General features: G+C 58.3%; 88 protein-coding genes, 1 other RNA gene and 1 riboswitch (1 of these 90 running past the window's edge). Of the genes, 57 read left to right on the plus strand and 32 right to left on the minus strand.

All coding sequences use genetic code 11. From position 1 onward, the window contains the following. The 9 genes from ACR0AA_RS17320 to rarD all read left to right on the plus strand — a co-directional run. A protein-coding gene (locus tag ACR0AA_RS17320) for a LysE family translocator (RefSeq protein ID WP_480665173.1) crosses the window boundary here: on the plus strand, positions 1 to 16 show its 3' end. It extends 608 nt beyond the left edge of the window; the window shows 16 of its 624 coding nt (coding positions 609-624); the start codon falls outside the window, past its left edge; its stop codon occupies positions 14 to 16. 4 nt (positions 17 to 20) lie between these two features. Beyond that, a complete protein-coding gene (locus ACR0AA_RS17325; RefSeq protein WP_480665174.1) occupies positions 21 to 401 on the plus strand; it encodes a GFA family protein in 381 nt (126 codons plus the stop codon). A 15-nt stretch (positions 402 to 416) separates the two neighbouring features. After that, entirely contained in the window at positions 417 to 2,867 is a 2,451-nt protein-coding gene (locus ACR0AA_RS17330; RefSeq protein WP_480665175.1) for a GcvT family protein, read from the plus strand. Positions 2,868 to 2,885: 18 nt separating this feature from the next. After that, entirely contained in the window at positions 2,886 to 3,362 is a 477-nt protein-coding gene (locus tag ACR0AA_RS17335; RefSeq protein WP_480665176.1) for a cupin domain-containing protein, read from the plus strand. A 10-nt stretch (positions 3,363 to 3,372) separates the two neighbouring features. Continuing rightward, positions 3,373 to 4,425 carry an alcohol dehydrogenase family protein gene (locus tag ACR0AA_RS17340; RefSeq protein ID WP_480665177.1) on the plus strand — a complete coding sequence of 351 codons (1,053 nt, stop codon included), beginning with the start codon at positions 3,373 to 3,375 and terminating at the stop codon, positions 4,423 to 4,425. Positions 4,426 to 4,437: 12 nt separating this feature from the next. After that, positions 4,438 to 5,331 carry a homocysteine S-methyltransferase family protein gene (locus ACR0AA_RS17345; RefSeq protein WP_480665178.1) on the plus strand — a complete coding sequence of 298 codons (894 nt, stop codon included), beginning with the start codon at positions 4,438 to 4,440 and terminating at the stop codon, positions 5,329 to 5,331. 10 nt (positions 5,332 to 5,341) lie between these two features. Next, a complete protein-coding gene (locus ACR0AA_RS17350) occupies positions 5,342 to 6,316 on the plus strand; it encodes a GlxA family transcriptional regulator (RefSeq protein WP_480665179.1) in 975 nt (324 codons plus the stop codon). An 89-nt stretch (positions 6,317 to 6,405) separates the two neighbouring features. Continuing rightward, entirely contained in the window at positions 6,406 to 8,859 is a 2,454-nt protein-coding gene (locus tag ACR0AA_RS17355; RefSeq protein WP_480756509.1) for a GcvT family protein, read from the plus strand. A gap of 144 nt (positions 8,860 to 9,003) precedes the next feature. Next, positions 9,004 to 9,909, plus strand: a complete 906-nt coding sequence (gene rarD, locus ACR0AA_RS17360) for an EamA family transporter RarD (protein ID WP_480665181.1) — start codon at positions 9,004 to 9,006, stop codon at positions 9,907 to 9,909. Here the strand turns inward: rarD and ACR0AA_RS17365 are convergent. Together ACR0AA_RS17365 and ACR0AA_RS17370 are read right to left on the minus strand one after the other, a co-directional pair. Continuing rightward, positions 9,900 to 10,610: an SGNH/GDSL hydrolase family protein gene (locus tag ACR0AA_RS17365; protein WP_480665182.1), complete on the minus strand. Its 711-nt coding sequence runs from the start codon at positions 10,608 to 10,610 to the stop codon at positions 9,900 to 9,902. The genes rarD and ACR0AA_RS17365 overlap by 10 nt on opposite strands. A gap of 2 nt (positions 10,611 to 10,612) precedes the next feature. Beyond that, on the minus strand, positions 10,613 to 11,023 hold the full coding sequence (locus tag ACR0AA_RS17370; protein ID WP_480665183.1) for a nuclear transport factor 2 family protein: 411 nt from the start codon (positions 11,021 to 11,023) through the stop codon (positions 10,613 to 10,615). A gap of 96 nt (positions 11,024 to 11,119) precedes the next feature. Here ACR0AA_RS17370 and ACR0AA_RS17375 point away from each other — a divergent pair, with 96 nt between their 5' ends. Continuing rightward, positions 11,120 to 11,767 carry an RluA family pseudouridine synthase gene (locus ACR0AA_RS17375; RefSeq protein ID WP_480665184.1) on the plus strand — a complete coding sequence of 216 codons (648 nt, stop codon included), beginning with the start codon at positions 11,120 to 11,122 and terminating at the stop codon, positions 11,765 to 11,767. Between the two features lie 2 nt (positions 11,768 to 11,769). Here ACR0AA_RS17375 and ACR0AA_RS17380 read toward each other — a convergent pair whose 3' ends face one another. Continuing rightward, positions 11,770 to 11,958, minus strand: coding sequence for a hypothetical protein (locus tag ACR0AA_RS17380; protein WP_480665185.1), 189 nt, complete (start codon positions 11,956 to 11,958; stop codon positions 11,770 to 11,772). Positions 11,959 to 12,062: 104 nt separating this feature from the next. Between ACR0AA_RS17380 and ACR0AA_RS17385 the strand changes: the two genes are divergently transcribed. The 4 genes from ACR0AA_RS17385 to ACR0AA_RS17400 all read left to right on the plus strand — a co-directional run bounded on the left by ACR0AA_RS17385 (position 12,063) and on the right by ACR0AA_RS17400 (position 15,052). After that, positions 12,063 to 12,755 (plus strand): helix-turn-helix transcriptional regulator, encoded by a 693-nt coding sequence (locus ACR0AA_RS17385; protein ID WP_480665186.1) that lies wholly within the window; start codon positions 12,063 to 12,065, stop codon positions 12,753 to 12,755. Between the two features lie 117 nt (positions 12,756 to 12,872). Next, positions 12,873 to 13,544 (plus strand): YiaD family glycine zipper/OmpA-like lipoprotein, encoded by a 672-nt coding sequence (locus ACR0AA_RS17390; RefSeq protein WP_480665187.1) that lies wholly within the window; start codon positions 12,873 to 12,875, stop codon positions 13,542 to 13,544. Positions 13,545 to 13,659: 115 nt separating this feature from the next. Next, positions 13,660 to 14,202: an NADPH-dependent FMN reductase gene (locus ACR0AA_RS17395; RefSeq protein ID WP_480665188.1), complete on the plus strand. Its 543-nt coding sequence runs from the start codon at positions 13,660 to 13,662 to the stop codon at positions 14,200 to 14,202. A 49-nt stretch (positions 14,203 to 14,251) separates the two neighbouring features. Then, positions 14,252 to 15,052 carry an HTD2 family dehydratase gene (locus ACR0AA_RS17400; protein WP_480665189.1) on the plus strand — a complete coding sequence of 267 codons (801 nt, stop codon included), beginning with the start codon at positions 14,252 to 14,254 and terminating at the stop codon, positions 15,050 to 15,052. On the opposite strand, the gene ACR0AA_RS17405 is transcribed toward ACR0AA_RS17400, so the two are convergent. Beyond that, entirely contained in the window at positions 15,044 to 16,084 is a 1,041-nt protein-coding gene (locus ACR0AA_RS17405) for an NAD(P)/FAD-dependent oxidoreductase (protein ID WP_480665190.1), read from the minus strand. The two genes, ACR0AA_RS17400 and ACR0AA_RS17405, sit on opposite strands and share 9 nt — an antisense overlap. A 49-nt stretch (positions 16,085 to 16,133) precedes the next feature. Here ACR0AA_RS17405 and mnmC2 point away from each other — a divergent pair, with 49 nt between their 5' ends. Continuing rightward, positions 16,134 to 16,799, plus strand: a complete 666-nt coding sequence (gene mnmC2 / locus ACR0AA_RS17410) for a tRNA (5-methylaminomethyl-2-thiouridine)(34)-methyltransferase MnmC2 (RefSeq protein ID WP_480665191.1) — start codon at positions 16,134 to 16,136, stop codon at positions 16,797 to 16,799. Further along, positions 16,796 to 17,665 (plus strand): DMT family transporter, encoded by an 870-nt coding sequence (locus ACR0AA_RS17415; protein ID WP_480665192.1) that lies wholly within the window; start codon positions 16,796 to 16,798, stop codon positions 17,663 to 17,665. The genes mnmC2 and ACR0AA_RS17415 overlap by 4 nt, the downstream gene beginning before the upstream one ends. Here ACR0AA_RS17415 and ACR0AA_RS17420 read toward each other — a convergent pair. Further along, positions 17,639 to 19,603, minus strand: coding sequence for a lytic transglycosylase domain-containing protein (locus tag ACR0AA_RS17420; RefSeq protein ID WP_480756510.1), 1,965 nt, complete (start codon positions 19,601 to 19,603; stop codon positions 17,639 to 17,641). The genes ACR0AA_RS17415 and ACR0AA_RS17420 overlap by 27 nt on opposite strands. A gap of 133 nt (positions 19,604 to 19,736) precedes the next feature. Here ACR0AA_RS17420 and dapA point away from each other — a divergent pair, with 133 nt between their 5' ends. After that, positions 19,737 to 20,609 (plus strand): 4-hydroxy-tetrahydrodipicolinate synthase, encoded by an 873-nt coding sequence (gene dapA / locus ACR0AA_RS17425; RefSeq protein ID WP_480665194.1) that lies wholly within the window; start codon positions 19,737 to 19,739, stop codon positions 20,607 to 20,609. A 130-nt stretch (positions 20,610 to 20,739) separates the two neighbouring features. Here the strand turns inward: dapA and ACR0AA_RS17430 are convergent, their stop codons facing one another. The 7 genes from ACR0AA_RS17430 to pdxR form a co-directional block, all read right to left on the minus strand. Next, positions 20,740 to 21,612, minus strand: a complete 873-nt coding sequence (locus ACR0AA_RS17430) for a dimethyl sulfoxide reductase anchor subunit family protein (protein WP_480665195.1) — start codon at positions 21,610 to 21,612, stop codon at positions 20,740 to 20,742. Further along, positions 21,612 to 22,361 (minus strand): 4Fe-4S dicluster domain-containing protein, encoded by a 750-nt coding sequence (locus tag ACR0AA_RS17435; RefSeq protein WP_480665196.1) that lies wholly within the window; start codon positions 22,359 to 22,361, stop codon positions 21,612 to 21,614. The genes ACR0AA_RS17430 and ACR0AA_RS17435 overlap by 1 nt, the downstream gene beginning before the upstream one ends. 91 nt (positions 22,362 to 22,452) lie before the next feature. After that, positions 22,453 to 25,272 (minus strand): molybdopterin oxidoreductase family protein, encoded by a 2,820-nt coding sequence (locus tag ACR0AA_RS17440; protein ID WP_480665197.1) that lies wholly within the window; start codon positions 25,270 to 25,272, stop codon positions 22,453 to 22,455. A 24-nt stretch (positions 25,273 to 25,296) separates the two neighbouring features. After that, positions 25,297 to 26,328: a YeiH family protein gene (locus ACR0AA_RS17445; RefSeq protein WP_480665198.1), complete on the minus strand. Its 1,032-nt coding sequence runs from the start codon at positions 26,326 to 26,328 to the stop codon at positions 25,297 to 25,299. 96 nt (positions 26,329 to 26,424) lie between these two features. Continuing rightward, positions 26,425 to 27,444, minus strand: a complete 1,020-nt coding sequence (gene pta, locus ACR0AA_RS17450) for a phosphate acetyltransferase (RefSeq protein WP_480756511.1) — start codon at positions 27,442 to 27,444, stop codon at positions 26,425 to 26,427. Between the two features lie 4 nt (positions 27,445 to 27,448). Continuing rightward, positions 27,449 to 29,227: a sulfoacetaldehyde acetyltransferase gene (gene xsc, locus ACR0AA_RS17455; protein ID WP_480665200.1), complete on the minus strand. Its 1,779-nt coding sequence runs from the start codon at positions 29,225 to 29,227 to the stop codon at positions 27,449 to 27,451. Positions 29,228 to 29,352: 125 nt separating this feature from the next. Further along, positions 29,353 to 30,813 carry a MocR-like pyridoxine biosynthesis transcription factor PdxR gene (gene pdxR, locus ACR0AA_RS17460; RefSeq protein ID WP_480665201.1) on the minus strand — a complete coding sequence of 487 codons (1,461 nt, stop codon included), beginning with the start codon at positions 30,811 to 30,813 and terminating at the stop codon, positions 29,353 to 29,355. A 134-nt stretch (positions 30,814 to 30,947) separates the two neighbouring features. On the opposite strand from pdxR, the gene ACR0AA_RS17465 reads away from it, so the two are divergent. After that, on the plus strand, positions 30,948 to 31,256 hold the full coding sequence (locus ACR0AA_RS17465; RefSeq protein WP_480665202.1) for an ArsR/SmtB family transcription factor: 309 nt from the start codon (positions 30,948 to 30,950) through the stop codon (positions 31,254 to 31,256). Then, positions 31,249 to 32,277: a permease gene (locus ACR0AA_RS17470; RefSeq protein WP_480665203.1), complete on the plus strand. Its 1,029-nt coding sequence runs from the start codon at positions 31,249 to 31,251 to the stop codon at positions 32,275 to 32,277. The genes ACR0AA_RS17465 and ACR0AA_RS17470 overlap by 8 nt, the downstream gene beginning before the upstream one ends. A gap of 38 nt (positions 32,278 to 32,315) precedes the next feature. On the opposite strand, the gene ACR0AA_RS17475 is transcribed toward ACR0AA_RS17470, so the two are convergent. Beyond that, positions 32,316 to 32,705 (minus strand): hypothetical protein, encoded by a 390-nt coding sequence (locus ACR0AA_RS17475; protein ID WP_480665204.1) that lies wholly within the window; start codon positions 32,703 to 32,705, stop codon positions 32,316 to 32,318. A 51-nt stretch (positions 32,706 to 32,756) separates the two neighbouring features. After that, positions 32,757 to 33,518 (minus strand): DUF1013 domain-containing protein, encoded by a 762-nt coding sequence (locus ACR0AA_RS17480; protein WP_480665205.1) that lies wholly within the window; start codon positions 33,516 to 33,518, stop codon positions 32,757 to 32,759. Positions 33,519 to 33,648: 130 nt separating this feature from the next. On the opposite strand from ACR0AA_RS17480, the gene ACR0AA_RS17485 reads away from it, so the two are divergent. Next, positions 33,649 to 34,278, plus strand: coding sequence for a ribonuclease T2 family protein (locus tag ACR0AA_RS17485; RefSeq protein ID WP_480665206.1), 630 nt, complete (start codon positions 33,649 to 33,651; stop codon positions 34,276 to 34,278). Here ACR0AA_RS17485 and ACR0AA_RS17490 read toward each other — a convergent pair. Further along, positions 34,275 to 34,763, minus strand: a complete 489-nt coding sequence (locus tag ACR0AA_RS17490) for a hypothetical protein (RefSeq protein WP_480665207.1) — start codon at positions 34,761 to 34,763, stop codon at positions 34,275 to 34,277. The genes ACR0AA_RS17485 and ACR0AA_RS17490 overlap by 4 nt on opposite strands. A gap of 197 nt (positions 34,764 to 34,960) precedes the next feature. On the opposite strand from ACR0AA_RS17490, the gene ACR0AA_RS17495 reads away from it, so the two are divergent. Continuing rightward, positions 34,961 to 35,458 (plus strand): lactoylglutathione lyase family protein, encoded by a 498-nt coding sequence (locus tag ACR0AA_RS17495; protein ID WP_480665208.1) that lies wholly within the window; start codon positions 34,961 to 34,963, stop codon positions 35,456 to 35,458. Between the two features lie 70 nt (positions 35,459 to 35,528). Here the strand turns inward: ACR0AA_RS17495 and recR are convergent, their stop codons facing one another. From recR to ACR0AA_RS17510, 3 genes are all read right to left on the minus strand, one after another. After that, entirely contained in the window at positions 35,529 to 36,122 is a 594-nt protein-coding gene (recR, locus tag ACR0AA_RS17500) for a recombination mediator RecR (protein WP_480595491.1), read from the minus strand. A 64-nt stretch (positions 36,123 to 36,186) separates the two neighbouring features. Further along, positions 36,187 to 36,531 carry a YbaB/EbfC family nucleoid-associated protein gene (locus ACR0AA_RS17505; protein WP_480665209.1) on the minus strand — a complete coding sequence of 115 codons (345 nt, stop codon included), beginning with the start codon at positions 36,529 to 36,531 and terminating at the stop codon, positions 36,187 to 36,189. 234 nt (positions 36,532 to 36,765) lie between these two features. Continuing rightward, positions 36,766 to 38,517: a DNA polymerase III subunit gamma/tau gene (locus ACR0AA_RS17510; RefSeq protein ID WP_480665210.1), complete on the minus strand. Its 1,752-nt coding sequence runs from the start codon at positions 38,515 to 38,517 to the stop codon at positions 36,766 to 36,768. A gap of 154 nt (positions 38,518 to 38,671) precedes the next feature. Between ACR0AA_RS17510 and ACR0AA_RS17515 the strand changes: the two genes are divergently transcribed. Then, positions 38,672 to 39,160 carry a protein-tyrosine phosphatase family protein gene (locus ACR0AA_RS17515; RefSeq protein WP_480665211.1) on the plus strand — a complete coding sequence of 163 codons (489 nt, stop codon included), beginning with the start codon at positions 38,672 to 38,674 and terminating at the stop codon, positions 39,158 to 39,160. A 16-nt stretch (positions 39,161 to 39,176) separates the two neighbouring features. Here the strand turns inward: ACR0AA_RS17515 and ACR0AA_RS17520 are convergent, their stop codons facing one another. Continuing rightward, positions 39,177 to 39,584, minus strand: coding sequence for a hypothetical protein (locus tag ACR0AA_RS17520; protein ID WP_480665212.1), 408 nt, complete (start codon positions 39,582 to 39,584; stop codon positions 39,177 to 39,179). 84 nt (positions 39,585 to 39,668) lie between these two features. Beyond that, a riboswitch (cobalamin riboswitch) is annotated at positions 39,669 to 39,888 on the minus strand. 143 nt (positions 39,889 to 40,031) lie between these two features. Here ACR0AA_RS17520 and ACR0AA_RS17525 point away from each other — a divergent pair. Next, complete coding sequence (locus tag ACR0AA_RS17525; RefSeq protein WP_480665213.1) at positions 40,032 to 40,889, plus strand: alpha/beta hydrolase family protein; 858 nt, start codon at positions 40,032 to 40,034, stop codon at positions 40,887 to 40,889. Positions 40,890 to 40,900: 11 nt separating this feature from the next. Here the strand turns inward: ACR0AA_RS17525 and rsgA are convergent, their stop codons facing one another. The 3 genes from rsgA to ACR0AA_RS17540 all read right to left on the minus strand — a co-directional run bounded on the left by rsgA (position 40,901) and on the right by ACR0AA_RS17540 (position 44,049). Further along, complete coding sequence (gene rsgA / locus ACR0AA_RS17530) at positions 40,901 to 41,929, minus strand: ribosome small subunit-dependent GTPase A (RefSeq protein ID WP_480665214.1); 1,029 nt, start codon at positions 41,927 to 41,929, stop codon at positions 40,901 to 40,903. Between the two features lie 158 nt (positions 41,930 to 42,087). Next, positions 42,088 to 42,186: signal recognition particle sRNA small type (gene ffs, locus ACR0AA_RS17535), an RNA gene on the minus strand. Positions 42,187 to 42,225: 39 nt separating this feature from the next. Then, the gene (locus ACR0AA_RS17540) at positions 42,226 to 44,049 is read right to left on the minus strand and encodes a bifunctional 2',3'-cyclic-nucleotide 2'-phosphodiesterase/3'-nucleotidase (protein WP_480756518.1); all 1,824 of its coding nucleotides are present in this window, start codon (positions 44,047 to 44,049) and stop codon (positions 42,226 to 42,228) included. A 207-nt stretch (positions 44,050 to 44,256) separates the two neighbouring features. Between ACR0AA_RS17540 and nudC the strand changes: the two genes are divergently transcribed. The 3 genes from nudC to ACR0AA_RS17555 are packed head-to-tail and all read left to right on the plus strand — an operon-like array spanning position 44,257 to position 46,245. Beyond that, on the plus strand, positions 44,257 to 45,237 hold the full coding sequence (gene nudC, locus ACR0AA_RS17545; protein WP_480756512.1) for an NAD(+) diphosphatase: 981 nt from the start codon (positions 44,257 to 44,259) through the stop codon (positions 45,235 to 45,237). A gap of 40 nt (positions 45,238 to 45,277) precedes the next feature. After that, complete coding sequence (locus tag ACR0AA_RS17550) at positions 45,278 to 45,745, plus strand: SRPBCC family protein (RefSeq protein WP_480665216.1); 468 nt, start codon at positions 45,278 to 45,280, stop codon at positions 45,743 to 45,745. A gap of 32 nt (positions 45,746 to 45,777) precedes the next feature. Further along, positions 45,778 to 46,245 carry an N-acetyltransferase family protein gene (locus ACR0AA_RS17555; protein WP_480665217.1) on the plus strand — a complete coding sequence of 156 codons (468 nt, stop codon included), beginning with the start codon at positions 45,778 to 45,780 and terminating at the stop codon, positions 46,243 to 46,245. 12 nt (positions 46,246 to 46,257) lie between these two features. Here ACR0AA_RS17555 and ACR0AA_RS17560 read toward each other — a convergent pair whose 3' ends face one another. Next, entirely contained in the window at positions 46,258 to 47,091 is an 834-nt protein-coding gene (locus tag ACR0AA_RS17560) for a prephenate dehydratase (RefSeq protein ID WP_480665218.1), read from the minus strand. A gap of 119 nt (positions 47,092 to 47,210) precedes the next feature. On the opposite strand from ACR0AA_RS17560, the gene ACR0AA_RS17565 reads away from it, so the two are divergent. The 5 genes from ACR0AA_RS17565 to ACR0AA_RS17585 all read left to right on the plus strand — a co-directional run bounded on the left by ACR0AA_RS17565 (position 47,211) and on the right by ACR0AA_RS17585 (position 53,604). Continuing rightward, the gene (locus ACR0AA_RS17565; protein ID WP_480665253.1) at positions 47,211 to 47,717 is read left to right on the plus strand and encodes a c-type cytochrome; all 507 of its coding nucleotides are present in this window, start codon (positions 47,211 to 47,213) and stop codon (positions 47,715 to 47,717) included. A 171-nt stretch (positions 47,718 to 47,888) separates the two neighbouring features. Beyond that, positions 47,889 to 49,832, plus strand: a complete 1,944-nt coding sequence (locus ACR0AA_RS17570) for an extracellular solute-binding protein (RefSeq protein WP_480665219.1) — start codon at positions 47,889 to 47,891, stop codon at positions 49,830 to 49,832. A gap of 5 nt (positions 49,833 to 49,837) precedes the next feature. Beyond that, the gene (locus ACR0AA_RS17575) at positions 49,838 to 50,923 is read left to right on the plus strand and encodes a microcin C ABC transporter permease YejB (protein ID WP_480665220.1); all 1,086 of its coding nucleotides are present in this window, start codon (positions 49,838 to 49,840) and stop codon (positions 50,921 to 50,923) included. Continuing rightward, the gene (locus tag ACR0AA_RS17580) at positions 50,924 to 52,030 is read left to right on the plus strand and encodes an ABC transporter permease (protein WP_480665221.1); all 1,107 of its coding nucleotides are present in this window, start codon (positions 50,924 to 50,926) and stop codon (positions 52,028 to 52,030) included. It abuts the gene before it with no gap. Next, positions 52,027 to 53,604: an ABC transporter ATP-binding protein gene (locus ACR0AA_RS17585; protein ID WP_480665222.1), complete on the plus strand. Its 1,578-nt coding sequence runs from the start codon at positions 52,027 to 52,029 to the stop codon at positions 53,602 to 53,604. Before ACR0AA_RS17580 ends, ACR0AA_RS17585 begins: the two co-directional genes overlap by 4 nt. Before the next feature lie 251 nt (positions 53,605 to 53,855). Here ACR0AA_RS17585 and ACR0AA_RS17590 read toward each other — a convergent pair whose 3' ends face one another. Both ACR0AA_RS17590 and hemN read right to left on the minus strand, forming a co-directional pair. After that, positions 53,856 to 55,784 (minus strand): elongation factor G, encoded by a 1,929-nt coding sequence (locus ACR0AA_RS17590; RefSeq protein ID WP_480665223.1) that lies wholly within the window; start codon positions 55,782 to 55,784, stop codon positions 53,856 to 53,858. Between the two features lie 177 nt (positions 55,785 to 55,961). Then, positions 55,962 to 57,317, minus strand: coding sequence for an oxygen-independent coproporphyrinogen III oxidase (gene hemN / locus ACR0AA_RS17595; protein WP_480665224.1), 1,356 nt, complete (start codon positions 57,315 to 57,317; stop codon positions 55,962 to 55,964). Positions 57,318 to 57,381: 64 nt separating this feature from the next. Here hemN and fnrL point away from each other — a divergent pair, with 64 nt between their 5' ends. Both fnrL and ACR0AA_RS17605 read left to right on the plus strand, forming a co-directional pair. Continuing rightward, positions 57,382 to 58,122, plus strand: a complete 741-nt coding sequence (fnrL, locus tag ACR0AA_RS17600) for a transcriptional regulator FnrL (RefSeq protein ID WP_480665225.1) — start codon at positions 57,382 to 57,384, stop codon at positions 58,120 to 58,122. A gap of 64 nt (positions 58,123 to 58,186) precedes the next feature. Beyond that, on the plus strand, positions 58,187 to 58,441 hold the full coding sequence (locus tag ACR0AA_RS17605) for a GlsB/YeaQ/YmgE family stress response membrane protein (protein WP_480665226.1): 255 nt from the start codon (positions 58,187 to 58,189) through the stop codon (positions 58,439 to 58,441). A gap of 44 nt (positions 58,442 to 58,485) precedes the next feature. Here the strand turns inward: ACR0AA_RS17605 and ACR0AA_RS17610 are convergent, their stop codons facing one another. Then, positions 58,486 to 59,325, minus strand: a complete 840-nt coding sequence (locus ACR0AA_RS17610) for a universal stress protein (protein WP_480756513.1) — start codon at positions 59,323 to 59,325, stop codon at positions 58,486 to 58,488. 195 nt (positions 59,326 to 59,520) lie between these two features. Between ACR0AA_RS17610 and ccoN the strand changes: the two genes are divergently transcribed. The 4 genes from ccoN to ccoP are packed head-to-tail and all read left to right on the plus strand — an operon-like array spanning position 59,521 to position 62,929. Further along, complete coding sequence (ccoN, locus tag ACR0AA_RS17615) at positions 59,521 to 61,128, plus strand: cytochrome-c oxidase, cbb3-type subunit I (protein WP_480665228.1); 1,608 nt, start codon at positions 59,521 to 59,523, stop codon at positions 61,126 to 61,128. 15 nt (positions 61,129 to 61,143) lie between these two features. Continuing rightward, positions 61,144 to 61,872: a cytochrome-c oxidase, cbb3-type subunit II gene (gene ccoO / locus ACR0AA_RS17620; protein WP_480665229.1), complete on the plus strand. Its 729-nt coding sequence runs from the start codon at positions 61,144 to 61,146 to the stop codon at positions 61,870 to 61,872. 11 nt (positions 61,873 to 61,883) lie between these two features. Beyond that, complete coding sequence (locus ACR0AA_RS17625; RefSeq protein WP_239341671.1) at positions 61,884 to 62,069, plus strand: cbb3-type cytochrome c oxidase subunit 3; 186 nt, start codon at positions 61,884 to 61,886, stop codon at positions 62,067 to 62,069. Next, positions 62,066 to 62,929, plus strand: a complete 864-nt coding sequence (gene ccoP / locus ACR0AA_RS17630; protein WP_480665230.1) for a cytochrome-c oxidase, cbb3-type subunit III — start codon at positions 62,066 to 62,068, stop codon at positions 62,927 to 62,929. The genes ACR0AA_RS17625 and ccoP overlap by 4 nt, the downstream gene beginning before the upstream one ends. A 145-nt stretch (positions 62,930 to 63,074) precedes the next feature. Here ccoP and ACR0AA_RS17635 read toward each other — a convergent pair whose 3' ends face one another. After that, a complete protein-coding gene (locus ACR0AA_RS17635; RefSeq protein WP_480665231.1) occupies positions 63,075 to 63,236 on the minus strand; it encodes a hypothetical protein in 162 nt (53 codons plus the stop codon). A 100-nt stretch (positions 63,237 to 63,336) separates the two neighbouring features. Between ACR0AA_RS17635 and ACR0AA_RS17640 the strand changes: the two genes are divergently transcribed. From ACR0AA_RS17640 to nusG, 7 genes are all read left to right on the plus strand, one after another. Beyond that, positions 63,337 to 64,212, plus strand: a complete 876-nt coding sequence (locus tag ACR0AA_RS17640; protein ID WP_480665232.1) for a LysR family transcriptional regulator — start codon at positions 63,337 to 63,339, stop codon at positions 64,210 to 64,212. Positions 64,213 to 64,312: 100 nt separating this feature from the next. After that, positions 64,313 to 65,740, plus strand: coding sequence for a cytochrome c oxidase accessory protein CcoG (gene ccoG, locus ACR0AA_RS17645; RefSeq protein WP_480665233.1), 1,428 nt, complete (start codon positions 64,313 to 64,315; stop codon positions 65,738 to 65,740). A gap of 1 nt (position 65,741) precedes the next feature. Beyond that, entirely contained in the window at positions 65,742 to 66,200 is a 459-nt protein-coding gene (locus ACR0AA_RS17650) for a FixH family protein (RefSeq protein ID WP_480756514.1), read from the plus strand. A 3-nt stretch (positions 66,201 to 66,203) separates the two neighbouring features. Continuing rightward, positions 66,204 to 68,381 carry a heavy metal translocating P-type ATPase gene (locus ACR0AA_RS17655; RefSeq protein WP_480756515.1) on the plus strand — a complete coding sequence of 726 codons (2,178 nt, stop codon included), beginning with the start codon at positions 66,204 to 66,206 and terminating at the stop codon, positions 68,379 to 68,381. A gap of 5 nt (positions 68,382 to 68,386) precedes the next feature. Continuing rightward, positions 68,387 to 68,545 carry a cbb3-type cytochrome oxidase assembly protein CcoS gene (gene ccoS / locus ACR0AA_RS17660; protein ID WP_170417043.1) on the plus strand — a complete coding sequence of 53 codons (159 nt, stop codon included), beginning with the start codon at positions 68,387 to 68,389 and terminating at the stop codon, positions 68,543 to 68,545. A gap of 81 nt (positions 68,546 to 68,626) precedes the next feature. After that, the gene (secE, locus tag ACR0AA_RS17665; RefSeq protein ID WP_170427365.1) at positions 68,627 to 68,824 is read left to right on the plus strand and encodes a preprotein translocase subunit SecE; all 198 of its coding nucleotides are present in this window, start codon (positions 68,627 to 68,629) and stop codon (positions 68,822 to 68,824) included. 201 nt (positions 68,825 to 69,025) lie between these two features. Then, positions 69,026 to 69,559, plus strand: a complete 534-nt coding sequence (gene nusG / locus ACR0AA_RS17670; protein WP_170427716.1) for a transcription termination/antitermination protein NusG — start codon at positions 69,026 to 69,028, stop codon at positions 69,557 to 69,559. 98 nt (positions 69,560 to 69,657) lie between these two features. Here the strand turns inward: nusG and ACR0AA_RS17675 are convergent, their stop codons facing one another. The 3 genes from ACR0AA_RS17675 to ACR0AA_RS17685 form a co-directional block, all read right to left on the minus strand. After that, on the minus strand, positions 69,658 to 70,893 hold the full coding sequence (locus ACR0AA_RS17675; protein ID WP_480665236.1) for a peptidoglycan-binding domain-containing protein: 1,236 nt from the start codon (positions 70,891 to 70,893) through the stop codon (positions 69,658 to 69,660). A gap of 248 nt (positions 70,894 to 71,141) precedes the next feature. Continuing rightward, on the minus strand, positions 71,142 to 71,906 hold the full coding sequence (locus tag ACR0AA_RS17680; protein ID WP_480665237.1) for a hypothetical protein: 765 nt from the start codon (positions 71,904 to 71,906) through the stop codon (positions 71,142 to 71,144). After that, on the minus strand, positions 71,903 to 72,760 hold the full coding sequence (locus ACR0AA_RS17685) for a hypothetical protein (RefSeq protein ID WP_480665238.1): 858 nt from the start codon (positions 72,758 to 72,760) through the stop codon (positions 71,903 to 71,905). The genes ACR0AA_RS17680 and ACR0AA_RS17685 overlap by 4 nt, the downstream gene beginning before the upstream one ends. Before the next feature lie 311 nt (positions 72,761 to 73,071). Here ACR0AA_RS17685 and rplK point away from each other — a divergent pair, with 311 nt between their 5' ends. The 3 genes from rplK (at position 73,072) to ACR0AA_RS17700 (ending at position 75,163) form a co-directional block, all read left to right on the plus strand. Then, entirely contained in the window at positions 73,072 to 73,521 is a 450-nt protein-coding gene (rplK, locus tag ACR0AA_RS17690) for a 50S ribosomal protein L11 (protein ID WP_010440985.1), read from the plus strand. 1 nt (position 73,522) lies between these two features. Further along, positions 73,523 to 74,221: a 50S ribosomal protein L1 gene (rplA, locus tag ACR0AA_RS17695; protein WP_170427361.1), complete on the plus strand. Its 699-nt coding sequence runs from the start codon at positions 73,523 to 73,525 to the stop codon at positions 74,219 to 74,221. Positions 74,222 to 74,362: 141 nt separating this feature from the next. Next, a complete protein-coding gene (locus tag ACR0AA_RS17700; protein ID WP_480665239.1) occupies positions 74,363 to 75,163 on the plus strand; it encodes a hypothetical protein in 801 nt (266 codons plus the stop codon). A 78-nt stretch (positions 75,164 to 75,241) separates the two neighbouring features. On the opposite strand, the gene ACR0AA_RS17705 is transcribed toward ACR0AA_RS17700, so the two are convergent. After that, positions 75,242 to 76,216, minus strand: coding sequence for a phosphotransferase (locus tag ACR0AA_RS17705; RefSeq protein WP_480665240.1), 975 nt, complete (start codon positions 76,214 to 76,216; stop codon positions 75,242 to 75,244). A gap of 481 nt (positions 76,217 to 76,697) precedes the next feature. Between ACR0AA_RS17705 and rplJ the strand changes: the two genes are divergently transcribed. The 6 genes from rplJ (at position 76,698) to ACR0AA_RS17735 (ending at position 87,957) form a co-directional block, all read left to right on the plus strand. Beyond that, positions 76,698 to 77,216, plus strand: coding sequence for a 50S ribosomal protein L10 (rplJ, locus tag ACR0AA_RS17710; RefSeq protein ID WP_480665241.1), 519 nt, complete (start codon positions 76,698 to 76,700; stop codon positions 77,214 to 77,216). A 79-nt stretch (positions 77,217 to 77,295) separates the two neighbouring features. Continuing rightward, entirely contained in the window at positions 77,296 to 77,670 is a 375-nt protein-coding gene (gene rplL, locus ACR0AA_RS17715; protein WP_170417028.1) for a 50S ribosomal protein L7/L12, read from the plus strand. Positions 77,671 to 77,920: 250 nt separating this feature from the next. After that, complete coding sequence (gene rpoB / locus ACR0AA_RS17720; RefSeq protein ID WP_480756516.1) at positions 77,921 to 82,057, plus strand: DNA-directed RNA polymerase subunit beta; 4,137 nt, start codon at positions 77,921 to 77,923, stop codon at positions 82,055 to 82,057. Positions 82,058 to 82,109: 52 nt separating this feature from the next. Beyond that, positions 82,110 to 86,351 (plus strand): DNA-directed RNA polymerase subunit beta', encoded by a 4,242-nt coding sequence (gene rpoC, locus ACR0AA_RS17725; protein ID WP_480756517.1) that lies wholly within the window; start codon positions 82,110 to 82,112, stop codon positions 86,349 to 86,351. Positions 86,352 to 86,531: 180 nt separating this feature from the next. Further along, on the plus strand, positions 86,532 to 86,987 hold the full coding sequence (locus ACR0AA_RS17730; protein WP_480665244.1) for a macro domain-containing protein: 456 nt from the start codon (positions 86,532 to 86,534) through the stop codon (positions 86,985 to 86,987). 100 nt (positions 86,988 to 87,087) lie between these two features. Further along, the gene (locus ACR0AA_RS17735) at positions 87,088 to 87,957 is read left to right on the plus strand and encodes a DMT family transporter (RefSeq protein WP_480665245.1); all 870 of its coding nucleotides are present in this window, start codon (positions 87,088 to 87,090) and stop codon (positions 87,955 to 87,957) included. Here the strand turns inward: ACR0AA_RS17735 and ACR0AA_RS17740 are convergent. Continuing rightward, positions 87,942 to 88,748 (minus strand): putative rhamnosyl transferase, encoded by an 807-nt coding sequence (locus ACR0AA_RS17740; protein ID WP_480665246.1) that lies wholly within the window; start codon positions 88,746 to 88,748, stop codon positions 87,942 to 87,944. The genes ACR0AA_RS17735 and ACR0AA_RS17740 overlap by 16 nt on opposite strands. A 386-nt stretch (positions 88,749 to 89,134) precedes the next feature. Between ACR0AA_RS17740 and rpsL the strand changes: the two genes are divergently transcribed. From rpsL to ACR0AA_RS17760, 4 genes are all read left to right on the plus strand, one after another. After that, a complete protein-coding gene (gene rpsL, locus ACR0AA_RS17745) occupies positions 89,135 to 89,506 on the plus strand; it encodes a 30S ribosomal protein S12 (RefSeq protein WP_005621086.1) in 372 nt (123 codons plus the stop codon). 15 nt (positions 89,507 to 89,521) lie between these two features. Continuing rightward, positions 89,522 to 89,992, plus strand: a complete 471-nt coding sequence (gene rpsG / locus ACR0AA_RS17750; protein ID WP_010441203.1) for a 30S ribosomal protein S7 — start codon at positions 89,522 to 89,524, stop codon at positions 89,990 to 89,992. A gap of 18 nt (positions 89,993 to 90,010) precedes the next feature. Continuing rightward, positions 90,011 to 92,128, plus strand: a complete 2,118-nt coding sequence (gene fusA / locus ACR0AA_RS17755; RefSeq protein WP_480665247.1) for an elongation factor G — start codon at positions 90,011 to 90,013, stop codon at positions 92,126 to 92,128. A 60-nt stretch (positions 92,129 to 92,188) separates the two neighbouring features. Next, on the plus strand, positions 92,189 to 92,299 hold a 111-nt coding region (locus ACR0AA_RS17760), incomplete at its 3' end, for a GTP-binding protein (RefSeq protein ID WP_170744588.1).

Below are 92,299 nucleotides of genomic sequence, written 5' to 3' on the forward strand. Positions count from 1 at the left end.
AGCAGCGAGGGGGTAATCACATGCACAACGGTTCTTGCCTCTGCGGCGCGGTCGCGTTCACGATTGACGGAGAGCTGTCGCCGCCTTCGGCCTGCCATTGCGGCCAATGCCGCAAACAGTCCGGCCATGTCTGGGCTTCAACCTCGACTCATCAGGACAACCTGAGCTTTACCGCAAGCGACACGCTGACTTGGTTCCGGGCCTCAGATACCGCTCGCCGCGGTTTTTGCCGGACATGCGGGTCATTCCTCTTCTGGCAACACAATGACGAGGACATGATTTCAATCTCCATGGGCGCGCTCAGCGAACCCACGGGTCTTACGCTCTCGAAGCATATCTTTGTCGCCGACAAGGGCGATTACTACGACATCACGGACGATCTGCCCCAAAGGGCACAGTAACAAGGATCAAAACCAATGAGCGATTTTCCGACAAAAGCCCGCGTGGTGATTATCGGTGGCGGTGTAGTGGGGGCCTCCTCGCTGTACCATCTGGCCAAGAAAGGCTGGACCGACTGCGTTCTGCTGGAAAAGAACGAACTGACTGCAGGTTCGACCTGGCACGCGGCGGGTAACGTTCCGACCTTCTCGACCTCGTGGGCAATCATGAACATGCAGCGCTATTCGACCGAGTTATACGCACGGCTGGGCGAAGAGGTTGATTACCCAATGAACTATCACCAGTCCGGCTCGATCCGTCTGGCGCACAGCAAAGAGCGGATGCAGGAGTTCGAGCGGGCGATGTCGATGGGCCTGTATCAGGGCATCCCGATGGAGATGTGGACTCCGGAAGAGGCCAAGGAGCGCTATCCATTCCTGGAGACGCACGATCTTGAAGGTGTGCTGTATGACCCGACCGACGGCGATATCGACCCGGCGCAGTTGACACAGGCATTGGCCAAAGGTGCCCGGGACATGGGCCAGAAGATCATCCGCTTCTGCCCGGCGACTGGCGTCACCCAGCATGATGACGGCACATGGACCGTTCACACAGATCAGGGCGATATCGCCTGTGACTACGTGGTCAATGCTGCCGGTTACTATGCGCAGCGTGTGGGTGAGTGGTTCAAGCCTTTCGGCGGCCGCACGGTGCCCGCGATGGTCATGAGCCACCAGTACCTACTGACCGATGAAATCCCCGAGGTTGAAGCTTGGTCCAAGGAAAATGGGGGCAAGAAGCTGCCGCTCCTGCGAGATGTGGATATCTCTTACTACTTGCGTCAGGAGAAGCACGGCTTCAACCTCGGCCCGTATGAGCCCAACTGCAAGGGCCATTGGATGACTGAAGATGACCCGATGCCCGACGATTTCTCGTTCCAGCTGTGGAATGACGATCTGGATCGAATCGAAGACATTGTGACCGACGCAATGGAGCGGGTGCCGCTGATGGCAACTTCGGGTGTTGGTCGTGTGATCAACGGCCCGATCCCCTACGCACCGGATGGTCTGCCGCTGATCGGTCCGATGCCGGGCGTCAAAAACGCGTTCGAGGCGCACACATTCACCTTCGGCATCGCGCAAGGTGGTGGTGCAGGCAAGGTGCTGGCCGAATGGATCGTCGATGGTGCGACCGAGTGGGATATGTGGGCCGTCGATCCGCGCCGCTACACCGACTACACAGATCAGGACTACTGCAACCAGAAAGGTCTGGAGGTTTATGGCAATGAATACGCCATGCACTTCCCTCATCACGAATGGCCTGCGGCGCGCGACAAGAAACTGTCGCCGGTGCATGACAAGGTCAAAGCGCTGGGCGGCGTGATGGGTGCCTATAACGGATGGGAGCGGGCCAACTGGTTCGCCAAACCGGGCGATGACACGTCGCTTGAGGCGACCCATACCTGGGGTCGCTCCGGCCCGTGGGAGCAGCGGATCCAAGAAGAATGCGAGGCCGTGCGAGACCATTGTGGCGTACTAGATCTGCCAGGCTTCTCGCGCTTCATGGTCAAGGGAGAGGGCGCCGCTGAGGCGCTGCGCGGCCTCGCAACCGGTGGGTTGCCAAAGGTCGGCCGGATGAACCTCATCTACGTCTCTGACGACCGTGGTCGCATTCTGACCGAGATGTCTTGCATCCGTCTGGGTGAGGATGAGTTTGTCATGATCACCGCCGCAACAGCTCAATGGCATGACCGCGACATCCTGATGAACGCGATGCCTGCCAGCGTTTCGATTGAGGACGTCACCACGACACGTGACACGCTGATCGTCACCGGCCCGAAATCGCGCGATATCCTGTCGACTATGACGGATGCGGATCTGACCTCGGGTTGGTTGACCCACCAATCGGCCACTGTTGCAGGCCAGCCTGCCTATCTGATCCGCGTCTCCTTCGCTGGTGAGCTGGGATGGGAAGTTCATGCCCTGAATGAGCATATGCCTGCGATCTATGACGCGATCATCGATGCCGGGGCCAAACCGTTCGGCATGTACGCCCTGAACTCGCTGCGTATCGAAAAGGGTTACCGCGCATGGAAGGGCGACCTGTCGACCGACTACTCGCTGCTCGAAGGCGGATTGGAGCGGTTCGTTAAACTGGACAAACCACAAGACTTCCCGGGCAAGGCTGCAATTCTGAACGAAAAGCAGCAGGGCGTGAAAAAAGCCTTTGTCACTCTGACGGTTGATGCGGGCGATTGCGACGCGCCGTACATGTCGTGCATCTGGCAGGGCGACCAAATCGTGGGCGAAACCACTTCGGGCGCCTGGGGTTACCGTGTCGGTAAATCCATCGCGCTGGGCATGATCAAGGCCGAGCTTGCCAACCCCGGCACCGAGCTTGAGGTCGAAATCTACGGCCAAAAGTGCCGCGCTGTGGTAGAGCAGGATCAACCGCTCTGGGATCCCGAGAACGAGCGGTTGCGCGCTTAACCTCTTGCGGAGACTGCCATGAGCAAACGATACGCCAAACTGGGACCCGGTGAGGGTCCCAACTATGACTGGGAAAATGACCATACTTTTGTGAAGGTTTCCGGTCAGGACACGGACGGCGCGTACACGCTCATGGAAGACAATCTGAAGGCCAGCTTCGCGCTTGGCCTTCATCGCCATGATAGCCATGCCGAGACCTTCTATTTCTTGGAGGGAGCGGTGGATTTCTATGTCGATGGCGACTGGCACAGGTGCACTCCGGGTACGACCATGCATGTACCGCCCGGAGTGCCACATGCGTGCCGTGTGGCCGATGGTGCCCTTGCCAGAATGCTGATGATTTTCCAGCCTTCGGGGTTCGACGGATTTCTGGCCGAACTGGCGACAATGGATGAGGCTGATTTTTCGGATGAGGCGAAGATGGCCGAGCTGAACGCGCGCTATGACATTGTGCCAATGGGGCCGGTTCCAGCCCACCCGGATGACCGGCGCTGAAAGGGCACGGATGACTGTTCCTGCAACCATGTCCGGCGTTTACCTGACCCGCCACGGCGGCCCCGAGGTGCTGGAATGGCGCGAGGACATTCCGGTGCCAACACCCGGTCCGGGACAAGTTCTGGTTCGGGTTGCGGCCGCAGGCGTAAACAACACCGACATCAATACGCGGGTCGGCTGGTATTCCTCGGACGTGACCAGTGCCACGGATGATGTCGATCAGGAGGTCGATGCTGGCGGCTGGGGCGGCGCACTTGCATTCCCCCGCATTCAGGGCGGCGATCTGTGCGGCTATGTCGAAGTGGTCGGGCCTGAGATCGGCTTTACGGCTGGGCAGCGTGTGACTTGTCCTATCAACTTGCCGCGCCCGCGCCCTGGCAACCCGACAGGCTTTATCGCGCTGGGGTCGGAAATCGACGGAGCCTTTGCGCAATACTGTCTGGTTTCGGCGGATGACTTGTACGACGTCTCAGCCTCCCCGCTGTCTGACGTTGAGATTGCCGCCATCCCCTGTGCATTCGGAACCGCAGAGAACCTGCTGACCCGTGCCGGAGTAACCGCCGGGCAAAAGGTTCTGATCACCGGGGCCTCGGGCGGCGTGGGTCTTGCTGCAGTGCAACTGGCGACCATACGCGGCGCCACGGTCCGGGGCGTCACGGGGGCCGCAAAGGCAGAGGTGGTCAAAGCGCAGGGTGCTGTAGAAACCTATGGCCGCGATGCACCGTTGCCGGAAGACACGTTCGACATCGTTATAGACGTTGTTGGTGGTCCGGCGTGGCCGAGCCTGATCCGGGCGCTGAAGCCGGGCGGCCACTATGCCGTCTCGGGCGCAATCGCTGGGCCAATGGTTGAAGCGGACCTGCGTGAGATATACCTGCGCGACATAACGATACATGGTTGCACCCATCAGGCATTTGATGTCTTCGGTCGCCTTGTCGAGTTGATGAATGCAGGTCGTATCAAACCTTTGGTTTCCAAAACCTATCCACTAAGAGACATCGCCAAAGCGCAGGAGGATTTCCAGTCCAAGGCGCTGCCGGGGAAACTCGTTCTGATTCCATAAGGAGGTTGGCACATGGCGGATATCACGCTTCTGGATGGCTCGATCGGGCAGGAACTGGTCAAACGCAGCGGAGACAAAGCGACGCCGTTGTGGTCAACGCGCGTGATGATCGACTACCCGGACCTGGTCAGGGACGTTCACGCCGATTACTTCCGCCGTGGAGCAACGATCGCGACGACGAACACCTACGCTGTTCATCGGTCGCGGCTGGAACGCGTGGGGATGGAAGATCAACTGGCTGATCTGATTGGTGTTGCGGTGTCGCAGGCTTGTCGGGCTAGGGGCGGCGGTACGGGGCGTGTTGCAGGCGCGCTTGGTCCTTTGCTGGCGTCTTATCGGCCCGATCTGAAGCCAGATGTGCAACAGGCGGCGGAAAAGTTTGCGGAAATCGTTCAACTCATGACCAATGACGTCGATCTGTTTCTGATCGAAACCGTTTCATCCGTGCAGGAGGCCGAAGGCGCACTACATGGCACGGCAAAGGCGGGGAAACCGGTCTGGCTTGCACTTACGGTGACGGACGACGACGGAACGCGCCTGCGATCAGGAGAGCCGCTTTCGGATATTGCGCCACTGGTAGACAGGTTCAATCCTGACGCGGTTCTGATAAACTGCTCGCGACCCGAAGCTATTCCGGCAGCCTTGGAAATCCTCGCCTCGATGGGTCGGCCTTTTGGGGCCTACGCCAACGGGTTTGCCGAGATTTCCCAGGACTTTCTGAAAGACGCGCCCACCGTTGACGCTTTGGAACAACGGCAAGATCTCGGACCTCAAAAATATGCCGATCATGCCATGGGTTGGGTCGAACAGGGGGCGACGATTGTCGGCGGATGCTGCGAAGTCGGTCCCGATCACATTGAGGCCCTTGCCAACAGCCTGCGCGCTGCGGGGCATCGGATCGTCTGAAGGGAATAGGATGACGACGACCTCAAGGAAAACGATGGTCAACGCTCAGCGCCATTTCGACATCGTCGTTGCGCCAGGCTATGTGCTACTGGAACTGGCGTCTTTGGTCGAGGTTTTGAGGCTGGCAAACCGTGTTTGCCCAAGCCCTCCTTTCACCTACACTTACCGTTCGCTCAGAGGCGGCCCCATCAGCAGCAGCAGTGACGCCACGATCCAGACCGAGCGTATTCCGACGCAACCCAAGGCGGATTACCTGTTCGTCATCGGCAATTCCGACCCTGATCACCCCGATTTGTCACTGGGGCGAGTGGTATCGGATTACACCTTCCGCGACGCGCAGGTCTTTTTGCTGTCCGAGGCGGCAAGCCGCTATATCGACGAGCAGGGAACCGAGGATATGTCGACCCATTGGGAAAATGCGTCCTTCCTGCGCGAGCGTCGCGCTCAATTCGAGGCCAAGCTGTCTATTGCAACAGAGCAGGGCGCGGTGGTGACTTGTGCCGGGATGGAGGCGACAACCGATGTGGCACTGGCCGTAATCGGGCGCCACATTTCCGGGCCGACCAGAATGACCGTCGCCGACATCATGCTGCATGAAAACATTAGGGACTTCTCGTCGTTGCAGCCCTTTTCAGGGTCGAAGACCACCGCCACGGGCGACGCGAAATTGGACCAATGCATTAAGCTGATGCAGGCCAATATCGAAGATCCGTTGCCGATTCAGGAAATCGTCGAGGTTCTGAAACTGTCGAATCGTTCGCTGGAGCGAAAGTTCAAAAACTATTTCGGCACGACGCCCAACGGCTTTTATCGGGAAATGCGACTGGCCAAAGCCAATAATCTGCTTCTGAATACGACAATGAGTGTTCGTGAAATCGGTCTGGCCTGCGGATTTCCAAACGGATTCTCGTCTGTTTACAAAAGCTTCTTTGGCGTGACGCCCTTTGTGCTCAGACGGGAAAAACGGCAGGTCAAACAACGTTGATTTTCGCAAATGAGCTGACGTTTTTCATGCATTCTGCGTCGCTCTTTCGTGTCATTTTGGGTGAAATCTAATCATGCGGAGTCATCAGAATGGCTGATCTTCCAAACAAGGCCCGTGTTGTCATCATCGGTGGCGGTGTCATCGGTTGTTCGGTGGCCTACCACCTGACCAAGAAGGGCTGGAACGACGTGGTGCTGCTGGAGCGTAAGCAGTTGACCAGTGGCACGACCTGGCATGCGGCGGGCCTGATCGCCCAGCTGCGCGCAACCAAGAACATGACCAAACTGGCGAAGTACAGCCAGGAGCTCTATGGCTCGCTCGAGGAAGAAACCGGCGTGGCCACGGGCTTCAAGCGCTGTGGATCGATCACCGTCGCCCTCTCTGAAGAGCGTAAAGAAGAGATCTATCGTCAAGCTGCCATGGCGCGCGCATTTGGTGTTGAGGTCGAAGAAATCTCGAACGAGCGCGTGCAGGAACTGTATCCCCACATCAACCTCGAAGGTGTCAAAGGGGCTGTTTACCTGCCCCTGGACGGTCAGGGTGATCCGGCCAACATCGCATTAGCGCTGGCCAAGGGCGCGCGTCAGCGCGGCGGTATCGTCAAGGAACGCGTAAAGGTCACCGATATCGTTAAGCAGGGCCGCAAAGTGACCGGCGTTGACTGGGTCGCCGACGACGGCAGCGCGTCGGGTCACATCGAATGCGATATGGTGGTGAACTGCGCGGGTATGTGGGGCCACGAAGTGGGTCGCATTGCGGGCACCAACGTTCCGCTGCATGCGTGCGAACACTTCTATATTGTGACTGAGAATATTGACGGCTTGACCCAACTGCCGGTTCTGCGGGTGCCGGATGAGTATGCGTATTACAAGGAAGACGCTGGCAAAATCCTGCTGGGCGCGTTCGAGCCGGAATCAAAGCCGTGGGCGATGGATGGTATCCCAGACTCGTTCGAATTCGATCAGTTGCAGGAAGATTTCGACCACTTCGAGCCGATCCTGGAAAAGGCCGTCGACCGTATGCCGATGCTGGCCGAAGCCGGTATCCACACCTTCTTCAACGGACCCGAGTCGTTTACCCCAGATGACGCCTATCACCTGGGTCTCGCGCCGGAGATGGACAACGTGTGGGTTGCGGCGGGCTTCAACTCGATCGGTATCCAATCCGCTGGTGGGGCCGGTATGGCGCTGGCCGAGTGGATGGACAGCGGTGAGAAACCGTTCGATCTGGGTGATGTCGACATCAGCAGGATGCAGCCGTTCCAGGGCAACAAGAAGTACTTGTTCGAACGCTCGAAAGAGACGCTGGGTCTGCTGTACGCCGACCACTTCCCTTATCGCCAAAAAGCCACCGCCCGCGGTGTGCGCCGCACCCCGTTCCATCACCACCTACTGGAACAGGGCGCGGTCATGGGCGAACTGGCGGGTTGGGAGCGTGCCAACTGGTTTGCGAATGAAGGGCAGGAGCGGGAATACCAGTACAGCTGGAAACGCCAGAACTGGTTCGAGAATTCGGCCGCTGAACACAAGGCTGTTCGCGAAAATGTCGGTATGTACGACATGTCGTCCTTTGGCAAAATCCGCGTTGACGGTCCCGATGCCGAAGCGTTCATGAACTATATCGGCGGCGGCGATTATTCGGTGCCGAATGGCAAGATTGTCTACACCCAGTTCCTCAACCGCGCAGGCGGGATCGAGGCTGACGTGACCGTCACCCGCCTGACCGAAACCGCCTATCTGGTGGTCACTCCGGCGGCGACCCGCCTGGCCGATCAGTCGTGGATGCAGCGTCACGCGGGTAACTTCAACGTCGTCATCACCGATGTCACGGCGGGCGAGGGCGTCCTGGCCGTGATGGGCCCGAATGCACGTGCGCTGCTTGAAAAAGTCTCGCCCAACGATTTCACCAACGCGACCAACCCGTTTGGCACTGCTCAGGAGATCGAGATCGGCATGGGTCTGGCCCGTGCCCACCGCGTGACCTATGTCGGTGAGCTTGGTTGGGAAATCTACGTCTCGTCCGACATGGCCGGTCACGTGTTCGAAACCCTGCACGAGGCGGGGCAGGACATGGGGCTGAAGCTGTGCGGCATGCACATGATGGACAGCGCCCGGATCGAAAAGGGCTTCCGCCACTTCGGCCATGACATTACCTGCGAGGACCACGTCGTCGACGCCGGTCTTGGCTTTGCCGTCAAGGTCGACAAAGGCAGCGACTTCATCGGTCGCGAGGCTGTGATCGCCCGTAAGGAAAGCGGACCGCATAACCGTCTTGTGCAGTTCAAGCTGACCGATCCGGAGCCGCTGTTGTTCCACAACGAGCCCATCATTCGGGACGGTGAGTATGTGGGATACCTGTCCTCGGGCAACTATGGCCACACGCTGGGCGGTGCGATCGGTCTCGGTTACGTTCCGTGCGAAGGCGAAAAGGCGGCGGACGTTCTGGCCTCGACCTACGAGATCGATGTTTGCGGCGTCAAAGTCAAAGCCGAAGCCTCGCTCAAACCGATGTACGACCCAAAATCGGAACGCGTTAAGGTTTAACGCGGACATACAACAAACGGGGCGCTTTGGCGCCCCTTTTTGTTGAACATATCAATTTTCTTGATGCAACCCTTCACGGATTTCGCAGTTTTCAAACCCGTCTGAACTGCCGTAAAGACAAACGGTATCAGCCGGAGACTTTGGATGGCCGACGTCACAACATCACGCGGGAATGAGGACACGCCAAAGGGTCTGGCCTTGGCGGTCACGGCCTACGTTCTGTGGGGGTTCCTGCCACTTTATATGAAGGCCATGGCGCATATTGGGCCGGTCGAGATCGTGGCGCACCGGATCATCTGGTCTGTGCCTGTGGCCGGACTGTTGTTGGTTGCGCTGGGGCGGACGCGGGACCTGAAGGCCGCTTTACGTAACCCTCGGATGCTGGGTATGGCTTGCTTGACGGCGGCTTTGATATCCGTGAACTGGGCCATTTATGTCTGGGCTATCGCCAGTGGTAATGCGCTGGATGCAGCGCTGGGGTACTACATCAATCCGCTGTTCAGCATTGCGCTGGGGGCGATCCTTTTGAGGGAACCCCTGAACCGGATGCAAATGGTTGCGGTCGGGTTGGCTGCGCTGGGCGTGCTGGTGTTGATCGTTGAAGCAGGAAGACTGCCATGGGCGGCCCTGGGCCTGATGGTCAGTTGGGGGTTTTATGCTTTCTTCAAACGCTCATTGCCCATTGGTCCTAATCAGGGGTTTTTGCTTGAGGTTCTCATCCTGCTGGTCCCCGCTTTGGTCTATGTGACCTGGTTGGGTGCAAAGGGAACTGGTCATTTCGGTGTGGCGGCTGGAGACACCATGCTGCTGGCCTGTGCCGGGGTGGTCACGGCTGTCCCGTTGCTGGTCTATGCCAACGGGGCAAAGTTGGTTCGGTTGTCGACGATGGGTATTCTGCAATACATCGCCCCGACGATGATCTTCATCACTGCCATCACAGTCTTTGGCGAACATATCGACCGAGGCCGCATGATTGCGTTCCCGTTGATCTGGGCAGCTCTGGTCGTCTACACAATTCCGATGATCCGGCAGATTCGGCGTCAGGCCTGACGTAACAGATCAGCTGCTGCCTCGGCCCAAAGACGATAGGCTTTGGGGCTGGGGTGATACCCGTCAGGGGCAGCCAGCGCGGGATCATCTGGCAGATCCAGCGGCAGGTGACGCGCTTGCGGAAACGCCTCGACAGCCTGCTGCAGTCCCTTATCCAGCCGTGCTGCCTGTCGCCCAAGCACCCAGGCCAGAGGCTGAGGCAAGGCCGGGAAACGGTTCATCTGCGGAACGGCTGTCACCACGACGCGGCGCACGCCCAGTTTGACCGTCAGATGATCAAGCAAACGGGTTTGCTGCGCAGTGAACTTTTGCTGCGTCACAGCGCGTGTAACATCGTTGACACCCAAAGCCGTCACTGCGGCATCAAACGTTCCTTCAAGTTTTCCCAACCGATCAATCGTGTCCTGCGTCGTGTGCCCCGTTGTCGCCTCAAGCCGCCATTCGACGCTGTAGTGCCTTGCCAGACGGGCCACAAGAAACCCGGACAGGGCCTGCTGTTGCGTACCGGCCCCGACCCCTGCGGCCGAACTGTCGCCCGCGATCAACAGGCGCAACCGAGGGCCGCGACCCTCCCGTCCTTCGCGCGGACCGGACGGTTCCGGCAATTGCTGCGCGTTGCGACGTACAGAAACCGCCTGTGCCGCCAGAACCGGTAGCAAAGGGACACGTAGAATCTGATCTGCAGCGATCGGGGCGGCCATGTTTAGCTCAGTGCATTTTTGTATTCGAGAAACCGCGGGTCGGTCATCACCCGCGCCATCATTGCTTCACGCAGGGCGCCAATGGTTTTGTATGGACGCATGACAACCTCGAATTCCTGGATCAGGCCGTCGTCATTCAGGGTGATCAGATCGACGCCGACCGCGTCCAGTTCTCCGACCTTGCATTGAAACTCAAGAGCCCAATCCTTGCCTTCGCCCATAACTCGGCGATAGCGGAATTCGGAGAACACCTGACCCACATGCCCCAAAACGGCCGCAACGGGTTCGCGTCCGGTCCAGGTGCTGTAATAGGTAGGCGGGGAAAACCGCACATCCTCGGCCAACAACTCGTGGATCAGGGTTTCTTCGCCCTTGGCGACAACGTCTTGCATGCGCTCGATTGTGGGGTGCATGGTTTTTCCTCCGCTTTGGTCCGAGAGTTGCTGAACCGATCCGTTCAGGCAAGGCCGACGTTGCGGGAACCGCCGCCGTGCGATAGGCAGGCGCGCATGACTGAGACCTATGATCCCCCGAAAACCCCGCTGGATGTGCTGCATGAAGATGCGCAGTTGATTGTGGTGAACAAGCCTTCGGGCCTTTTGTCCGTGCCGGGGAAGGGGGAACATCTGGCTGACTGTCTGCTGACACGGGTGCAGGCTGCATTTCCGCAAGCGTTGCTGGTGCATCGGCTGGACCGTGACACATCGGGTGTCATGGTATTTGCCCAAACACCGCATGCGCAACGGCATCTGAGCATGCAGTTCGAGAAACGACAGACTCGAAAGACATATGTGGCCCGCGTCTGGGAACGGATCGAGCAAAAGACCGGCACCGTCGATCTGCCGTTGATCGTGGATTGGCCCAACCGCCCGCGCCAGATGGTCTGTCATGAGACGGGCAAACCGGCTGTCACCGATTGGCGGGTTGTCAAATACGAGGGCGAAACGACACGTGTCCGGTTGTTCCCGAAAACAGGCCGGTCACATCAGTTGCGGGTTCATATGCAGGCTTTGGGACACCCCATTCTAGGTGATCCGTTCTATGCCGAGGATGAAGCGCGCGCTTTTCCGCGCCTGATGCTGCATTCTGAAGAGTTGCGCCTGAAAAGCCCCGAGGGCGGAGTTTCGATGAAATTCCGCGCCCCGGCTGATTTCTGACCTCAGGCTGTACTGGTCCACAGCATCTTCAGGTTGCCCAGCGAAAACCGCTTTGTCCGTTTTCGGGGTACTGGCTTGTGGGTCCGTGCGGCCATGATTTCGCGCTCAAGCTCGAAGGCGCGCAGGGTGTGGTCCTGTGCCCAGCGATCCAGGTGCAGGGTCATCATTACGTGATTGTCGCGGCTTGGCATGGTCGACCTCCTTTGGTTTCTTTCCCAAAGATCGCGCACCACTCCTGACACCACCCTGTCAGGGGGGTGTGCTAGAGTGTCAGCAGTCCACGCCGGAGAACTCAATGCGCCGCTCGACCCGCCTGTTTGAAATCATCCAGATCTTGCGCTCTGCGGAGGCGCCCGTCACGGCCGAGGCGTTGGCGGAGAAACTCGAGGTGTCGGCACGGACCGTCTACCGGGATATCGCCGCTTTGCAGGCCCAGCGGACCCCGATCGAGGGCGAGGCTGGTGTCGGGTACCTGATGCGCCGCGGATACGATCTGCCGCCGCTGAACTTCGATGCCGAAGAGGTTGAGGCACTATGGGTCGGTCTCTCGATGCTGGCCCGTACGGGTGACAGTACCCTGCAACAGGCGGCAGATCGGGTGTGCCGCAAGATCGAAGCGCTGCGTGCGCCCGCCGATTGGCTGCAGGTCGCCCCTTGGGGTGCCCCGATGGATGACCCGGCAAAGGGCTGCGTGCCGGTCGTGAACTATCGCGAGGCGATCCGGGCCGAGCGCAAGATACGTATCACCTACGTCAACGCCGGGGGCGAGCGAAGCGAACGGATCGTCAGGCCGGTCGCCCTGATCTATCACATTGAATGCACCATGCTGGCCGCTTGGTGCGAGCTGCGGAACGGTTTTCGCCATTTTCGCACGGACAGAATCTGGGCCTGCGAGTTGACCGAAGATCACTTCTGCGGGCAGGGTGAGCCCCTGCGGGCAATCTGGCAGGAACAGAACCATTGGAATGAAACCGCTGACGCGCAGTAAGTGGCGGGTAATTGCCGATTTCACCAGATTGTTGCTTGAGCCTTCATAGGTGCAGCGTGATAAACTGCACCAAACAACGCGGACCCGGTAAACGGGCCCTGAGCAGAAGGTGATTCCATGACGATTTCCAAGAGTGTTCTTGCCGCCGGGCTGTGCTCGGCCCTGTTTTTGGGGGCTTGTACTGACCCCGCTACGCTGAGCTTGCCCTCCGATCCCAATCAGAATGCCAAGCAGGGCGCGATTCTGGGCGGTCTGGTCGGCGCAGGTGTCGGCGCGATTGCCAACAATTCGAACCCGCTTCTGGGTGCAGTGGCCGGCGGCGCGATCGGTGCTGCGGGCGGTGGTTTGATCGGCAACCAGCTTGACAAGCAAGCGGCCGAACTGCGCCAGCAGCTGGCCAATGACGGGATCACCATCGTCAATGCCGGTGACCGGCTGATTGTCACGGTTCCGAATGACATCACCTTTGACACCGACAGCGCGACCGTGCGCCCGCCTTTGAGGGCGGATCTCGTGCGCGTTGGGCAGAACCTCGTGAACTATCCCAACTCGAACGTGCAGATCATAGGCCACACCGACAGCGACGGTGATGCAGCCTACAATCAGGGCCTGTCTGAGCGCCGTGCCCTCTCGGTGGCGGATATTCTTCAGGCGAATGGCGTGAATGGCGGGCGCATCACGACAATCGGCCAGGGTGAGAATCAGCCCATCGCTTCGAACTTGACGCCAGAAGGTAAGGCGCAGAACCGGCGTGTTGAAATCGTGATCGTTCCGGGTAGCGGCGCCTGACGTTTCAAAGGGCACCCCAGGGTGCCCTTTTGCACACTAACCGTGCGTCAACCGGTCTTGGGCGCGTAAAAAACTCGGGCTAGTTAAGGGGAAACACAAGTTACGGAGTCCCCATATGTCCGAACCGATCCTGCTTGGCCTGTCCGGCTCATTGCGTCAAAGTGCGACCAACCGAAAACTGCTGCGCGAAGCTGCCCGGTTGTTTGAGCCTGGAACCTTTGTCGAAGCCGATCTGAACCTTCCCCTATATGACGGTGATCTGGAAGACGGCGAAGGCATACCTGAACTGGTGCAGGTACTGGCAGATCAGATCGCGCAGGCCCATGCCGTGGTTATTTCGACCCCCGAATACAACAAAGGCCCGTCGGGCGTTCTGAAGAATGCGTTGGACTGGGTCAGCAGAACTGAAGGTCGCCCCTGGGCCGACAAGCCGGTGGCCGTGATGTCCGCAGCTGCGGGTCGCGCAGGCGGGGAGCGGGCACAGATGATCTTGCGCAGCTACATGGTGCCGTTCCAACCCCGTATCCTGCAGGGGCCGGAAATCCATCTGGCCAGCAGCTCGAACGAGTTCGATGAGCAGGGCAAATTGCTGAGCGATCGTTACGAAAGCTCTCTGCGGACTCTGATGCAGAAACTGCGGACGGAGGCCGGTTTCTAAGTTCGATTCGCCGCTTGTCGGTTTAAGTCCGTCTGCCTAATCTGCCGCCATGGCAGAGGAAAAACAGACTGATGTAATGGACCCGGCCCGCGCCGCCGCGCTGCAGGCGGCGCTGGGGTTCAACGAACGGATTGGCGCGGGCGATCAACTGCCGCCCTTCTTCCACCAATTGTATTTCTGGTCGCCACAACCACCCGTCGCACTGGGTCGTGACGGTCATCCCAAAGTTGGTGGAGAGCTGATCCCCGACATGGGGTTGCCGCGCCGGATGTGGGCCGGGGGGCGGCTGCAGTTTCACGCGCCACTGATCGCCGGTTCTGATGCCGAACGTCGGTCTGTTCGGGAAAGCGCGAATTCCAAAACCGGACGAACAGGACCTCTGGGCTTTGTCACTCTGCGGCACGAGGTTTCACAGGGCGGCAAGCTCTGCCTGACGGAGTGGCAGGATTTGGTCTATCGGCTCGATCCTGCGAAAAGCGATGCCAAGCCCGTCGCGCCGATGGCCCGAACAGACGAAACAGACCAGCGAGAGGTCAGCTTCGACTCGACGCTTCTGTTCCGCTACTCCGCGCTCACTTTCAACGGGCACCGGATTCACTACGATCTGGACTATGCGCGCGACGTTGAAGGGTATGATGGACTGGTCGTGCATGGACCGTTACTTGCGCAACTTCTTATGTTGTTTGCTGTCGAGCTGATGGGGCCGCTGGCGCAATTCTCCTTCCGTGCATCCTCACCTTTGAAGCATTTCGAAACAGCGACATTGTGCCGGAATGGTCAGGCGATGTGGGTACGGGGGCCTGACGGTCGCCAATGTATGTCCGCCGAGGCCGTGCCACAGTCACAGTGATGCTTCAGGCTGAAAATCGTCAGGGATAACATCCTTACCTTCTAAAACCAGATCGGCCATGACCTCAGCCACCTTTGGGGCCATGCCAAAGCCGATCTTGAAGCCTCCGTTGGCAATGAACTGTCCCTTATGCAGCGGATGCGCGCCCAACATCGGTGCGCGACTCTTGCTGCGAGGGCGCACGCCAGCCCACCTATCGATGACCTCCGCACCGTGCAAAACTGGAACGGCCTGCATTGCCCTGTCCAGCACATCATCCAAAGCGGCGTCGGTGCTGGCTGGGTCGTCGTAATCCCTTTCCGAGGTCGAACCGATCGCCAAAGTCCCATCTGCATGCGGGACGATGTGAACAGTATCTACAAACATCTGCGGTACTTCGCCCGCGTCGAACCGCAGCAGCGCCGCTTGTCCTTTGACGCCATTGCCGACTGTTTTACCGAACGCCTCGCTCAACTCTTGCAGGCCAGCCAAACCGGTCGCGTGAACAACGGGGCCCCGATCAGGCGCGTCAGTGACAACTTCGACCCCCATCACTGTTAAGGCCGAGACCAGCGCGGCACAGGCGCGGCGGGGATGCATGCGGGCGCTCAGCGTGTCGTGGATGACAAATCCGGTCGGGCTGGGCGGGCACCACGCGCCAACGGTGGTCGTTTCAACGACCCGCCATTCAGCCTGCCCTCGCCACAACTCAGCCGCCGTAGTTGCGCGGGCATGGGCAAGCTCCAGCGTGCGGGCATCCGGTATGGGCTGCAACCGGCCCAGCCGCGCGTATCCGGGTGAGACGCCACCTGTAGCCTCGACTTGTTTCCAGAACGGCTCCGCCATGATTAGACTGTCGAACTGGAAAGCTTTTTTGGCGTTCCAATTCTCGGGCACATGCGGGGCAAGTGCGCCGACCAGACCGCCGCTCGAGCCCGCTCCGGGGCCAAAGGGATCGACGACCTGCACCTTTGCGCCGCGTCGGGCGCAGGTCCACGCAATGGATAGGCCGAAAATCCCTGCACCACGCACCGTCACATCGACCATTGCCATTCCCCGTTTCCTTGTTCAGTGTCGCGCCGCTTAGCTACAGGATTCCCCGATGGCAGACCAGCGTGCCGAATTGACATGGACCGAGGATCAGATCCCGGTCTCAGACCGCTTCGATGACCCCTATTACTCGTTGCAAAACGGGCTGGAAGAGACGCGCCACGTGTTTCTTGCTGGCAACGATTTGCCAGAGCGGTTCACGCCGGGCTTTCACATTGCCGAACTGGGTTTCGGGACTGGTCTGAACATGCTGACGGTTTGGTCAGAATGGGAGAAATCGAGCCAGACGACGCCGTTGTCGTTCACCAGTTTCGAGGCTTTCCCGATGCAGGCTGACGACATGTCCCGCGCGCTTTCGGCCTTCCCAGAACTGTCCCCATGGTCCGAACGGTTCCTAGCGCAATGGCAAGGCGGAACATGCGATCTGGGCACCTTGCGACTTGAGGTTGTCGAAGGCGATGCACGCGAGACTCTTCAGTTCTGGAACGGCGCAGCGGATGCCTGGTTTCTGGACGGGTTCTCTCCGGCCAAGAACCCGGAATTGTGGGGGGCTGACCTGATGCAGTATGTGGCCAGCCATACGACCGTCGGCGGTACGGCGGCCACATACACCGCTGCCGGTTTCGTGCGACGAGGATTGGAGGACGCCGGTTTCAACGTTACTCGCGTCCCCGGCTATGGCCGCAAACGGCACATGACGCGGGCGGTCAAATTGTGACTCAGCAAAACAACGCACGCGCCGGGATTGCGCTGATGATCGCGGCCACCATCGTCTTTGCCTTGCAGGACGGTATCTCGCGCCATCTGGCCGGAACCTACAACACCTACATGGTCGTGATGATCCGCTATTGGTTCTTTGCGGCCTTCGTCATCGCCCTGGCTGCGCGTTCGCCCGGTGGGCTGAAAGCGGCAACCCAAACCAGCCAGTTAAAACTGCAGATCTTTCGCGGCTTGCTTTTGGCGGCTGAAATCTGCGTTGCGGTGTTCAGCTTTACGGTCTTGGGTCTGATCGACGCAATGGCCGTCTTCATCTGCTATCCATTGCTCGTGGCCGCACTCAGTGGGCCGGTTCTGGGCGAACAAGTCGGTTGGCGGCGATGGGCTGCGATCGGTGTGGGTTGCATCGGCGTTCTCATCATCCTTCAACCCGGCGTCGGCGTGTTCAATCCGTGGGCTATTGTCCCGTTGATTTCCGCCCTGATGTTCGCGGTCTACGGGTTGCTCACCCGTTATGTCGCGCGCCGCGACAGTTCGGCCACCAGCTTCTTTTGGACCGGTGTCAGCGGGGCCGTTGCTATGACACTTGTGGGCACGTGGTTCTGGGAACCAATGGCGCGTACCGATTGGGCCTGGATGGCGCTGCTTTGTGTCAGTGGCGTACTGGGCCACTGGCTGCTGATTAAATGCTATGAAATGGCCGAGGCCAGTGCGGTCCAGCCCTTCGCCTATTTCCACTTGGTCTGGAGTGCGATCCTGGGGATCTCGATCTTTGGCGAGACGCTGCGCCCTGAGGTGGTCATAGGCGCAGCGCTGGTTGTCGCCGCCGGGCTGTTCACCTTATGGCGCGAAAGACGCCAGAGTTGACCCGGTCAGTTCCTGCGAAAACGGAACCGGAAGGGCGGGCTGACCGAGGCGCGCACGATAAACTGGCAGGCTTTCGGCAACGCGCATCACGTAGTTGCGCGTTTCGCTGAACGGGATCGTCTCGATCCAGTCGACCATATCAATTTCACCCGCGCGGGGATCGCCATAGCGCTCCATCCACGATATCGGGCGGCGCGGTCCTGCATTGTACCCTGCGGCCATCATCACAACGTTGCCATTGAAGTCAGCGGCCAGCCCGGACAAGTAGTTCGCGCCCAGCTTGGCGTTGTACTTCCAGTCCGAGGTCAGATTAATTGTCTTGTGCCCGCTCAGGATGCCCAGCTCTTTTGCTACGACTTTCGCTGTTGCGGGCATGACCTGCATCAGCCCGCGTGCCCCGGCGCCGCTGATGACGACCGGGTCAAACTCGCTTTCGCGGCGGGCGATGGCCAGCGTCATTTCCTTGGCCATAGGCAGCCCCATATCGGCGACCGGATGCACGGGATAATAGGCTGCCGGCAGAACCAAACCGACCGTCGCGGCCCGTTTGGCGATCATCACCGCAAGATGCGGTTGTTTCAGTTCGATCACCAAATCGCCAAGCTGATTGGCCTGTACCGAGTCCAGTCCTTCGACCAGATGGGTCAGAAACCGCTCGGACAAGTTGTCTTCTCCGGCCTTTAGCAGCAGTAACCCGGCCTCCAGGACGCTGGAGTTAGAGAACTCTGCCTGCTTCCAATGCGGCGCGCGGCGAGGGTTGGCCAGCTCTCTATCGAAAGGTCGCCCGATCCGCTCGGCGGCCAGCAAGCCATAAAATGAGGTCTGATGGTCCGCGCCCATGGCGTAGGCGTCATAAGCTTTATCGGCATCGCCCTGTGCCGCGTAAGCGCGACCGAGCCAGTACCCTCCGCGACCTTTTGAGATCGGCGATTTCACCGCGTCCGAGAAGCTCTGGAAATGCCGGACGGCCGTGGCCGGATCGTTCAGTTTACGCAGGGCCAGAAATCCGGATAGCCATTCCAGATCGGCATAGCCGTACCCCATCTCGGGCGTCATATGGTGATTGGCGGCAATCTGGTAGGCGCGATTGGCGTCGCCGTTGCGCATTTCCAGCCGGGCCAGACGACGGCGCCCTTCAGCCCATTTGTCGGGCTCACCCAACGCATCAGGCCCGGTCGAGCGTGCCAGCATCAGATCAATCGCGCTATCGTCCAGTTCCTTTTTGTCGCGCCAGACAAACCGGTCAAAAGCCAGGCCCGGAGCATCGGCCAGCGATTTCGGAACCGCAGCTACCTTGCCGTCTACGCCCGGCTGCCGTTTCTGCAGGGCAATCCGTGCTTCGGCCAGTTTGCGTTGATCGGTGCTGACCAGCGGCAACATCTGGCCAGCGCTGACCAGGTGGTTGTCCCACAGCATCCGGTCCATCCGCGCGGCGTGATGGGGTTTCAGCAGTTTGCCGAAGTTCTCCAGATAGTCCTTTTGCAGGCCTGACCCCATGGGCATTGTCCGCCAAGCGGCCACGATGTCGGCTTCAGCATCGCCCTGCCGCCCCTTCGCCTTTAGCGCGACGGCATAATTCAGCGCGCCCTCGGCAGTTTGCGGCGGGTTTTCAGCATAGAACTTCAGTACCCGGTCCGGATCAGCGCCCGTAAAGGCCGGTTCGCTTTTTCGCCGCAACCAGGCCAGGCCCGGCCAATCGGGTCTACGATCCAGAAACACCAGAACGTCGCCGGAACTGCCGAACCCCTCGCGCAGCCAGTGCCAGACGATGATGTCACGGGACACCGACCCCCGGGCACCGGAAACGCGCAGGGCTTCATTCCAGTCGCCTTTGCGCATTTCATTCATACCTGCCCGCAGATCGCCAGCCGCATCAGCCCGTACCTGAACGCCTGAAACAAGAATCACTGCCATCAAAAACGCCAGAAAGCGTGTCATCCCTTGCATTCCCCAACCAACCAAGGATACAGCCATTCAGGATAAACCTTGCGCCGCCGGGATCAACTCAAGAAAGCAAAATCTTGGTGGACAGCGGCTTAAAAAATGCAAACTGCACCCTAAGGAGCGTGTCATGTTCAAAGGCTCTATGCCAGCCCTCGTCACCCCGTTCAGCAACGGCGAGTTGGACCTGAAGACGCTCAAACGTTTGGTGGAGTGGCAGATTCAGGAAGGTTCGACCGGTCTGGTTCCCGTCGGCACCACCGGTGAAAGCCCGACCCTGAGCCACGAAGAACATGAAACCGTCGTAGAAGAGGTCGTCAAAGCCTCGGCTGGTCAGGTTCCGGTGATTGCCGGGGCGGGTTCGAACAACACGGTCGAGGCAATACGCTTCGTGCGATTCGCAGAAAAGGTCGGCGCTGCCGCGGCGCTGGTCGTGACGCCTTATTACAACAAGCCGACGCAAAAAGGTCTGCTGGCGCATTTCCGCGCGCTGCACGATTGCGCGGATATTCCGATCATCATCTACAACATCCCCGGTCGCTCGGTCATTGACATGACGCCTGAAACCATGGGCGAGCTGGCGGAGCTGCCGCGCATTGTCGGCGTCAAGGACGCCACCGGCGATCTGGCGCGTGTCAGCCAGCAACGCGCTACCTGCGGTCCGGACTTCTGCCAGCTGTCAGGCGAAGATGCCACGGCGCTGGGCTTCAACGCGCATGGCGGCGTGGGCTGCATCTCGGTCACGGCGAACGTCGCACCCAAACTGTGTGCCGAGTTCCAGCAGGCGACACTGGACGGCGACTATGCCAAAGCTTTGGAGTATCAGGATCGTCTGATGCCGTTGCACGAAGCGATCTTTATCGAGCCCGGCCTCGTTGGTGCCAAGTATGCGCTCAGCAAGCTGGGTCTGTGCAGTGAAGAGGTCCGTTCGCCGCTTTCCGGGCTGGAAGACAGCACCAAAGCTGCGATCGACGCTGCAATGGCCCACGCTGGCCTGACCTAAACCCAATCCAATACGAAAAAAGGCGGCGCCGGACTTCGGCGCCGCCTTTTTTTGTCGCGAATCCAGACTTCATCCGGCCCAAAATTCCTCGGGGGAGGTGCGGCTTGCCGCGGCGGGGGCAGAGCCCCCCTTAACGCTTGCCGTAATACAGCCCGACCACATGTTCGGCCTGCGCAAAGAACAACCAACGCGACGTTGCAACGCCGGCAAGGTGCGACGCGACCGCCAGCAGCGCAAAGAAATGGTTGAATGGCAAAAGCAGCAAGACAACCGGCAGCACAAACGCCAGCCCGAACGAGATGATCCTCAGCTTTTCTGCATGCTTACGCCCAACCACATGCACAAACTCACGCAGCAAATAGTTGGTGCCGGTATGGGGCGGCTCGAAGGCGCGAACCGCGCCGCGATTGCCCAGACCGGTTGCTGTTCCCAGATCCGTGCCGGACTCCTCCAACGCTTTGTCGCCCTTTTTCCAGTACAGAATCTGTACCAGCGCTGCGATCAGCAGCAACGGCAGCGCCGCGCGGGCCTGTCCGGCCAACAGCGCGCCACCCGCAAGGCTGAAGCTGAGGAACATGGCCGGTGTCAGGTTCATGTTCCAGCGCGGAATGGTCTTGAGCTGCGTGTAGATCATCGACGTTGTGAAGACCGTACCTAGCGAAAACAACGAGCCGATCCAGCCAAGTAAGCCCCAGCGTTGGCCCAGGAAAACAACGCCAATCGCATAAAATCCCATGACGATCAGGGCGATGACCGCACACCACCCCTCGCGGCTAAGCCAGCTCGAGCGCCACTGCGTGAAGGCCTTCAGCGCCCGTTCGGGGTGACCCAGGTGGAATGTGGACGCCAAAAGCCCGCCAACGGAAAGGGCGTAGGCGATGGCAAAAAAGACGAACGCAACCCAGCCCGAGACGTCAGGCAGGCCGAGGCCCAGAAAGAACAGGAGGCCAAAGCCGAGGCCCGACAAGGTGGTGAAGATGATTACGGATGGTGCTGGATGCATCAGAGCTTCTCCAAAGTCTTGTCCAGCCAGCCAAGAAACCCTTTGGGCTCTTCAGCGACCGGGGCCAGCAACGGTGCGAGTATGTCGATTTGGTCTTCGACATTATCCTTCGGCCGAGGCGGCAGGTACTTGTTGACGGGCTTGGTGCCCATTTCAGGCATCAGGTCCATGCCCTCACGTTCTGCGACCAGCTTGCTGACATCGCTGTTCGGGTCGCCCAGATCGCCAAAATGACGGGCACCGGCGGGGCAGGTACGCACGCAGGATGGAACACGATCCACCTCGGGCAGGTTTTCGTTGTAGATCCGGTCGACGCACAGGGTGCATTTCTTCATCACACCTTCGGCCTGATCCAGTTCACGCGCGCCATAGGGGCAGGACCACGCGCACAGGCCGCAACCGATGCAGTCGCTTTCATTGACCAGAACGATGCCATCTTCGACCCGCTTATAGCTGGCCCCGGTCGGGCAAACGGTGACGCATGGGGCGTCCTCGCAATGCAGACAGGATTTTGGAAAGTGGATCAGTTGGGCGTGACCTTCGGCGGGCTGCACCTCGTAGGAATGCACCCGGTTCAGGAACGTGCCCGACGGGTTCGCGCCATAGGCATCCTGATCGGACAGAGGAGCGCCGTAGTTTTCCGTGTTCCAGCCTTTGCATGAAATCACACAGGCATGGCAACCGACGCAGGTGTCCAGGTCGATGACCAGACCCATCTTGCGGTCAGTGGATGTGGGGAGCTGGGTCATGACTGCCTGGCCTCCGCGTTTGTGGTGAGGGCGGGCTGGGGCTCTGCCCCAGATCCCGAGGTATTTTGGGCCAGATGAAGTGCGGATGGGATCATTTGCCTACTTTCCATGCCAAATCCTTCGGTCCTTTTCCGACCGGAGATTTGATCGGTGCGAATTCCGGCTGGCTTTCCGCATCCGAAGGCGGCGCGGCCTTTTCGATTTTGACCTTGAGGTCGAACCACGCGGCCTGACCGGTGATCGGATCAGAGTTAGCCCAGCGCAGACCGTCGCCTTTGGGCGGCAGCAATTCGTGGATCAGGTGGTTCAGAAGGAAGCCCTTGGTGGCTTCGGGCGCGTCCTCTTGCAGGGCCCAGGCACCTTTGCGTTTGCCGATGGCGTTCCAGGTCCAGACGGTGTTTTCGTTCAGCGCTGCCATTTCCATGACCGGAACCGTAATCTCTCCATGCGGAGAGGTTACCTTGGCCCAATCGCCGTCCTGCAGGCCATTCTCGCGCATCAGCTTGGTCGGAACATAGAGCGGGTTGCGGCCGTGCAACTGACGCAGCCATGCGTTCTGGGTGCCCCAGCTGTGATACATCGCCATCGGGCGCTGGGTCAGTGCGTTGACGGTAAACCCTTCGTTCCCGGTCTGGTCGGTTTCGTACCAGATCGGCATCGGGTCCAAAGTTTCCTTGATCCGCTCGCGCAGATGCTCGGGCGGCTGACGCTCTCCGTGGCCTTCGGCGGCCAGCTGGAACTTGCGCATCGGTTCGGAATAGAGCTGGAACAGATAGGGCTGCGGGCTGTCATAGATGCCCATGCCGACTGCCCAATCCTGATAGGCTGTGTTCCAGGGTTTGTAGTAGTCCGCGCCTTCCGGGATATGGGCCACGAAGAAGCCGCCGTTTTCGATATAGCGGTTCAGTTGGTCCGGATTGACCTCACCACGGCCTTCCTTGTCACCATTCTCACCACGGAACCCGGCGAGGGGGCCGATGCCGGGTTTGCGTTCATGGTTGACGATGTAGTCCGCGTAATCCACCCATTTGGCGCTGCCATCGTCCTTGGTGAAGCCGGGCAATTCCAACCGGTTGGCCAGATCGATCAGCACCGACTGGAAGCCGCGCACGTCGCGGTCGGGCTCGATCACGGGCCAGCGGATGGCGTCCGCCGCTGCCTCAGCCTCGCAGATCGGACGGTCAAGCAGCGAGATACAATCGTGGCGCTCCAGATATGTGGTATCCGGCAGGATCAGGTCGGCATAAGCCACCATTTCCGAGCTATAAGCGTCGGAATAGATGATGTGCGGGATCACATAATCGCCGTTCTCATCCTTGTCCGTCAGCATTTCCATGACACCCTTGGTGTTCATGGTCGAGTTCCAGGACATGTTGGCCATGTACATGAACAGCGTGTCGATCTTGTAGGGATCGCCCGCATGTGCGTTCGAGATCACCATATGCATCAGCCCGTGGCTGGACATCGGATTTTCCCAAGTGAACGCCTTATCAATCCGCGCAGGGCTACCATCTGCCTTAAGTGCCAGATCCTCAGGTCCCTGGACAAAACCCAGATGCGGTCCGTCCAGCGGCGTATTCGGGGTCACCTTGCAGTGCGGTTTCGGGTGCGCCTCAACCGGCTTGGGATAGGGCGGTTTGAAACGGAAGCCGCCGGGAACTTCGACCGTGCCCAGCAGAATCTGCAGGACATGCAGCGCGCGGCAGGTCTGGAATCCGTTGGCATGGGCCGAGACACCGCGCATCGAGTGCATCGCGACCGGGCGACCGGTCATCTTGGTGTGTTTCTCACCGCGGAAGTCGGTCCATTCGTGATCCAGCTCGAACGCTTCGTCAAAGGCCACGCGGGCCAGCTCGCCTGCGATCGCGCGGATGCGCTTGGCTGGGATGCCACATTGATCGGCAACTTTCTCAGGCGCGTATTCGTCGCTGAGATAGCGTTCGGCCATCAAGTGGAAAACCGGGCGGTGGGTCACGCCATCCTTTTCATAAGTCGCCGACAGGTCAGGACGGACGCCGGGCTTGTCAAACGCCGTCAACTCGCCTGTGGCGCGGTCGATGACCAGTGGTTTACCGTCCTCATCCCGCAGGAACAGGCCCTTGGTCGGTCCCTCGGACGCGTCAATCAGAACCGGAGCGTTTGTGTAGCGGCTAAGGTAATCGAGATCGATTTTGCCCGCTTTCATCAGCACGTGGATCATCGACAGAATGAACAGGCCGTCGGTTCCTGGAGTGATCCCCACCCAATCATCCGCAACAGCGTTATAGCCCGAACGGATCGGGTTGACGCCAATCACCCGCGCGCCGCGCGCCTTGATCTTGCCGATGCCCATCTTGATCGGGTTCGAGTCGTGATCTTCTGCCACGCCAAACAGCATGAACAGCTTGGTGTGGTCCCAGTCGGGCTGGCCGAATTCCCAGAACGCACCGCCCATTGTATAGATACCACCTGCGGCCATGTTTACGGAACAGAACCCGCCATGTGCTGCGTAGTTGCAGGTGCCGAAATTCTGCGCCCAGAAGCTGGTAAAGCTCTGGCTCTGGTCGCGACCGGTGAAGAACGCCAACTTCTCGGGGTTGTCCTCGCGGACCGGCTTCAGCCAACCGACCGCAATGTCCAGCGCTTCGTCCCAACTGATCTCTTCGAATTCACCCGACCCGCGCGGGCCGACCCGTTTGAGCGGCGCGCGCAGGCGTGACGGGGCGTTGACCTGCATGATCCCTGCCGATCCCTTGGCGCACAGAACGCCTTTGTTGACCGGGTGATCGCGATTGCCTTCGATATAGGCAACCTTGCCGTCTTTCATGTGCACATTGATCCCGCACCGGCAGGCGCACATGTAACACGTCGTTTTTCGAATCTCGTCCGATACTTCGGGCGATGTTTCGATCTGGGGTTGCTGGAACGTCATCTGGCCTCCCTTGTTGAACCTTTATCAGGACAATATTTTTATCCCTGCGAGTATCAGTCCTGCGATGAATGCTGTTTCCAGAACGATCAGGGCGATCGCTGCGCCGCCGACCGAAAGGATTTGTTTGAGATTGGTTTTCATTCCAACCGCTGCGATTGCCGTTAGCAACAGCCAGCGCGAAAACTGTCCAAGAAACTCGCCGACCTGTGCCGGAATCAATCCAAGTGAATTGACACCAGCCAGAATGAGGAAGGCGACGACAAACCCAGGCAGGATCGGCGGGCGTTTTCCATCTGCAGGCAGTTCCGCGAAGTTACGGATCATGATCGAGGCAACCAAAACGATGGGTGCCAGCATGGCGACGCGTATCAGCTTGACCAGAGTTGCGGTTTCACCTGCTGCATCAGAGATCGAGAAACCGGCACCGACAACTTGGGCAACGTCGTGAATCGTGCCGCCAAGGAATACACCCGCCTCCAACGGGCTGAGACCCAGCCTGTTGACGATGATCGGGTAGACGATCATCGCGATCGTCGACAAAACCGTAACGCCCAGAACCGTGAAAATCAGCCGTTCTTCGGACCTCTCGTCCCGAGGAAGAATTGCGCTGATCGCCATGGCCGCCGAAGCGCCGCAGATCCCAACGGAACCTGCCGTCAGCAGTGCGAACCGCCATTTGTGACCGAACAGCGGTGCGACGAGGAAACCAAATGCGATCGTTGCCAGTAGCCCGCCGATCACCAGCGCGATCAGTTGAGGACCAAGTCCGATCATCAAAACCATCGAAACCCGCACGCCCAGAAGGGCAACACCCACCCGCAGCAGCGTTTTCGACGTGAAGGCAATCCCGGCAACGGCCTTACCTTCTTCGCTGAGAAATCCGACCGCAATTCCCAAGAGCAGAGCCAGCAACATTGCCGGCGTAGCATAATGATCCGCTAGGAACTGAGCGGTCACAGCAACAATTGCTGAGACCGCAATACCCGGAAACAGGTTTTTGATCGTTTCCGCAGAAACCAGATCGAAGGGATTACTTAGTTTTGGTTTTGCCAGCATCTGTCCGACGTTCTTTCTTGTTTCTTTTCCGTCATTTCCGGTGCGTTTACCTGGCGTTAGCAGGATGGAATTTGGACCAGTGCTTTGCTTGGTTTGTTAACTCTCGGATTGGGCGTTGTTATGTTCGGCTTGTACGGCAGTCACGGCGATCATGTGCAGGACATCCTCAGCGGAACATCCGCGCGACAGGTCGTTGGCCGGTTTTGCCAAACCCTGAAGGATCGGGCCTATTGCTTCGGCTCCGCCGATACGTTGGGCGATCTTGTAGCCCAGATTGCCGGCATCCAGATTGGGGAACACGAATACGTTTGCCTCTCCGCGCAGTGGAGAACCCTTGGCCTTTTTGGCAGCTACTTCGGGGACGAAGGCGGCGTCAAATTGAAGGTCGCCATCAATGAGCAGGTCAGGATCGGCTTTCTTCGCGATCTCAAGCGCATCGGTGACTTTGGTGACTTTCGGGTGATTAGCGCTGCCTTTTGTCGAAAAGGACAGCATCGCAACGCGGGGGGTCTCTTGCGTCAACGCATGGTAGGACGCCGCGGATGCCCGCGCGATCTCGGCCAGTTCCTGTTCGTTCGGATCAACGACCAGACCACAATCAGCGAAGATATGCGCGCCCCGCACCGAATGGTGATCGCGGCAGTAGAGCATCAGGAAAAAGCTGGACACCATGGCCGAAGCAGGCGCTTTGCCGATGATCTGCAAAGCGGCGCGTACCGTGGCCGACGTGGTTTCAACAGCTCCGCCGACGGTACCGTCAGCAATGCCCATGTGAACCAGCATCGCAGCATAGTTCAGGCGGTGTTTGATTTCTTCAGCGGCCTTTTCAGGCGTCATGCCCTTGTGCTTGCGCCGCTCGTAAAGCTCGGCTGCAAAGGCTTCGGCATGGGCGGAGTCAGACGGGTCGTGGATTTCGATGCCGTCGACATCCTGACCATCCTGTTCGGCCAGCAGGGCAGTGACTTTGGCTTTGTCGCCAACCAAGATGATGCGCGCGACACCTTCCTTGCGGGCTTTCAAAGCACCTTCAACAACACGTGGATCATCGCCCTCGGCGAGGGCGATGATCTTGTCGGAGCTGCTGGCAGCTCCGAGGATTGTGCGCAGTGGCTTCACGCGCTTATGCTCCGGCCTGAGGCGTCATGTCTGCGTCAGAAACGCCGGCAACAGCGACAGGCTTCTTCATGGCGTCACGGCGGAAGGGTTCACCCAGTTCCTGGTTGATCAGAGCTTCGATCAGGGTGGTGGTGCCGTTCTTCTGGTCTTCGATCGCCTGGTTCAGAGCCGCGGTCAGCTCTTCCTGAGTGCGTGCAACGACGCCCTTCAGGCCACAAGCTTTGGCGATACCTGCATAGGAAACCTGAGTGTCCAGCTCGGTGCCGACGAAGTTGTCGTCAAACCACAGGGTCGAGTTACGCTTTTCCGCGCCCCACTGGTAGTTGCGGAAGACGATCTGTGTCACGGCCGGCCATTCCGAGCGGCCAATCGCGGTCAGTTCGTTCACAGCGATACCGAATGCACCGTCACCTGCGAAGCCGACTACCGGAACGTTCGGCTGGCCGATTTTCGCGCCAACGATGGCAGGCAGACCATAACCACAGGGGCCGAACAGGCCAGGTGCCAGGTACTTGCGGCCTTCTTCGAAGGACGGGTACGCGTTACCGATGGCGCAGTTGTTGCCGATGTCGGACGAGATGATCGCCTCTTTCGGCAGCGCGGCCTGGATTGCGCGCCATGCCATGCGGGGGCTCATCCAGTCAGGCTTGGCTGCACGTGCACGCTCGTTCCAGGTGGTGCCCGGATCGTCGTCCTCGTGGGTCATCGAGGTCAGTTCCTGCGCCCATGCGGATTTCTTCTGGGCGATGCGGTCCTTACGCTCCTGACGGCCTTCGTCACCGGCGGTGTCGCTCAGGCGGGACAAGATGCCATTGGCCACTTTGGCGGCGTCGCCGATGATGCCAACGCTGACGTCTTTGGTCAGACCAATGCGGTCAGGGTTGATGTCGACCTGAATGATCTTCGCGTTTGCGGGCCAGTAGTTGATGCCATAGCCGGGCAGGGTCGAGAACGGGTTCAGACGGGTGCCCAGAGCCAGAACAACGTCCGCTTCCGAGATCAGCTCCATACCGGCTTTCGAGCCGTTATAGCCCAGCGGGCCAGCGAACAGCGGGTGCGAACCGGGGAAGGCGTCGTTGTGCTGGTAGCCAACGCAGACCGGTGCATCCAGACGCTCGGCCAGGGCTTTCGAAGCTTCGATACCACCTTCGGCCAGAACAACACCAGCACCGTTCAGGATGACCGGATTCTTAGCGTTGGACAGCATTTCGGCAGCCGCAGCAACCGCATCTTCGCCACCCGAAGGACGCTCGAATTCAACGATCTTGGGCAGTTCGATGTCGATGACCTGAGTCCACATGTCACGCGGGATGTTCAGCTGAGCCGGCGCGCTGGCGCGCTTGGCGTTCATGATCACGCGGTTCAGAACTTCGGCAACACGCGAGGGATCGCGTACTTCTTCCTGGTAGGCAACGCAGTCTGCGAACATGCGCATCTGCTCCATCTCCTGGAAGCCGCCCTGACCAATGGTTTTGTTGGCCGCCTGCGGAGTGACCAGCAGTACCGGAGTGTGGTTCCAGTATGCGGTTTTTACGGCGGTGACGAAGTTGGTGATGCCGGGGCCGTTTTGCGCGATCATCATCGACATTTTGCCGGTTGCGCGGGTGTAGCCGTCAGCCATCATGCCGCCCGAACCTTCGTGGGCGCAGTCCCAGAATTTGATTCCAGCTTTCGGGAACAGGTCCGAAATTGGCATCATAGCCGAGCCGATGATACCGAACGCATGTTCGATACCGTGCATTTGCAGAACCTTAACAAAGGCCTCTTCAGTGGTCATTTTCATCTGAGTGTTCTCCGCACAATTGAAGAAAGGGGCAGGCACAATGCCCGCCTTTGCATAGGGTTTTGGCGCAAGGGGCGAACTGGCGTTAGGGCCAGAACGTTGGGCGGAATAGGTCCAGTACTGCGCTAGGCAGTCCGGATTGCGTCCGCGATCAGTTTCACGCCCGGTGCAATCTGGTCCTGTCCGATGGACGAGTATCCAAGGCGATAATAGTTGCGTGGACGGTCATGCCGGGCAAAGAAAGGGGCACCCGGTTCAATGTGCACACCTTGGCTTTGCAATGATCTGGACAGAATTGTGGTATCCACATGCTCGGGCGCTGACATCCACAGCGATGACCCACCCATAATGCCCCGTCCTGAAACAGTTAATCCATGCTGTTCGACGGCCGCGTCCAGTGCCTCGCGCCGCCGCGCCAGCGTTTTTGACATGCGCCGAATCTGGGCATCGTAGTGACCCAGTGAAAGGAAGTAGGCCGCGGTGCGCTGGATGTGGCCCGGCGGGTGGCGCAGGACCAGCGAGCGCAGGGCGCGTGCCTCGCGGATAAAGGGCTCGGACCCGACAATGTAGCCAAGGCGCAATCCGGGAAACAGAGACTTGGAAAAACTGCCCACGTAAATCACCCGCCCGTCCCGATCCATCGATTTTAAAGCAGGAGAGGGAGCGCCCAGAAAAGCCAATTCGAATTCGTAATCGTCTTCGACCACCATAGCGTCCAGTTCCCGCGCGCGTCTCAACAGCTCGCGCCGGCGCTCGATGGGCATGGTTGCGGTGGTTGGGCTTTGGTGACTGGGCGTCGTGAAGATGACGTCGGTTTCTTCCGGCAGCGCATCGGGCGGCAGGCCGTCCCGGTCAACGGCGAGCGGAGACACTTTGCAGTCGGAGTGATTCAGCAGATCCCGCAACGCGTAGTAGCTGGGGTCTTCGATCACGGCCGTGCGATTGCGGTTCAGCAGGATTCGCGATGCGAGCCACAGGGCGTTCTGCGCCCCCATTGTGATCAGAATCTCTTCCGGGCGTGCGGCGATTCCCCGGCGCGGCAGTGTGTGGCGGGCAATGAACTCGATCAGCAGGGGATCGTCCTGATCAACGTAATCGCCGGTCAGTGAGGCGAAATCCTTGTGGCCGAGCGCACGGACTGCACATAAACGCCAGTTTGCGTGGTCGAACAGCTTGCGGTCCGCCTGACCGTAGATGAACGGGTATCGATATTCGCGCCAGTTGCTGGGTTTGGAAAGAACGTCGCCGTCCGAAAACTTGCGCGCCAGAGCCGTGCCCCAGTCGACGTTTTCGTTTCCTTTCTGAACCGGAGAGTATTTCGGTGGAACGGGCGCATTTTGCGAAACGAAATACCCCGATCGCCCTTTGGCCGTCAGGTAATCATTGGCCAACAATTCTGTATAAGCCAGCGTAACTGTGATGCGGCTGACGCCCAGATGCGCCGCCAGTTTGCGGGACGAGGGCAGCTTTTCCCCAATGTGGAACCGGCCAGATAAAATACCTTCGGCGATCATCTGCTGGATCTGTGCCTGCAGCGTGCCTTGTCCGTTCAGCTCAAGAAAGAATGTGTCGACCGATATTCCCATAGGGCCTTATAGGGTGGACTTAAATTGAGAGCAATCTGGACTTAATCGCAGTTCGATATTTCGTGAACAAAGCTGTTGACCTGAAAACACGACTCACCTAAATAACTAGAAATCTAGTTTAATGGAGTAAGCGGATGTGGGAAACAGCTGCAGCAGGCTTTTCGGCCATGGGCTCTGAGGCCCGGCTAAAGGTTCTGAAAACACTGGTAAGGGCCGGGCAGGCGGGATTGACCGTGGGTGAAATCCAGAACCGCACCGGTATCGCGCCGTCGACCTTGGCCCATCACCTGCGGTTCCTGGCCGCCGGTGGCGTCGTCGAGCAAGAGAAAATCGGACGCGCCACCATCAATCGCGCGAATTACGACGAGTTGAGATCCCTTGCCCAATTCATCCTCAGCGAATGCTGCGCGGACGAAATCGGAAAGGCCGCGAACGATGGCTGAGCTGACACAAAACCCAAGGGCGCCGGCAAAGGTGGCCGTTGGCCTGATCAAAACCCCTTGGGCGGTGATTGTGGTCATTCTGGCCCTTGTCGCCGTTCTCGACCCCGGCAACTGGGGAGAGGTCGTTACCTTTGCCGGTAAGGCGCTTGCCCATACCGGCCAATACATTCTGTTTGCCGTCCTTTTGCTATCCTACCTCAAGGCGACAGGTGCCGAGGTGATGGTGGCCCGTGCATTCGAAGGGCGCGAGACGCGGATGATCTTTCTGGCAGCCGTTTTTGGAGGGCTCGCCCCGTTCTGTTCCTGCGAAGTCATACCGTTTATTGCCGGATTGCTGGCGCTTGGCGCGCCGCTGTCTGCCGTCATGGCGTTCTGGCTCAGCTCACCCCTGATCGACCCACCGACGCTGCTGATCACTGCGGGCGCCTTGGGTTGGCCGTTTGCAATCGGTAAAGCCATCGCTGCTGTTGCGCTGGGTCTGTTCGGCGGCTTTGTTGTTCGCGCTTTGATGCGGAGCGGTGCTTTTGCCCAGCCATTGCGCGAATACAAACCGGCTGGATGCGGTTGCGGTCCCAAACAGGACGGCAAAGCGGTCTGGAAGTTCTGGCAGGAACCCGAACGCCGTCAGCGGTTCCGGTCCGAGTTCGTCCATAACGGCCTGTTCCTGCTGAAATGGCTGGCGCTGGCCTACGTGCTCGAGGCGCTGCTGGTCAGCTACGTCCCCGCCGATCTGATCGCGCGCGTTGTTGGCGGCGAAGGTGTCGTGCCCATTGTCATCGCGGCACTGGTCGGGATGCCCGCCTACCTGAACTCCTACGTCGCACCGCCTTTGCTGGCAGGCTTGACCGAACAGGGGATGAGCGCAGGTGCCGCTATGTCCTTCATGGTCGCCGGCGCAGTCAGTTCGATCCCAGCGATGGCAGCCGTCTGGTCGCTGGTGAAGCCGCGGGTCTTCGCGACCTATCTGGGGCTTGGGATTACCGGAGCCATCATCGCAGGCATCCTGTTCCAGATGGTCTGAACTGGAAACCGCCCGGTGTTGAAGCCGGGCGGTTTTCCTTAACTGGTTTCGCAGTAGCGCGGCAGTTTGAACCGATATCGCGCTTCGCCACTGTCCACGTAGACACGCTTTTCGATACAGGCTGTTGTACCAACCGATTGCGAAATTGGTGCCTCAGTCGAAGTCACCGAAGTCGCGGACCCGTCCGGCAACCGGACCGACGCGATTACACCGTTCTTGAGGTCACCATTTATCGGCGTGGCTGACAGGACATCGACCGTCATGAAGGCTTGGTGCTCGTGCTCTCCGCTGTCGCTGAAGATCAGCAATCCAGTTGCAATAGCGATCAGGCCGACGCCGCCTATCAGAGGTAGGCCCCAGGTCTTTACGAAGGCATAGATCGAAACGGCGCGATGCGGTCCAAACAGTGTGGATAGGACGTTCAGCATGGTCTTCTCATGAAAAAGCCCCGGTTCGTTCAGGCCGGGGCTGTCTATGCCTTAGGGGCGCAGATCGTCTTCGTCTTCGTCCTCAGCACCGCCTTTAGGCAGGTTGAAGAAGCTGTCTGCATCGATGACCGGCTCGTCTTCTCTCTCATCCGCAGGCTCGTCGGACAACGAGAAGGTTTCCAGACCTTCAATGGCCGTCGGGATCTTGGGTGCTGCGTCCATCTCCAGCGACTGCTCGGTCGAAACCAGCTTGCGGCGCTCGTCATCGCTCATGACGCCGCCTTCGGCTGCTTTCTTGGCTGCCGCCTTCTGAACGATGGCGTCCAACTCGGACTGTTTGCACAGGCCCAGCGCAACCGGATCGATTGGCTGCATGTTGGAGATGTTCCAGTGGGTGCGCTCGCGGATCGACTGGATAGTTGGCTTGGTGGTGCCCACCAGCTTGGCAATCTGACCGTCGCTGAGTTCCGGGTGGAATTTGACCAGCCACAGGATCGAGTTCGGGCGGTCCTGACGTTTCGACAGCGGGGTATACCGTGGACCACGCCGCTTTTCCTCGCCGGTCGCGGCCGGGTTGAACTTGAGCTTCAGCTTGTGCAGCGGGTTGCCCTGCGCGGCATCGATCTCTTCCTGAGTCAGCTGGTTATTGGCAATCGGGTCGAACCCTTTGACGCCAGCGGCCACATCGCCGTCGGCGATGCCTTGCACTTCCAACTCGTGCATGCCCACGAAATCCGCGATCTGCTTGAAGCTGATCGTGGTGTTGTCCACCAGCCATACGGCTGTTGCCTTGGCCATAAGCGGTTTTGCCATCAGCCCGTCTCCTATAAATACATCTATCCCGTCGCCGGAATTCGGCGGCCCCGTTGTCTTGGGGCAGGTTTCCGTTGTCGGGGAACTTGCGGTCTATATAGTCGCGCAAAGGCAAGAAGGGAAGAGGCGAATGCGCTGGGTGATACTGTGGATTCTGAGCGCCGTTGCAGCGCTTGCTGATGGCGAAAAGGCGGGTGAGTTCGACTATTACGTTTTGTCACTCAGCTGGTCGCCCAACTGGTGCGCCCGCGAAGGCGACGCGCGCGGGTCGGACCAATGCGATGCGCGCCATGACCACGGGTGGATTTTGCATGGGTTGTGGCCTCAGTATCATCAGGGCTGGCCCGCGTTTTGCCGAACATCTGAAGCACCGCCAACGCGTCGCATGACGCGCGAAATGACCGATATTCAGGGCAGTTCCGGATTGGCGTGGCACCAATGGAAGAAGCACGGAACCTGTTCGGGCCTCAGTGCGCCCGACTATTACGCGCTGTCCCGGCAGGCGTATGAGGGCGTCGAGCGCCCTCAGGTGTTCCGCAGGCTGGACGCTTCGGTCAAATTACCCGCATCGGTCGTCGAGGAAGCCTTTTTGAAAGCCAACCCGGGACTTGAGCGAGACATGATTACCGTCACGTGCAAGCAGGGCTATATCGAGGAAGTGCGCCTGTGCCTGTCGCGCGGCCTTGAACCTGTCCCCTGTGGCCGAGACGTGCTCCGCGATTGTACGGCCAAAGACGCGCTGTTCGATCCGATTCGTTAGAGTTTCTTGTTCTGGCACTCGCGTGCATACTCCAGCGCTTTGGCCGTGCCTTTAAGATCGATTGCCATCACCGTCTCACCGGCGGGGTTGTAGACCGTCATGGTCTTATTCTGCGCAATCGCGTTAACGAAGCTGCGGTCGGTAAAGAACACCGTTGCCCCCGGCACATCGCGCCGATTGAAGCCAATCGCTGTTGCATCATAACTCTTGCCGTCCAGATCGAACCGGATCGGGTAACTCTCACCCTGTTTAATATCGCCCCAGGCCTTGTTGTAGACGGCGAAATACCCGCGATCGTCCAGCGCATCATAGCCCAACCGCACCACCGAGAGGTCCTGATACACCGTCTGGATCAGGCACCCGTTGCCAAGCGCAGGGTCCATCATGATGTTCCAGCCTTCGACAAAGCCCTTGTCGATGAGCTCCTGCGAAAAAGCGGCAGTGGCTGTAAAGGCGGCAAACGTGATTGCAAAAAGGCGTTTCATAACTGTTCCCAAATTCAAATGGATAAGGTCACAGCCATAGTACACGCCGCGTGCAGGAGGCAAAGACCATTCTCGGCTGATGTGGTCGCGAAAGGGGACCTATGTGCATGGCGGAACCCGGCTATGCCTCGCCGGGCAGGCGCTTGAAACTCGGCTGTGGCACAATAGTTTTCGCTCCATAAATTAAGGAGCGAGCCATGCCGCAACATCCAAGAACATTCTCTCACATCGGATTGTCCGTCCCAAACGTTGACGAGGCTGTAAAGTTCTATTCCGAAATCCTCGGCTTTTACGTAATCATGCCGCCAACGGACGTGGTAGAGGATGATACGGATATCGGTGTCATGTGCACTGATGTGTTTGGTCCGGAATGGAAAAAACTACGTATTGCGCATCTCGCGACGGCTGATCGCATCGGGTTCGAACTTTTCGAGTTTCACGGGAATTATGTACCGGAAAACAATATCGACTTTCGGCAGAATGGTACGTTCCATTTTTGCGTCCAGGACCCGGATGTCGAAGGTCTGGTAGAAAAAATCGTGGCAGCGGGCGGCAAACAACGGATGCCGATCCGATACTATTATCCCGGAGAGAAACCCTATCGTATGGTCTACGTTGAAGACCCTTTTGGCATCGTCTTCGAGATTTACAGTCATTCTTATGAATTGACCTATTCGTCGGGCGCTTACACCTAACAAATAGAAGAGAGACTGGTGTGCAACCGGAAGAGGCGGAAGCGTTCCCGTTGTTGTCGTATTGCAATGCTCAGAGCTCTTTTCTTGCCCTCAACGCTGCCGTAATCGTCCCGTCATCCAGATAATCCAGCTCTCCGCCGATCGGCACACCCTGGGCCAGTGAGGTAAGGCGGACCTGCCCCTCCAGTTGGTCGGCGATGTAGTGGGCGGTGGTTTGGCCATCGACGGTGGCGTTCAGGGCGAGGATGATCTCGGTGATCCCCTCGGCTGTCACACGATCTTTCAGGCGAGGGATGCGCAGTTCGTCCGGTCCGACTCCGTCCAGCGCCGACAAAGTCCCACCCAGAACGTGATAGCGGCCTTTGAAAACACCGGCCCGCTCCATCGCCCAGAGGTCGGCGACGTCCTCGACCACGCACAGCTCTCCGGTCGCGCGGGCCTCGCTGTCGCAGATGTCGCAGATATCGGTGGTGCCGACGTTGCCGCAGTTCAGGCATTCGCGGGCGGTGACGGCAACCTGCTGCATTGCGTCCGACAGGGGTGTCAGCAGCAGGGCGCGTTTGCGGATCAGGTGCAGTACGGCGCGGCGGGCCGAGCGGGGGCCGAGGCCCGGCAACTTGGCCATCAGGTCGATCAGATTGTCGATGTCGCTGTTCGAACTCACTGCGCGTGCTCCTGCAAAAGGGCCGGGCTTGAGCGCCCGGCCTTTGGGTCGTCAGGAGTTTCTATCAGAACGGCAGCTTGATGTCTTTCGGCAAACCCATGCTTTCGGTCAGCTTTGCCATTTCTTCCTGCGAGCGTTCGGTCGCTTTGGTCTGCGCGTCCTTGATGGCGGCCAGAATCAGATCTTCGACCACTTCTTTGTCGTCGCCGTTAAAGATCGACGGGTCGATATCCAGACCTTTCAGCTCGCCTTTTGCCGTGGCGGTGGCTTTGACCAGACCTGCACCGGATTCGCCGACAACCATGATGTTGTTCAGTTCTTCCTGCATGTCGGTCATCTTGGTCTGCAAATCTTGCGCGGATTTCATCATCTTGGCCATATCGCCCAGACCGCCGAGTCCTTTGAGCATTGCTTTTCTCCTGCAAATCGGTTTGTCGCCTAAATACGAGGGCTGTCGGCATGGTACAAGGGGAGAGGTTCTCCCGCCGATCGTCAAGGTCTTTGGCAAGACCTTTCCTCCCGTTGGGCCCGGCAGCGCGCACTCTGCCCGCGCTGCCGGGCCCAAGGCTGCCTAGGGTGATCGGCGCAAGCTGAGCGCCCGTGGCGGTCGCTGGAGGATTTCGGGTTGCGGAACGGGTGCGGTTCAGTCTTCTTCGAACGGATCCCATTCGTCTTCGACCTCGGGCAGGGCTTCGGTTTCAACCTTTGCCGCGCGTTGTTCCGGGGTTTCGATCCGTTTGATCCGCGCCTTTGGAAAATGAGCCAAAACGGCTTGTACCAAGGGATGCTGCTTCGCCTCTTCTTTTAGTGCCAGTTCGCCTGCATCCCTAACTTCCGCGATTGTCGCAGCGTCACCATCCGATACGATCGACACGGCCCACCGGTTGCCAGTCCAGCGTTGCAGCGCCGAACCCATTCTCTGCGCAAGGTCCGTAGGAGCCTTATCCGTAGGGGTGAATTCAATCCGTCCAGGTTGATAGGATACAAGACGCACGCCGTTTTCGACTTCGACCAGTAGTTTCACGTCCCGGTTTGTGCGGATCAGTTCGACCACGTGTTCGAATGTGGGATAGCGCGCCAGAGCCGTTTGGATATCTTGCGCCAGAGCTGCCGTTGGCGCACCCGCAGGCCCGCGTTGCGCGGAAACATAGGATGAAGGCGTGGCTTGGACTGGTGCATGAGACGGCTCGGACACTCCGCCACCTGGACCTCCATTCGGTGGGGGCGGTGGTGCATCCTGCAGCCGTTTGATCAACTCTTCGGGGCTGGGCAGATCAGCCACGTGGGTCAAACGAATGATGGCCATCTCTGCGGCCATCATCGCGTTTGGCGCGGCAGAGACCTCTTCGAGCGCTTTCAGCAGCATCTGCCACATCCGCGTCAACACGCGCATCGGCAGAGCCTCGGCCATTTGCTGCCCTCGTGCCCGTTCGTCGGGCGACACGGTCGGGTCTTCGGCTGCATCGGGCGTGATTTTGACGACGGATACCCAATGGGTGATTTCTGCCAGATCGCGCAGCACAGCCAGTGGATCGGCACCTTCGGCATATTGACCGCTCAACTCTGTCAATGCCGCTGCCGCATCGCCGCGCAGGATCATGTCCATCAGGTCCAGCACCCGGCCGCGGTCGGCAAGCCCAAGCATTGCGCGGACCTGATCGGCGCTCGTTTCTCCAGCCCCATGCGAGATCGCCTGATCCAGCAGCGAGGTCGCGTCGCGCGCCGAGCCTTCGGCCGCACGGGTGATCAGCGCCAGCGCGTCCTCTGCGATCTGGGCGCCTTCGGCGGCAGCGATCTTGATCAAAAGACCGATCATGTCCTCAGGCTCGATCCGGCGCAGGTCAAACCGTTGACAGCGCGACAGAACCGTCACAGGGACTTTTCGGATTTCGGTCGTCGCGAAAATGAACTTCACATGCTCGGGCGGTTCCTCAAGCGTCTTGAGCAGCGCGTTAAACGCACTGGTCGAGAGCATATGGACCTCATCGATGATGTAGATCTTGTAGCGTGCGCTCGCCGCGCGATATCGAACGCTGTCGATTATTTCGCGGATATCATTCACGCCAGTCCGGCTGGCGGCGTCCATCTCCATGACGTCGACATGGCGACCTTCCATGATGGCCACGCAATGCTCGCACTGGCCGCAAGGTTCGGTCGTTGGTTTGCCGTCGCCATCGGGGCCGATGCAATTCATGCCTTTGGCAATTATCCGGGCCGTAGTGGTCTTACCCGTGCCGCGAATACCGGTCATGATGAAGGCTTGCGCAATCCGATCCGCCTCGAACGCGTTTTTCAGCGTGCGCACCATTGCGTCCTGTCCAACCAGATCGGCAAAGGTTTCGGGGCGGTACTTGCGCGCAAGAACCTGATAGGCGGGGCTGGGCGTTTCGGTCATGTCTGCTCTGTCGGATTCGTGTCAAGAATGCAGCGTAGAGACCCGCGCCGCCCGCGTCCACAGGAGGCTGCGAGGAATTTCGGTTTGGACTGTATCGGTAGGCGCGATAAACCCCTTTAGGGTCGGGTGGCCGTTGGCAGAAGGAACGTAAGTCTTGGCGGTTTTTGCAATCCACGCGCTGCGGGTTGGTTCGGGAACTTTGGCGCTGTCCCCTTTGCCTGGCAGTGGCGGTGGGTATGCAGACGATCTGAGCGCGATACACGATTGGAGCCCCAATCTGGTGATTTCCATGACGACCAAGGTCGAAATGCAGCAAGCCGGGGCAGGTGCCTTTGGGCAGGACATTCAATCCGGGTCTGCGGTCTGGCTGCACCTGCCGGTTGAAGATTTCGGAGCGCCGCCACCGGAAATCGCAGCCCTTTGGCCCAAGGCCAGCGCATCTGCCCGACAGGTTTTGTCGGATGGCGGACGTGTTCTGGTGCACTGCCGGGGCGGCTGCGGGCGGTCGGGTATGGTTGCCCTCAGACTTATGGTCGAAAGCGGCGAAGTCCCGAATCACGCACTCAGCCGGTTGCGCTCTGCCCGACCTTGTGCGGTGGAAACGGACCAACAGATGGCCTGGGCCATGAAGCCGGTCCAGTGAGATCGGTGAGCCTAGATCAGGCCGTGGCTTGCTGAACGATCTGATGCGAGGGGCGCGGCGCAAGGGCCGATGCCTGAAGCATGGCGCAGGGTAAAGTGGTCAAGAATCCGGTGGGCAGTGAGGCGAAATCAGAGCCAAACATCATATCGGCGTAGTCATCCAGCTTGTCGGCCGAGTCATTCGTGTTTGCCCCACAATAGACCCTGATCCGGGTTGGGCTGGCCCGAAACCGTGCCGTGCAGCCCTCGCCGCAATGGGTCAGTTCGCTCGAGCCATCCATCTCGAATTCGCTGGAGGTTACCGGGCCTGCGGTCGCCATCGCTTCGGCAATAGCGCGGGCCATTCGGGCCAGTGCGGGGCAGGTTTTGCCTGTCCTTTGGCACAGGGTGGCAGAAAATTCGTGTGTCGTTGTATTCCAGATCATAATGCGCCCTCCGCGCGATGGACGGGGGACGTGGAACAGGTGTCTCAGCAAACTGAAGACCTGCCCGGACACCCCGCCCGAGTTTCGGTTTTTCGTTCGATGGCAGGTCTCCTGACTTGCGGGTCGTTGCTTTGCCGACCTTCCCAGCCTTTCGGCCAGTGGTGTTTCGGCATTGCTCACCGCTTACAGTTGCGGGGGCAGTCGCGGCCTTGGTCCGTTCCGGCAATGCCGGGCTGGACCGCACCGTGTTCCCTTTTCATCCCGCCCCAATATGAGGACGAGAACCATCACGTCATCGCTAGCGGTTGTCGGTGGCTTGAGTCAAGCAGGCTCTTGCTGCCGCTCGAAACGGACGCGTGGTCACTTTGGAAATCTATTGACTTTGATTTGCGAAAAGCGCCGATTGCAACAGGTGAACCAAACAGTTCAGATGCTTGCGAGGGCGCTATGTTGGACAACACTCCGACCGTATTGACCGAAGATTTCAAGGTTGAAGCTGGTTCGGCCAGCTTGTCGGCGCGGTTATACAGGCCTGCTGCTACGCCGGACGTGGCGGTTGTGATCCACGGCGCCACGGGGGTGCCGCGCGACTATTATCAACATTTTGCGCAGTGGCTGGCGGCGGAACAGGGCATGGCCTGCTTGACCTATGACTATCGTGACTTCGGTCATTCGCTGACCGCGCGGCTGCGCGATTCGAAAGCTACGATGGCCGATTGGGCCCTTATCGACATGCCTGCGGCCCGGGCCGAAATGCGGCGCAGATTCCCGGCTGCGCAGCAGTGGAGCATTGGCCATTCGGTTGGTGGAATGCTGGGGCCGCTACAGCCGGATATCGAACAGATCGACCGAATGATCTGCGTCTGTTCCGGGTTGGTCACGTTATCTGATCACCCGTGGCCGTACCGCGCGCTGGCGACGATGTTCTGGTATGGTCATCCGCCATTGCTGGTCAAGACATTGGGATACTTGCCGGGCAAGGCGCTGGGTTTTGGTTCAGACTTGCCTGCAAGCGTTTACTGGCAATGGCGTAAATGGTGCACCGATCCGCTGAACTATGTGCCGGACATTGGTCAAAGCCTGCCAGACGCCAGATGGGCCGCGTCGGAAACACCCGTTGATCTATTTACAATGGACGATGATCAAGTGGTACCTCCAAACGCGGTTTGGCGACTTGCCGATCTATACGGACCTATGGCGCGCAGACATCAGCTGTCGCCGAAGGAGTTCGGCTTGACCGAGGTTGGCCACATCGGCGCGTTTGCGCGCCGAAATGCGGCCGTCTGGCCTCGATTGATTGCCTGAAACAGCAGCAGTTATAGTCTTTTACGCGACTTCTTCTCGTGCATCACAGAGCGCACCATTTTGCCAAAGGCTTTGTCGCGTGCGCGTGATTGCGCCACGGTTTCCGAGTTTCTCTGATCCTCGCGGCGCAATTTCCGCCAGCGCTCCAGGCGCTCTCCATCAAGCGTGCCATCTGCGATTGCGGCCTGAACGGCGCAACCAGGTTCGGCGTGATGCTGACAATCAGAAAACCGGCAAGACTCGGCAAGTTCCAGAATGTCCGAGAACACCTCATCCACACCATCCTGCGCATCCAGCAGGCGCAAAGCGCGCATTCCGGGCGTGTCCACAAGCCATCCCCCGTTTCGCATCGGATGTAGCGCGCGGGACGTGGTTGTATGGCGGCCCCGCGCGTCGTCCTCGCGAATGCCGGCGGTGGCCTCAGTCGAACCCGTCATAGCGTTCGCCAGCGTCGTCTTGCCGACACCGGATGATCCGACGAGTGCAGCGGTCTGTCCAGCGGGGCACCAGGACAGGACCTGATCGATTTCGGTGGCATCCAGCGCGTTGACGGTCAGAACAGTCAAGAACGGGGCCAGCGATTCTGCGGGTTTGGCGAAGTCACTTGGATCGGCGCAGGTATCTGCCTTGGTCAAAACAACAACCGGATAACATCCGGCCTGATGAGCCAAAGCCAGATATCGTTCCATCCGGGCCAGATTAAAATCAGCATTGCAGGAACTGACGATGAACAGCACGTCGACATTGGCGGCGATCAATTGCGCATCGGCACCGGTGCCGGCGGCGCGTCGTTTCAGGAGGCTTCGGCGTTCCAGCACATGTTGTACGCGGTTTTCAGGGTCGGTGAGCACCCAGTCTCCAACCGCAAACTCTCCGGTTGGTCGACCGGGGGTCAGCAGTGGGGTTTCGCCATCGGCATTCACGCCGATCAGACGATCGCGGTGAACAGCAGTGACGCGAAAGGGGGTGCAAGACGAATAGGCCGCATGTTGCGCGGCAAAGTGAGAGGACCATCCAAGGTCCGATAGTGTAATGGTCATTGTTCTGCCTGTGTTCAGGTACAGCAATCCGGCTGGATGGCAGGCGCGCATCCATCGGTGACGTGTTCAGGCAGAGGTAGGGGTAAGGTTCAGAACCGCTCTGCCCGAAGGGTTTTTGCTACAATCATAAAAGCCCTCCTACGGCTGATGGTCTGAGTAAGTGAGAGGTTGGACATCGACCCAAGCGGGGCTCGTTGTGGCTGCTTCCTTCCGGACCTGACCAGGTTGGCGAGGCGCTCGCCCGCGCCAACCTCTCAAGGGGTGATATAGGGAAGCCCCGCGCAAATGACAACCCGTCAGAGTGAGAGTTGAATTTGCAAAAAACCCCCTTGGTCCACACCCACGAGCTTTGGGCTGAACTGAGCGATTTCCGCGATATGGTCCTGTGCCTTTGGATTGGTATTCATAAGCGCTGAGGCACCGGGCACGGGCGCGAAACTGAACGGGCAGGGGCATTGGTCCAGTGATTCCTGAGGTAAGTCTCCACTCAGGTAGTTCTGCAGGACCTCCTGAATGGACAAAGGCGGTAGTGTGATTGCTTCGGCCTCTTGGATAGGCGGAAAATGCCCACCTCCGTTTGCCCGATAGTTGTTCAGCGCGACGACAAAACGCTGGTCTGTCGCTACTTCTTGACCATCGCGGTGGATGTCTGACACGCGCCGGGTTTTCGGATTGATCAGATGACCGTTGGCGTCAAAGCGCGGTGGCACACTCAGGTCGATCACGTAGTTCAGACCGAACAAAACATCGAAATTGTGCCCTGCACGATCCGGGTTAACCAGTTTGGCCTGCCTGCCCGGCGTCATCTGGTTGAAAACACCGGCTGACATTTCTAGCCAGTCTCTGATTTGTTCACCGGAAACAACGACCGCCCTAAGCTCGTTGGGAAAGATACTCAGGTCGGTCACGTGGCGCATGCGAACCACACCTGCGGGGACGTCCGTATAGAAACGCGGCCCTGCGCGGCCTCCGAACTTCGACGGCGCTGCGGCGGACAGCATCGGCGTGTCCTCCCAGCTCGTCCCCTTCACATGATTACGCAGCACAGCGGCCTGTGCTGCTGCAACCATCGCAAGCCCGCGATCCTTGGCGCAAAAGCTAAAAAAGCTGTGCAGGTGTCGATCCGTGCGCCCAACGGGTTCATCGGCCCTTTGGCGCGTCGCGGTGTGTAAATCTGAAAACAGAGACACCACCTCCGGATCCTCAGGCACCGGGCCTGCACCAGATACCGGCCGCAATTCGGCCTGCTGTGTTTCAACCGACCACTTCCTGTCCGTTGTCGTGGTCAGGGTCAGATCGATAAGCCCCAGATGCGAGCCGGCCGATCCGGGCATGATGACCGGCACCCCGTGTACAAGACCGCTGGCGGCCTCAACATGTTCGAACCCTGCATGTGATGCGCCAGGCAGCGTCAAATGCGTGTGCCCGGCGACGATTGCATCGATCCCATCAATGGCCGCGAGGGGAATAACGGCGTTCTCCAGATCGGGCTCTGGGTCAGAGGAGCCCAGCCCGGTATGGGCTAGTGCCACAATCAAATCGCATCCTTGGAACCGAAGTTCCGACACTTTGATCCGCGCGCATGTCAGGATGTCGTCGATCTGCACCTTGTCTGCCAGCCGGTGGGATTCCCATTTCCGCGTTTGCGGCGGCAAAACCGAGAAGACACCGATTTTCAGCTCGACGTGTCGTCCGTCTATTTCTATCGAGCGTTTCAGAACCACGTGGTCCCGCCACACGGAAGGTTCACCCACTCGATGAACATTGCTGCAAATCACGGGGCAAGGCGCTTGCGACAGGATGCGGTCCAGTACGTTCAGCCCGAATCCGAAGTCATGATTGCCCAACCCGATCGCATCATAGCCAAGCGCCCCAAAGGCCTGCATCAGGACATGGCGCTCAGTGACTTGTTCTGCAGCCAGATCTCCGGCCGGTGTTCCCTGCAGCGAATCCCCGTTGTCAAAAAGCAGCACCAGGGCGTCGTGCGCCTGATCACGCGCCGCCCGGATCAGGCTCGCGGTTCGGGTCAGACCGATCGAAGGTTCGGGAGTGTCGGAGTAGTAGTCAAAACTGCTCAAATTCATGTGCAGATCCGATGTGGCCAGTATTCGGACCCGCACAGTCTGCGATGGCAGAGAAGGGGAAAGTTTCAAAATTCTTCTTCTGGCAGTTTTGTCTTAGTCATTTTCCACAAAAAGATTATTCACTGCAAATTTCAAGGCGTAGCTGTGTTCATTCGATGGCAACTTGAGATCGCGCGCGCGGAAAGCCGTTGCAACTGTCAGGCCGTCATGGCAGCCCTGTGCGGACAAGCCTAAGGATCTGTTATGAAAAATGCGGAATGTGTGACGTTTGGTGGTTCAGGGCTGGATCGTGCGGCGCATATTCGCGGCGATGCCGAAGGAATCAACCGGGCCAAGGTACATCCGCAGGCAAAGTGTTTGATGCTGTGGCGTGGCAAGGTTCTGGTCCAGGGGGACGCGCTGGATCAGTTGGGGCTGATTCCAATGACGCATAAGCTGGTTGAAAGCGGGCCGGGCGGCTCGGTCGAGCAGCCGGTTTTCCTTGGGATGTCCGACGAAACACCTGTTTTTGCGGCCGATATTTCAAACTGGTCCGCCGATGGGTTGGATCTGTCGGGTGTGGGTGCTTTTGTCGACCGGTCCGAGCAACAGCACCCCGACTTACCTCAGGGCTATGTATTTGCCGAGTTGCGCCGGATCATGACACGGCTTTCGACCAGAGATGCCGAACTGGCGGCCTCGGCCAAAGCGGTGATCGGCTGGCACGAAACCCACAGATTCTGCGCGCGCTGTGGCGCGGCCAGTGATCTGACGCAAGCGGGGTGGCAACGCAGTTGCCCGTCTTGCGGCGGCCAGCATTTTCCCCGAACCGACCCCGTTGTCATCATGTTGATTACGCATGGAGATTCGGTTCTGATGGGGCGGTCCCCGGGCTGGCCGGAAGGGATGTATTCGTTACTGGCAGGCTTCGTCGAACCGGGTGAAACGCTTGAGGCTGCGGTCCGCCGGGAAGTCATGGAAGAGGCGGGTGTGCCAGTCGGCGCGGTCAGTTACCTGTCCAGCCAACCCTGGCCCTTCCCCGCTTCGCTGATGTTTGGATGCGCGGGCGAGGCTTTGTTACGTGAGATCACCATCGACCCGGTCGAAATCGAAGATGCGATGTGGGTAAGCAAATCCGAGATGATGCAGGCGTTTGCCGGGGAACACCCGAAACTGTTACTGGCCCGCAAAGGCGCGATTGCGCACTTTCTTCTGCAAAACTGGCTTGCAGATACGCTGGACTGACAAAATACTAGGCTGAAACGCAAGAGACCCGCGAACCACAATGCAGTTTACAGCGCGCGAAGATATCGAAGCTCCGATTAACGCAGTATTCGAAATGGTTGCCGATTTTGAACGGTTCGAGCGCATGGCGATGCGTCGCGGAATCGAGGTGCGGCGCATGTCTGGTCATATGGGTGTTGTGCCCGGCACCACTTGGGAGACCGAGTTCAAGTTGCGTGGCAAGCCGCGTCAGGTCTCGGTCCAGATGGCCGATTGCGACCCGCCCTCGCATATGCGGTTCGAAGCCGCCAGCAAGGGGATGAACGGGGTGACGACGGTTGAGTTCCTGGCCCTGTCGCAGCGTCGAACGCGCCTGAGCGTGGACATGTCGTTGTCGGCCAAATCCCTGCCGGCGCGGTTGCTGCTACAGTCTCTGAGGCTTGGACAATCGCGGTTCAGACGGCAGTTTCAAACGCGCCTGAGCGAATTCGCGCGGGAAATGGAACAACGCCATATTCACGGTGGTTGAATGGAAACGTCCAAGGTGTTGGCGGGTGCGAAATGGACAACTTAATAATCCGTGAAGCCGAATTGGCCGATGCCGAAGGGATTTCAGAAGTGCTGAAGGAAATCGCCGCTGCCGGAAAGCGCAGTAAGCGATCTGACGTGGAATTTGCTCGTAAACATTACATAGCTGATCCGGATCGGATCAGGTGTTCGGTCGCCGTTCAGGGAAATCGGGTGTTAGGATTTCAGTCGCTGAAAATGGCGGTTGAAAACAACCCTTATGGCGCTCCGGTCGGATGGGGCATCATTGGAACACATATCCGCCCATCGGCGGCCCGATGCGGCGTTGGCCGCGCCCTTTTTCGCGCGACACTTTTCGCCGCGCGTGACAGGGGTTTGTCAGCCATCGACGCAACCATCGGAGCCGCAAACGCCGAAGGGTTGGCCTATTATTCGTCGATGGGTTTCGTGGATTACCGGCAGCACGACGGCGCCCGGTGCAAGCGATTTTCCGTCACTTAAACCGTGAATGCCTCAGCCGCGCGGCTGAGCGGCCGGGTAGACGCCCAGAATCTCGACATTCGTGGTGAAGTGTTCCAACTCGTCCATGGCCAGCTGTACGTTCCGATCGTCCGGATGGCCCACGATATCGGCATAAAACTGCGTCGCGGTGAAGGACCCATCAACCATGTAGCTTTCCAGCTTGGTCATGTTGATCCCGTTTGTGGCAAACCCGCCCATTGCCTTGTACAGCGCCGCCGGGATGTTGCGGACTTGAAATACAAAGCTGGTGATCATGCCGTGATCGCCGCGCCGCGTCATGTCTGCCTGCCGCGACATCACAAGAAAACGCGTCGTGTTGTTGTCGCGGTCTTCGATGTGACGGGCCAGAACGTTCAGCCCATAGATTTCACCAGCCAGTTCGCTGGCCAAGGCGGCTGAGTGGATCTCGCCCTGTTCCGAAACCTCGCGCGCCGCACGGGCGTTGTCGGGGCTGACGCGGCCTCGAATGTTGTGTTCTTTCAGAAACTCCGCGCACTGAGGCAGAAGCACCAGGTGCGAGTGCGCCTCGGTAATGTCCTCAAGCTTGGCTCCTGGCACCGCGAGAAGGTTGATGTGAACACGCACAAAAGCTTCGTCGATAATATGCAGCCCACTGTGAGGCAGAAGGCGGTGAATATCGGCTACCCGCCCATAGGTCGTGTTCTCGACCGGCAGCATCGCCAGATCGGCATCGCCCGAACGAACCGATTCGATCACATCTTCGAATGTTCGGCAGGGCAGGGCCTCCATATCGGGGCGCGCATCGCGGCAGGCCTCGTGGCTATAGGCTCCGGGTTCTCCCTGAAATGCAATACGTTTGGTCATATGGTCGATTCCGTGCAACAAGTTCCAAAATTGGGCGTTTAGTCGCGGTGTCTATACCTTGCCTCTTGTCAGGGGAAGCCTTAGACACCCCGCAGACAGCTGAAATGGACTCGCGATCAATGTTCGACACGATGACAGTTACCAAGGCCGCAGCAGGCCTGTTTGGCACCTTCCTGGTGCTGCTTCTGGCCAAATGGGGCGCTCAGGTTCTTTACCATGCGGATGGGCATGGCGAGACGGCCTCGTACATCATCGAAACCGAAAGCTCCGGCGAAAGCGCCGATGGTGAAGAGGTGGTGTTCGAAGACATGTTGGCTGCCGCAGATCCGGACAAAGGTGCCAAGGTCTTCCGTAAGTGTACGGCATGTCACAAGCTGGAAGATGGTGCAAACGGCACCGGCCCTTACCTGTATGCAATCGTCGACCGTCCGGTCGCGTCGGCCAAAGGCTTCACCGGCTATTCGCCAGCAATGCAGGCGCATGGCGGCAACTGGACACCCGAAGCGCTGGATGCCTTCCTGACGCGCCCCAGTGCTTATATCTCGGGCACTTCCATGAGCTTTGCCGGTCTGAAAAAGCCGCAGGAACGGGCAGACCTGATTGCCTATCTGCAGACCATCAACTGACGCTTCGCTCAGTTTCGACAGGTTTCAAAGCCGCTGCCTCGTGCAGCGGCTTTTTTTCTAAGTAAATCTTCACAAAGCGCTCACGCATTCTAAACTTGAATCTGTCAGTGCTGGACCTTTAGCTAGGTTTAGGCGCATTAAGACGTTGCAAGGGCTGTAGAAGAGGCGGGCATGACACAAAATCGCACGAAATCGACGTTGACGATGATGAAGCGGAGAACAGCGCTGCAATTGATGGGTGGAAGCGCCGTAGCCGCCATAACGCCCGGGTTGAGCGGAGCAATGGCCGCTGGCGCCGCCGATAGCGAGCTTATCAAGGCGCACGGGTATTCCTTCTTCGGCGATCTCAAGTACCCGCCAGACTTCAAACATTTCGACTACGTAAACCCCGACGCGCCTGTCGGTGGTGAGATCTCTGTTTCCGCACGCGGAACCTTCGATGGCATGAACCGCTTTAACTGGCAGGGCAAAGCGGGTCTCTACTCTGGCTTGATCGCGGAAAGCATGTTTGGCGACAGCCCGTTTGGATCGGCCTCGCCTGCGGACTCGATCACCGAATCCTATGGCCTGTTGGCGGAAGCCGTCGAATATCCCAGCACCAAGGAATGGTGCATCTTCTACATGCGGCCCGAAGCTCGTTTCGCTGATGGTACTCCGCTTACTGCGCATGATGCGGCGTTTACGCATGACCTGTTCCTCGAGCAGGGCATCCGCAGCTATGCGCGGGCGGTAAAGCAGCGCATCGAAGGGTACGAGATCATCGATGACCACACGATCAAGTTTAACTTTGTTGACGGTATCTCGCGCCGATCGTTAATCTCGCAGGTCGGCGGTACGCCCGTATTCTCGAAAGCCTGGTACGAAAAAACCGGCGAACGGTTGGACAAGCAAAGCCTTGTGACACCGATGGGAAGCGGGCCCTATGTGCTCGATGACTATGAGATAAACCGCTATATCATTTATCGGCGAAACCCCGACTATTGGGGTTGGCACCTGCCGATCAATGTTGGCCGGCATAACTTTGAAACCGTTCGGGTCGAGTATTTTGCCGACGATGCTGCCGAGTTCGAAGCGTTCAAAGCGGGCATCTACACCTTCCGCGCTGAAGGCAGCACCAAGAAATGGGCCACAGGGTATGATTTCCCGGCGGTGCAGAACGGTTATGTAAAGCGTGAAAGCATTCCCGTTGAGACGCCTCCTTCTCCGTCAGGTTTCATCTTCAACATGCAACGTGCACCGTTTGACAACATCAAGGTCCGCGAGGCACTTGGGCTGGCGTTCAATTTTGAATGGACGTCCGAATCCCTTCAGTTCGGGCTGACGGAACCGCGCCATTCCTTCTCCGAAAACGCTGATGTGGCCGCTGATGGCCTGCCTGACGAGATGGAAACGGCGTTCCTGCGGTCCTTGGGCGATATCGTTCCCGAAGAGCTTTTCACGCAGGAAGCGGTGCGTGCCCATACCTCGAATGCGGATCGTACCGTGGACCGTCGCAACAAGCGAACGGCCCTGAAGCTGTTCGAAGAGGCTGGTTGGACGGTGTCAAGCGGCGGTAAACTGCAGGATGCGGACGGCAATCCGCTGAAGATCACCATCATGCTCAACGCCTCTTCGTCGGACACGGCCGAGGCCATTGTGACGACGTACGCCGCCAACCTGGAAAGCTTTGGCGTTGCGGTGACGGTCGAAAAAATCGACAGCGCACAGTGGATTCAGCGGTATTACGATAAAGATTTCGATATGATCTTTTTCCGAAACCAGCCGTTTCTGGAAGCTGGCACTGGGCTCAAACAAGCTTACGGGTCTGAAACCGCAGTTGTTTCGTCCTATAACCCTCAATCCCTGCAGGAACCGCTTGTAGACGCCATCATCGATGCGTCGCTGGACACGAAATCCCGCGAGGAAGAGATCGCTGCGCTGAAATCTCTAGACCGCGTCCTCCGGTATCTTCGTATTCAGGTGCCAACCGGATATGTCTCGGATACCTGGGTCGCTTATTACGACATGTTCGAACATCCCGAAGTGTTGCCGCCACTGGCCGTCGGGCAGTTTGACTTCTGGTGGTTTAACGAAGAGAAGTACCAGAAACTGAAAGCTGCTGGCGCGGTGAGGTAACCGATTTGGGCGCGTATATTCTTCGCCGGCTTTTGCTGGTCATACCGACGCTACTTGGAATCATGATTGTGAACTTCACCCTGGTGCAATTTGTGCCGGGTGGCCCGATCGAGCAGATACTGGCTCAGATGCAGGGCGAAGGTGACGTGTTCGCAGGTTTTGCCGGGGGCGAAGGTGCGCCAGCCGAAGAGACCTTTGGTTCGGACAGCGAATATATCGGCGCCCGAGGTTTGCCGAAGGAGTTCATTGAGGAACTTGAGAAAGAGTTCGGGTTCGACAAACCGCCGGTCGAGCGTTTCCTGACGATGATGGGCAACTACCTGACGCTGGATTTTGGCGAGAGCTATTTCCGCTCGATCAGTGTTATTGATCTGGTGTTGGAGAAGATGCCCGTTTCGATCTCGCTGGGCCTGTGGTCGACATTGATTGCGTATCTGGTATCGATTCCCTTGGGTATTCGGAAAGCGATCAAGGACGGGTCGACCTTTGATACATGGACCAGTGGTACGATTATCGTGGCCTACGCCATTCCGGGCTTCCTGTTCGCGATCCTTCTTCTGGTGCTGTTCGCCGGTGGCTCTTACTGGCAGATATTCCCGCTGCGGGGGCTGACCTCGGACAATTGGGAGAGCCTGAGCCTGATTGGCAAGATCGTCGACTATTTCTGGCACATCGCCTTGCCGATTATCGCGCTGACGATCTCGGCCTTTGCGACGCTGACGCTGCTGACCAAGAACTCATTCCTGGATGAGATCAAAAAGCAATACGTCATGACCGCCCGCGCCAAGGGTCTGAGCGAAAGCAAAGTTCTGTACGGTCACGTGTTCCGCAATGCCATGCTTATCGTGATCGCGGGCTTCCCTGCGGTTTTTATCGGCGTCTTCTTCGGTGGTTCGATCATTATCGAAACGATCTTCTCGCTTGATGGTCTTGGCCGTTTGGGGTTCGAGGCTGCGGTGGCCCGCGACTATCCTGTGATCTTCGGCACGCTGTTCATCTTTGGCCTGATGGGGCTGGTTGTCGGCATCATCAGCGATCTGATGTATGTGCTGGTCGATCCGCGTATCGATTTCGAAAAGCGGGAGGGGTAAATGGCATTGTCCCCCCTCAACCAGCGCCGCTGGCGCAATTTCCGACGCAATGGCCGGGCGTTCTGGTCGCTGATCATCTTCTCCATTTTGTTCGGACTGTCGTTGTTTGCCGAGTTTATCGCAAATGACAAACCGATCTTGGTGAAGTACCGCGGCGAGTTCTACACGCCGATCTTCAACTTCTATCCCGAAACCGAGTTTGGTGGTGATTTCCAGACCGAGGCGATCTATCGCGACCCCGAGGTGCAATGTTTGATCGACAGCGGTGGGCTGGAGTCGTGTTTCGACGACCCCGAGGGGATAGTCGACGAAATCAAAGCCGGTACCTTTGAGGCGGACGGGTTTGAACGCGGTTGGACCATCTGGCCGCTGATCCCTTATTCCTATAACACCAGCGTGGATCGCCCTGGTGCCGCGCCACTGCCACCCAATGGCCAGAACCTGTTGGGCACGGACGACACCAAACGCGATGTGCTGGCTCGTGTGATCTACGGGTTCCGTCTGTCGATCTTGTTCACTCTTGTTGTCACAGGCGTGGCCAGTCTGATCGGTATCTTTGCCGGGGCTGTTCAGGGGTTTTTCGGCGGGTGGCTTGATCTCATCTTCCAGCGCATCATCGAGATTTGGTCAGCTACGCCCTCACTCTATGTGATCATCATCATGTTCGCAATTCTGGGTCGAAGTTTCTGGCTTCTGGTCGCGTTGATGATCCTATTTGGCTGGACCGGACTTGTGGGCGTCGTACGCGCCGAGTTTCTGCGGGCTCGAAACCTGGAATACGTACGCGCGGCCCGGGCGCTGGGCGTCGGGAACATGACGATTATGTTCCGCCACATGTTGCCCAACGCGATGGTGGCGACATTGACCTTCATGCCCTTCATCGTAACGGGCACCATCGGCGGTCTGGCCTCGCTCGATTTTCTGGGCTTCGGCCTGCCATCTTCGGCCCCGTCTTTGGGAGAACTGACACTGCAGGCCAAACAGAACTTGCAGGCGCCGTGGCTAGCTTTCACCGCTTTCTTCACCTTTGCAATCATGCTGTCGCTGCTGGTTTTCATCTTCGAAGGCGTGCGCGATGCGTTTGATCCCAGAAAGACCTTTTCATGAGCCTGCTGAATGTGAACAACCTCAAGGTCTCGTTCCGGCAGGACGGGCAGATCAGTGCGGCGGTAAAAGGTGTGTCCTTTACTGTGGACCGGGGCGAAACGGTCGCTCTGGTGGGCGAATCCGGGTCAGGGAAGTCCGTGACGGCCCTGTCTACCGTTTCGTTGCTGGGTGATAGCGCGATCGTCGAAGGCTCGGTGACATATGACGGGCAGGAGATGATCGGCGCGTCCGAAAAGCACCTGATGGATGTGCGGGGCAACGACATCAGCTTTATCTTTCAGGAGCCGATGACCTCGCTCAATCCGCTGCACACAATTCAAAAGCAGATGGCTGAGTCGCTGGCCTTGCACCAGGGACTGTCCGGCGATGCCGCGCGCAATCGAATCGTCGAACTGCTGACCAAAGTTGGCATCCGCGACCCCGAGGAGCGCCTGGACAGCTATCCGCACCAATTGTCGGGCGGCCAGCGTCAGCGTGTGATGATTGCTTTGGCGCTTGCCAACAAGCCCGATATTCTGATCGCGGATGAGCCAACGACGGCCTTGGATGTGACCATTCAGGCGCAAATCCTCGAATTGCTGGCCGAGCTTCAGAAATCCGAGAATATGGGCATGCTGTTCATCACGCACGATCTAGGGATCGTGCGCCGCATTGCCGACCGGGTTTGCGTTATGAAGGATGGCGAGATTGTCGAAACCGGCGCAACGGGTGAGATTTTCGACAACCCTCAGCACCCGTATACGCGCAAGCTGCTGGCGGCTGAGCCCTCGGGCCACCCCGATCCTGTGGCGCCGGATGCCGAAGAGGTGGCGCGCACAGATCATCTGAAAGTCTGGTTCCCGATTCAGCGCGGATTTCTGAAGCGTACCGTTGGCTATGTGAAAGCGGTAAACGACGCCACGCTAAGCGTGCGCGCTGGTGAAACGCTGGGCATTGTGGGCGAAAGCGGTTCGGGCAAGACAACGCTGGCTTTGGCGATCATGCGGCTGATTGCATCCGAAGGCAGCATCACCTTCCGCGATCAGGACGTGCGCCGCTGGTCGACACGACAGCTGCGGCGGCTGCGCAAGGATATGCAGATCGTGTTTCAGGACCCGTTCGGCAGCCTGAGCCCGCGCATGACCTGCCAGCAGATCATCGCCGAGGGGCTGGCGATCCACAAAGTCGACCCGCATCGCTCGCCGCGGGATCTGGTGGCTGAGGTAATGACCGAAGTGGGCTTGGACCCCGCCATGATGGACCGTTATCCGCACGAGTTCTCAGGCGGTCAGCGTCAGCGTATCGCCATCGCCCGTGCGATGGTCTTGCGGCCCAAGCTGCTGGTTCTGGACGAACCCACCAGTGCCTTGGACATGACGGTGCAGGTCCAGATCGTCGATCTTTTGCGTGATCTCCAACAGAAATACGGGCTGGCCTACCTGTTCATAAGTCATGACCTGAAAGTCGTTCGCGCGATGTCACACAACGTGATCGTTATGCGGAACGGAGACGTGATCGAAATGGGCGCGGCCGAAGATCTGTTCGAAAACGCGCAAACGGATTACACCCGCGAACTGATCGCTGCGGCGGGATAACGGGAAAACAACGGCAGAGACTATCTCCGGAAAGCCTGGTTTGTCGGTGTCTCTTGCCTTCTAAGTTTCTTTAATAAAGCGTTCTGGCCTCATTCCCGGCCCAGATTGCCCTGTTGTCGTAGTCTTCGTTGTATTGTTCGGAGAACATCCTTTGGAGTGGTTCAGGTCCAAGCTTTGACAAACAAAGTGATGCAAGAAATCGAAGGATTTAGTTCCTTCGATCTCTCACCTCCTAAGGCGTCAGGTTCGCTTCATGCGTTGGCGGCTTCGCGTGAGGCGGATTTTGGCACCGGCCCGCGCAGCTCTTCATAATGGTCGAAGCTTAGCTTGACCCAACCGGTGCCGCGTGTGGCGCTGGCAAGGGTGCGGTGCAGTTCGTCCTCGGCAACGGCGGGAAGCTGGGCGTTGAAAATCTCCCAGCCCGAGGCGTTCGGGTTGCCTTCAAAGCCCAACACCTGACCCTGCAACGAGCTGATCGTGGGGACCAGATCGCCGACGAAATCCGAGGGCAGATGGATCTCAGCATTCAAAATCGGCTGCAGAACCACGGGTTTCGCCTGTGGCAGTGCCTCACGCACCGCGTTCTTGCCCGCCGTGCGGAACGCATAGTCGGAACTGTCGACATTGTGGTGCTTGCCATCGCTCAGGGTAACTTTGACGTCCACGACCGGGAATCCTTCGGGGCCTTGCGCAAGCGCATCCTTGGCCCCGTGTTCGACCGAAGGGATGTAATTCCGGGGCACGGCACCGCCTTTGACGACTTCCTCGAACTCGAACCCGGACCCGCGGGGCGTCGGCGCGATCGAGATCACGACGTCGGCAAACTGACCCGCGCCGCCCGACTGTTTGCGGTGGCGATGGCGATGCTCGACGGGCGCGCGGATGGTCTCGCGATAGGCGGTCTCGACCTGTTCTGTCGCGATCTCAATCCCGAAATCCTCGTCCAGCTTGGCGCTGACGCGGCGCATATGCTGCGGTCCTTGTGACCCCAGAATTGCGTGACCGCTCAGTTCATCCTGTTCCATGTGCAGACCGGGGTCGATTTCGACCAGTCGGGTTAGCGCGTTGGACAGGCGCACATCGTCGCGTTCATGCGCAGGGAAAACAACCTGGCGATGCGCTGCAGGATGGGATGATGCCCATTCCGGTAACGGGGTCGCCTCGGCACTGTCATAGAGGTTTCCGGGGTTCAGGTGATCCGATTTCACCGCCAGTCCGATTTGCCCGGCCTCCAGTTCCGAGATTTGGGTTTTGGCATCCAGCATCGTCAGATTGCCAACCGTTTCCCCGCCCAATTGCTCATGTGCTTTGACGCCCTCGCCAAGCCCGCGCAGGACAATGATCTTGCCAATGTGCTTTTTGACATCGGCGAAACCGGCAATGGCGCGCGCGTTTTCGGCCGCTTCGTCCCGCCCTGCCGCGATATCGAATTCCGGAGCCTCGTGGCGCAGGGCTTTCATCAGCCGGGTCAGCCCGTTTCCGTGGCTTGCCGATCCAAGGCAGGCCGGGATCAACTGATGATTCTGCAGGACTTGCGCGGCCAGATCGTAGATTTCTCCACTGGGTGGTTGCTTGTCCTCGATCAGTTGCTCAAGCAGATGGTCATCGAAATCCGACAACGTCTCGAGCAATTCGGTTCGTGCTTCCTGCTCGCGGTCTTCGACGGATTGCGGCAGTTCGATCAGGGCCGAGGGCTGCCCTTCCTGATACTTCCAGGCTCGTTCCGAGATAAGATCGACGGCTCCGATGATCGTTTCACCATCGCGGATCGGGACTTGTCGCAACGCGATGTGATTGGTGCAGTAGGTCTGCAACGCGGCGATGATGTCGCGGATGCGGCCATTGGGGCTGTCCATGCGGTTAATGAACAGAAAACAGGGAATACCGGCTTCTTCGACCAGCCTCAGGTATGGGGCGCACAGCACGGCGGCGTCCGGGTCAGGTGGTACGACCACGACAGCCGCGTCCGAGATCGCCATGGCCGGGCCGACATAGGCCAGCGTGTCGCTGCCGCCATCCACGTCGATGGCGCACCACGGCTCGTCCAAGTAAGAAAAACCGTGCAAATGCACGGTTCCGGATACGTCGAATGTGGTTGGCCGGCCATCGAGGCGGCTAATGGCCTCGACCAGAGATGTTTTGCCCGATTGGCTGGGGCCGAGGACGGTGAAAACGCGCATGGATGCTGTCCCTCTTTCAAGTTGCAGAACGGCTGCACGAAAAAGGCGGTCGAGCGCGAACGCGTCGGCACTTACTGTCTGGTACTCTGCCTGCCTCAGACGCGGGGCGGAGTGTCACCCGCCCTCTGAGTGTGGGGAAAACCCACCCTCCGCGTCAAGTCTTGTCGTTTTGTCTTATCAGATTGCCGAGCTGTGTCCTGCCTTGCTCAGGTCATATGCGTCAAAGCTGCGCGCAATCATTCGGGTCAACGCACGCGCTTCGGGCGGGATGAACAGACCGTTTTTGGTGATGCTTAACAATCCATCGAAGGAGTTATTTGCTGCCTCGTACATGCTCTGCAATTCCGCGGCGGTGACATCGTAATCGCGCAGAATCTCGGCCGTATCGATGCGGAAGTCGCACATTAACGATTCGATCAATCGACCACGCAGGATGTCCTGATCCTTGAACAGGTGTCCGCGCGAGGTCGAGAACCGCCCTTCGCGAATTGCTTTGGTGTGTGCCGACGTTGCGGGCGCGTTCTGGGCGTATCCTTGCGGGAATCGCGAAATCGAGCTCGCACCGACCCCGATCAGAACCTCGGCCTGATCGTCGGTGTACCCTTGGAAATTGCGTTTTAACCTTCCCGCGTTCAGCGCGTGGGTCAGCCCGTCATCCTGCGTCGCAAAGTGATCGATGCCGATCTCGGCGTAGTTGTCCCACAGGAAGAGGCGCCGGGCCGTATCGAAGAGGTCCAACCGCTCTTCCGGGGTGGGCAGGGCATCGGATGGGATCAGCTGTTGCCGTTTAGCCATCCAAGGCACATGAGCATATCCGTACAGCGCCACGCGGTCCGGGCTAAGCGACAGCAGTTTCTGCACGCTTTCGGTCATCTTCGCTTTGGTCTGGTGCGGCAGACCATAGAGAATGTCGGCATTCAGACTGGAGATTCCACGCTCGCGGATCATCTCGACGGCTTTGCGCGTGATGTCATAGCTTTGAATGCGTCCGATGGTTTTCTGGATTTCATCGTCGAAATCCTGCACCCCGATAGACGCGCGATTCATGCCGGATTCGGCCAGTGCGTCCAGGCGGTCCTCGTCAATTTCGTTCGGGTCGATCTCGACCGAAAACTCGGCGTCCGGCCCCAAAGGTACAACTTCGAGGATACGGGTGGCCAACTCTCGCATCAGATCCGGGTTCAGCAAGGTCGGAGTGCCGCCGCCCCAGTGCAACCGCGACAGGGTCACGCCTTCGGGCAGGTGGGCGGCCAGCAGGTCCAGTTCGGCCTTCAAGACGTCCACATAAGCGATGACGGGGTTGTCGGTTTGGGTGCCTTGTGTTCGGCAGGCGCAGAACCAGCACAGTCTGCGGCAGAAAGGTACGTGGATGTAGAGCGACACGGAACTGCCCGGCTTGATCCCGGAAATCCAGTCACCATAAAGACTTGGCCCTACATCATTGCTGAAGTGCGGGGCTGTGGGATAGCTTGTATAACGCGGAACTTTCGCGTCAAATAGTCCAAGCTGTGCCAATTGCGGTTTCACTATCATGGCGATACCGTTAAAGGACGGTCGGCCAAGATACCTTGACTGAGATCAAGTGGAAACGCGAACCATGCTAAAAGCCCAATTTGACCATTCCAACTGTTCGGACTGCCCCATCCGACATCGCGCAGTCTGTGCGCATTGCGATGCGCATGAATTGGAAGAGCTTGAAGACATTAAGTATTACCGCAGCTTCGAGGCCGGTCAGACGATCATCTGGTCTGGAGATCAGATGAACTTTGTCGGTTCCGTCGTGTCGGGGATCGCCTCTCTGACGCAAACGATGGAGGATGGACGGACGCAAATGGTGGGCTTGTTGCTGCCCAGCGACTTTGTTGGGCGTCCGGGACGGGAATCGGCACCTTACGATGTTCTGGCGACGACTGATGTCGTGATGTGCTGCTTTCGCAAAAAGCCTTTCGAAGAGTTGATGAACCATACCCCGCATCTTGCGCACCGGCTGCTTCAGATGACGCTGGATGAGCTGGACGCGGCGCGGGAATGGATGCTGGTGCTGGGTCGTAAAACCGCGCGCGAGAAGATTGCGAGCCTGTTGTCGATCATCGCCCGGCGCGACGCATCGATTGCGCCGAAAGGCAAATCCGCGCCGATCGTATTCGATCTTCCTCTGACGCGTGAGGCGATGGCGGATTACCTGGGGCTGACCCTGGAGACCGTAAGCCGGCAGATATCGGCCCTGAAGAAAGAAGGGGTGATCGAGCTGGAAGGCAAACGCCATGTGACGATCCCCGATATGCGGCGGCTGATGGAAGAGGCCGGAGACGACTCGGACGGTGGTTTCCTGAATTGAGCCTGTTCTGGCGCGCCCTGCCGTGATTTACTGACCCTGTGAACAAAACGCGCAGGAGTAAGGCATGGAATTCAGTAGCCTTTTGGCAATGCTTTTCATCGGTGCCATCGCCGGGTGGCTATCGGGAAAAATCATGGAGGGCCGCGGCTTCGGCCTGATCGGAAACATCATTGTCGGCGTAGTGGGGGCCTTTCTGGCAGGCACGATTTTCCCGGCGCTGGGTTTTTCGGTAGGGGGCGGCGTATTCTCGTCGATTTTCTTCGCAACAATAGGCGCGGTGATTTTGCTGTTTTTGATTGGTCTCATAAAAAAGGCCTAAGCCACCCGCCCAAGCGAATGGCCTAGCATCGCTTTCGGGTTCACTCAGTGCGCCAGAAAGACCGGAACCGAAGCCTGTTCCAGCATGTTGCGGGTTGCGCCACCCAAAATGGCTTCGCGGAACCTGGAGTGGCCATAGGCACCCATGACGATCATGTCCGCCTCACTGTCTGCAGCGTGCCGGTTCAGGATATCTGATACCCGGGTCATGGTTTTGCTCAGAACGTCGATCTCACATTTCACCCCATGCCGGGCCAGCATCTGCGACAACAGCCCGCCCGGATCAGAGCGATCGGGACCATGGCGCGGTGGGTCGATGACGACGATGCGCACCAGATCGGCTTGGATCAGGAAGGGCAGCGCACGACGAATGGCGCGCATGGCCTCGACGCTTTCATTCCAGCCGATAAGGATGGTGCCGGGCCGGTCAAAGGGGTTTGCGTTGTCCGGAGTGACCAGGACCGGCGCGTGACCTTCAAACATGGCCGCTTCGATAATCGGTTCCGCCTCGGCGCCGCGATGTTCACCATAGGGCTGAGGAAGAATTACCAGATCAGAGAATCTGGCGCGGTGGGCGACATGGCGCCCGATATCGGCGATCTGGGCCACGCCGCTTTCGGCGGACCAGCGAACGCCCGACTTGCCGAGGCGATCCTGAGTTTGGTTCAGAACCTCTTCGGCTTCGGCGTTGGCGCGACTTAGCGTCTCTTGCAGGATCAACGCATTGGCGCCAGCGTAGTAATAGCCTGTCTGACTGCGGTCGACCCCAAGGCAAAGTGCCTCGGCATGTGCGTCCTGCGCGTTCGCAAGCGCAACCATCTGGGCCAGTGCAGGTTCTGACTGTTCGGTATCGGTTACGACAGTGAGAAGAGATTTATAAGCCATTTTGACCTCATGCCTTCGGAGCTGATTCAACTGCGACCACGCAACCCAGCCTTTGGCTTAGGATTGTCACAGAAATCAGGTTATTGTCTTGATACAGATCAAAGCAAGTCTTGCCGCTGTGGGACAAAACGGCGGCCAGTCAAAAAGGTCTCGCGACAAATAAGAATCGCGCGGGGCATGGCAAAGGGACGCAATATGTCAAACTACATCAAGCTGATCGTGCTTGGTCTGATCGCGCTGTTTGCAGCGATCGGGACCAATTATGCACGCGATTTGGCGTATCAGGTGCATGCAATTCTGGTGATGCTGATCGCCGGTGGATTGTTCATCTGGACGCTGAGAAATACAGAAGAGCCAGATATTCTTGTCGATCGCTCGGCCGAGTACATGGATGACGTGATCCGTTATGGCGTTATCGCGACCGCCTTTTGGGGCGTGATCGGGTTCATCGCGGGCACATTCATCGCCTTTCAGCTGGCCTTTCCGGTGCTGAATTTTGAGTGGGCGCAGGGATATCTGAATTTTGGCCGTTTGCGTCCACTGCACACCTCAGCGGTGATTTTTGCCTTTGGCGGTAACGCGCTAATCGCGACCTCGTTCTACGTGGTGCAGCGCACCAGCGCGGCGCGTTTGTGGGGCGGTAATCTGGCATGGTTTGTGTTCTGGGGCTATCAGCTGTTCATCGTGCTGGCCGCGACAGGCTATGTGCTGGGCGGGACCCAGTCCAAAGAATATGCGGAACCCGAATGGTATGTCGACCTGTGGCTGACCATCGTCTGGGTGGCCTACCTGGCCGTGTATCTGGGCACGATCATCAAACGGAAAGAGCCCCACATCTATGTGGCCAACTGGTTCTATCTGGCCTTCATCGTCACCGTTGCCATGCTGCACCTGGTCAACAACATGACCATCCCGGTCAGCATCTGGGGTTCGAAATCGGTCATCGTCTGGTCGGGTGTTCAGGATGCCATGATCCAATGGTGGTACGGCCACAACGCCGTGGGCTTCTTCCTGACTGCCGGCTTCCTGGGCATGATGTACTACTTCATCCCAAAACAGGCCGAGCGTCCGGTGTTCTCGTACAAGCTGTCGATCATCCACTTCTGGGCGCTGATCTTCCTGTACATCTGGGCGGGTCCGCACCACCTGCACTATACCGCGCTGCCTGACTGGGCGTCGACGCTGGGCATGGTGTTCTCGGTTATCCTGTGGATGCCGTCCTGGGGTGGTATGATCAACGGTCTGATGACCCTTTCGGGTGCCTGGGACAAGTTGCGTACCGACCCGGTGATCCGGATGATGGTGATCTCGGTCGGCTTCTATGGCATGTCCACGTTCGAGGGTCCGATGATGTCGATCCGCGCGGTGAACTCGCTGAGCCACTACACCGACTGGACCATTGGTCACGTGCATTCGGGCGCGCTGGGCTGGAACGGCATGATCACCTTTGGTGCGCTGTACTTCCTGGTTCCGGTCCTTTGGAAGCGTGAGCGTCTGTACTCACTGAGCCTCGTCAGCTGGCACTTCTGGCTCGCCACCATCGGTATCGTGCTCTATGCCGCTTCGATGTGGGTCACCGGTATCATGGAAGGCCTGATGTGGCGCGAAGTGGATGCCAACGGCTTCCTGGTGAACTCGTTCGCCGACACCGTGGCTGCCAAGTTCCCGATGTATGTGGTGCGTGCTCTGGGTGGCGTGATGTTCGTCGCTGGCGCAGTGATCATGTGCTACAACCTGTGGATGACTGTGCGGAAAGCGCCGGCCAAAGAGGCCAGCCTGACCGTCGCGGTCCCGGCTGAATAAGGAGGGCCGGTAGCTATGGCAATTCTCGACAAACATAAGATCCTCGAGACCAACGCGACCCTCCTGCTGATCTTCAGCTTTCTGGTCGTAACCATCGGTGGCATCGTGCAGATCACCCCGCTGTTCTATCTTGAGAACACCATTGAGAAGGTGGAGGGCATGCGCCCTTACACCCCTCTCGAAATGGCGGGGCGTGAGATCTACATCCGCGAAGGCTGCTACACCTGCCACAGCCAGATGATCCGCCCGATGCGGGACGAGGTCGAACGCTATGGCCACTACTCACTGGCGGCCGAGTCGATGTACGACCACCCGTTCCAGTGGGGGTCCAAGCGCACCGGGCCTGACCTGGCCCGTGTGGGTGGTCGCTATTCCGACCAATGGCATGTGGATCACCTGCGTGACCCGCAGTCGGTGGTGCCGGAATCGGTGATGCCGAAATATGGCTTCCTCGAACACCGCAAGATCGACGGCAAGTATATCGGTGACATCATGGCGGCAAACGCCGTTTTGGGCACGCCGTATACCGAAGAGATGCTGGCAAACGCACAGGCGGATTTCCGGGCGCAAGCCGATCCGGACAGCGACTATGACGGTCTGCTGGAACGCTATGGCGACAAGGTCAGCATCCGCAATTTCGACGGTCAGCCCGAGCTGACCGAGGCCGACGCGCTGGTTGCTTATCTGCAGATGCTGGGAACGCTGGTCGACTTCTCGACCTTCACCCCGGATCCGAGCCGCTAAAGGAGGGTGTGATGGAAGAATACACAATCCTGAGGCAATTCGCGGATAGCTGGATGCTGTTGCTGCTCTTTGCCTTCTTCATCGGCATCGTGATCTGGGTTTTCCGCCCCGGTGCCAGCAAAGAATACAAAGACACCGCAAACATCCCGTTCCGGCATCAAGACAAACCGGCCACATCCGAGGAGGCGCGGCAATGAGCAAGACACCTGAAAAACTGCCGGGTGATCCGAATACCACGGGCCATAGCTGGGACGGCATCGAAGAATTCGACAACCCGATGCCCCGCTGGTGGCTGTGGACCTTCTACGTCACCATCATCTGGGGTGTGATCTACACGATCATGTACCCGGCATGGCCGCTGGTGCAATCGGCTACTGCCGGTGTTCTGGGCTGGTCTTCGCGGGGGCTGGTGCAGGAAGAGATGGTCTCATTTGAGGAGGCAAACGCCCCCTGGAATGCCAAGCTGGTGGAAACTTCGCTGGAAGACATCTCGAAGGATGCCGAGCTGCAGCAATACGCGGTAAACGCGGGCGGCGCGGTCTTCCGGACCTGGTGTGCGCAGTGCCACGGCTCGGGTGCACAGGGTGCTCCGGGTTTCCCGAACCTGCTGGACGACGCATGGCTATGGGGCGGTTCGCTTGAAGATATCGAGTATACCGTCGCCTATGGCATCCGGAACGAGGAAAGCGACGACGCGCGTTATTCCGAGATGCCGGCCTTTGGTGAGCTTCTTGAAAAAGAAGAGATCACTCAGGTGGTTCAGTACGTCATGTCGCTGACCAATGCACAGACCGACGATGCGGCGGCGCAGGCGGGTAAGGTTGTCTTTGACGACAATTGCTCGGCCTGTCACGGCGAAGACGGCAAGGGTGACGTCACACAAGGCGCCCCGAACCTGACCGATGCGATCTGGCTCTATGGCGGCAGCCAAGAGGCTCTGACCGAAACGGTTACCTACAGCCGCTTTGGCGTGATGCCCGCTTGGGAAAATCGTCTGACCGACGCTCAAGTCCGCGCGGTCACTGCTTACGTCCACCAGCTGGGTGGCGGGCAGTAACCGTAAAAGAATACCTTCGGACGGTTCGCCGTCCGAAGGTTGAGGCACCGGCTGTTCCATCTGTTCGCGCGTTTCCTGAACAGCCGGTGCTGTCTCTCTACACTACAAATCGACGCGAAAGCGGTCCAGCACAGCCTTCGTTTTGTCAGCCGTGTTGCGAAAAAACTGCGCGTTTGTCCTCTTTCCACCAATGGTTTTCCGGCAGCCAACGCTGTTTTGGCTCCTTGCGGCGATCCGATGGCGTCGTTTCGTCATGCTCATGGGTTTGAGTTGCGATCATGAACGTTCGTGCAAAAATTGAGAGCATCTGACTTCTCCCGAGTTGTGTTGTTGATGCCATCAGGATTGATCTTTGGGTGGGAAAATGCGACTCAATTACCAATCCGACATGTAATCAGGGATTACATATGAACTGGCTGAAAATGCCGCCATTGGCGTCCCTCAGGGCTTTTTCCGCTTTTGCAGAGACAGGAAATGTCGTGCAGGCGGGGGCCGCTTTGAATGTCAGCCACGCTGCCATCAGCCAACAACTGCGCGCGCTGGAAAAGCGCCTGGGCATCGCGCTGCTTGATCGATCCGGCAAGTCCTTGGTCCTGACGCCCGAAGGTGAAAGGCTGGCGCGGGCGCTGCATCTTGGGTTTGGAGCCATCGGCGACGCGGTAGCTGAGCTGACGCAATGGAAACAGGATCGCCCTGTTCATGTGTCCCTGACCCCGTCCTTTGCGGCGTCATGGTTGATGCCCCGCCTGCCGGGCTTTCAGGCAGAACATCCGGGTATTCAGCTTGCGCTCGATCCCTCACCTGATCTGGTCAGCCTAGGCCCAGGCGGCGTTGATCTGGCAATTCGTTACGGTTCCGGCGATTGGCCGGGCATCCATTCTGAACTGCTGCTGCAAAGTCCAATCGTCATTGTCGCGGCCCGGGAATTGCTGGGCGGTAAAACTTCGTGGACTCCGGATGAATTAAGCCAACTTCCCTGGCTGGAAGAACTTGGCACCACCGAGGCGACAAGCTGGCTGTACCGGCGCGGGGTCGAACATGGGCCGAACGCCGGGCGCATCCTTTTGCCGGGCAATCTGGTGTTGGAGGGATTGCGCGCCGGTCAGGGTGTGACCGTGACAGCGCGGCATTTTGTCGAGCAGGACATCGAAGCCGGTCGGATCATTGAACTGTACCGAGAGACTGAAAACAGCGGTTATCACGTTGTTTTCAGTGATATGCCAATGCGTACCGCAGTGAAAACTTTCATTGGGTGGCTGAGGGCACAAGCTGGTAAGATGTGACAAAAGGTGTCTGTACGATGCGCTTTTGACCCATGTCAAAGTGACCACCTTTGTGATCTGGAAGAAGACGCCTTGATATAGCTACATCTGGAGCCAGCCCGTGAGCGATTCCGACCCCGCCCCCAGCCTTTACGCCGCACGAGAACCCATTTTTCCGCGGCGCGTATCCGGGCCGTTTCGCAATCTGAAGTGGATCATTCTCGCGGTTACGCTGGGTATCTATTACATCACACCCTGGATCAGGTGGGACCGGGGCCCCAGCCTGCCCGATCAGGCCGTGCTGCTGGATCTGGCCAACCGCAGGTTCTATTTCTTCTGGATCGAAATCTGGCCGCATGAATTCTACTTTGTTGCCGGTCTGTTGATCATGGCCGGCTTGGGGTTGTTCCTGTTCACCTCGGCGCTGGGGCGCGTGTGGTGTGGATACGCCTGTCCGCAGACCGTCTGGACTGACCTGTTCATCCTCGTCGAGCGCTGGATCGAAGGGGACCGGAACGCCCGATTGCGTTTGCACCGGCAGGAAAAGCTGGACTTTCGCAAGGCGCGTTTACGGCTGACGAAATGGACCGTCTGGCTTTTGATCGGTTTGGCGACCGGTGGCGCCTGGGTGTTCTATTTTGCGGATGCACCAACGCTGCTGCGGGACCTTGTAACCGGAAATGCTCACCCAATTGCCTATACGACAATCCTGATTTTGACCGGCACAACCTTCCTGTTCGGTGGCTTTGCGCGCGAACAGATTTGCATCTATGCGTGCCCGTGGCCTCGTATTCAGGCCGCGATGATGGATGAGGACACTCTGGTCGTCGGCTATCGCGAGTGGCGGGGCGAACCGCGCGGAAAGGGCAAACGCACGGCAGATTCCGAATTGGGTGACTGCATCGACTGTATGGCTTGCGTCAATGTCTGCCCGGTGGGCATTGATATTCGCGACGGTCAGCAACTAGAATGCATCACCTGTGCGCTGTGCATTGATGCCTGCGATGACATGATGGCCAAGATCGGAAAACCGCGCGGCCTGATCGACTATATGGCGCTGAGCGACGAAACGCGCGAGCGGGAGGGCAAACCGGCCAAGAATGTCTGGAAGCACATCCTGCGCCCAAGAACGATCATGTACACAGCCTTGTGGTCTCTGGTTGGCTTTGGACTGTTGTTTGCCCTGTTCATCCGGTCCGACATCGAGGTCACCGTGGCCCCGGTTCGCAATCCGACGTTTGTCACGCTGTCCGACGGAACAATCCGGAATACATATGACGTGCGTTTGCGGAACAAGCATGGCGAGGGCCGGCTGTTCAAACTGTCCCTGACCGGTGATCCCGCGATGCGCATAGTGATTGAAGGGACGCCGCTTGATACAGTGAATGTAACGGCGGATACCGCTCAGTTGCAGAGAGTGTATATTATAGCGTCGAAAGGCACCGATCCGGCTCAAGCTGACACTACACCGGTTCGGATCTGGGTCGAAGACCTGCAAAGCGGTGAACGCGCGTATAAAGACACGACGTTCAATGGACGAGGAAACTAGAATGGCCGAGCGTCAATTTACCGGCAAACACGCGCTGGCGGTTTTCGTCGCCGCCTTCGGGGTGATCATTGCCGTGAACCTCGTGCTTGCCTACAGCGCCGTCAAAACCTTTCCTGGACTTGAGGTTAAGAACTCGTATGTCGCCAGTCAGGAGTTCAATGAACGCCTGAAAGTGCAACAGGCACTGGGGTGGGAAATCCGGGCCGAGACCAAGGGTGGCCTGCTGATCCTGCACATCACCGATCAAACCGGCGCTCCTGTCGAAGTGGCCGAATTGCAGGCCGTTGTTGGCCGGGCCACCCATGTGAAAGAGGATTTTACACCGAATTTCATCTTTGACGGCACTGTGTATTCCACGCCCGCGACGCTGGGCAAAGGAAACTGGAACATCCGTCTGGTGGCCAAAGACAGCGATGGTTCCGAGTTCGCGCAGCGTGTTCCGCTGTATGTGAAGGGGTAGGGGATGACCGCTCAGCTCAGCTCAGGTACGGCGGCTTGTCCGGGTTGCATTGCGACACCGGCGGAACCGGCGCGGCCCGTTCCTGAGGATGTGCAGATTGCCCTGTCTCTGCCGGGTATCCACTGCTCGGCCTGTATCGCCAATGTCGAACGAGAGCTGAACGCCCATCCGGGGGTCGAGGACGCGCGGGTCAATCTGACGCTGAAACGGGCGATGGTCAAAGCTGCGCCGGACATCCGCGCCGCCGATTTGATCCCGGTGCTGGAACGTGCTGGGTATGAGGCACATGAGCTGGACCCGGGGGCGTTGTCTGCGACGCAAGCGGACAAAGCCGGGCGTGATTTGCTGATGCGTCTGGCCGTGGCTGGGTTTGCTACGATGAATGTGATGCTGTTGTCGGTGTCGGTCTGGTCAGGTGCCACAGACGCAACGCGCGACATGTTCCACTGGATTTCGGCCGCAATCGCGCTGCCCGCAATCGCATTTTCCGCGCAGCCGTTCTTTGCCAATGCCTGGAGCGCTTTGCGCGTACGCCGCCTGAATATGGATGTGCCAATTGTGCTGGCGATCCTTCTCGCGCTGGTCACCTCGCTTTGGGAAACAGCGCTAAGTGGCAAACATGCCTATTTCGATGCCGCACTGACGCTGACCTTCTTTCTGCTGGCTGGTCGTTATCTTGACTATCGCACACGCGCCGCAGCCCGGTCAGCGGCCGAGGAGTTGACGGCGCTTGAGGTACCTCGCGCCATCCGGCTGGACAAGGGTGTTGAAGAAGAGGTTGCCGTAGCCAACCTGGCGGTTGGTGACCTGATCCTCGTCAGGCCGGGCGGGCGGATGCCGGTGGATGGTGAGATCGTATCGGGTCAGTCGGAACTCGACCGGTCGCTGCTGACCGGGGAAACCTTGCCGGTCTTTGCCGAGGCGGGGCTGGCAGTCAGTGCGGGCGAGGTCAATCTGACCGGCCCGCTGACTGTTCGGGCAACGGCGGTCGGTGAGGATACGTCGCTACATCGTATGGCCGACCTAGTGGCAATCGCCGAATCCGGGCGGTCCCGATACACGTCCTTGGCAGACAAGGCGGCCAAGCTTTACGCGCCGGGGGTTCATATCCTGTCGGCGCTCAGTTTTCTGGGTTGGTACATTTATTCCGGTGACATTCGCACCGCATTGAACATCGCGGCGGCGGTTCTAATCATCACTTGCCCCTGTGCATTGGGCTTGGCCGTGCCTGCGGTGACCACGGCAGCTTCGGGCCGGTTGTTCCGTAAGGGAATGCTGATCAAACACGCGACGGCGTTAGAACGTCTTGCCCAAGTCGATACCGTCGTATTCGACAAAACCGGAACACTGACATCCGGTACGCCGGAACTGACCAATCTTGGGGACCATTCGCGCGCTGATCTTGAGGTCGCATTGGCGCTGGCCGAGGCGTCATCGCACCCCTTGTCCGTTTCCCTTGCCAAATCGGCCAGAGACGCGGGGATCAAACCGGCCAGGCTTGAAGCCGTGGTCGAGGTTCCGGGGTATGGCACCGAAGGCACTTACCATGGCAAGCGCGTGCGCCTTGGACGCGCGGGATGGACGGGTGGTGCCGAGGGCGATCAGACAGCAGCTTGGTTGGTCATCGCGGGTCAGACACCGGCTGCGTTCCTGTTCTCTGACACGTTGCGTCCGGGCGCGGCTGAAGCTGTGCGGGCTTTCCGTGACACTGGTAAGGAAGTCATCCTGATTTCGGGAGATACGCGAGGCGCGGTTCAATCGCTGGCCGAAAAGCTTGGGATTGAAACATGGATTGCCGAAGCACTGCCAAAGGACAAGGCCACTCACGTGCAGGACCTCAGCGATCAGGGCTGTCATGTTCTGATGGTCGGCGACGGATTGAATGACACCGCCGCGCTTGCGGCGGCGCATGTGTCGATCTCTCCTGCATCGGCGCTGGATGCCGCGCGGGTGGCCTCGGATATCGTCCTGCTGGGCAATGATCTGTCCCCGATATCAGATGCGTGTGACACCGCGGTCAAGGCGACCAAAAGGATTCGCGAGAACTTCCGTATCGCCACCGTTTACAATATCATTGCGGTACCCTTGGCCGTGGCCGGGCTTGCCACCCCGCTGATCGCAGCGCTGGCTATGTCGACCTCGTCCATCACCGTATCCCTGAACGCCCTGCGCCTGAGGTAGCTGATATGGAAGTTCTGGCCTATCTCATACCGATTTCCCTTTTTTTGGGCGGGGTTGGCCTTGTGGCGTTCATCTACACCGTTCGGTCGAACCAGTATGAAGACCCCGAGGGCGACGCGCGACGCATCCTGAGCGATGAATGGGATGATAAGCCCAAGCCCTGACATGTAGTGCTGAGCGCCCTTGAAATTGCCGCAATGCCCGGTTATGTCCGCCCTATCCGCTAGCAGAGAGAAAAAAGCCAAATGGCCACCACAAACCCGATCCAGTTCATTCAGCAAGTCCGTGCCGAAGTCTCGAAGGTCGTCTGGCCGACCCGGCGCGAGGTTCTGCTGACCACGGTCATGGTGTTCATCATGGCGGCACTGACCGCCGTGTTCTTTGCGCTGGTCGATCTGGGCATTCGCGGTGGCCTCCAGTTGATCCTGGGTGCATTCGGCTAAGTCGGTCAGGGTGGGGCGGAAACGCCACTGCCCTCTTGCACAGCGCGCGATGTCAGAGTAGTTGACACGGTACTATTCGGAACGGGCGTGCGGCGATTCGGGCTGCGCGCCGCTTTTTATTCCGGGTAGCGTGACAGGATTTCAATGACGGATGTGTCCGGCTAACAGGATGCTCCGAAGGCAAACAAGGACGACAGGTTCATGGCGAAACGGTGGTACTCGGTCAGCGTTCTTTCGAATTTCGAAAAGAAGATCGCAGAGCAGATCCGCACGTCCGTGGCCGAGCAAGGCCTTGAGGACGATATCGACGAAGTACTGGTGCCCACCGAAGAGGTGATCGAAGTACGCCGCGGCAAGAAAGTCACGACCGAGCGTCGTTTCATGCCCGGTTATGTTCTGGTGCACATGGAAATGTCGGATCAGGGGTATCACCTGATTAACTCGATCAACCGCGTCACCGGCTTTTTGGGCCCGCAAGGCCGCCCGATGCCGATGCGCGACGCCGAGGTGAACCAGATCCTCAACCGCGTTCAGGAAGGTGAAGAAGCGCCCAAGCTGATGATCACCTTCGAGGTCGGCGAAAAGGTCAAGGTCAACGACGGCCCGTTCGAAGATTTCGACGGTATGGTCGAAGGCGTGGACGACGAGAACCAGAAGCTGAAGGTCTCGGTCTCGATCTTCGGCCGCGAAACCCCGGTCGAACTGGACTTCACGCAGGTTACCAAGCAGGGCTGATCGGCTTTGCAGCGAAATTCAAAGCGCCGCGATGCACTAGGCACCGCGGCGCTTTTGCTTTCCATATTTCGGGCGTCGTTACCGTTTCGTGTATCGACTTATTGCGTCTGTACCATAGCCGCTCGCAAGAGCTGCGGACGGTCCGACTGGGACGGCAAGAAGACGGCTTCAGATCCGGCATCTAGCGCAGAAAGACTTGCATCGTACCACTGCATCGCAAGATCGCGCCGTTCCTGCACGCCAAAGCCTTCGCGCAGGTGGTGCCCAATCAACTCTCCATAGGCCGGCTCGCCCATTGCGACCAACATGAGAGCAGAGCCAACAGCGGCATCCATGTTGTCCTCACGGTAACCCATTGCCAGGCAGACCTTGCTCGTCGCCGCAAGGTCTTCGGGATTTAGCCCGGAATCCAACGCAAGCTTGCGCATCTGAGTTTCCGCGTCTGTTTTCGAACTCAGAGACAGCTTGACGACTTGCGGCGCCAGCATTTCACCAAACCCGTCGCACTGAGTTGCTATCTGGTCTGGTGTAAGCCCCTGAATATCCTGCATCAGATCCTCACCGCGCGCCATCGCATAGCTGCGGGCGAGGCAAAACTGTTCGCTGAGTGCAAACTCAGGATCGGACATGTTCGCCAATGTCGTATAGCCGCCATTGGTCGACGTTTGCAGCATTACCGCGCTGCAGCGATTGGCGAGCGACGGTCCCGTTGTGCCGCCAGAGAATAGAGTCGGCAGGGTCGCGGATGGTGCTTCGGTAACGACCGCCGCTTGTTCGACCTCTTGGGAGGTCTCAACCGGGGAGGTCTCGACCGGGGCGGCTTGCCTTGGCGGTTGCGGAGCGGCCGCCAAGGCAGTACCGCTATGCATTTGTTGACGGTAAGCCATCAAAAGCGGCTGGCCCGCGAGTTGAGTTGAAGCTTGCCCTCCGCTTGTCGCCCAATAATACGCCTGCATCAGGAAGTCGCGCTGATAGGGCTGAAAATCATAGCCGTTCACAGGGTATCCCATTGACACCTGATAGCGTTCGATCGCTGCGCGGGTGCCACGGCCGACTTGACCATCGACTCTTCCGGCATTGTACCCGAAGTAGTTGAGCGCGGTCTGGGTTTGTGCACCTTGCGTGGTCGACGGTATTCCCGGACGATAGGTCCGAGTTGATCGCGTTGTACTCTGGGTTCTTTTTCGCTGCTGATCCTTGCCAATCGTGTAGCCTAAGACGCCACCAACGACAGCACCGCCGATGAAGTCGCCTGCGTCTGCCCGCGCCATCTGAGGAGCTGTTGCAGCAAAGGATAGTGCAATTCCGAGCGTAACTATCAAACGAAGAAACATAACGTACCTCCAAACCAAAACGCCTGAATTTGGAGAGTATAGCACATTTATTGCGCACTGCGGACTTGGACGTTGCTGCGACGCTTAAATCATGGGTTTTGGGCGGTTTATTCGCAGGCTTCTTCCAACTCAGAGTTGCGAGCGGGAAAGTCGCCACTGAGCGCTTTATGACATGGTCGACGGCGCGGAAAGCGAGAGCCCAAAAGTGAAGCGTGGGTTACTTCAACGGCGATGAAAGTGCCTGGCAGTTACGGCCGACCGGGAATCAGTTCTTGTTGTTGAAGAACAGTCAGAATGTCGAGGATCGTAGAAGGGCTGACATCAACGGATCCGTCCAGAAAAACGCCAAGACCACCCTCTCCGATCTCGCGCGGGCCGCCACTCTCGTATGCCGGATCGAGTGAAGCGAGTTCGGATGGCAATTCAGGGCACAATGGGGTCTCGTTGAGAACAAGACCTACAGCTGCCAACATCAGCTCTTTTACGGACTCGAGCGTATCGTCTTCCAGGATTTGTTCACGCTGCGCTTCAGGGGCGGTGAGAGTAAGGTCGATTAGCTTGAAGTAGGCACAGTTGTCGCGCAGTTCGACAGTCGCTTCTGTCGACAAATTGGCCAGGATAGCATTCTTTTCCTGGCCTCGCTGGAAGTCGCGTTCGCCGGTGCGGCTGCATTCGAAGATCGTGACAGTTACTTCGCCGTCCAAATCAATTGCTTCGTCCTTGGCCCTAAAGCTCATGCCATCAAGCCTGACTTGCAGACCGCAATTATCGACGATCGCGTTGTCAGCCAACTTTTCCGGCACAATTTTTTGTATTTCCCGCAGGTCGAGCAATGCTCCTACCCCCACTCGCGTAGGGGCAACTGCACTCAGGTTCAGATTTAACGTGTAGGGCAACTCCGTCTCGCGAACCGGTAGTGTCGCGTCAATGACAAAGTCCACCTGTTGCGCGTAAGGGGCTCGGGCACCCAGAACGGCTGCCACTAAGACTGGGATAGTTAACCAAAGCCTCATTGAGCAAACTCCAACACGCCAAGCTCCTTAAGCCCTCCGAGGACTTTGACAATCGTCTCCGCGCTGACGTCAGCCGAACCGACAACAGCAGCTCCCATCCCGCCGGGAGCGATCTCGCGTGTGCCTCCGGACTCATATATCGGGTCGAGCACGCTGAATTCTTCAGGCAATGGTGGGCAGACGGGGTGGCTGGCCAAAAACTCTCCACCTTTTTCCAGTACGGCCTCGTTGATGCGATTGGTCATACCGAAGAGATTGCTGACGCCTCCGATAAAGCCGCGTGGGCTAAGGTCAACACTTTCGATACTGAAAGTGAGGCATTGGCCCTCGACTTTCGCTTTGGCGACAGCAACGGCATCCACGGTTGCCCCAAAGTAACGAATGCCAGGTTCTTCCTGTCGGGTACACCTCGTAAACTGTGCACGGGCTGACCCCTCGACCTTTACCGTGTCGTCTATGGCGGTGACGTCTCGGACCTCGAGATAAATCTGGCGTTTGCAGCTTTCTTCCAAGGGACCTGTCAGTATCTGCGGAGCTTTTTCCTGCAATCCGCGCAAGTCCATGAAGGCCCTCAATCGCAAGCGGGTGGGGCTGGATTCCTCAAGACCGGCGTAGACGGTGAAGGGGACGGGAATATCGCGCAGAGGAACTTCTTTGGTCAGTTTGATCTGAAACCGGCCAGCGTAGGTAGCGGGATCAATTCCTGTCGTTGCGGACGAAGTGCTGTTCGAGACGTCAGTTTGGCCGGCCGTGCCGGGCGCCGTGTCCTGATCCTGAGCCTTGCTGCCACATCCTGGCAGCAAAGCAAAAAGTATACCGATAAGTATTCCCTTGTTCAGTCGAGATGATGCCATCCCTGACCACCTCTTTTATGACCAAGTTTTGACAAGATACCCGCCTCCGCTTCTTAAGCAACTTATGTATTCAAATAAATTGTTCTGTCACGAAATTCTAATCGGCCACTGTGACCTGATAATGGCGCAATCAGGTGATTGGGAAGTGGGTGTCAGCCACTTGCCAACCCCTGCGTTCCACTGTACATGCCGCCTCTATCGTCTTCGGGCGAGATTCTCTCGTGGGAGGTTGCTGGGATCGCGATCCCGGATCGGACCACGCAACATAAACCGGGTGGAACGCGTTTCACCTACGTTGAAAGGAAAACCAAATGGCCAAGAAGCTTGCTGGTACAATGAAACTGCAGGTTCCTGCAGGTCAGGCGAACCCGTCGCCGCCAGTTGGTCCGGCGCTGGGTCAGCGCGGCATCAACATCATGGAATTCTGCAAGGCGTTCAACGCCAAGACCGCAGACATGGAGCCCGGCGCTCCGTGCCCGACCGTGATCACCTACTATCAGGACAAGTCCTTCACCATGGACATCAAGACGCCGCCCGCGTCTTACTACCTGAAAAAAGCAGCTGGTCTGAAGCCGGTCGGCAAGCGTAACCGCCCCCGTGGTGCGGAAAACCCCGGTCGTGAGACCGTGGCCACCGTGACCTCGAAGCAGGTTCGCGAAATCGCCGAAGCCAAAATGAAAGATCTGAACGCCAACGACGTCGAAGGCGCAATGCAGATCATCCTGGGCTCGGCCCGCTCCATGGGCATCGAGGTGAAGTAAGATGGCAAAACTCGGTAAACGTACCCGCGCTGCGCGCGAAGCTGTCGCCGGCAAGGAAAACCTGTCGGTCGAAGAAGCAGTTGCCCTGGTCAAAGCCAACGCAACCTCGAAATTCGACGAAACCATCGAAATCGCACTGAACCTGGGCGTTGACACACGTCACGCAGACCAAATGGTTCGCGGTGTTGTCGGCCTGCCGAATGGCACCGGTAAAGCGATGCGCGTTGCTGTGTTTGCTCGTGGCCCCAAGGCTGACGAAGCGAAAGAAGCAGGCGCAGATATCGTTGGCGCAGAAGACCTGATGGAAACTATTCAGGGCGGCACCATCGAATTCGATCGCTGCATCGCAACCCCGGACATGATGCCGATCGTCGGTCGTCTGGGTAAGGTTCTGGGCCCGCGCAACCTGATGCCGAACCCCAAAGTTGGCACCGTGACCATGGACGTGAAAGCGGCCGTGGAAGCAGCCAAGGGTGGTGAAGTTCAGTTCAAGGCGGAAAAAGGCGGCGTTGTACACGCGGGTGTTGGCAAAGCGTCGTTCGACGAAGCCAAGCTGGCCGAAAACGTTCGTGCATTCGTTTCGGCTGTGGCCAAGGCCAAGCCGTCGGGCGCCAAAGGCACCTACATGAAGAAAATCGCGCTGAGCTCGACCATGGGCCCCGGTGTGACTCTGGATGTGGCAGCCGCGTCGGGCGAATAAGCCTTACTGCTCAAAAATCAGAATTTGATCCCGGGTGGTGCAAACTGCCCGGGATTTTTTGTTGGCTCGGTTGATTTGTTTCGGCAGTCAGCTTACGTATTGTGCGCACAGTGTGCGCACAGAAATCGGAGCTGGGAAAATATGAAATTTGAGTACAGGTATCTGAATCCTCAGGCCACCCATCTAGAGACAGGTGTGGTTATACACATCCAGTATGACGCGCAGGGCCCGGGGGTATCATTCAAAGTCGAAGACGAGACCCGGTTAGCTCTGGGCGAGGCGCGGGTAAGCAAGATTTTTGAGGCTCTCCAGCAGACCATAGAAGACGAAAGAAACCGGTCCGAGTTGCAGCGGCTCGTGAGCGGCCCATTTGCGGGCAACAATTCCTTTGTGGAGATTGCCCTGGAACTTGAAACGTCCCGAAAGGTGACAAATCGGACGTTGCAATCCTGGCTGGCGGATCCGCATCGGCCAAGCAGTCGCAAATGCCCAGCATGGGCCGTTAAGGCGTTGAAGGACTATATCGAAAAAGAGGGAGGGGGGAATTCCGTTCGCGCGCGAAACCAGAATGTCATGGAGCAAATTCGCGAACGCCCCGGTGGTCATCTTCGTCTCTTGGCGAGTAACGACAGTAACAAGTGGGCCGAGCAATGCATCGCGCGGGAAGACGCGCAGCGCGCAAAACTGGTGAACGCCTCCTTGTCCGAACTCCCTGAAATTCTGCATAATCGAATTTCTGAGTTGGAGCGCGCGCGAGAACATGATGGTGCCATAATCAGCATCTTGCTGCACACCTTGCGCGCCGTTCGAAAAGAAGGTTCGCTACAGGAGTTTGCCGCGGACATGCTGGAGCATGTAGAGGCAAACTTCGAACTGAAGCACCGCGTCAGGGTCACTGCGGACACGTTGAAACAGGACGAGCAGAACGCTGAGGAGCGCTGAAAAGCTGATGGCGGCCCGGATTGAGCGAAGCTAGGCCACCTGGAAACAAATGTGGACCACACTGTTCGCGTGACAGGTTCAGTGACCTTGGAATATCAGGCGCAGACGCTGGCCCAGTCGCCGCCGCCTGTCGTGTTCAAAGGCGCTGCAGGTATGGGTGATCTGATGTAGAAACAGCCAGTCTTTCAGCAACCGTCCACGGATGCAGTAGTCAAGGATGTCGTGATTGATCGGATGCCGGTAGAGGCGAAAAAACATATCCTTGTTTCGTTTCAGGATTCCGCTTCGATCCACGTCGGCCCCATCCCCGTCCCGAAAGATGTCCGATTTCAGGAAGTCGACGATATCATAAACGGCCAGTTTGTCGCGGGCCTCGGTGAAATCCAGACCGATTGTCTTTCCCTGTCCGACGATCAGGTTCTGTCCGTGAAAATCGCCATGCGAAAAGACCCGCAGGTCCTCGGTGCCCTTAAGGCGAGCGCCTTCGGCCAGCATGAGGTTTACCATTTTTCGGCTCTGTTCCTCGATTTCATGCGGAACGGCTTTGACCAGATCGCGAATGCTGTCGGTCATCCATCGCGGACGGAAAGCGTAACTGATTGGGGCGTGCCGGGCATGAAGATCATTCAGCCATGACCCGGCGCGGCGGTACACCTGAGCAACCTGATTTTCATCCGGGCTGTTATAAATCAGATCTACGGCAGTCGGTCGGCTTATATACTCAGTGACCAGAAAAGCGCCGCCCGGCGAAAGATAAACGGGTCGGACGACCCGAGACGTGTCGTTACCCTCGAAGTAGTCCCAAAGCTCAACCAGCAGTTCGAATTCGGCTTTTAATCTGCCGGTAGTAGGGGACTCCGTATCGGTTTTGAGGGCGAATGCCCGAGATGCAGTATGCAGGATCAGGACAGCCCGAGAATCTTCGAAGGCGTGCGACCGGTAGATGCAGTCGTAATGCGTGATAAACTCTTGCGGGAGCTCGCTCGAAAACTCGTCGATATACGAGGCGACACGTGCTTGTTCTTCGTCGGATAGGGGTAGTGTGTCAGCCAACGGGACAAGTCCTGAGTGTGAAAGTTCGATCTCTGGACAGGATAACAGCGCGTTTCCGGTGTCAACGGAAAGTAGGCATTTGAGCAACCGTGAAAAGATGTTCGTGCCAGTTGTTCCGGAGGCTTGTGCAAATGAATATTATTTGACCAACAAAAGGCGGGAATTCGAAGTTCTCGAATGCTGTTGCGGTAACGCAGAATCCGCAATTTACCTCTTGGAAACTGGCGGTATCTGCCCTAAGTAAGGCTACGAAGTAAAGCGTGCGATTCGTCGTGCGCTTTATTTTGTTTCGTCCAAGACGGTGGGTGGTGCCATATGGCCCCTTAATTCCCTGCCTGAGACGGGTAAGACCAAAGAATTCTGAGGGTCCAACCCTCGGGCGCGTTTTGGCCAATCCCGTAACAACGGACCTGAACGCCGGAGCGAAAGCTGCGGCAAATATGAGCCGGGGTGAGATATCGCCCCAAACTTGGAGAGAACTGTGGATAGAGCCCAGAAAGAGAAAGTGGTCGAGGAACTCGGCCAAATCTTCGAAAGCTCTGGCGTCGTAGTGGTTGCTCACTACGCCGGTCTGACAGTTGCCGAGATGCAGGACCTTCGCGCACGTGCTCGTGACGCGGGTGGCTCCGTGCGTGTTGCCAAGAACAGGCTCGCCAAAATCGCCCTTGAGGGTAAGCCGTGTGAAAGCATGGCCGACCTGCTGACAGGGATGACCGTTCTGACCTATTCCGAGGACCCTGTGGCAGCAGCCAAAGTGGCCGAGGACTTCGCCAAGGAGAACCAAAAGTTCGAAATCCTTGGCGGTGCAATGGGCGAGAACGCTCTGGACCGCAAAGGCGTCGAAACAGTTTCGAAAATGCCGTCTCGCGAGGAGCTTATTGCTTCGATCGTGGGCTGCATTGGCGCACCTGCTTCGAACATCGCCGGCGCGATTGGCGCACCTGCAAGCAACATCGCAAGCATCCTTTCCACCATCGAAGAGAAGGCGGAAGCTGCGTAAGCGGTTGGCACTGAATGATCTGCGTAGGGTGAATACCCTGACGTTGGAACACACACTGTAAACGGAAAGAGCTGATAAAATGGCTGATCTGAAAGCACTCGCAGAAAGCATCGTGGGTCTGACCCTGCTGGAAGCACAAGAACTGAAAACCATCCTCAAAGACGAGTACGGCATCGAGCCCGCAGCTGGCGGCGCCGTAATGGTTGCAGCTGGTGGCGACGCCGGTGGCGCAGCTGAGGAAGAAAAAACCGAATTCGACGTCGTTCTGAAGAACGCCGGCGCTTCGAAAATCAACGTGATCAAAGAAGTTCGCGGCATCACCGGTCTGGGCCTGAAAGAGGCCAAGGAACTGGTCGAAGCTGGCGGTAAGATCAAAGAAGGCATCGACAAAGCAGAAGCCGAAGAGATCAAAGGCAAGCTGGAAGCAGCTGGCGCCGAGGTCGAACTGGCCTAAGCCCGTTGTCTGGTGCATCGCCGATGCACCGAAAAATTTGGCTGGGCTCGGAGAAATCCGGGTCCAGCCGAACCTGTCTTAGAAAGGGCCTCATGTCTGGGGGCGTTTTCTAAGACGCGGTTCGCGGATCGGGAGGCTGCCTTCGGGACGGTGGCCATGAATTGATCCGGACGTGTCGTCTCGAATGTGCAAGATGCCGGGGCCCGACGGTGTCTTTGCCCGCTGAGAACATCGAAAGGTGACATCTGACATGGCTCAAACGTTCCTTGGCCAGAAACGTCTTCGTAAATATTACGGCAAAATCCGTGAAGTGCTGGAGATGCCGAACCTCATTGAGGTCCAGAAATCTTCTTATGATCTTTTCCTGCGCTCCGGCGATGCAGAGCAGCCCACCGACGGCGAAGGCATCAAAGGTGTGTTTCAGTCGGTTTTCCCGATCAAGGATTTCAACGAAACCTCCGTTCTGGAATTCGTGAAATACGATCTGGAAAAACCCAAATATGACGTCGAAGAGTGCATGCAGCGCGACATGACCTACAGCGCGCCGCTGAAGGTCACTCTGCGCCTGATCGTGTTTGATGTCGATGAAGACACCGGCGCCAAGTCGGTGAAGGACATCAAGGAGCAGGACGTGTTCATGGGCGACATGCCCCTGATGACACCGAACGGTACGTTCATCGTGAATGGCACCGAGCGTGTGATCGTGTCTCAAATGCACCGCTCGCCCGGTGTGTTCTTTGACCACGACAAGGGCAAAACCCACTCCTCGGGCAAGCTGCTGTTTGCCTGCCGCATCATCCCGTATCGCGGCAGCTGGCTGGACTTTGAGTTCGACGCCAAGGACATCGTGTTCGCTCGTATCGACCGTCGCCGTAAGTTGCCTGTGACCACCCTGCTCTATGCGCTGGGTCTGGACCAGGAAGCGATCATGGACGCGTATTACAACACCGTGTCCTACAAGCTGGACAAGAAGAAAGGCTGGATCACGCCGTTCTTCCCCGAGCGTGTCCGCGGCACCCGTCCGACCTATGATCTGGTCGACGCGAAGTCCGGTGAAGTGATTGCTGAAGCGGGCAAGAAAGTCACCCCGCGCGCGGTCAAGAAGCTGATCGAAGAAGGCGTTGTCACCGACTTGCTGGTGCCCTTCGACAACATCGTTGGCAAGTTTGTCGCTAAGGACATCATCAACGAAGAAACCGGCGCGATCTATGTCGAGGCCGGTGATGAGCTGACCTTGGAATACGACAAGGACGGCGACCTGATTGGTGGGACTGTCAAGGAACTGATCGATGCGGGCATCACCGACATCCCGGTTCTGGACATCGACAACGTCAATGTCGGCCCGTACATGCGCAACACCATGGCTCAGGATAAGAACCTGAACCGTGAAAGCGCGCTGATGGACATCTACCGCGTAATGCGCCCGGGCGAGCCGCCCACCGTCGAGGCTGCGTCGGCTCTGTTCGACACTCTGTTCTTCGACAGTGAGCGCTACGACCTGTCTGCCGTTGGCCGCGTGAAGATGAACATGCGTCTGGCTCTGGACGCGCCGGACACCCTGCGTACGCTGCGTCGCGAAGACATCGTGGCCTGCATCAAGGCGCTGGTGGAACTGCGTGACGGCAAAGGCGACGTGGACGATATCGACCACCTCGGCAACCGCCGTGTGCGCTCGGTCGGCGAACTGATGGAAAACCAGTACCGCGTTGGCCTGCTGCGTATGGAGCGCGCGATCAAAGAGCGTATGTCGTCGGTCGAGATTGACACCGTCATGCCTCAGGACCTGATCAACGCGAAACCGGCTGCGGCTGCTGTTCGCGAATTCTTCGGCTCGTCGCAGCTGTCGCAGTTCATGGACCAGACCAACCCGCTGTCCGAGGTTACCCACAAACGCCGTCTTTCGGCGCTTGGCCCCGGTGGTTTGACACGTGAGCGTGCGGGCTTCGAAGTTCGCGACGTGCACCCGACCCACTATGGCCGGATGTGTCCAATTGAAACGCCGGAAGGTCCGAACATTGGTCTGATCAACTCGCTGGCCACCTTTGCCCGCGTGAACAAGTATGGCTTCATCGAAACACCGTATCGCGTCGTCAAAGACGCCGAGGTGACCGATGAGGTTCACTACATGTCCGCGACCGAGGAAATGCGTCACACCGTGGCGCAGGCGAACGCGACTTTGGACGCTGATGGCAAGTTCATCAACGATCTGGTTTCGACCCGTCAGGCCGGTGACTACACCCTCGCCCCGCGCGAGAACGTGGACCTGATCGACGTGTCGCCGAAACAGCTGGTCTCGGTCGCGGCCTCGCTGATCCCGTTCCTTGAAAATGACGACGCCAACCGCGCTCTGATGGGCTCGAACATGCAACGTCAGGCGGTTCCGCTGCTGCGGGCCGAAGCGCCGCTGGTCGGTACCGGGATCGAGGAAAAGGTTGCGATCGACTCGGGTGCTGCGATTCAGGCGAAACGTGCCGGTATCATCGACCAGGTCGATGCCCAGCGTATCGTTATCCGCGCCACCGAAGATCTGGAACTGGGCGATGCTGGCGTTGACATCTATCGTCTGCGCAAATTCCAGCGTTCGAACCAGAACACCTGTATCAACCAGCGTCCGCTGATCAAGGTGGGTGACACCGTCCAGAAGGGCGAAGTTATTGCCGATGGTCCGTCGACCGATATGGGTGAACTGGCCTTGGGTAAGAACGTGGTCGTCGCGTTCATGCCGTGGAACGGTTACAACTACGAAGACTCGATCCTGATCTCGGAACGGATCGCGCGTGACGACGTCTTTACCTCGGTTCATATCGAGGAGTTTGAAGTCGCTGCACGTGACACCAAGCTGGGTCCGGAAGAGATCACCCGCGACATTCCGAACGTCGGTGAAGAAGCGCTGCGCAACCTCGACGAGGCGGGCATCGTTTACATCGGTGCGGATGTTGAACCGGGCGATATTCTGGTCGGCAAGATCACTCCGAAGGGCGAAAGCCCGATGACCCCGGAAGAAAAGCTGCTGCGCGCCATCTTTGGTGAAAAAGCATCTGACGTGCGCGACACCTCGCTGCGCGTGAAGCCGGGCGATTACGGTACGGTCGTCGAAGTCCGCGTCTTCAACCGTCACGGCGTCGAGAAAGACGAGCGTGCGCTGCAGATCGAGCGTGAGGAAGTCGAACGTCTGGCCCGTGACCGGGACGACGAGCTGGCGATCCTTGACCGCAACATCTATGCGCGTCTGCAAGGCCTGATCATGGGTAAAACCGCTGTCAAAGGCCCGAAAGGCGTCAAGGCAGGGTCGGTGATCACCGAGGAACTGCTGGACATGCTGACCCGTGGTCAGTGGTGGCAACTGGCCCTGGAAGGTGAGCAGGACGCACAGATCGTTGAAGCTCTGAACGAGCAGTACGAAGTGCAGAAACGCGCTCTGGATGCTCGTTTCGAGGATAAGGTCGAGAAAGTCCGTCGTGGCGACGACCTGCCGCCGGGTGTGATGAAGATGGTCAAAGTCTTCATCGCCGTGAAGCGTAAGCTGCAGCCGGGCGACAAGATGGCCGGTCGTCACGGGAACAAAGGTGTGATCTCCAAGGTTGTTCCGATGGAAGACATGCCGTTCCTGGCCGATGGTACTCCGGTTGACTTCTGTCTGAACCCGCTGGGTGTGCCTTCGCGAATGAACGTAGGTCAGATCCTTGAAACCCATATGGGTTGGGCCGCGCGCGGTCTGGGTCTGAACATCGATGAGGCACTGGGCGAATACCGCCGTTCAGGCGATCTGACCCCGGTACGCGAAGCGATGAAGCTGGCCTATGGCGAAGATGTCTACGAAGAAGGCATCACCGGTCTGGACGAGGATGGCCTGATCGAGGCTGCGGGCAACGTGACCCGCGGTGTTCCGATCGCAACACCGGTCTTTGACGGCGCCAAAGAGGCTGACGTCAACGACGCGCTGGTGCGTGCGGGCTTCTCGGAAAGCGGTCAGTCGGTTCTGTTCGACGGTCGCACCGGTGAGCAATTCGCACGTCCGGTGACCGTGGGCATCAAGTACCTGCTGAAACTGCACCACCTGGTGGATGACAAAATCCACGCGCGTTCGACCGGGCCGTACAGCCTGGTCACCCAGCAGCCGCTGGGTGGTAAGGCGCAGTTCGGTGGTCAGCGCTTTGGTGAAATGGAGGTCTGGGCTCTGGAAGCTTACGGCGCCGCCTACACCCTGCAGGAGATGCTCACCGTGAAATCGGATGACGTCGCCGGCCGGACCAAGGTCTATGAGTCGATCGTCAAGGGCGAGGATAACTTTGAAGCGGGCGTACCGGAATCGTTCAACGTTCTGGTGAAAGAAGTCCGTGGCCTCGGCCTGAATATGGAACTCCTGGATGCGGAGGTTGAGGAGTAAGGGCCTCGGCCCTTTCTCCCGTCCCCCCTTCCGCAAAATTTGAGGTATCAAAATGAACCAGGAAATCACCAACAACCCGTTCAACCCGCTGACACCGCCGAAAGTCTTTGACGAGATCAAGGTTTCGCTGGCCAGCCCTGAACGGATTCTGTCTTGGTCCTATGGTGAGATCAAGAAACCCGAAACCATCAACTACCGGACGTTCAAGCCTGAACGTGACGGTCTGTTCTGCGCGCGTATCTTTGGCCCGATCAAAGATTACGAATGTCTGTGCGGCAAATATAAGCGGATGAAGTATCGCGGCGTTGTCTGCGAGAAATGCGGTGTGGAAGTCACCCTCCAGAAAGTTCGCCGCGAGCGTATGGGCCATATCGAACTGGCCGCGCCTGTTGCGCATATCTGGTTCCTGAAATCGTTGCCGTCCCGCATCGGTCTGATGCTGGATATGACGCTGCGCGATCTGGAACGCGTTCTGTACTTTGAAAACTACGTTGTCATCGAGCCCGGTCTGACCGACCTGACCTACGGCCAGATGCTGACCGAAGAAGAGTTCATGGACGCGCAGGATGCCTTTGGCATGGACGCGTTCACCGCCAATATCGGCGCTGAAGCCATCCGCGAGATGCTGGCCCAGATCGATCTGGAAGCCGAAGCCGAGCAGCTGCGCGCTGATCTGGCCGAAGCAACCGGCGAACTGAAGCCCAAGAAGATCATCAAGCGTCTGAAGGTTGTTGAATCCTTCCTCGAGTCGGGCAACCGGCCAGAGTGGATGGTGATGACTGTGATCCCGGTCATCCCGCCGGAACTGCGTCCGCTGGTTCCGCTGGATGGCGGCCGTTTCGCGACGTCTGATCTGAACGATCTGTATCGCCGCGTCATCAACCGGAACAACCGTCTGAAGCGTCTGATCGAACTGCGCGCACCTGACATCATCGTCCGCAACGAAAAGCGGATGCTGCAGGAATCCGTTGACGCTCTGTTCGACAACGGCCGTCGTGGCCGCGTGATCACCGGCGCCAACAAGCGTCCGTTGAAATCGTTGTCTGACATGCTGAAGGGTAAGCAGGGCCGCTTCCGTCAGAACCTTCTGGGTAAGCGCGTCGACTTCTCGGGCCGTTCGGTCATCGTGACCGGCCCCGAGCTGAAGCTGCACCAGTGTGGTCTGCCCAAGAAGATGGCGCTGGAGCTGTTCAAACCGTTCATCTACTCGCGCCTCGAGGCCAAGGGTCTGTCTTCGACCGTGAAACAGGCGAAGAAACTGGTCGAGAAAGAGCGTCCCGAAGTGTGGGACATCCTCGACGAGGTGATCCGCGAACACCCTGTCATGCTGAACCGTGCGCCAACACTGCACCGTCTTGGCATTCAGGCGTTCGAGCCGGTCCTGATCGAAGGTAAAGCGATCCAGCTGCACCCGCTGGTCTGTTCGGCCTTCAACGCCGACTTCGACGGTGACCAGATGGCCGTTCACGTCCCGCTGAGCCTTGAGGCGCAGCTGGAAGCGCGTGTTCTGATGATGTCGACGAACAACGTTCTGTCGCCTGCAAACGGCGCGCCGATCATCGTTCCGTCGCAGGATATGATTCTGGGTCTGTACTATGTGACCCTGGAACGCGAAGGCATGCCGGGCGAAGGCAAGGTGTTTGGTTCGATTGACGAAGTTCAGCACGCGCTGGATTCCGGCGAAGTGCACTTGCACACCAAGATCACCGCGCGGATCACGCAGATCGACGACGAAGGAAACGAAGTTCAGAAGCGTTACGAAACCACTCCGGGCCGTCTGCGCCTGGGTGCGTTGCTGCCGATGAACAACAAGGCGCCTTTCGAGCTGGTCAACCGCCTGCTGCGAAAGAAAGAAGTGCAGCAGGTGATCGACACTGTCTACCGCTACTGCGGTCAGAAAGAGTCGGTCATCTTCTGTGACCAGATCATGTCGATGGGCTTCAAAGAGGCGTTCAAGGCGGGCATCTCGTTCGGTAAGGACGATATGGTCATCCCGAACGACAAGTGGGGCATCGTCGATGACACCCGCGATCAGGTGAAAGACTTTGAACAGCAGTACATGGACGGCCTGATCACTCAGGGCGAAAAGTACAACAAAGTTGTCGATGCCTGGTCGAAGTGTAACGACCGCGTCACCGAAGCCATGATGAACACCATCTCGGCGTCGTCGCGTGATGAGGCCGGTGCCGAACAGGAACCGAACTCGGTCTACATGATGGCCCACTCGGGTGCGCGTGGCTCGGTCACTCAGATGAAACAGCTGGGCGGTATGCGCGGCCTTATGGCCAAACCGAACGGTGACATCATCGAGACACCGATTATCTCGAACTTTAAAGAAGGTCTGACCGTTCTCGAGTACTTCAACTCGACCCACGGTGCCCGTAAGGGTCTGTCGGATACCGCTCTGAAGACGGCGAACTCGGGTTATCTGACCCGTCGTCTGGTGGACGTGGCGCAGGACTGCATCGTTCGTGAAGTCGACTGTGGCACCGAGCGTGCGATCACTGCGGAAGCCGCGGTCAATGACGGTGAAGTTGTCGCTTCGCTGGCCGAGCGTATCCTGGGCCGTGTGGCTGCAGACGACATCCTACGTCCGGGTACGGATGAGGTGATTGTGGCAGCTGGTCAGCTGATCGACGAGCGTATGGCCGACACCATTGATGAAGCCGGTGTTCAATCGACCCGCATCCGTTCGCCTCTGACCTGCGAGTCCGAGGAAGGCGTCTGTGCAACCTGCTACGGTCGTGACCTTGCTCGCGGTACCATGGTGAACACAGGTGAAGCTGTCGGCATCATCGCCGCCCAGTCCATCGGTGAACCCGGTACGCAGCTGACGATGCGGACCTTCCACATCGGCGGTGTTGCGCAAGGTGGTCAGCAGTCGTTCCAGGAAGCCAGCCAGGAAGGCGTGGTGTCGTTCGAGAACCCGCAGATTCTGGTCAATGCGGCGGGCGAAAGCCTGGTCATGGGCCGGAACATGAAGCTGGTGATCAAGGACGAGCATGGCGAAGAGCGTGCCAGCCACAAGCTGGGCTACGGCTCCAAGCTGTTCGTCAAGGACGGCACCAAGGTGGCCCGTGGCGACAAGCTGTTCGAGTGGGACCCGTACACCCTGCCGATCATCGCCGAGAAAGCCGGTACCGCGAAATACGTTGACCTGGTTTCGGGCCTTGCTGTCCGCGACGAGACCGACGAAGCAACCGGTATGACCCAGAAGATTGTGATCGACTGGCGCGCGGCCCCGAAAGGCAGCGAACTGAAGCCCGAGATCATTCTGGTCGGTGAGGATGGCGAGCCGGTCCGCAACGATGCGGGCAACCCGGTTCACTATCCGATGTCGGTGGATGCGATCCTGTCGGTCGAAGACGGTCAGCAGGTCGAAGCCGGTGACGTTGTTGCGCGTATTCCGCGTGAAGGCGCCAAGACCAAGGACATCACCGGTGGTCTGCCGCGTGTGGCCGAACTGTTCGAAGCCCGTCGTCCGAAAGATCACGCGATCATCGCAGAAGCCGATGGTTACGTGCGCTTTGGTCGCGACTACAAGAACAAGCGCCGCATCAGCATCGAACCGGCAGACGAGTCCATGGAGACCATCGAGTACATGGTGCCCAAGGGCAAGCACATCCCGGTCGCCGAAGGGGACTTCATCCAGAAGGGTGAATACCTGATGGACGGTAACCCGGCTCCGCACGACATCCTGTCCATCATGGGTGTCGAAGCGCTGGCGGATTACATGATCGACGAGGTGCAGGACGTCTATCGTCTGCAGGGCGTGAAGATCAACGACAAGCACATCGAAGTCATCGTGCGACAGATGCTGCAGAAGTGGGAGATCCTGGATTCAGGCGACACCACCCTGCTGAAAGGTGAGCATGTCGACAAGCAGGAGTTCGACGCGGCCAACGAGAAGACCATCGCCCGCGGTGGTCGTCCGGCACAGGGCGAGCCGATCCTGCTGGGGATCACCAAAGCCTCGCTGCAAACGCGTTCGTTCATCTCGGCGGCGTCGTTCCAGGAAACCACCCGCGTGCTGACCGAAGCTTCGGTTCAGGGCAAGAAGGACAAGCTGGTTGGCCTGAAAGAGAACGTCATCGTCGGTCGTCTGATCCCCGCCGGTACCGGTGGTGCGACTCAGGCCGTGCGTCAGGTTGCGCAAGGCCGCGACAACGTCGTGATCGAAGCCCGTCGGGAAGAGGCCGAAGCGGCCGCTGCCCTCGCCGCTCCGGTCATGGATGACGATATCGTGGGTGACGAGTTGGACGTTCTGGTGGAAACACCGGAAAGCCGCGAGTAAGCACCGCAACATTCAATCGATCAGGCCCCGCAATTTTGCGGGGCCTTTTCATTTTTTGCGCCTGGTACATTTACTTAGAGAGGTCACCGGTATGCGCATGTGCCCAGTCGTGCTAAGACAGTTACGGAATAGCCGCGAAAGCGGTCATCAGAGGCAATCGACTGTTCCAAAGGGTTTTCGATGCCAACGATCAAGGGTGATTTGATACAGCTTGCACTAGACGGTGAATTTGACGTCATCGTCCATGGCTGCAATTGTTTCCACGCGATGGGTGCTGGGATCGCCAGAGTAATCGCGGCTGAGTTCCCTGACGCTCTGGAGGCCGACAAGCAGACTGAATATGGGGTTCGCTCAAAACTGGGCACCGTTTCAATGGCATCTGTGTCGAGGGGGGCAACCAGCTTTGTAATAGCAAACGCCTATACTCAGTTCCATTGGGACGGACCCGGACGGCTTGTGGAATACGACGCGATCTCGGCCTGTTTCGAAATGATTGCACGGGGGTTTCCGACCGCGCGCATAGGCTATCCGATGATCGGCGCGGGCCTGGCCGGGGGTGATTGGGCGGAGATTGCGCCACGCATTGACCATGCCCTAAGGGACATGGATCACAAATTGGTTGTTTTACCAGGCTGAAAAGAAATAGCGCTTTTCTAGCCCAAGGATGTTCATTGACATCCCCTACGGCCTTGCGGCCAATGGGCTGAGTTTCTTTTGAGAATTGGAATCTTCCACGATGAGTCCGAATGTGAAGGGCGCGATGCTGATGATGGGCAGTATGGCTGCCTTTACTGTCAATGATGCTCTGATCAAGGCTGCAGGGGCGGAAATGCCGCTGTTTCAGATGGTCGCCATGCGTGGTGCATTGGCGACGTTTCTGGTATTTCTGATGGCGCGTCATCTGGGTGCGCTGCATCTGAATTTTCCACGCCACGACAAATGGCTGGTGGCTGCACGATGCCTGGCCGAACTTTCGGCAACATTTTTCTTTCTGACTGCATTGCTGCACATGCCACTGGCGAACGTGACCGCCGTTTTGCAGGCCCTGCCGCTGACAGTGACGCTTGGGGCGGTTCTGTTCTTCGGTGAACATATCGGCTGGCGACGAATACTGGCAATCGGAATGGGGTTCGCCGGTATGTTGCTGATCGTACGACCGGGGCCTGACGGTTTCAGCATCTACGCCATTTACGCTCTGATCGCAGTAGCTTCGGTGACGGCGCGGGATCTGATAACGCGGCGCATGTCCATTCATGTACCATCGCTGGCCGTCACGTTAGCGACATCGCTGTCCATCACTTTGGCGGCCGGGGTCGCGACCGCAGCAACCGGTTGGGAACCGGTTACATCAGGCTCGGGCTTGATGGTGGCATCGGCGGCAGTATTCGTGCTGGCCGGATACCTGTGCAGCGTCATGGTCATGCGGATTGGGGACGTAGGCTTTATCGCCCCTTTCCGCTATTCCAGTCTGATTTGGGCGTTGGGTCTGGGTTGGGTCGTGTTCGGCGATTGGCCGGATACGATCACGATGTTCGGTGCGGTTCTGGTCGTTGGGGCAGGGCTGTTCACGTTGTTCCGCGAACGTCAAGCTCAACCGGCGGAGTGAACCCGCCTCACGTCGTCCTGTTCAATGGCAAAGCGCGCTATGAACTCTCCCTCCTGTTCGGGGGTCAGTTGAAACAGCTCGGTTTTGCTGGCGCGGGCGTGGGGTGAATCGTTGAAATTGTTCAGGGTCCTGACCCACATCGGCGCGTCGGGATAGCTGATCACGGGCATGAAGCGGCCGATCTTGTGGTGGGTGAAGCTCATGATCGTGTGTTTGCAGCCGCCGGCGATGTACATCCCCAGACCAACCCCCAAAAGCGGTCTGAACACCTGGGCGGCGCGAACACCATCCGGGCCGAACCGGGCCAGGAAACCGTTGTTGAAATCCAATCCAATTGTCCGATTGTACCGGGCAAGCCCCTTTGCGTCATCGGCGGCTTCGCGCAGACGTTCAACCAGATCAACAGAAACGGCGTCATCGTCGTCATGCCGAAACTGTATGCAGGGCTGATCCGGATCTTTGCGGGCGCTGTGCAGAACCTCTTTGACAAGAGGACGGTGGCGGGCCGGCGCGCGTTTGACAATGCGGATCTGCTTGATACCCGAGGTGAGATCGTAGAGCCGCTCCATCGACTCTTTGGGAAGGCACTCTCCGATCACGACCAGCAGTTCAAAGTCTTCGTCAGTATGCTCGCGAAAACAGGGCAGGGTGGTCGTTTCGAACAGGCGAAACCGTTCTTCCAATCGGGCAGGGTTGTACAGATACTGCCGCCGTTCCTCGACGGTATCGTGTTCGACCTGATAGCCGCCGATCGCGGGATAAGAAAAGCGGCACAGGCCAATAACTTGCATGTTTCGTCCATCGCAGAGTTTCTGGGCCACTATGCAGATGTCCTCGATGACCCGCAACGGGAGAGACGTTGTGGAACCCGTTGCCGATTCTTGTTAAAACAGTGACATCCGGCTGACAGGGCAAGCACTGTTGACACTCGGGCCGACTCCCCCTATTACGCGCGACATCTCGGTACCGGGGGCCGCCCCATAACCGATTTCAGTAATGAACTGGTCAAGGCCCGGACAATTTTGTAGTTCGCGCCCTCTGATAACCAACCGCGACGTTCACCTCGGAATGGGAACGCTCGCGGGTTTTGCGCTTGTGGACGCATAAGTGCAGCAAGTTTAACCGCACGCAACGCGCGTGCATGTCATGTGTGTTGCAAAACGGGGAAGAAACCGGAATGCCAACTATTCAACAGCTGATCCGCAAGCCGCGGCAGCCCAAAGTAAAACGCTCGAAGTCCATGCACCTGGAGCAGTGCCCGCAGAAACGCGGCGTCTGCACACGTGTTTACACCACCACACCGAAGAAACCGAACTCGGCTATGCGTAAGGTTGCCAAGGTGCGCCTGACCAACGGGTTCGAGGTCATCTCGTACATCCCCGGTGAAAGCCACAACCTGCAGGAACACTCGGTTGTTCTGATCCGTGGCGGCCGTGTAAAAGACCTTCCCGGTGTGCGTTACCACATCCTGCGCGGTGTTCTGGATACTCAGGGCGTCAAAGATCGTAAGCAACGCCGTTCGAAATACGGCGCGAAGCGTCCCAAGTAAGAAGGAGAGGCTGATATGTCACGTCGTCACGCCGCCGAAAAACGCGAAGTCCTGCCTGACGCCAAATTTGGCGACAAGGTACTGACCAAATTCATGAACAACCTGATGATCGACGGCAAGAAGTCGGTCGCGGAGCGCATCGTTTACAACGCCTTTGACCGCGTTGAGAACAAGGTAAAGCGCGCTCCTGTCGAAGTGTTCCACGAAGCGCTCGACAACATCAAACCGTCGGTCGAGGTTCGCTCGCGCCGGGTTGGTGGTGCAACCTATCAGGTTCCGGTCGAAGTGCGCCCTGAGCGCCGCGAAGCGCTGGCCATCCGTTGGCTGATCACCGCTGCGCGCGGCCGCAACGAAAACACCATGGAAGAGCGCCTTGCCGGCGAACTGCTGGACGCCGTACAGTCCCGCGGTACCGCCGTGAAAAAGCGCGAAGACACCCACAAGATGGCCGAGGCGAACAAAGCCTTCAGCCATTATCGTTGGTAATCCGAGAGGCTTAGACCAATGGCACGCGAATATCCGCTCGAACTGTACCGTAACTTCGGTATCATGGCGCACATCGACGCAGGTAAGACCACCTGCTCGGAGCGTATCCTGTATTACACTGGTAAATCCCACAACATCGGTGAGGTGCACGATGGTGCAGCCACCATGGACTGGATGGAGCAGGAGCAGGAACGCGGTATCACCATCACTTCGGCTGCGACCACCACTTTCTGGGAGCGCACCGAGGACGGTCAGACCGCCGATACCCCCAAGCACCGCCTGAACATCATCGACACCCCCGGCCACGTTGACTTCACCATCGAAGTTGAGCGTTCGCTGGCGGTTCTCGACGGTGCCGTCTGCGTTCTGGACGCAAACGCCGGTGTTGAGCCCCAAACCGAAACCGTGTGGCGTCAGGCTGACCGCTACAAGGTTCCGCGTATGGTTTTCGTCAACAAGATGGACAAGATCGGCGCAGATTTCTTCAACTGCGTTCGCATGATCGAAGATCGCACAGGCGCACGCGCTGTTCCGGTTGGTATTCCGATCGGCGCCGAGTCCGAACTGGAAGGTCTGATCGACCTGGTCACTATGGAAGAGTGGCTGTGGCAGGGCGAAGATCTGGGCGCAAGCTGGATCAAAGCACCGATCCGCGACAGCCTGAAAGACATGGCTGACGAATGGCGCGGCAAGATGATCGAAGCGGCCGTCGAAATGGACGACGACGCTATGATGGAATACCTGGAAGGCAATGAGCCCGACGTTCCGACCCTGCGCGCCCTGCTGCGCAAAGGTACTCTGGAAATCGCGTTCGTTCCGGTTCTGGGTGGTTCGGCGTTCAAGAACAAAGGCGTTCAGCCGCTGCTCAACGCTGTGATCGACTATCTGCCCAGCCCGCTGGACGTTGTTGATTACATGGGCTTCAAACCCGGCGACGAAGAAGAAGTTCGTGACATCGCACGTCGTGCCGATGACAACATGGCCTTCTCGGGCCTGGCGTTTAAAATCATGAACGACCCCTTTGTTGGCTCGCTGACCTTCACTCGGATCTACTCGGGCACCATGAATAAGGGTGACTCGATCCTGAACTCGACCAAAGGTAAGAAAGAGCGCATCGGTCGTATGATGATGATGCACTCGAACAACCGGGAAGAGATCGAAGAAGCGTTTGCAGGCGACATCATCGCGCTGGCGGGTCTGAAAGACACCACCACCGGTGACACCCTGTGTGATGCGAAGGATCCGGTGGTTCTGGAAACCATGACCTTCCCTGATCCGGTGATCGAGATCGCAGTTGAGCCCAAAACCAAGGGCGACCAAGAGAAGATGTCTCAGGGTCTGGCCCGTCTGGCCGCTGAAGACCCGTCCTTCCGTGTGGAAACCGACCTGGAATCGGGTCAGACCATCATGAAGGGCATGGGCGAACTTCACCTGGACATCCTGGTTGATCGTCTGAAGCGCGAGTTCAAAGTCGAGGCGAACATCGGTGCACCTCAGGTGGCATACCGTGAAACCATCTCGATGCCGGTTGAACACACCTACACCCACAAGAAACAGTCGGGTGGTTCGGGTCAGTTCGCGGAAGTCAAGCTGGAGATCCAGCCGACCGAGGCGGGCGAAGGCTATTCGTTCGAAAGCCGCATCGTTGGTGGTGCCGTTCCGAAGGAATACATCCCCGGTGTTGAAAAAGGCATCAACTCGGTCATGGACAGCGGCCCGCTGGCTGGCTTCCCTGTGATCGACTTCAAGGTTGCCCTGCTGGACGGTAAGTTCCACGACGTTGACTCGAGCGTTCTGGCGTTCGAAATCGCATCGCGGATGTGTATGCGTGAAGGCATGCGCAAAGCTGGCGCGAAGCTGCTGGAACCGATCATGAAGGTCGAAGTGATCACCCCGGAAGAATACACCGGCGGTATCATCGGCGACCTGACCTCGCGTCGTGGCCAGGTGTCTGGTCAGGAACCGCGCGGCAACGCAATCGCGATCGACGCGTTTGTTCCGCTGGCGAACATGTTCGGCTACATCAACACCCTGCGTTCGATGTCGTCGGGCCGAGCCCAGTTCACCATGCAGTTCGACCACTACGATCCGGTTCCGCAGAACATCTCGGACGAGATCCAGGCGAAATACGCATAAGCGAAGATTTGAGGGAGCTCGGGTAACGGGCTCCCTTCATTACCGAAAAAGGAGGCCATCATGGCAAAGGAAAAGTTTGAGCGTACAAAACCGCACGTCAACATCGGCACGATTGGCCACGTTGACCACGGCAAGACCACGCTGACCGCAGCAATCACCAAGTATTTCGGT

This window comes from Ruegeria sp. CE8, from assembly GCF_056537465.1.

Bases quoted from the DNA above. Each gene is read 5' to 3' on its own strand.
- ACR0AA_RS17325 (WP_480665174.1), top strand. From the start codon at position 21: ATGCACAACGGTTCTTGCCTCTGCGGCGCGGTCGCGTTCACGATTGAC.
- ACR0AA_RS17330 (WP_480665175.1), top strand. From the start codon at position 417: ATGAGCGATTTTCCGACAAAAGCCCGCGTGGTGATTATCGGTGGCGGT.
- ACR0AA_RS17335 (WP_480665176.1), top strand. From the start codon at position 2,886: ATGAGCAAACGATACGCCAAACTGGGACCCGGTGAGGGTCCCAACTAT.
- ACR0AA_RS17340 (WP_480665177.1), top strand. From the start codon at position 3,373: ATGACTGTTCCTGCAACCATGTCCGGCGTTTACCTGACCCGCCACGGC.
- ACR0AA_RS17345 (WP_480665178.1), top strand. From the start codon at position 4,438: ATGGCGGATATCACGCTTCTGGATGGCTCGATCGGGCAGGAACTGGTC.
- ACR0AA_RS17350 (WP_480665179.1), top strand. From the start codon at position 5,342: ATGACGACGACCTCAAGGAAAACGATGGTCAACGCTCAGCGCCATTTC.
- ACR0AA_RS17355 (WP_480756509.1), top strand. From the start codon at position 6,406: ATGGCTGATCTTCCAAACAAGGCCCGTGTTGTCATCATCGGTGGCGGT.
- rarD (WP_480665181.1), top strand. From the start codon at position 9,004: ATGGCCGACGTCACAACATCACGCGGGAATGAGGACACGCCAAAGGGT.
- ACR0AA_RS17365 (WP_480665182.1), bottom strand. From the start codon at position 10,610: ATGGCCGCCCCGATCGCTGCAGATCAGATTCTACGTGTCCCTTTGCTA.
- ACR0AA_RS17370 (WP_480665183.1), bottom strand. From the start codon at position 11,023: ATGCACCCCACAATCGAGCGCATGCAAGACGTTGTCGCCAAGGGCGAA.
- ACR0AA_RS17375 (WP_480665184.1), top strand. From the start codon at position 11,120: ATGACTGAGACCTATGATCCCCCGAAAACCCCGCTGGATGTGCTGCAT.
- ACR0AA_RS17380 (WP_480665185.1), bottom strand. From the start codon at position 11,958: ATGCCAAGCCGCGACAATCACGTAATGATGACCCTGCACCTGGATCGC.
- ACR0AA_RS17385 (WP_480665186.1), top strand. From the start codon at position 12,063: ATGCGCCGCTCGACCCGCCTGTTTGAAATCATCCAGATCTTGCGCTCT.
- ACR0AA_RS17390 (WP_480665187.1), top strand. From the start codon at position 12,873: ATGACGATTTCCAAGAGTGTTCTTGCCGCCGGGCTGTGCTCGGCCCTG.
- ACR0AA_RS17395 (WP_480665188.1), top strand. From the start codon at position 13,660: ATGTCCGAACCGATCCTGCTTGGCCTGTCCGGCTCATTGCGTCAAAGT.
- ACR0AA_RS17400 (WP_480665189.1), top strand. From the start codon at position 14,252: ATGGCAGAGGAAAAACAGACTGATGTAATGGACCCGGCCCGCGCCGCC.
- ACR0AA_RS17405 (WP_480665190.1), bottom strand. From the start codon at position 16,084: ATGGCAATGGTCGATGTGACGGTGCGTGGTGCAGGGATTTTCGGCCTA.
- mnmC2 (WP_480665191.1), top strand. From the start codon at position 16,134: ATGGCAGACCAGCGTGCCGAATTGACATGGACCGAGGATCAGATCCCG.
- ACR0AA_RS17420 (WP_480756510.1), bottom strand. From the start codon at position 19,603: ATGACACGCTTTCTGGCGTTTTTGATGGCAGTGATTCTTGTTTCAGGC.
- dapA (WP_480665194.1), top strand. From the start codon at position 19,737: ATGTTCAAAGGCTCTATGCCAGCCCTCGTCACCCCGTTCAGCAACGGC.
- ACR0AA_RS17430 (WP_480665195.1), bottom strand. From the start codon at position 21,612: ATGCATCCAGCACCATCCGTAATCATCTTCACCACCTTGTCGGGCCTC.
- ACR0AA_RS17435 (WP_480665196.1), bottom strand. From the start codon at position 22,361: ATGACCCAGCTCCCCACATCCACTGACCGCAAGATGGGTCTGGTCATC.
- ACR0AA_RS17440 (WP_480665197.1), bottom strand. From the start codon at position 25,272: ATGACGTTCCAGCAACCCCAGATCGAAACATCGCCCGAAGTATCGGAC.
- ACR0AA_RS17445 (WP_480665198.1), bottom strand. From the start codon at position 26,328: ATGCTGGCAAAACCAAAACTAAGTAATCCCTTCGATCTGGTTTCTGCG.
- xsc (WP_480665200.1), bottom strand. From the start codon at position 29,227: ATGAAAATGACCACTGAAGAGGCCTTTGTTAAGGTTCTGCAAATGCAC.
- pdxR (WP_480665201.1), bottom strand. From the start codon at position 30,813: ATGGGAATATCGGTCGACACATTCTTTCTTGAGCTGAACGGACAAGGC.
- ACR0AA_RS17465 (WP_480665202.1), top strand. From the start codon at position 30,948: ATGTGGGAAACAGCTGCAGCAGGCTTTTCGGCCATGGGCTCTGAGGCC.
- ACR0AA_RS17470 (WP_480665203.1), top strand. From the start codon at position 31,249: ATGGCTGAGCTGACACAAAACCCAAGGGCGCCGGCAAAGGTGGCCGTT.
- ACR0AA_RS17475 (WP_480665204.1), bottom strand. From the start codon at position 32,705: ATGCTGAACGTCCTATCCACACTGTTTGGACCGCATCGCGCCGTTTCG.
- ACR0AA_RS17480 (WP_480665205.1), bottom strand. From the start codon at position 33,518: ATGGCAAAACCGCTTATGGCCAAGGCAACAGCCGTATGGCTGGTGGAC.
- ACR0AA_RS17485 (WP_480665206.1), top strand. From the start codon at position 33,649: ATGCGCTGGGTGATACTGTGGATTCTGAGCGCCGTTGCAGCGCTTGCT.
- ACR0AA_RS17490 (WP_480665207.1), bottom strand. From the start codon at position 34,763: ATGAAACGCCTTTTTGCAATCACGTTTGCCGCCTTTACAGCCACTGCC.
- ACR0AA_RS17495 (WP_480665208.1), top strand. From the start codon at position 34,961: ATGCCGCAACATCCAAGAACATTCTCTCACATCGGATTGTCCGTCCCA.
- ACR0AA_RS17505 (WP_480665209.1), bottom strand. From the start codon at position 36,531: ATGCTCAAAGGACTCGGCGGTCTGGGCGATATGGCCAAGATGATGAAA.
- ACR0AA_RS17510 (WP_480665210.1), bottom strand. From the start codon at position 38,517: ATGACCGAAACGCCCAGCCCCGCCTATCAGGTTCTTGCGCGCAAGTAC.
- ACR0AA_RS17520 (WP_480665212.1), bottom strand. From the start codon at position 39,584: ATGATCTGGAATACAACGACACACGAATTTTCTGCCACCCTGTGCCAA.
- ACR0AA_RS17525 (WP_480665213.1), top strand. From the start codon at position 40,032: ATGTTGGACAACACTCCGACCGTATTGACCGAAGATTTCAAGGTTGAA.
- rsgA (WP_480665214.1), bottom strand. From the start codon at position 41,929: ATGACCATTACACTATCGGACCTTGGATGGTCCTCTCACTTTGCCGCG.
- nudC (WP_480756512.1), top strand. From the start codon at position 44,257: ATGAAAAATGCGGAATGTGTGACGTTTGGTGGTTCAGGGCTGGATCGT.
- ACR0AA_RS17550 (WP_480665216.1), top strand. From the start codon at position 45,278: ATGCAGTTTACAGCGCGCGAAGATATCGAAGCTCCGATTAACGCAGTA.
- ACR0AA_RS17555 (WP_480665217.1), top strand. From the start codon at position 45,778: ATGGACAACTTAATAATCCGTGAAGCCGAATTGGCCGATGCCGAAGGG.
- ACR0AA_RS17560 (WP_480665218.1), bottom strand. From the start codon at position 47,091: ATGACCAAACGTATTGCATTTCAGGGAGAACCCGGAGCCTATAGCCAC.
- ACR0AA_RS17565 (WP_480665253.1), top strand. From the start codon at position 47,211: ATGTTCGACACGATGACAGTTACCAAGGCCGCAGCAGGCCTGTTTGGC.
- ACR0AA_RS17570 (WP_480665219.1), top strand. From the start codon at position 47,889: ATGACACAAAATCGCACGAAATCGACGTTGACGATGATGAAGCGGAGA.
- ACR0AA_RS17580 (WP_480665221.1), top strand. From the start codon at position 50,924: ATGGCATTGTCCCCCCTCAACCAGCGCCGCTGGCGCAATTTCCGACGC.
- ACR0AA_RS17585 (WP_480665222.1), top strand. From the start codon at position 52,027: ATGAGCCTGCTGAATGTGAACAACCTCAAGGTCTCGTTCCGGCAGGAC.
- ACR0AA_RS17590 (WP_480665223.1), bottom strand. From the start codon at position 55,784: ATGCGCGTTTTCACCGTCCTCGGCCCCAGCCAATCGGGCAAAACATCT.
- hemN (WP_480665224.1), bottom strand. From the start codon at position 57,317: ATGATAGTGAAACCGCAATTGGCACAGCTTGGACTATTTGACGCGAAA.
- fnrL (WP_480665225.1), top strand. From the start codon at position 57,382: ATGCTAAAAGCCCAATTTGACCATTCCAACTGTTCGGACTGCCCCATC.
- ACR0AA_RS17605 (WP_480665226.1), top strand. From the start codon at position 58,187: ATGGAATTCAGTAGCCTTTTGGCAATGCTTTTCATCGGTGCCATCGCC.
- ACR0AA_RS17610 (WP_480756513.1), bottom strand. From the start codon at position 59,325: ATGGCTTATAAATCTCTTCTCACTGTCGTAACCGATACCGAACAGTCA.
- ccoN (WP_480665228.1), top strand. From the start codon at position 59,521: ATGTCAAACTACATCAAGCTGATCGTGCTTGGTCTGATCGCGCTGTTT.
- ccoO (WP_480665229.1), top strand. From the start codon at position 61,144: ATGGCAATTCTCGACAAACATAAGATCCTCGAGACCAACGCGACCCTC.
- ACR0AA_RS17625 (WP_239341671.1), top strand. From the start codon at position 61,884: ATGGAAGAATACACAATCCTGAGGCAATTCGCGGATAGCTGGATGCTG.
- ccoP (WP_480665230.1), top strand. From the start codon at position 62,066: ATGAGCAAGACACCTGAAAAACTGCCGGGTGATCCGAATACCACGGGC.
- ACR0AA_RS17635 (WP_480665231.1), bottom strand. From the start codon at position 63,236: ATGCTCTCAATTTTTGCACGAACGTTCATGATCGCAACTCAAACCCAT.
- ACR0AA_RS17640 (WP_480665232.1), top strand. From the start codon at position 63,337: ATGAACTGGCTGAAAATGCCGCCATTGGCGTCCCTCAGGGCTTTTTCC.
- ACR0AA_RS17650 (WP_480756514.1), top strand. From the start codon at position 65,742: ATGGCCGAGCGTCAATTTACCGGCAAACACGCGCTGGCGGTTTTCGTC.
- ACR0AA_RS17655 (WP_480756515.1), top strand. From the start codon at position 66,204: ATGACCGCTCAGCTCAGCTCAGGTACGGCGGCTTGTCCGGGTTGCATT.
- ccoS (WP_170417043.1), top strand. From the start codon at position 68,387: ATGGAAGTTCTGGCCTATCTCATACCGATTTCCCTTTTTTTGGGCGGG.
- secE (WP_170427365.1), top strand. From the start codon at position 68,627: ATGGCCACCACAAACCCGATCCAGTTCATTCAGCAAGTCCGTGCCGAA.
- nusG (WP_170427716.1), top strand. From the start codon at position 69,026: ATGGCGAAACGGTGGTACTCGGTCAGCGTTCTTTCGAATTTCGAAAAG.
- ACR0AA_RS17675 (WP_480665236.1), bottom strand. From the start codon at position 70,893: ATGTTTCTTCGTTTGATAGTTACGCTCGGAATTGCACTATCCTTTGCT.
- ACR0AA_RS17680 (WP_480665237.1), bottom strand. From the start codon at position 71,906: ATGAGGCTTTGGTTAACTATCCCAGTCTTAGTGGCAGCCGTTCTGGGT.
- ACR0AA_RS17685 (WP_480665238.1), bottom strand. From the start codon at position 72,760: ATGGCATCATCTCGACTGAACAAGGGAATACTTATCGGTATACTTTTT.
- rplK (WP_010440985.1), top strand. From the start codon at position 73,072: ATGGCCAAGAAGCTTGCTGGTACAATGAAACTGCAGGTTCCTGCAGGT.
- rplA (WP_170427361.1), top strand. From the start codon at position 73,523: ATGGCAAAACTCGGTAAACGTACCCGCGCTGCGCGCGAAGCTGTCGCC.
- ACR0AA_RS17700 (WP_480665239.1), top strand. From the start codon at position 74,363: ATGAAATTTGAGTACAGGTATCTGAATCCTCAGGCCACCCATCTAGAG.
- rplL (WP_170417028.1), top strand. From the start codon at position 77,296: ATGGCTGATCTGAAAGCACTCGCAGAAAGCATCGTGGGTCTGACCCTG.
- rpoB (WP_480756516.1), top strand. From the start codon at position 77,921: ATGGCTCAAACGTTCCTTGGCCAGAAACGTCTTCGTAAATATTACGGC.
- rpoC (WP_480756517.1), top strand. From the start codon at position 82,110: ATGAACCAGGAAATCACCAACAACCCGTTCAACCCGCTGACACCGCCG.
- ACR0AA_RS17730 (WP_480665244.1), top strand. From the start codon at position 86,532: ATGCCAACGATCAAGGGTGATTTGATACAGCTTGCACTAGACGGTGAA.
- ACR0AA_RS17735 (WP_480665245.1), top strand. From the start codon at position 87,088: ATGAGTCCGAATGTGAAGGGCGCGATGCTGATGATGGGCAGTATGGCT.
- ACR0AA_RS17740 (WP_480665246.1), bottom strand. From the start codon at position 88,748: ATGCAAGTTATTGGCCTGTGCCGCTTTTCTTATCCCGCGATCGGCGGC.
- rpsL (WP_005621086.1), top strand. From the start codon at position 89,135: ATGCCAACTATTCAACAGCTGATCCGCAAGCCGCGGCAGCCCAAAGTA.
- rpsG (WP_010441203.1), top strand. From the start codon at position 89,522: ATGTCACGTCGTCACGCCGCCGAAAAACGCGAAGTCCTGCCTGACGCC.
- fusA (WP_480665247.1), top strand. From the start codon at position 90,011: ATGGCACGCGAATATCCGCTCGAACTGTACCGTAACTTCGGTATCATG.